The organism is Cryobacterium sp. CAN_C2, assembly GCF_015751745.1.
Taxonomy (GTDB): Bacteria; Actinomycetota; Actinomycetes; order Actinomycetales; family Microbacteriaceae; genus Cryobacterium.
The window spans coordinates 170652-285994 of record NZ_JADOUX010000002.1 but is presented as its reverse complement, the minus strand read 5'-3'; the positions used below and the strand labels follow the sequence as shown (position 1 = coordinate 285994).

Here is a 115343-nt window from a genome sequence, read left to right as displayed (position 1 = left end):
TGAAGCCGCGGCGGGGACGCTCACGGCGGCATCCATTCGTTCGCTGATCCTGCGGAAGCCGGATGCCGTGCTCGGCCTCGCGACCGGCTCGACGCCGCTCTCGGTCTACGCGGCCCTGGCCGCGACTTTCACTGCCGACCCGATTGACGTGTCCCGGGTGCGCGGCTTCGCCCTCGACGAGTACGTGGGCCTGCCCGCGGGCCACCCCGAAAGCTACCGCTCGGTCATCACCCGCGACGCCGTCGTGCCGCTCGGGCTCAACCCCGCGAACATCCAGGTGCCGAGCGGCGACCCGGCCACCATCCGCACGGCGGGCCCTGACTACGAGGCCGCCATCCTTGCCGCCGGCGGCGTCGACGTGCAGATCCTCGGCATCGGCCGCACCGGGCACGTCGGCTTCAACGAACCCGGTTCGTCGTTCGCCTCGGTGACGCGCATCAAGACCCTGACCGAGAAGACCCGCATCGACAACGCCCGCTTCTTTCCGTCGATCGACGACGTGCCGATCCACTGCATGACGCAGGGCCTGGGTACCATTCTCCGAGCGCGGCACCTCATCCTGTTGGCCTTCGGGTCCGAGAAGGCGGATGCCATCGCTGCCGCCGTGGAGGGACCGGTCAGCTCGAGTAAGCCAGGTTCCGTGATCCAGCTGCACCCGCACGTGACCGTAATCGTGGACGAGGCCGCCGCCTCGAAGCTTGAGAACCTCGACTACTACCGGTACGCCTGGGCCCACAAGCCGTGGCCGGGCATTTAGGCCGCGCCGCTGCACACTCACCCCCGCACCCTTTAGTCTGAATCCCGCGTCTGAACCCTTGGAGCAATCATCATGACCCCGCTCACCTCCCGTCCGGCCGGATTGGTCCCTGTCGAGCGTTCCGACGCACCGGTCGCGGATGACCGGGGCTCGGCCGTGTCGTCGCCCGCAGCCCCGTTGCTGGCGGCGCCGATGCTCATCTCCGGCGGAACCGTGATCGCGCCGGACGCCGTGCACTCTCCGGGCTGGGTGGACATCCGGGCCGGCCGGATCGTCGGCTGCGGCGCGGGGAAGCCACCCCGGGATCCGGACTTCAGCTTCCCGGAGAGCACCCTGGCCGCCGGTTACGTCGACGTCCACACCCACGGCGGGGGTGGCAGCAGCTTCCACGACCAGGGCTCCGCCGTCGCCGCCGCGCAGATCGCCGAGACCCACCGCGCCCACGGCACCACGACCCTGATGGCCAGTCTTGTCACGGCCCCGCTCGACGAGTTCGAGCGCACCGTGGCGGCCTTGGCCGGGCTGGTCGAGCAGGGACTGCTGGCCGGCATCCACCTGGAGGGTCCCTGGCTGAGTCCGGCCCAGCGCGGCGCCCACGACGAGGCCCTGCTGCGCACGCCGGACGCCGAGAGCATCGACCGGATCATGCGGGCCGGCCGCGGCACCGTGCGAATGGTCACCATTGCGCCCGAGCTGGAGGGTGGACTCGCCGCCGTCCGCCAGATCGTGGGCTTCGGGGCCGTGGCCGCGATCGGGCACACCGACGCGACCTACGACCTGACCCGGCAGGCGATCGCCGCGGGGGCCACGGCCGGCACCCACGTGTTCAACGCGATGCGGCAGATCCACCACCGCGAGCCCGGCCCGGCGCTCGCCCTGCTCGAGGACCCCACGGTATTCGCCGAGCTCATCGCAGACGGGGTGCACCTGCACCCGGCCATAGTGCGTTTCATCATCGAGAGCCCCTCGCGGCCCGTCTTCGTGACGGATGCCATGGCCGCCGCCGGCGCGGACGAGGGCGACTACCAGCTCGGCGCCCTCGACGTGAGCGTCTCCGACGGCCAGGCGCGCTTGGCCGACGGCACCATCGCCGGCAGTGTGCTCACCTTGAGCGCGGCCGTGCGCTACGCCGTGCACACCGCCGGCGTGCCCGTGGAGATCGCGGTGCGCGCCGCCACCCAGAACCCGGCCGACATGATCGGTCTCCCGGATCGGGGCCGCCTCGCGGCAGGCAACCGCGCCGACCTGATCGTGCTGGGCGCAGGGCTCCAGGTCACGGCGACCCTGCAGGCCGGTCTCTGGGTGCCGTGCGCGAGTGATTGAGGCCGGTATTCAAGTCTCGTGATGGAGCTCGTCGAGATCACGTTCGGCGGGTCGCAAGAAGCTCCACCACCGCGGCGATCACCGGGGCTGCCGATGGATTTCCAGAATGACATTGTTGAGGCCGGACCGGTTGGCACTCGTGGCACGGATGATTACTGTAGGTCGGCGGCGCCCCTCGCCCGCAGTGCGGCACCGAGCAGCCCGGCATTCTCACCGAGCAAAGCGGGCAGGAGCACCGGTCGGCGGTGAAAGCTAAGCAGGCCGTCGACTCGTTCCTGCAGCGGCAAGAAGAGGGCGTCGCCGGCCTGGGCGAGACCCCCGCCGATCACGACCGCGTCAGGGGCGAGCACGGCTGCGAGCTGGCTGATCGACAGGGCGAGTGCATCGAGGGCCGCGTCCCAGATCCGCGACGCCACGGGGTCGCCCTGCCTCACGCGCTGGAGGACTTCCTTGGCACCTGGCAGGTGGGTGCTCGTTTCGGCCCGGTAGCGGCGGGCAATGGCACCCGCAGACGCCACCGTTTCCAGGCAGCCGCGGGCGCCGCAAGCGCAGAGCTCGCCCCGTGGGTCGATCACTGAGTGACCGATCTCACCCGCGTAGCCGGAGCCGGAGTGGGCGCGGCCGTTCACGAAGAGGGCCGCCGCGACCCCTGTTCCGATAACGAGCACAACCACGTCACGATAGGGGCGGGCTGCGCCGAGCCGGAACTCCGCGTCGCCGGCGGCGCGCACATCGTGTGAAAAGGAGGCCGGGAGACCGAGCCGCTCGGTGAGGAGATCTCTGAATGGCACCCGATCCCAGGCGAGGTTGGCTGCGCGCACGGCGATACCGCGCTCGTCGTCCACGATGCCCGGCGCGATCAATGCGACCGCGGCCGGATGCACGTCGGGGAAGTCGTGCCGGAACCGTGCGGCGACGTCCTCCACGTGGGCGAGCACGACATCCGCCGTGCCCGCGCCGGAAACCGGGGTGGCCGTGCGGTCGAGGCCGATCATGGCGCCGGTGGTGTCGAACAGGGCCGACTTCATGTCGGTTCCTCCGACGTCGAAGGCCAACACTGCGGCGCCGGCTCCCAGGGGGGAGGCCGACACCACCGTGGCGGGATCGGACATCAGCCGCGCTTCACGATCTGCTCGCTCCAGCGGCTGTAGGTGGCGAGGTCGCGCAGCAGACGTCCGGCGAAGGCGGACTGCAGCTCAGGGGTGGCCCGCACAAGTTCGGCAGCGTTCGCGTATTCGGTCACTGCCCGCTCCGGTTTTCCCGTGCGTAGCCAGCGATCGGCAGCACCCAGCCTCTTGCCCAGGTCTTTGGCTACCTTCTGCGGCACGCAGTCCCCGGTTGCCGCGGCGATGGTGCGACCGGTCCAGTCGCCGGCGTCCCGGGCCGCGGCGACGAGGTCGCTGTGGGGGGTTCGGGCATCCGTTCGGAAGACGCCTTCTTGCAGTGCCCTGGCCTGGGGCGCAGACATCTGGTTGTAGGCGAACAGTGCGGCCCCGTCACTGCCGGCGTCACGCACGGCCTGCACCTGGGCCAGCAGCACATCGGGGGTTGAGCCGCGGAACGGGCCGTAGGTGGCGGTGTAGAGCAAGTTGTCGGTGCCGACGATGCCTCGCATCAACGCTGTTTCCTGGGCCACCGAATCCGCGGTGGTTCCGAACGACATCCCGGTCAGCACGTCGACGTAGCCCTTCTGCACCCAGTCAGCCCAGTTTTGGAACTTCTTCGCCAGGCCGTCGGCCGGATTGGGGAACACGGCCGCAGAGATCTCCGCCTCCGGCGCCACGCGCACCTGCAGGTCGCGCACCTCGGACACGAATGAGGTCACCTGGGCCTCTCGCCAGTCGCCCCAGGTCTTCCACAGGGCGTCGGCCGGGGTCAGGGAGAAGGGGTCGACGCCGTGGCTGGCCGCGAATGCCGTCCTGGCATGATCGCTGTAGGAGAAGGATGCCGTTTCCCACGGTTCGGAGACGGGGTAGCGAATGTAGTCCAGATGCAGGCCGTCGACGTCGTAGTCGGTGAGGATTTCCTCGAACAGGCTCTTCACGTACTGGCGCGGTTCGGGCATTGACGGATCGATGAAGTAGTAGCCGGCCTCCTGGGATGACGGCTGCGGGCCTGCTTTGCCCACGTCCTCGCGCTCCACCGCGGCCCATTCCGGGTGGGCGGTCAGCACCGGGCCGGGGCCGTCGCTCGCCGAGTCGACGCCGACGAAGAACGTGTGCACCCAGGGGTGCAGCTCGATCCCGCGATTGTGCGCTTCCTCCACCCAGACGCTGAGCGGGTCGAAGCCCACCATTTCCGGTCGCTGCGTCGCAATACCGTATTCGGCGGCGACGGCACTCGGGTAGATCGTGTAGCCCTGCCAAACGGTTTCAAGGAAGACCATGTTGAAGCCGGAAGCGGCGATGGCGTCCAGGCTGGCCCTGATCTGTTCGGGGGTGGTCTCGGTGGGCCGCACCCACAGGCCGCGACCTTCCACCGGCAAGGACTCGGCCGTGCGGTAGAGCGCGAGGCTTGCGCTCTCCTTCGCCGCGACGGCCCAGGCTACCGCGCCGTCCTGATCTCCGGCGGCGATGGCGGCGGAGGCCTTGGCGAGCAGGGCTTCGGCTTCGGTGACCGCGGTGTCTGCGCCGGGTAGATCGGCGGGGAGACAGCTTTCATTGGCGCCGGTGACCGCGTGCCGGGCCTCGGTCAGCGCCTGCTCCGCGCCGTAGAGGTAGGTGTCGGCGTCGACGGTGACGGTGACGGTTCCGCCGGCGGTGTCCACGCGGGCGCCGAGAACTGCGTTGCTGGAGAGCCATGCCCCCCGGCCGCCATGCCCGGAGAGCACGATTCCGTCGGCCGGGATCGCCCGGTTGCCGCCGCCCCTGGCGACGACGCGGTCACCTGAGACCGTCACCTCGAAACCGAAGTCATTGGTGCCGGTCGTGGCCAGGCCGAAGGCCGGGGTGTAGACGATCAGCTGCTCGGCGCCTCGGCAACCGGGGAAACACTTCCCCGTGCCGGGGTCAACGGCCGCCGGGTTCGTCGCCGCGGTGGGATCGGTCGCGTCGATGGGGCTCGTGACCGTGCGCAGCGTCAGATCTGCGATCGTGACGAGTTCGCCGACGCGTACGTGGTCGCGCAGGAACAGCCGCACATCCGGGGTTCCGCCTGGGGAGGCTGACAGCACCACACCGTCTGCCGGGATCGGGTTGTTCCCCGGGTTCGGGCAGGGCGTGAACGCCGTGCAGACGTCCAGGACCCGATAGGAGCCTGCGGTCTCCGTCTTCTGGAGCACCGCCTCCCCACCGAAGGAATTGGTCTTGGTCTGGGCGCCGAAGCCCGGCGTGTAGAGCGCGAACAGGCCGGTGGTGCGGCTCGATGGGTCAATGGCATCGATCGATTGCACACTGCCGTCGGCGGCGGTCACCCGGGGCCCGGCGGGCGGAGCAGCCGGGGCAGCGGATGCGCCCATCTGCGCAGTGACCAACGGCACCAGCAGCGCCGCGGCCAGGGCCATGGCCAGGGCTGCGGCTCGGGCTCCGGTACCTGCGCCGTGCCGGGCGGATCGAGGGCCGCCGATCGATTGCTCGGTGATGTGGGCTGACCGTATGCGCATTCTGGACTCCAATATCGTGCAGTAACGGGTTTTGTGTTGGCGAATTGTGTCTGGCTTGGGTGGAGGACGGGCAGCCCGGGGTTAGCTCGGGGTCAGTGCCCAGATCTGTGCACGGGTCACGGCCGGGGCCTCTCATCGCTGGACCGAAGGATCAACGTCTCGACGGCGAACGGGCCGAGTTCGACCGTGAGCGTTCCGTCGGCCGCGACCGGTAAATCCCCGAGAACTGTCTCGTCGATTCGCGCGCGGTCGACGGTGAGCACCCCGGTCGGAAGGGTGACGGTTGCCGTGCGGGTCAGCGGCGTCGGGTTGCCGATCCGCAGCACGCTTCCCTGTCCCGCCGTGGTTTCGTCGACGGGCTTCCACGCCGAGACCAGGGCGCCCGCCACTCGGGGAGCACGACCGGTGGTCGACCTGGCTGCGGGCGACGTGGCGCCCGGCCGCAGGGCGTAGGCCACCAGCGGCACCCGGTGCCGGGCGGCGGCCAGGGAGAGGTCGAGCGATCCGGCCTCGGCCCCGAGTCCGAAAATGACAGCAAGGTGGGCGGTGAGGAGGCCCTGGCACTGAGCCTCCGGCACCGCAAGCATCGGGCCGGCGCCGGTGGTTCGCGTGCGAAGATCGAACCGGGACATCCAGCCCACGGCGCGCAGCAGCGTGACGGCGAGCACGTTCGAACCGTCGGCATCGCTGGCCTGCAGCTCCGGCAGGCCGCGTGTGAGCACAGCCACCGAACCGGCTCCGGTGCCGACGCTGGCCCAGGAGTGCACGGGCGCGACACCCTGTTCGGCCTCAAGTCCGCGCTCGGTGGGCAGTTTCCCGAGCGCCGGCCCGATCGGCCGGGTGATCGCGCACCAGTGCTGGTCGGCCGTCCATTCGGTGGCTGATGGGTCAAGCGGAACCTCGAACCTGAGCCGGTGGTCGTCGGCCCTGTTGTCGACCGTCACGGTCCAGTCGAGCCGGTCGCTCGCGGCCCAGTGCTCGATTTCGACCCTGAGTGGCACCGGAACGCAGTCAGTGCGCCGAGACTCCCGGTCGTCGGTTAGGGCCGTCGGCAGGAGCATCGACGCGTCGATCAGGATGCGGGTGCGCACGTCCGTCTGGGTGACGTGCACCGCCGAGACGGTCGGGTGCACGGCCAGGTCGACTGCCGGGGGGTCGTAGTTGTAGCTGTCGCCCCGGTCGCCGACAGACACCAGCAAGCCGACCTGGTCTCGCCGCACACTGGTTTCCCGGTCCTCGACGCGCAGCGATGCGTCGGCGTTGACCGATAGTCGGAATCGGCCGGTGTCAATCGTTTCAGGCTCGGTCCCTTCGGGGTGAGACGTCGTGTATCCGGTAGTTTCGGGCTGAGGCACGGCCGCCGCGTCGCCGAGTTCGGCCGTGTAAGCGTGCCAGCCGAAGGCAGGCACGTCGAGGGCCCTAAACGCCACCTTGTGGATGGCGCACTCCTGGGAGTCTGGCATCAGGTCGAGGTCGGCCTCGAAGACCGTTTCGATCCGGGTGGATTCGACCTCAAACGACATCGGTGTGCCGTCGATGCTGCGAAGGTCCGTGATGCCGCGGCCGACATCCGTGGCCACCTCGACCACCACGGCGCCGCTGGTGTCGTCGCCCTGCCCGGACACCACGACGAGGTCGACCCGGTCAACCGGCGGCGTACCGTAGCGACGGGTGTCGAGCCCGTCGGCGAGGAGCAGGCGACGCACGAGCAACTCACCGGTTTCCTCGGCCTGTTCGGCGCGCACCGTGGTGGCGCGGTGCACCTCGTCGATGCTGCAGCCGCAGATGGAGTCGTGCGGCGCGTTCTTGATCACGAGATCCCAGGCGTGGTCGAGCAGACCGGCCAAGGAGCGCGGATTCGCCCCGGCCGCATCCTCCGAGCCCGACACGGCGGCGTGCTGGAATCGGGCGAGCTGTGGCTCGGCGAAGCGTTCGAGCAGGGTCTGCGCCCGCTCGTTGGCCAGCTTCACGTAGGTGCGGGCCGACAGTGTTCCCGGCAGGAGAAAAGTGAGGCGGTTTCCGAGGGTGCGAAGTTCGCCGTCGACGATGGGTAGCGGAGCGGCCTCCCGATCGAGCGCGGCGCCCTTGGCTAGGTCAAAGAAGGCCTCCAGAGTCGTCTCGACCAGGGTCACCTCGGAACCCGCGGTGTGCTTCGTGCGGGTGGATGGCGGTTGTGGCACCAGGTGGTCGCCGCCGTTCAGCAGCAGACACGGGCCTAGCGGCAGGCGCGCCCGTTCGGCGTCGACGTAGGCGCGGAGCCTGCTGCCGCTGGTGTCGGCGTCCCAGAGCACCTCGGTCTGGTGGTAGGACTGGTTGACCGTGAACACCTCACTGCCGTCGAGGGAACGCCAGAGGAAGCGGCCGAGCTCCGGCGGGGCGCCTCGCCAGACCAGAGCGGTGTCCATACCGAACCCGGACAGCAGCCGGGGCAGGTCGGCGGGGTGCCCGAACGCGTCGGGCGAGTAGCCCACGGTGGAGAGACAGCCGATCCGGTTGCCCCAGCGGCGGGCGCGGAACAGGTTGCGCACGAGGTTCTCGGCCGAGACCAGCTGATTGTCAGCGAGCACATGCCACGGGCCCACGGTGAGCCGGCCGGCCCCGATTAGGGCCGACAGGCGCGGCTCGAGGTCAGGCCGGATTTCGAGCACATCGGCCAGCACGACGGTTTGGCCGTCGAGGTGAAAAGACGCATAGGTGTCATCGTCGAGCGAGTCGCAGACACGTTCGACCAGCTCGACCAGGCGGCCGCGGTAGCCGTCGAAGCCGCGATACCATTCGCGGTCCCAGTGCACGTGGGAGATGACGTGACAGCGGTCCAGTGCCTCAGTCAAGGCGGTGGCCCTGCTTCGTACGCACGTCTGCGGTCTGGCGCACGAAGCTCGCCGTGATCACCTGCGGGCGGGTGATCGCCGAGCCGATCACCACGGCTGAGGCGCCACGCTCGAACGCGGCGCGCGCCTCAGTGGGGGTGGAGATGCGCCCCTCCGCCAGCACCGGGATGCTGAGCACGGCCGTCAGCTCGGCCACGAGCTCAAGGTCCGGTGCGGGCCCCTGACGGCTGTACGCGGTGTAGCCGGAGAGTGTGGTCGAGACCAGGTCCGCTCCGGCTGCCGCTGCGGACCGGCCCTCGTCAACCGTGGACACATCGGCCAGCACGATCACCGGCCCGTCGGCCTTCAACCGCCGGATGGTCTCGGCCAGGCTCAGGCCGTCCGGCCGGAGCCTGTCCGTGCCATCGAGCGCCACGATGTCGGCGCCGCACTCGAGTATTTCCTGGGCGGCGGCGAGGGTAGGGGTGATGTAGACGTCCGTCTCGCCGATCTTCCACAGCCCGATGATGGGTAGGGTCGTGGCCGCACGCACGGCACGGATGTCATCTGGCCCCTCGATCCGGAGGCCGCGGGCTCCGCCTGCGATCGCGCTCAACGCCATCGCCACCATGTGGTCCGGGCCATAGAGCGCCTCGCCCGGCTTGGCCTGGCAGGAGACGATGAGCTGTCCACGCAGGCGATCGATCAACTCCGTCGTGGTGGCAGGGGCGGGGTCGGGGGGGTGTTCAGACATGCTGGATCTCCGTCTGGGTTGGGGCTGGTTCGGAAGGTAAAGTTTCGGTGCTGCGCCAGCTGAGCGGCGCGCCAGCGGCGAGGAGGTCACCCTGAACGCCCGCGAGCAATGCCGGGTCGTGGACGATGCGGCGCGGGCTCGTGGACAGCCGGACGCTCGCGGCGGCCAGCGCCCCGGCGGCCTCGCCGATCGCCCACTCCGCCGGGTGAACCCGCCAGGCGGCTGCTGCCACCTGGGTTGCGGCCAGATTCTTGGCGCCCATCACGAGGTTCTCCGGGCCAATGCCCGGGGCGGGTACGAGGGCACCGGCCGGGAGCTGGAACGGCGCCGCGCTGCGGTAAACGCTTCTCGGATGCCCCACTCGCGGATGCAGATCGGCGTGATACCAGGCGATGCCCACCGAGTCGGCAATCTCGGGGGCCGGGTGGACCGCCGTGCCGTCATCCGTTCCGGCAACAGAACCGCTCACTGGATCGGCCGATGGGTTTCCGATGGGAGTGCAGAACGTCGCCGGCAGGAGGTCTGCGGCGGTGATCGGCCGAGGGTTACCCAGACGCCGGGACTCCCGCACGTAGGGTGACGCCGCGAGCCCGTCGGCCGTTCCGCTGAGTTCGGGGGCGAGCCTGAGCTCGGGGTAGCCCTGGCCGGTGCCGAACGGTCCGGGGCCGTCGCCGGGGTCGCGGGGGGCCTCGGTGCGGAGCCAGTGCACGAAGGCAAGCGTGAGGGCACGGGCCGCAGGGCCGGCCTTGGCCGGGTCGCCAACGAGACCGGAGCTTCGGTAGTCGTTACCGGCCCAGTTGATGACGGCGGCCTCGGTCGCTCCCGATTTGGCAGTACGGATGCGCCGGTAGGCCCAGAAAGGAGGCAGTCCGGTCGGGCCGGTGGTGAAGAAGCGATAGCAAGCGAAGGCGCCGGTGCCGGTCTCGATCTCACTTTGGGGGCTGGCCAGGTTGAGCGAAAATGGTTGCGCGTCTCGCAGGGCGGCGTACCCGAGTGGGGCCTCGCCGACCGGTTGCGGTTCTGCCTCCCGCACGAGCAGCGCGGCCCAGGTGCAGGACTGTTCCGCAAAAAGATCTGCCGCGCCGGGCACGGCATCCGTTTCGCCGAAGGCGTCGCTGCCCTCCGAACCGATCACCCACCGGGTGCCGGTGAGTGGCAGCAGGTCGCCGAGCTCGGTCGCGTCGACGAAGACACGGGCGCGAACGAGAGCGTCCGTGCCGGTCGGATACCGAAGGCGCACCGCGTCGATCGAGGCTCCGGAATGTGCGGCGCGGCCGGCTACGTCGGTGGCGGCGACAGGCCAGGCGTTCCGAAGGACGCGGATGCGGCCGGCGTCGATGTGCGTGCAAAGCATCCCCTCCAGCACACGGAGGCCGACCAGCGGTTCAAAGCAGAGTCGGCTGACCCAGCCGTCTCCCGGGTTTCGGGCCCCGCCGCTCGCGGTTCGCACCAATTCGCGGAACTGACGGTAGCGCGCCGTCACCCCGGCCGACTCGACCAGCGGATGTTCGTCAAGCGGGGAAGTCAGCTGGGCAGTGACTTGGCCGCCGATCATCGGCTCGGCCACAGTCAGGATCACGGATGCCCCGGCGTTGGCCGCGGAGAGGGCCGCGGCGATGCCGCCGAGCCCCCCACCGATCACCGCGACGTCACCCGTAAGCTCCATCGCGCACTCAGTAGCCTGCTCGCGTTCGGTCGAAAGGTCGGCCTCGGAATCGGGTCGCACGCACTTCTCGCCGCTCGACATCAGCCTGCCTCGATGAGGTTCAGGTCGATCTCGAAAGTGCGCTGCCAGGGCAGAGTGAGGCTGCCTGGTTCGATCCGCACCCGCTCGAGGCCAGGTCGGGCGGCGAGAACGGCGGAAAGACGGGTCTCGGCGTCCCGCAGAACGGGGTTTCCGGTGTCCGGCTCGGCGATGTTGTCGTGCCTGGTGCGGGGCGACCCGAGAATGGTGCGCACGCGTTCTCGCTCGAGTGACATCCAGCCGTAGTCCTCGACGACTCGGCGGGCAACGGAGAGCCGCACGGCACCAGCGTCGAGGGTGCCGGACTCGCGGGCCGCCCACCCGGCCACAAGCTGGGCCGCCACCGTTCCCACGGTGTTGCCGGCCGTGTTCCAGGCCGCAAAACCGCCGAGCGCCCGCCAGACGTCGGCCGCGTCGAGCGCGGCGACGAGGGCCGGGTCTGCTCCGTTGGGCCGGGCCACGTCGGCGAGGCCGACGAGTGTGGTGGTGGTGAGGGCGCGGGTGACGAGGTCGGCAGTCAAAGCGGCCTGGTGTGGGTCGAGGTGATGGTCGGGAGCGACGGCCCAGTCGGCGGCAGGGACGCGAGGCTCCTCCGGCGGGTGCACGACCAGGATGACGTCGCATCCCGCTGCCCGCGAATCAATCCCTGAGACGGAGCCACTGCTGCTGTCGCCGATTCCGGAGCCGAGGAACACCGCATGGGCGCCCGCCGCCTCGATCTGTCGGCGGATCGTCTCCCGCACCCGCGACGATTCGTAGGGAGCGACCCGGTTCAAGGCCTCCGGGTCGGAGCACATGATGCCGATGATCGGCGCGCGCACCCCGCGCACCGCGAGGCAGGCCCGGGCCACGAGCACAGCGCCGATCTCATCCGCGCCGGGTTGAACGAAGACGCGGTCGCCGAGTTCGCACCGGTCGACCCAGTCGCCGAGGGCACGCTGATCTGCCGCCGAGAGGGATTCCTCCGCGGCGTCGTCGATCCCGATGACCAGCCGCCCGACGGTGTTATCGGCTGCGAGTTCGACAGCCTGAAGGGCGAGAGCGTGCTGGCGCAGCCGCCGGCCGATCCAGTCGAGCCTGACTTCTCTGGGCACCGCGGCCTGAGCCTGGGCCACCCCGGCGCGCTTGGCGAGCGCCGCCGACAGGCTGTGCAGCGCCGGGCCGTGCGGATCCCAGTAATCCGGCTCCTCCATGGGGTCCGAGGAATCAGGGGTGCGCGGCACCAGCGTCGACGCGAAGACCGGACAACCGGTTTGCCTCAACACGCTCCAGCGCACGGCGACCTCCGCCTGGGACTCATGTCCGATCCGTGACGGGATCAGCCCACCGAAACCGAGGCCTTCGAGTGAGACGATCGCGAACGAGGCAGTCTGCCGGGCGGCACTGAGCCAGTCCGTGAGACCGGCCGTGTCACCGGGCCGGCGGATGCGCGGCAGCAGCCCGGACGGCGGCAATGCGCAGTCGAGTCCGGCGATCCGGGCGATTCCTGCGGGCAGGCTGGTACAGACCGGACGCTCGTCCAGCGGCACGAGTACGATCCCGCTCATGGGGTGTCGCTTCCGTTGGAGGGCCCGGCGTGTGCGGGGAAGAGTGCAGTGGAATCCAGCCGCCCGGGAATGGGCCGAGCGAGCCGCGCGGCCCCGATCGCGACCGCGGCTCTACCGAGCAGGCCGGTTTCAATCCGGAGCGCGCCGATCAAGGGGATGGTCGTGCGGGCGGCCGCACTGCGCACGCGGTCCAGCCAATCGGCGCCCAGGCCGGTCACGCCTCCGCCGATCACGATCAGCTCGGGGTCGAGCAGGTTAGCTACGGAGCCGAGTGCGGAGCCGATGGCGTCCGCCCCTGCCTCGAGGATGCCGCGGGCCGCACCGTCACCGCCCGTCGCGGCCGCGGCGACCGCGCGGAGGTCGTCGGCCGAGCCACCGGCGAGGCGGTAAGCACGGGTCATGGCTGGACCGGACGCGATCGACTCGAGGTGACCGTCACGCCCGCAGGGACAGGGCAGGCCTGCGGCACCGGCGACGATGACGTGGCCGAGGTGGCCGGCCGCGGAGTGCGAGCCGGAGTGGGGTCGTCCGTCGACGACAAGTCCGCCGCCGATTCCGGTGCCGACCATCACGCCGACCACCTGGGCGTTCCCCGCCGCGGCCCCGTGCACAGATTCGGCCCAGGTGAACGCCTGCACATCGTTGGCCACGCTGACAGCCAGGCCGGGTAAGGCGTTTCGGACTGCCCGGCGAATGTCGGTGCCCGCCCATCCCACCAGGGACGAGGTGGAAGAGAGTACGGTTCCCGTGGCCGAATCGATCACCCCGGCTGAGCCGATCCCGATGGCGTCGACCGGCCGGGCGCCCGAGGGCAGGGCGTCGAGTGCGCGCCCGGCAAGCCGGATCGCTGATTCCAGAATCGCTGCGGGGCCGTTGGCTGCGGGGGTCGGCGCCTCGAACAACCCGGTGGTGCGGCCCGAGTCGTCCACCAGCACCGCGAGGGTCTTCGTACCCCCGATGTCCACGCCGAGGGCGTAGGCCGGGGCCCATACGCCGGTCATCGGCGTCGTTCCCGTTTCACCGTGATCCGGTAGTCGTAGCGGTCGGCCCGGTAGAGGCTGATGGCGAATTCCACCTCGCGGCCCTCACTGTCCACGGCCACCCGGGTCACCGACATCGCCGGCGACTGTGGCGGAACGTCGAGCAACGCGGCCTGCACTGAGTCGAGCACGGTGGCCTGAATGGTCTGCGTGGCGCTCTCCGGCGCCCGGCCGACGCTGTCGAGGTACTCGTAGACGGATGGTGCGGTATCGAGCGAGAAATTCTCCGGCAGCACGTCGCCGGGAATCCAGACGCTTTCCAGGCACATCGGCACACCGTCGGCGGTGCGCACACGTTCCAGGTGAACCACGGCCCCGCCGGGGGAGATCCCAAGGATGCTGGCGATGTTCGCGTCGGCCTCGACCCGCTTCAGGCTGGCCGAGATCGACCCCGGCTCCATCCGCCGCGACCGGATGTCCTCGCTGAACGAGGTGAGGGTGAGCGACTTGGTGATCTTCGCCTGGTCGGCCACGAAGGTTCCCGCGCCGTGCACCCGGTAGATCAGGCCGTCGTCGACCAGTCGGGTGAGGGCCTCGCGAACGGTCATCCGGGACACACGGTAGGTGGTCATCAGATCGCGTTCGCTGGGCAGTGCGGTGTGCGCGGACATTCCGGCGAGGATCAGCTGCTCGAGCTCCGAACGGAGCTGCGCATATTTGGGAACGTTCATCCCTTGAGTCCTCCTTCGCCGACGCCGCGGAAGAACCATCGCTGCAGTGAGAAGAAGAGCACGAGCAGGGGGATGACGGCGATCATGGTGCCGGCCGCGACGACCCGCTGGTTACTGGTGAAGGTACCTGAGAGGTATTGGATGCCGACGGTCAGAGTGTAATTGGCGGGGTCCTTGAGGATCACCAGCGGCCAGAGGAAGTCGTCCCAGGCGAAGACGAAGGCGAAAATCGCAACGACCACGAGGGAACCCTGTACCGAGGGGAGGGCCACCCGGGTGAACCGCTGCCAGTCGGAGGCGCCGTCGATCATGGCGGCCTCCTCGATCTCCCGCGGCAGTGCCAGAAACGCGGTGCGCATGATCAGAATCGACAGGCCGGTTGCTGCCGTGGGCAGGATCACGCCGAGCAGGCTGTCGACCAGACCGAACGAGCGCGCGGTGAGGAACACCGACACCATGATCACCTCGAACGGGATGATGATCGTGGCCAAGAAGATCAGGTCGGCGACAGTGCGGCCGCGGAAACGCATCCGTGCCAGCACGTAGCCGGCCAAGGAGGCGAGCACACAGTTGAGGAGGGCGGAGGAGGTCGCCACGACGAGTGAGTTGCCCATGTAGCGGAACACGGGGATCGTGTCAGCGACCATGCCGTAGTTCTCGAAGGTCGGCGACGCTGGGAAGGGATTGGCGGTGTAAATCGATTCGCCGGAGCCTTTGAGCGAGGTGCCAAACTGCCAGATGAATGGCCCCACCAGCAGGATGAACACGAATGCCAGCAGCGTGTAGCGGATCGTGTAGTCGATCGCCTTGCGGCGGGTGCCGCCGCGGCGACGCCCGGCGGTGGAGGTCCGTGCCGCTTCCCGGCGCGAGCGGGTGGTGCTCATCGCAGTTGGTCCGTTCGTTGGGAGCGCAGATAGAGAATAGAAAAGCCGATGGTGAGCACGAACAGTGCCAGGCTCATCGCGGAGGCGTAACCGATCTCCCCGCTGAGCCCGAGGCCGACCTCCCTGATCGTGTAGACCAGGCTTCTGGCCTGGCCTCCGGGTCCGGCCGTGCCGTTGCTGATCACGAAAATCTCGGCGAACACCTTCATGGCGGCAATGGAACCGAGCAGGCCCACCAGCAGCATGGTCGGACGCACGCCCGGCATCGTGATCGACCAGAACCGGCGGCCTCCTCCGGCGCCGTCGACCTGGGCAGCCTCGTGCAGCTCTTTGGACACATTGCCGAGGGCTGCGAGGTAGATCACCATGTAGTAGCCAAGCCCCTTCCACACGGTGACCATCATGCAGCTGAGCAGCAGTAAAGTCGTGTCGGTGAGGAAGGGCAGCGGCTTCTGGATAAGGTGCAGTCCCCGGAGCAGGCCGTTCACGGCGCCATCAGAGGAAAGCAGCGTGGTCCAGATCAGCCCGACAACGACCATGGATGCCACGACGGGCGAATAGAAGACCGAGCGAAAGAATCCGATTCCCGGGATGTTGCGCTCGACGAGCACGGCTAGCAGCAAGGGGAGCACCATCAGGAGCGGAACGACCACGGCCACATAGAGCAGGGTATTGCGGGCGGAAATCCAGAACTGCGGGCTGTTGGCCAGGGCAATGTAGTTGTCGACCCCGTTGAAGGATCCACCGCCGAGGGTGGTCGCGTTGGTGAACGACAGCACGACGGTGTTCAGGAAGGGGCCGATGGTGAAGATGCCGGCCACGACGAGCGCCGGCGCCAAGAACAGCCACGGCAGCCATTTGTACTGTGCTTTCATGTGCTTTGGGCTTTCATTTGCTATGACTTCTGATGATGCGGGAGAGATGTCAGGCCGGGGCGCGGCCTGGGGGATGGGCCGCCCCGGCCTGACAGGCTCCGGGTTACTTGCCGGTGATGGCGTTCGCCTCGGCGACCGCCTGGTCCAGGGCCTCGGCCGGGGTCAGGTCGCCCTTCATAGCGAGCTGTACCTTGCCGATGACGATGGCCTTGATCCGGTCGTCGAACTGCACGGGCACGATGTTCCGCGCGTCCTTCAGCTGTTCCGCCGCGATCCGGCGGGCCTTGGACTCGACGGTGCCGTCCGAGTCGTCCATGAAGTACGGGTCGGCCAGGGCTTCGGTCACGGACGGGAAGATCGTGACGATCTTCGAGAAGGCGAGCTGATTTTTCGCATTGGTCATGAACTCAGCGAACTTGAGTGCGGTGGCTTTGTTCTTGCTGCTTTCCGGAACGAGGAGTCCCATGACCGACACGTTCGTCGGTCCGCCCTCGCTGGTGATCTGAGGTCCGACATCCGTTACCTTGGCGATGTCGGGCGCATTCTCCTCGATGATCGTGAGGAAGTTCGCGCCGGACGGGAACAGGGCGATCTGGCCGGCCTGGTAGGCCTCGGTCTCCTTGGCGTGGTCCTGGGTGAGTGAATCGGGAGGGAAGACCCCGGTCTGGTAGAGCTCGGCAAGTTCGGCGACATAGGCTTCGGCGTCGGGAGTGTTGAAGGTCCACTCGGTGCCGGCCTCGTTCAGGAGCGGGACGCCCATTCGGCCGAGGTCGGTGATGAAGCGGTTCTCCAGCGCGGGATGCATTCCGGTGAAGCCGGCGCCGGCCTTGGCCAGGGTGCGGGCGTCGTCGAACAGTTCAGCGTAGGTGGTCGGCGGCGCGGCTGGGTCGAGTCCTGCCTGTTCGAACATCGAGCCGTTGTACATCGTCACCTCAGAGGAGAGATACCAGGGGAATCCGAACGAGCCGTCTTCGCCGGGAACCTGGAAGGCATCCCAGGCTCCAGCCACGTAGCTCTCGCGTAGCTTGGGCACGGCCTTGTCCAGGTTGACGAAGGCGCCCTGCACCTCAAGGGGCTGGGCAAAGTTCGGGTTGAGGTTGATGACGTCAGGGAGGGTCCCCGCCTGCGCATCGGTGGAGATCTTTTCCTGCGCACCCTGGAAGGGCACGTCGATCCATTTCACGGTGGTGTTCGGGTTGGCCTTCTCGAAGTCGGCAATAACGCCCTCAATGTAGTCCGTGAAAGTGGGCTTGAGCTGGAGGGTGGAGAAGGTGATCTCGCCCTTGATCTCACCGCCGGTAGACCCGGAATCTCCGTTGCCGGTCGATCCCGAACCGAGTCCGCAGCCGGTCAGGCCGACGGTCACTACTCCGGCGAGGGCCAGGGCAATCATGGGTAGCTTCTTCATTGACAGTACTCCCGTAATCTCTATAGTTTCAGGTGCGCTCCGCCACTGGTTCGTACCTCTTTGGCAATCATGGCCCCGCTTTGAGAGATGTGTCAAGAAATTTTGCAAACTGGTCTGAACCACTTTGTACCGCATCGGTGTTTGCCGTCACCACGATTGCGGCCGGGCCGAGGCTGCACCATCGAACACCACGGGAGTCACCGGTGAGCCGTAATGTGCCACCGCAGGAATCCCTGATGTACGCCGACTTGCGTCAGGCCCGCTGAACTCTCAGTCGGAAAGCGCATCGGCGCGCGTCACCGAGTGACGACCAAAGCGTCCGTGGACGTCTACACCGGCGAGGTCTGCTTCCAGGTCGGTCCGGATGCAATCCAGATTCTGAGTCGCGATACCGATCGGCATTGATTAAGCCCCAGCCATCGGCTACCCAATCGCCGTCGAGATCCAGGCGGACGCGGGCCGTCATCGCGTCGTTTCGCCGGTGTGCCTTCCTCCGCGCTCGGCTGATCGCTGAAACCCGTAACGGTGACAGCGACCTCGAACCGCGACAACCCGGGCGTGCCGAACGCGCTGAGGCAAAGGACGAACCCCGTCAACGTATTCGACTGCCGGCCCGTCTTTCAGACCGGGCGGGCGAACCGTTATCGCTGCGCCGACCGCGGCCGTCGAAGAGGTGTGCCATGGACAATCCGTCCCGACCAGCGCACTCGATACCGATTCGGAGGGCATGGTGAAGCATGCCCTCGCCACCCGGTTCAGCGCCCGCACCACCCTGATCGCCGCACACCGGCTCTCGACCATCCGGGAGGCCGACAAGATCGCCTACATCGAGAAGCGCCTAATCGTCGAGCTCGGCAACCACAACGAGCTGATGGCCCTCGGCATCCGCTGACCCCACATCGTCCCCGCCAGACCACTTGACGCTCCCCCGAACCAAAGAAAGGCCCCGCAATGCCCCGTTTCGACCTCAGCCTCCTCGAACTCCGGGACTATCACCCCCAGGTTGCCGAACCGGCCGACTTCGACGAGTTCTGGCGTTACACGCTCGCCGAGGCTCGCCGCGCCACGGGGTGCGCCAGGCGGCTTGGCTGGAGCGTCGGATGGGCTGAACCACCGGACGAACCCGCCAGTACTCTCTGCTTGATGCGCCCTTAGCCCTTGACTGGACCGGTGGATCGAGGCAAGGACCTGCGTACCAGGTCGCCGGTCTACATACCGAGCGGGACCAACCGAGGGGAGTTCAGGCCTGGTTTTAAGGAATGAACCCCCCGCTCAAAGACATCGCGCCGGCACGACTTATTCGCGAAGGCAATCCGGATGAAGTTGGCCCACGAGTGCTGGCCGCTACTCGCGCATTCGCCGCCGTCGGGTAGCCGTGCCGGTTATCAACTCGTCATCACCCGCCTCGACAGGACGGGGCGGGCCGCCGTCGCCGCGACTGCGCGTATGAACTTCTGGCCGGTGGTCCATTCAGAGCTAGAGTTGCTGAATGGAATTGCGTCAACTCGAACACTTCGTCACCGTCGCCGACGAGAGGCACTTCACCCGAGCCGCTGAGTTGCTGCAGATCTCGCAATCGGGGCTCTCCGCCTCCATCCGAGCGCTCGAAACGGAGCTCGGCATCTCGCTCTTCGTGCGCAGCACTCGACGCGTCGAACTCACCGCGGCCGGCCAGGCGATGCTCGCCGACTCCATTCGTACCCTTGCCAGCGCCGCCGCGGCGCAGAATGCGGTCGCCGCGGTACGCGGCGTCGTGCGCGGTCGTCTCACTGTGGGAGCCGAACCGTGCATCGGTGCGATCGACCTTCCGGCCGAACTCGGACGATTTAGAATCGCGAATCCCGGGGTGGAGGTGCGTCTTCGCTATGAGGGCTCGATCGAACAGCTCGAAAGCGTCGCGAGCGGGCTGCGGGATGTGGCCCTGGTCGTGGCGACCGGTCCCGCCCCGCAGGGCGTGCGGCTGCGGAGAGTGAGTTCACAGAAACTCGTGGTGCTGTGCCACCCGGATCATCCGTTCGCCGCACGAGGCGAAGTCGACATCGAGTCGCTCCATCACCAGCCGATGATCGGCTTCCAACCCGGGTGGGGCGCGCACGTGCTCGCGTGCCGGGCGTTTGCGGCGGCCGGATTCGACTACCGCGCCTCGATGGAGGTCAACGACGTGCATCCGCTGCTCGACCTCGTCGGCTATAACCTCGGGGTGGCGATCGTGCCGGCGAGCTTCGCCGGGAAGCGGCCGGACACGCTATGCGCCGTTGCGCTCCCCGAGAATGTGCCGCAATGGACGGTCGCCGTCGCGGTGGCGGATGAACCGAGTCCGGCCGCCACCGCGTTCCTCGATCAGCTGTTCAAGGAGTCCTCTCAGGCGACGTCGAGTATCGAGAGCTCGGCGCCGGTCAGGGTGACCTCGGCGGCCTGAACCGAATTGGTGATGCTCTCCGGCCGGGATGCGCCGGGGATGGGGATCACGCGCGGCGACTTCGCCATCTCCCACGCGAGGCACACGATTTGCGGGGTGATCCCGCGGTTGGCCGCCACCCTCCCGAACACCGTGAACCGGTCGCCGAGCGCACTCGCCGAGGAGATGCCGCCGAGGGGGCTCCACGGCAGGAACGCGATACCGAGTTCGTCGCACAGTTCGAGTTCGGTCTCGCTGCTGCGGAAGGCGGGTGAGAATTGGTTCTGCACCGACGCGAGTCGACCGCCGAGGATCTTCTGGGCGAGTCGGATCTGTTCCGGATTCGCGTTTGAGATGCCGGCCTGCCGGATCGTGCCGGCATCGAGCAGATCGCGGATCGCGCCGACGGAGTCCGCGTAGGGCACTTCCGGGTCCGGACGGTGCAACTGGTAGAGGCCGATCGCGTCGCCGCCCAAGCGCCTGAGCGACGCCTCCACCGCCTGCTTCAGATACGGGGGTCGGCCGTTCACGGTCCATGAGCCGTCTCCGGGGCGGAGGTGGCCGCCCTTGGTGGCAACGAGCACACTCGACGTGTCCCCTCCCCAGGAGGCGATCGCCCGCGCCAAGAGCGACTCGTTGTGCCCGACGTCCGTGGCCGTCAGATGGTAGGCATCCGCCGTGTCGAAGAGGGTCACCCCGAGGTCGAGAGCGGCGTGGATGGTGGCGATGGAGCGGGCCTCGTCCGGGCGACCTTCGATCGACATGGGCATCCCGCCGAGGCCGATCGCGCTGACCTGGACGTCGCCAATGGTTCGTGACTTCATATGTTTCGGTTCTCTTTCTGGAGGGGTGAACGGATTACCAGGCGTAGTCTTCCGGCGCGGTGTTGCGACCGGGGAAGATCTCGTCCAGTCGGGCGAGGGCGTCGGCGTCGAGGGTGACATCGAGTGCGCGGACTGCTGCATCCAACTGTTCCATCGTGCGCGGCCCGATGATCGGTGCCGTGACCGCCGGCTGGTGCAACAGCCAGGCAAGGCCGACGTCACCCGGCTCATGGCCGAGTTCGTCGGCGAGGTCCTCATACTGCTCGATCGCGCCGCGGTGGGTGGCGAGCATCTCGGCGGCGCGCCCCTCGAGCCGGCGCTTGCCGTCCCGCTCCTTGCGGACCACTCCGCCGAGGAGGCCGCCCTGGAGCGGCGACCACGGGATGATCCCGAGGCCGTTGCCCACCGCCGAGGGGATCACCTCTAGCTCGATGTCACGCGTGAGCAGGTTGTAGATGGATTGCTCGCTCACGAGCCCGGTGGAGTTGCGTCGGCGCGCTTCGGCCTGGGCTGTGGCGATGTGCCATCCGGCGAAGTTACTGCTGCCGGCGTACAGGATCTTGCCCTGTGCCACGGCAGTCTCCATGGCCTGCCAGATCTCGTCCCACGGGGTGTCGCGGTCGATGTGGTGAAACTGGTAAAGGTCGATGTAGTCGGTCTGGAGTCGCGAAAGGCTCGCGTCGAGCGCGCGGCGGATGTTGAGCGCGGACAGCTTGCCCGCGTTCGGCCAGTCGGTCATGTCGCCGTACAGCTTCGTCGCGAGTACGGTGTGCTCGCGGCGACCCTCGCCCTGCGCGAGCCAGTTGCCGAGGATCGTCTCGGTCGTACCCCTGCCGAGATCGCCTCCGTACACATTGGCGGTGTCGAAAAAGTTGATGCCGCGGTCCCGGGCAGCGTCCATGATCGCGAACGAATCGGACTCCGTGGTCTGCGGACCGAAGTTCATGGTGCCGAGGCACAGGCGGGAGACCGTGAGGCCCGAGCGGCCCAGATGTGTGTATTCCATTCTTCTACGCTCCTCGCCCTACGCCCACCTGTCCAATAGAAGATACGGATGCCACTGACCACTCGCCCTTCTCAATCAGGGGCACCGCGGTCCCGCAACGCGATAGGTCCCCTCATCCGCAAACGGCGAAAAGCGCCCATCCAATTCGGATTATTGCCTTTGTTGCCCTCGTCGGCGGGGCGGGCGGGACGCCCGTTCGTTGACGACCGTCGCGTGGTCGAAGGCATCACCTACCGGTATCGGTGCGGGATCGCGTGGCGGGATATGTCAACGGAGCTTGGACCATGGCAGACCCTGTGGAAACGACACCGCCGGCATGTCGGTGATGGCACCTGGGATCGTGTCCTCGCGCGGTTACTGACAACCGCGGAGGATCGCGGTGTTGTCGATTGGGCGGTATCGGTGGCCTTGCTGGTCTCTCGTGCGCCTCAACCTGATTCCACTGAGTCCTGAATCCACTGAGTCGTCCGGGGTGAGCGCCTGATTTCGGTCTACTTGGTCTTTGTGTCTGAGGTCGGGTTTGAGCGGCGGGCCTCGCTGCCCGCGGGGTCCACTGGTGTCTGGTTGGTGCCGATTCGGCTGGGTGATCGCGTGGTGGCCGCCGGTGGTGGGCCGCAGGCGAGATCGGCCAAGGCTGTGCAGGCGACTTCCCACGGCCAGCTCTCAGGTAAGTGAAGGGTGAGGCGCCTTGCCGAGGACGCGATCCGTGCCGGGACGGTGACGAGTTTCCGGCGGATGGTGGCCGTGGTGGCCTTCGCCAGACTGGTGTCGGCAGTCCTTGCGGCGGCGTGGGCGAGGGTGAGGGTGAATGCCATCACGGCCAGGACGAGCCAAGCGACGTTGGCGCTGAACACGCCGGAGGCAGGTGAGTGAGAACGCTGTTTTTCAAGTCGTGTTGACCTGCTCAATCTTATGCAGACGTCTGCATAACATCGAGCCAGAAAACTGCGGCGTGTGCGAACACTGGATCCTCGTCCCGGGAGTGAACGACCTCGCAACCACTCACCCCCAGGAAGCGAGACAGTTCCACCCCACCCGAAACGGTGACGTCACCGCGTCGGACATCTTCGCGAAAACCAGCAAGAAGTACTGGTGGAGATGCGACGAGGGCGGCGAGTGGGAAGCGACAGGCTCCAACCGCATCGCCGCGGGCTCCGGCTGCCCCTTTTGCCTGAACCGCATCATCATCGGAATCAACGACATTGCCACGCGATGCCCAATTGCCGCCACGCTTTGGGACTACGAACTGAACTCTCAGGACATTTTCAAGTTGTCCGTCGGCTCGAACACTGTCGTCTGGTGGCGCTGCCCGTCCAAACACAGCTACCGGGAATCCATTGGCGATATGACGCGCTGCGGAGCGTGCCGAGACTGCAAACGCGCTGAACGCACACCTGAACGGCTCCTCGGCAACGCCCGCCCGGACCTCACCAACGAATGGCACAAAACCGCGAACCTTCCCTCCACTCCGAACGACTTCACCATCGGGTCACAAAACCTGATGGTGTGGACCTGCCCCCAGAACCACGACTACCCGCAACGCATCGAGCGCCGGGTCGCCGGAGCCGGCTGCCCACTCTGTTCCAACCGACGCCTTGAGCGAAACGTCAACGACGCCGCCACACGCTACCCGCTGATCTGTTCAGAGTGGCACCCCCATTTGAACGGCTTCACCGGACCCGACCGGATCCTCCGCGGAATCACGCTCTACTGGTGGCGCTGCCTCGCTACCAAACACAACGTCCGACAGAGCATCCCTCATCGAGTCAATTCCGGCGGTTGCCCGGACTGCCCCACCAAGGATCGAATCGGTCAGGCCCCCCAGAATTAACCTCCCACGGAAAGGGCGGACAGCAGACGCTGTCCGCCCTTTTGCGTGCCCTCAGAAGACCTGGATGACAGGTGTTCAGGAGTATCGAATCACTTGGAAATCTCGGTCTCGCCGCAACCGGGCGCCTCCAGCAATTCATTGGTGTCGAATTGCCGAGAAATCCTAGGTAGCGAGACATCTCTCACACAGGACATGCGATCGCCGTGGCCTCGTAGTCCCAGTTCTCCAGCAGCGGGTCGTCTTCGTCGATCATGACGTGCAGGCGCTCGTTTCGGAGGCGACAGACATCGCGTACACGGGCCGCGTATTCGAGGCTCCACGAGGCTCCGGGCCAAGTGTCATGTTGCGACCGGTAGCGTGGAAGCGAAGAAGGAGAGCGATGACTGTACTCATTGCAGGATGCGGCGACCTCGGCACCGAGGTGGGCCTACGGTTCGCGCGGCTGGGGCACACGGTGGTCGGCCTGCGTCGCAACGCGAGCCTGCTCCCCGCCGAAATCTCGGGCCAATCGATCGACCTGAGCGTTGAGAAGCCCGTCATTCCGGCCGACACCGAGTTCGTCGTCGTCGCCATCTCCGCCGGCAGCCCCACCATCACGGCCTACCGCGCCGCCTACGTCGACGGCCTGCGCAACCTACTCGACGCCGTCGATGACGCCCGCGTCACGCCGCGCCGCGTGCTGCTGGTGTCATCGACGGCCGTCTACGACGTCTCTGACGGCAGTCGGGTCGACGAGCGAACCCCGGCGAACCCCAAACCGGGCACCGATTCCATCGTGCTCGATGCCGAACGGATGCTCCACGGGCGCCTTCCCACCGCCACCGTGCTGCGACTGGCCGGCGTCTACGGCCCCGGTCGTGAACGACTGATCAAACAGGTGCAAGCCGGTGCAACACTGTCCGCCCAGTCGCGCCACACCAACCGCATACACCGTGACGACGCAGCCGCCGCGATCGTTCACCTGCTGCTGCGCCCGGAACAGCCAGCGCCGCTCTATCTCGGCGTCGACAATGCCCCGGTGCAAAGCAACGAAGTGCTGACCTTTCTCGCCGCCGAGCTGGGCCTGCCCGAACCGACCCTGACGTCGAGCCCGAAGCCGGCGGGAAACCCCGAACCCACCCGCGAAAGCCAGCGCGGCGGAGACAAGCTCCTCAGCAATCGGCTTCTGCGGCAGACCGGCTTCACCTTCAGCTACCCCACCTACCGGGAGGGCTACCGAGCGCTCCTGGCCGGAGCCGGAACCCGCCACCCCTGAAGACCTACTGCGGCGGCCCAACCGGACTCAGGTCGGCATCCGTTCGAGCGTGAGCGCCATCGAGGCGAGGAGGGCCCCAAGCCGTGCCTGCTCCTTCGGGCTCACGTCGCGCGCTACCTGGGCAAGGAGCGCCGGAAAGTCGTCGTAGATCGTCTGGGTCATCTGCTCGGCGGCCGGTGTGAGAACGAGCAGCAGGCTGCGTCGATCATGCGGGTGGGCCACCCGGGTGAGAAGCGCGAACGCCACCAGACGATTCGAAATCGCGGTCACGGCGCTCGTCGTCACATCCATCGTCTCCGCGAGCAGCTTCGGTGTGATGCTGCCGGCCTCAGCGACCCGGGCCAGGGCGCGCAGTTCGCTCCCGGACAGGTTGACCTTCGTGCCCACCCGGTTGCGATTGTGTTCCATAGCGCGCTGGAATGACAGAGCGGATGCCGACAGGCTATCCAGGCTGCGTCCCGCGCTATCGAGTCCCTCGAGGCGTTCTCCCGACCTCTGGTCTGTCTGGTTCGCCCACCTGCAGGCGCGTAGCAGCGCCCCCCTCGGGCTGTTCTGTACTGCCGGCGTAGCGGGTAGGACAATGCAAAAGTTTCTTGCAGAACGGATAGTTTGTACTTTGAATTATTTCCCGTATATTGAGCCTCACACTGGTGCGCCAGCTCGGCAGTCGCGGGTTTCATTATGCTGCCGAACCACACGCTCAGCGTCGCATCGCATGCGCCGTAACACCTGCCTCAACGAAATGGACCATGCAATGCAGAGATACAGGTTGACGATCAACGAGGATTGGTTCTACCTCTCCGGCGAGCACAACATTCTGGCCCTCAAGGCCGCGCTGGCGGCGGCCGTGCACAACGGCGGCGGCTTCGTCGACATCCTCAGTTCTGTGCGCTCGCAGATCTCCCTGCTCATCACGAGCCATTCCGTCGTCAAGTTTGAAGCAATCTTCACCGAAGACCTTCCCGACCTGATCGAGTCCACACCGACCTTGGGGCTGTCGTATCTCGACGATGATTACGGGCTGGATTAAAGCGTTCCAGTCGAGCTGCCGCAGCAGGGGCGCCACCGACATCCGCTGTTCGAGAATGCATTCGAACCCAACACCAGATGCCATTGACGGCGAGCACGCACGCGAGTACGTTCACGCGAACGGAATACGTAACGTAGTGCCGACTCACTGACTTCACGACTAACTGAAAGGCAGTCTCATGAGTTTCCTTGGATTCCTCCTGCTCGGTCTCATCGCCGGCGCGATCGCGAAGGCAATCTTGCCGGGCCGTCAGGGCGGGGGCTGGTTAATCACCCTGCTGCTCGGTGTCGTCGGCGCCTTCCTCGGCGGCTTCCTCGGCGGACTCCTGTTCAATGTGAACCTGGGCGAATTCTTCTCCCTCGCAACATGGATTCTCGCCATCGTGGGATCGCTCATCGTGCTGCTTATTTACGGCGCGATCACGAACCGCCGCACGGCCTGACCACTCGCCCGACCCACTCGCCCGACCCACTCGCGGCACCCCGATTCGGGGTGCCGCGCTTTTTGTGGCCACTTTGGGGTACGCGTCGCCACCCACTTAAGCAGGTCAGGGCCATAATCTGTACCAATCCGAAGTTGATGGAGCTCCGAACACATAGCAACCACGGGTAAGCCGTGAATCACATAGGAGGCACCTGAAATGCGCACATCACCCAATCGCCTGATCGCCACCGTCTTCGGCGCAGTCTACGTTCTTGTTGGGCTACTCGGCTTTGCCGTCACCGGCAGCGTCGGTTTCATCGCCAGCCAGGGCGAGTTACTTCTGGGCATCTTCGAAGTCAACCCGTTGCACAACGTTGCACACCTTTTAATCGGTGCCGCTCTGCTCATCGCCGGCCTCTCCAACGCGATGGCGGCCAAGGCCACCAACAGCACCATCGGCGCCGTGTACCTACTGCTCGGTATTGTCGGGTTCTTTATCGCGAGCACCTCGCTGAACATCCTGGCGCTGAACACCGCTGACCACTTCTTGCACCTCGCCAGCGCGATCGTGCTGCTCGGGGTTGGCCTCACCGCTGATAAGACGGTTCGCAGCCACGCCACGGTCTAACGACCGGCTACCAGCACCCCACTCCATCCCTTCGCAGCAGCAGATTCACCCAAGGAGCATCATGCCCCCGGTCATTCGCATCTGGCTCGGCTTCGCCGCTCTCGGCACCGCGCTGATTCACCTGGCTGTGGGTGTGACCGCTCCGTTTCCCCTGTCGGTTCTCTTGGTCGGGTTCGGCATTGCTGAACTCGGCTGGGGAATCGCCACCCTCGCCACTGGCCGCGTACTTGCAGCCCGAATCGTTGTAGGTGCGGCCCTCATCCCGGTCTTGACCTGGGGAGCAACCGCCGCCCTCGGCAGCGGCCTCGGCGTCACAAGCGCCGAGACCGGTTTCCCCCCGTACCCGATGGCCGTGGCATCAGTATTCAACATATTCTTGACCGTCACCGTGGCCATCGTGCTGCGGCGCGCACCGAAAGCGCTCCCTACAACCGGCGGTGCCGCCGCGTCCGGTGCCGCCGGGTCCGGTGCTGCCAGACCCGGTGCCGCCACTCCCGGTGGCTGGCGCTTTCTCGTCGGCCTCGTCGTCGGAGGCTTTCTGCTCTCGGCGCTCACCACCCCGGCCCTCGCCGCCACCGAGGTCGGCTCTCACGCGGTACCCCACGGCTCGCACGGAGTGCCCGAGTTGATCGTACCGGACCCGGGCGGCCACGGGTCACACTAGGTCCCTCGCAGAGCGTGAAACGGGTCCCGTCGACAACGCTGTCAGGCGGGTAGTCCGGTTTCCGGATCAGTCTGATCGGCAGGCGCCAGCCCCGCCTCGTCCAGCTCCGCCTCGTCCAGCCCGGCCAGACCGGCCACGGGTGGCACGACCTCAATGTTCATGAACCGCCTGACGTTCTCGTCGACGATGATGTCGCTCGGCCGCAGCGGGCGGGTCAGGTACAGCCCGTCCAGGCTGGTCAGTCGGCTCAACGCCACATAGGTCTGGCCGGGGCTGAACACCCGTGCACCAAGGTCGACAACGGCCCGCTCGTAGGTGGCACCCTGCGATTTGTGAATGGTGACTGCCCACGCCAACCGCAGCGGGAACTGCGTGAATTCCGCCACGACATCCCGACTCAGCTTCTTAGTCGCAGCGTTGTAGGTGTACTTGTACTTTTCCCACACGGTCGGCTCGACCTCGTGCACCTCACCGTCGATATCGACGAACACGGTCGAGGTTACCTTGGTCACGGTGCCGATGCTGCCATTCACCCAGCGCGGGCCACCATCCAGCGGTGAATCGTTGCGCAGGAACATCACCTGCGCGCCCACCTTGAGTTCGAGTACCTCGTCAGCCGGAAACTGCTTGCCTCCGAAATCCCCGGTGATATCGGCCTTAGCGGTGAGCGATTTGCCCGACAGCTTCTTCAAAGCGGATGCGTTGATACGGTTCACCGCGTCATTACGCGTCGCGAGGGTGATCACGCCCTCACTCGGTGGAGTACGTGCCCCGGCGCCGTTGAGCGCACCGCCGATCTCAGCGGTGACCTGACCGTGGCGCACAGCGTTGAGCATGAGTTTGAAGGCGTTGTCGTGCTGGCGATGAATCTCGGTCAGCTCGAAGATGCGCAGCTCGGCGTCACGCCAGACCTTCGCATCGAAGAACCACATCGACCGGTAGTGGTCGGCGAAATAGGCACGCTCATCGGAACCGCCGGGCACCGGGGCCAGCTGGTACGGGTCGCCGAACAGCACGATCTGCACCCCGCCGAATACCTCGAACGGTCGCTGCCGGGCCTGCCGCAGGCTGCGGTCTATCGCGTCCATCAGGTCAGCGTTGACCATCGAGACCTCGTCGATGACGAGGGTGTCGATGGTGTTGAGGAGCTTGCGCACCTGGTCGTTCTGGTCGATCGGGCTGTCGGCGATGACGCCGATCGGCAGGCGAAAGAGCGAGTGAATAGTCTGGCCGCCCACGTTCAACGCCGCGACCCCGGTGGGCGCGGCAATCACGATCTGCTTGCCTGTGTTCCAGGAGAGGTGGTTCAGCAGGGTGGATTTACCGGTTCCGGCCCGGCCGGTGACAAAGACGTTCTGTTTCGTGCCCTCGATTGCCGAAAAGACCAGCGCCTGTTCACGGCTGAGCGGAATCTCGGACACGGCACACTTTCTCCGGCAGTCTGGATACTGCGCGGGGGACCTCCCACACTAGCCGCGCTGGGTCCCGGGCGGGCACTCGCACCGGGCACTGGCCGCCCGGCCGATGGGCCCCCCATACAATATTAGGGTGACCATTGCGGCCGAACAACATCGGGCGGGCGGGCGCCGCGGCAGTATGCTCCGGGCCGTACTCGCCATTGTGGTGGTCGCTGCGCTCTTCGCCGCCGGACTCATCGGCACCATTGGCGCCCTCAATCGCACGGTGTACAGCGCCGGCGGCTTTGTGCAGCAGTACCTCGACGCCCTCGCCCGCGGCGACATCGTCGGAGCCCTCGCGCTCGGCGGAGTCATGCCCGACAAGGCCGAACTGGCCGCCTGGGGGCTCAGCGACGAGGTCGCGGCAGATCTGCCGGAGACGCTGCTGCGGGCATCCGTTCTCGGCGGCCTGCGCAATATCGAACTTGCGAGCGCGAGCGCCACGCCGGCCACGGACGACGGAACAGCACAGACCGTCGTGTTCGACTTCGATTTGAACGGCACCGCGTCGAGCATGGTGTTCACCGTCGAGCGAGCCGGCACCTTCGCCGGCGTATTTAATGCCTGGAAATTCACCGTCAGCCCGCTTGCGGTGCTGCAGGTCTCGGTGTTGCACGAGCGATCGTTCACGGTCAACGGCCTCACCCTGGACACGCGCGCCCATATCGCAGCGGATGCCCCGGCCACGTTTTCGAGCACTGCCGCGTATCTTGCCTTCGCACCGAATCGGTACACGTTTGAGCACGAGTCGGCCATGTTGACGGCCAAAAAATTCGCCTCCCGCGTCACGGCGTCGGGGCCCGCCGAGATCGAGGTCGACGCCCTGCCGAACGAGGCCATGGTGGCCCAGGTGCAGTCGGAGCTCAACAAGTTTCTCGACGAGTGCGCCACCCAAACGGTACTGCAACCGACCAACTGCCCCTGGGGCATCACGATCGACGATCGCATTGAAAGCATTCCGGCCTGGTCGATCACCGCGTACCCGCCCGTCGCGCTGACCGCCGGCGAGCTGTCGTTCGAGATGGTCGCCACACCCGGGCAGGCCCATATCGTGGTCGACGTGCAGTCACTGTTCGACGGCGACATCAGCACTCGCGACGAAGACGTGCCATTCACGATGGGGCTCAGCGTCATCGTGCAGCCCAGCGGCGCCCTGGCCATCCAGCTACACTGACCCCCGGCTTAGTTCGAGCTCTCCACATCGTGTTTGGCGAGGCGGGTAAGCCGGGCATTGTAGGCAACCAACTCGGCGTCCTCGTTGCGGTCGGCCTTGCGATCCAGCCTTCTCGTGACCTTGGTGTCGTCGCGGCTCCACTGAATCGCCACGACAACGGCCAGCACAAAGGTTGGCAGTTCGCCGATTCCCCAGGCGACGCCGCCACCCATCTGCTGGTCGGCGATGGCCGAGAGGCCCCAGGTGCGGCCCATCGCGCCATACCAGTCAGCCAAGAGCAGTCCGGTGCCGCTCATCAGGGCGAGGCCGAAGAACGCGTGGAACGCCATGGTCACGAGCAGCAGCAGCAGGCGGAAGGCGTACGGCAGCCGGAACGGCACCGGGTCGATGCCGATCAGGGACTGCACGAACAGGTAGCCGGTGATCAGAAAATGCACGATCATCCACAGGTGGCCGATGTGGTCTGTCGTCGCCCAGCTGAAGATCGAGGTGTAGTAGAACACCCAGAGCGAGACGCCGAACAGTAGGGCGGCGACGATCGGGTTGGCGACGACGCCGGCAAAGCGCGAATGCACCGCGGTGAGTATCCACTCGCGCGCCCCGCGGCTGCCGTCCTGCCGCTTGGCGATGGCGCGTGCGGCCAGCGTCACCGGAGCGCCCGGCACGAGCATCAACGGCACGAGCATGGTCAGCATCATGTGCATGAGCATGTGGGTGGAGAACAGGTACTTCTCGTACACGTTCACACCACCGTTGGTGATGTAGAACAGGGTGAGCATGCCGAGAATCCAGAGCACGCTGCGGTAGATCGGCCAGGCGTCGCCGCGGCGGTGCAGCCGCCAGACACCGGCGAGGTAAAAGAAGGTGCCGAACGCGCAGAACAGAATCCAGGCGAGGTCGAAGTTCCACTCGGTGAAATAGCGCGAGAAAGTCAGCGCGGGCGGGAGCAGCTCACCGGTGAGGATCTGCGCGGGCGTGGACTGCGGAATCTCGGTCGCGACCACCTGGGCGACGGGTGTCGCCGTGCGGGCGAGCGCGGCAGCCACACCGGAGGCGAGGCCCATGAAGCCGAGCTCGGTCACGACGAGCCACCAGAACCAGCGCCCGCGCGCGGGCTCGCTTTGCTGCATCCGCTTGATGAAGAATTGGCGATGCAGAATGCCGAAGCCGCCGAGGGCCACGAGGGCGGTGAGCTTGACCAGCACGAGAATGCCATAGGGGCTGAACAGGTTGTCCCAGCTGCCGATACGCAGTTCAGCGCTGGCATAGCCGGAGGCGGCCACCACGATGAAGGAGATCAACGCGAGCGAGGAATACCGGCCGATCACCTGGCGGATGCGTTCGCCGTCCAGCTGGGTGCGCAGCACGATGATGGTGAGCAGTCCGCCCAGCCAGATCGCCGCGAAGACGAGGTGCAGGCCGAGGGCGGTGATCGCGGCGTCGTGCCCGGCAGCGCCCGCCGCGTGGCCTTGCTGGGCCATGGGCAGCAGGGCGGTCAGGGCCAGCACGGTCACGAAGACCAGTGCGGTCTGGTTGCGCACGGCGAAGCACAGCACGGTGACGCCGGCGGCGATCAACGTCGTCGCGAGCCAGGCCTGCCCCAGTTCGATCTGACTGAAGAACTGCCCGACCGTGGCACTGAATTGATCGCTGATGCCCAATGGCACGTTCGTGACCTGCAGAAAGGTCAGAAAACCCGTGACAGCGGACGCGACGGCGAACAGTGCCGCCGACGCTGCGGCGAAGTCCAGGGCGGTACTGAACTCGCGTTCCTTGGGGCTGAGCGCGAACAACGTGAGCACGAGAGCGCCGATCGTTCCCGCCGCCGCGAGGTTGACCACGAGCTTGGCGATGGGCAGTCCCCAGCGCACCACTGGTCCCGGGTCGGCGAGCAGCTGGGCCGAGGCGCCACCGCCATAGGCCAGGGCGACAAGGGTGGACAACACAGCGACCAGCAGCAGGGCTGCCGGTCCGAGAACGCGGACGAAACGGGGCACCCACCCAGCTTATTCGCCCATCCCTGGGCATCCGTCGCGCGCGCGCGAGAACTCCCGCCGACCCGTGAGTTTTCGCCCAATTGAACCGTTTCAAGGCCCTGAAACTCACGGTTCGATGGCAGACGGATGCCCCGGGGGACGAAACAGGGGCGCCGACCGCAGTCGACGCCCCTACTTACTGCGGAAGCTACTTGGCGGCAGCCTTGAGCTTGCTTCCCGCGGTCAGCTTGACGCGGTGGCCGGCAGCGATGGCGATTTCCTCGCCGGTCTGCGGGTTGCGGCCGGTGCGGGCGGCCGTAGCGGTGCGCTCGACTCCCAGCCATCCCGGGATGGTGACCTTACCGTCGTTGGCAACGGTGTCGGCCAGGGTTGCGAAGAAAGCGTTCAGAACGCCATCGACGGCGGCCTGGCTCTGTCCGGAGTCAGCGGCAACCTTGGCAACGAGCTCGGTCTTGTTCAGCGACTTGTCAGCCATTGAGTGTCCTCCTCGGACCTTCGTCTGTGTTAACAGCGATATTCGTGATGCGGGCGCGGCACGTTCTGCCGCTCCGTTGGTCGGTTCGACCGAGATGAAATCTAGCAGACATCCGCTAGATTCCGCGGATTTCGGGTCGGTTTTTACACTTTTACCCGGCGAGTCGCCAACTTTTCGCTGTGCGCGCACAACCTGCGTACCCGCCGGGCCCAACGCAAACGGGATGCCGACTGGAAGTCGACATCCCGTTCGGGTGACTCAGAGACCGTCGAAGCTGAGCTTCATCGGCTGCCAGGAGGAGTTACCAGCTGGACTTGGTGATGCCGGGTAGTTCGCCGCGGTGCGCCATGTCGCGAAAACGAACACGCGAGATACCGAACTTGGAGAGGTGGCCACGGGGACGACCGTCAACGGCGTCACGGTTGCGCAGGCGCACCGGGCTCGCGTTGCGCGGCAGCTTCTGCAGGCCCTTGCGAGCGGCTTCACGCGACTCGTCGGTGCCGGCAGGGTCAACCAGGGCCTTCTTGAGCTCAAGGCGCTTGACGGCGTAACGCTCGACGATGACCTTGCGCTGGTTGTTCTTGGCAATCATGCTCTTCTTCGCCATGTTTAGCGCTCCTCACGGAAGTCAACGTGCTTGCGGATAACCGGGTCGTACTTCTTGAGTACAAGACGGTCGGGGTCGTTACGGCGGTTCTTCTTGGTTACGTAGGTATAACCGGTTCCAGCCGTGGAACGAAGCTTGATGATCGGACGTACATCATGAGCCTTAGCCATTAGATCTTCACCCCACGAGCGAGAACGTCCTTGACGACGCTCTCGATACCACGAGCATCAATGACCTTGATGCCCTTTGCGGACAGGGTCAATGTGACCTTGCGACGAAGCGACGGCACGTAGTACGTCTTCTTCTGAACGTTCGGGTCGAAACGACGCTTGGTGCGTCGGTGCGAGTGCGAAATGTTGTGTCCGAAGCCGGGAACAGCTCCGGTCACCTGGCACACAGATGCCATGGTTTCCTCCAATACCGAAGGGCGAATGCCCTTCCCAAGATCCCTTGTCGACGGGCACAACCCCGCATCAACCGAATGGTTGGGGAGGAAAAGCCCGCAATGTACGCACACAGGCGTAGCAGATCTACACGCTACTCGATCGCCGGGGGTCCTGCAAATCCCCACTCCCCCGAGAGCGGGTGCCACCAGAGCGGGTGCAGGGGTGCTTCGGCCAGCGCGAAGCACCCGTGCACCCGCTTGAGCGAACCAGCTAGGCAGCGGGTGCGGCGGTGCAGGTTGCGCACAGGCCGAAAACGTCCACGACGTGGGCTGCCTGGGTGAACCCGTTCTGGGCGGCCACGTCTTTGGCCCACCGCTCGACGGCATCCGCTTCGATCTCCACGGTGAGTCCGCAATTGCGACAGATCAAGTGGTGGTGGTGCTCGTTGGTGCTGCAGGCGCGGTACAGGCTCTCGCCGTCGGGGGATTGCAGCGAGTCGGCGTCACCCTTGACCGCGAGGTCGGCAAGAGCACGGTAGACCGTGGCGAGACCAATGGGAGATCCGGTCGCGTGCAGCGCGGAGTGCAGCGCCTGGGCGCTGACGAAGCCGTCGTTCGCGTCGAGGGCGCCCCGCACGGCCTCACGCTGCCAGGTGTTTCGCTTCATGACTTCAACCGTAGCGATGTTCGCGTCGGTCGGCGCGCATCCGCCTCGCGGGGCACCCGTGCTGCACCCACCAGCCGCCGAAGAACCAGGGAAAGCACGAACAGTGCGGCCGCTGTCAGTGCGATCGCCGGCCCGGCTGCAACGTCGAGTGAACGCGACAGCAGCACGCCGACCAGGCCCGAGACTGCGCCGAGCACGGGGGCGATGACAAACATTTGAGTGGTCGTGCGCGAGACGAGGCGGGCCGCGGCGGCGGGGGCGGCAATCAGAGCTATGGCCAGGATGGCGCCGACGGCGGGCATCGCGGTCACGACCGTGGCCGTGATGAGCACCAGGGTCAGCACTTCGATCGGCCATTCGCGAAAGCCGGCGGCGCGAAAGCCGTTCACATCGAAGGTCGAGAACATGATCTGTTTGCCGAACACGACAGTGGCCAGCACTGCGAGCCCGAGTACGACGGCCACGAGAGTCACATCGCGGTCGGTCACCGTGAGGATGGAACCGACCAAGTAGGAGTCGACCTTCACCGGAAGAGCCGGGTTGAGCCCCTGCAGCAGAACCCCGAGTGCGAATCCGGCGGTGAGTAGAATGCCCGATGCGACCTGATTTCCCTGCCGCTTGACCCGACCGATCATTGTCATGACCCCCACGATGACCACGCTCGCCACGGCGGCCCCGAGCGGGATGCTCACTCCCAGTATTGCCGCACCCACCGCTCCAGGAAAAGTTGCGTGGGTGAGGGCTTGGGCGAAGAAGGTACGCTGCCGAAGCACCACGAGGGTGCCCACGAATCCGCTGAGCGCTCCGATCAGCAGCGCCGCCAGCAGGGCCTGCTCAAAGTAGCCCATCAGCGGGCCACCGGCTCAGTCGAGACCCGTGCTCGTCGCGGACCGCCGATCCGGTCCACTCCGAGGCGCGCCACCAGGGCCACCACGTAGCCGGCGACGAGCACGAGCACCACGGTTGCGCCGCTCGGCAGGTCGACCCCGCCGTTCACCGATGCTTCGTAGCCGAGCGTGAGCCCGACCCAGGCGGCCAGGATAGCAAAGCCGGCGGCCACGGGAAAGAGCAGCCACAGGCGATTGGTCACCAGGCGGGCGACGGCGCCCGGCACAATCAGCACGGCGAGCACGAGCAGGTTGCCCACGGCACTGCTCGCGGCCACCACAACGAGGGCGATGGCGATGTTGAGCACACTGTCGATTACGAGCGGCCGGTATCCGGCCGCCGCCGTGCCCTCGACGTCGAAGGCCCGAAAAACCTGCTCCTTGAGTGTGAACCCCACAATGATCAGTGCCAGGAGACAGACCACGACGGCCTGATTGACCTCGGCTGGACTGACGGTCAACAGGCGTCCGAACAGCAGCGCGTCCAGCTGGCCAACGTAATTTGTTTCCCGTGAAACCACGATGATTCCCACGCTGAACATGGCCGTGAACACGATGGCGATCGCGGCATCCGATGTGACCGCGCGTTTGACGATCACTGTGAGCACGACGGCGGCGATGAGGGCCGCCGCCATGGCTCCCACGAACAGGCCGTCGCGGCCACCCCAGACGAATCCGATGGCCACCCCGGGAAAGACCGCGTGGGTGAGTCCATCACTGATGAACTCAAGCCCGCGCAGATTGACGAGAACGCCCACGAGCCCGGCGACGAGACTGAGCACGACGAGCACGAGCAGCGCTCGGGCCATGAACGGCAGGTCGAACGCGGTGATCAGCGGGGTGAAGACATCCACTCAGTGACCTCCGTGGCCGGGAACCACGATCGTGTGCTCGTCCATCTCCACACCGACCGAGCCGAATGCCCGCTGCACGTTGGCCAGGGTCAATACGTCGTCGCGCGGGCCGAAAGCCACCTGGGCCCCGTTCAGCAGCAGCACACTCTCACACACGGCCCGAGCGAGGTCGAGGTCGTGGGTCGACACGAGCACCGCCACGCCCTGCTGCTTGAGGCGTTTCACGGTGTCAATGAGGGCGTCCCGATTGACCTGATCGAGACCGTTGAAGGGCTCATCAAGCAACAACAGACGCGGGGCGGATGCCACGGCGCGCGCGAGCAGACCGCGTTGCTGCTGTCCGCCCGACAATTTACCGAAGCGTGACTTGGCGCGGGAGCCCAGGCCGACAGTGTCCAAAGCCTCGGCGACCGCCCGACGATCGGCCGTGGCGGGCCTGCGCCACCAACCGAGCGACCGGTAGCGGCCCATCATGACGACCTGCTCGAGCGAGACCGGAAAGTGCGGGTCGAGCTGGTCGGTCTGCGGCACATAACCGATGTAGCCGGCCGGGGCCGGCCACTGTCCGAGCACGTCGACCGCGCCGGATGTGCGGGTGATAAGCCCGAGAATGCCCTTGAGAAGGGTGGACTTGCCCGAGCCGTTGGGGCCGATCAGGGCGACAGCCTGGCCGGGCAACACCGCGAAGTCGATCCCAGTGAGCGCGGGCTGCGCGCCGTACGCAAACGACGCCGCTGTCACACGAAGAGCGACGGCAGCGTTCGCTGGTGGTGTCTCTTGAGAAGTGTTCTCGATCACGTGTCAACTATTGCAGGTCGGCGGGCAGCGCAGAGGGTGTGACGCCCCACGATTGGAGCATGAGCGTTGCATTGTGCAGCTGCGCCTTGATGTACGTGTCGCCGGCGCTTCCGTCAGGGCCCAGCGAGTCGACGTAGAGAGCATCGTCGCCGGAGTAGACGGTGACACCGGCTTCGGTCGCGATCGTCTCGGCGGTTTTGGGGCTGAGCGACGCCTCGGAGAAGATGGCCGTGACACCGGTGGCCTTGACGGCCGCGACGAGGGTATCGATTTCGGCGGCGCTCGGTTCGGCGTTGTCGTCGAAGCTCGGAATTACCGAGCCGACATAGTCGATGTGGTACGCCGCGGTGAAGTATCCGAGTGCGTCATGGTTACTCACGAGCAAACGGTCGCTCTCCGGCACGGTGGCAACATTGGTGCGGATCCACTCGTCGAGGGCGCTGAGCCGAGCGGTGTACGCGACTGCATTGCTGGTGAAGGTGGGCGCGTTGTCACTGTCGGCAGCGGTGAGGCCGCCGGTGATCGTTCGCACGATGGTCTCGGCATTGTGCACGTCGGTCCAGATGTGCGGGTCGCCGCCGTCATGGGCGTGCGTGTCGGCCTGCTCGTCGGCGGAGTGGTCCTCACCGGCGCCGACCTTTGAGATAGTGATTCCCTTGTCGGCATCAATCGTGACGCCGTCGAAGCCGGACGCGGCAATGGCGTCGTCGAGCCACTCCTCGAGTCCGACGCCGTTGATGACGAGCACATCGGCTGCACCGAGCGCCGTCAGGTCGGCCGCGGAGGGGTCGTAGCTGTGGGCGCTCTGGTTCGGCTGAATGAGCTGGGTGAGATCGACGCCGCGGGCGCCGCGAATGACGTTGCGGGTGAAGTCGGCGACCTGGGTGGTCGTGGCGACGACCTTGAGGTCTGCGGCCGCGCTGTCAGCGTTCGTTCCAGCCGAGCATCCCGACAGGGCGAGGGCGGTTGACGCGAGGAGCGCGGGAACAACGAAATATCTTCTGCGCATTCCCCGAGAATAGCTCTGTTGATAATGATTGTCAAAACCATTAACAGGGTGTGTGGCCGGGCCTACTCCAGCAGCAGGGCCGGCTCCTCGATGATGCTGGCGACGTCGGCGAGAAAACGGCTCGCGACATCGCCATCGACGACCCGATGGTCGAAGCTCGCACCGATGGTGGTCACGAACCGGGCCCGAACCTCGCCGTCGACGACCCACGGCTTCTGTTTGATCGTGCCGAGGGCCACGATTCCGGCCTCGCCCGAGTTGAGTATGGGTGTGCCGGTGTCCATGCCGAACACGCCAATATTGGTGATCGTGATCGTGCCGTTGCTCATCTCAGCCGGACCGGTCTTGCCGTCACGCGCGGTCATCGTCAGCTTCTCGAGGGCCGCAGCGAGCTCGAGCAGGCTCATGTCCTGCGCTTCCTTGATGTTTGGCACGATCAGCCCGCGCGGGGTGGCCGCGGCGATGCCGAGGTTCACGTAGTGCCGCACGATGATCTCCTCATCGGTGAACGTCGAGTTCACCGTGGGGTTGCGCCGCACCGCCCAGATCATGGCCTTGGCCATGATCAGCAGGGGCGACACGCGGATTCCGGCGAAGTCGGTGGAGGCCTTGAGCCGTTTGACGAACTCCATGGTGCGGGTGGCATCGACGTCGACGAATAGGCTCACGTGCGGCGCCGTGAAAGCGCTCTTGACCATGGCCTGCGCGATGGCCTTGCGCACGCCCTTCACCGGAATGTGTTCGTCGCGATCGACCGGCCACGCCGGGGTCTGAATATTGCGGAACACGCTGGCCTGGGTCGCACCGCGCAGCACGTCTTCACGGGTCACATCTCCGACCGGCCCGGTTGCCTCAACGAGGGACAGGTCGACGCCGAGGTCTTTGGCGAGCTTGCGAATCGGCGGCTTCGCCATAACCGGTCCAACGGATGCCGCCCGCCGGGTTGGTTCCAGCGGCTCCGCTCGCGTTCGCGCCTGGGGTTCGGGGGCCAGCGTCTCGTGGGCGACACTCACGCCGGTGTGTCGACGCCGACGGGTGGGCATGGTGGCGGCGGCGGCGCGGCCGACCAGCACCGGTTCGGGGGCTTCGTCGCTGATGCTGCTGCTGGTATCCACGGCCAGGGTGTCGGCCTGCGCAACGGCGGCGGCATCCGTTGTCGGGGCTGCCGCCGGCCGATCTGCACTCGCGCTGGCATCGGAGTTGATCGTGATGATCAGCGTGCCGACGTCGACGGTCGTGCCCGCCGCGACCAGGATTTCACTGACCACGCCGACGAACGGCGACGGCAGCTCGACCAGGGATTTGGCTGTTTCAATCTCAACCAGCACTTGGTTGATCGTGACGGTGTCGCCGGGCGCGACCTTCCACTCGACGATTTCGGCCTCGGTCAGGCCTTCGCCGACGTCGGGGAGAGTGAACTTCGACACGCTCATTCTGTGCCTTTCCTGCTGCTGGTGGAGGTGAAAATGATCAGTAGGCGAGAACGCGGTCGACGGCTTCCAGCACCCGGTCAGGGCTGGGCAGAAAGTGCGTCTCGACGGCGGCCGGCGGAAACGGCGTGTCAAAGCCGGAGACCCGCAGCACGGGCGCTTCGAGCGTGTAGAACGCCCGCTCGGCAACCGTGGCGGCGATCTCGCTGCCGACGCTGACGAAGCCGGAGGCTTCCTGGGTGACGACGAGGCGGCCGGTTTTCTGAACCGAACCGAGGATCGGTCCGTAGTCGATGGGGGAGATCGAGCGCAGGTCGACGACCTCGAGGCTGATCCCCTCGGCAGCGGCGAGGTCGGCGGCCTGCAGAAGTACACTCACCATGGCACCGTGCCCGACGACGGTGACGTCGGTACCGACCCGCACCACGCGGCTGGCGTGCAGCGGCGTTCCGCTTTCGCCGAAGCGCACCTCGCCCTTGGGCCAATAGCGGCTCTTCGGCTCGAAGAAGATCACCGGGTCGTCGCTGGCTATGGCTTCCTGCATCATCCAGTAGGCGTCGTGCGGGTTGGAGGGACTGACCACACGCAGGCCGGGGGTGTGCGCGAAATAAGCCTCCGGGCTCTCCTGGTGGTGCTCGATCGAGCCGATGTGTCCGCCGTAGGGAATGCGAATGACGACGGGCATGATGAGGCCGCCCTCGTGGCGGTTACGCATGCGGGCCAGCTGGCTGGTGATCTGGTCAAATCCGGGAAAGACGAATCCGTCGAACTGAATCTCGCAGACCGGTCGAAACCCGCGCATGGCGAGGCCGATGGCCGTGCCGATGATGCCGGACTCGGCGAGCGGCGTGTCAAGCACCCGCTTGTCACCGAACTCGGCGATGAGGCCCTCGGTGACCCGAAAAACTCCGCCGAGCGGGCCGATGTCCTCACCCATCAGCAGCACCTTGGGGTCATCGAGCATCGCTCGACGCAGCCCCGCGTTCAGGGCTTTCGTCATCGGCAGCGACGCGGATGCGACGCTCGTGTCCGTGGCAGCGGTCATTGGTTCTCACCCTCGTCAAAAGACGCTTCGTAGCGTTCCAGCCAGTCCTTTTGCTCGGTCACGAGCGGATGCGGTTCCGCATAGACATGGTCAAATATCACCGATTGTTCCGGGCCGGTGATCTCCAGAGCACGACGGCGGGTGTCGGCGGCGAAATCAGCGGCTTCTTCATCGACGGCGTCGAGGAATTCCTGCTCGATTCCGCGCCCCTGCAGGTAGCTGCGAAAGCGCACGATCGGGTCGCGGGCCACCCAGTAGGCGAGTTCGTCGGGATTACGGTACTTGGTGGGGTCGTCGGCGGTGGTGTGTGCGCCGACACGGTAGGTGAGCGCCTCAATCAACGACGGGCCGTGACCGGCGCGGGCGTCATCCATCGACTTCGCCGTGACGGCAAAGCTCGCGAGCACATCGTTGCCGTCGATCTGGGTGCCGGGCATACCGAAGCCGCCGGCGCGCAGGTACAGCGGCGTTCGGGACTGCCGGGCGACCGGCACCGAGATGGCCCAGTGGTTGTTCTGCAGAAAGAACACCTGCGGCGTCTGGTAGCTCGCCGCGAACACGAGCGCCTCATTGGCGTCGCCCTGCGAGGAGGCGCCGTCGCCGTAGTACACGATGACGGCCTGGTCGGTCTGTGGGTTGCCGGTCGCGGTCGACCCATCGAGCTGCATGCCCATGGCGTAGCCGGTGGAGTGCAGGGTCTGCGAGGCGAGCACAAGGGTATAAAGGTGAAAGTTTCCGTGCTCGCCAGGTACCCAGCCGCCAAGAGTGACGCCGCGCAGCATGCGCAGAATGTCCACGACGTCCAGGCCGCGGATCATGCCGACGACGTGCTCCCGGTAGGAGGGAAACACGTGGTCCTGCGGCCGGGTGGCGTAGGCCGACCCGACCTGGGCGGCTTCTTGGCCATGGCTCGGCACCCAGAGGGCAAGCTGGCCCTGGCGCTGCAGGTTGGCCGCCTCGGTGTCGAATTTGCGCACCACGACCATGTCGCGGTAGAAACGTCGGTGGTCCGCCTCGGTGAGCCGGTCGAGGTAGGGCAAAAACTCTTCGGCGGCGGCGTTCGGTGCGAACACCCCGGCCGGGGAAATCATGCGCACGCAGGTCTCGGCTCCGACCAGGCCAAAAGTTGTGGGTGCTTTTGTTGTGGGTGCTTCGGTTGTGGGCGCTGCAGTCACGGGTGCAGTCGCGTCGTTTCGGGTGGCTGACACCGTACTAACCTATCTGCCGAGCCGGGTGGTCGGCCGGAAGGCCGTCGACAATATTCGCGCTTATTAGTAGGAGTGTCGCCACAGCCTGCTCCTCACCGATAGAGACCCGAATACCTTCGGTCGCGAAGGGACGCACGATGAGGCCGGCCTCGCCGAGTACCTGGGCCACGCTGGTCGTTTCGGCCCCCGTGGGCAGCCAGAGAAAGTTGCCCTGAGGCGCAGGAATGTTCCAGCCCTGGCGGGTCAACGCTAGCCAGGTCGCATCGCGACGGGCGGCAATGATCCGAACCCGAGCGAGCAACTCCTTCTCGGCATCGAGTGACGCGATCGCGGCGGCGGCGGCCTGCGCGGTCACCGAGAGCGGGATCGCGGTCGATCGGGCGGCATTGAGAATATCCACCGGACCGAGCGCGTAGCCCACACGCAGTCCGGCGAGGCCGTAGGCCTTGGAGAAGGTGCGCAGGACCACCAGATTGGGGTAGCGGGCCAGCAGGGGCGGGCCGCTCACGGTATCCGCTTCGGTGACGAACTCGATATATGCCTCATCGAGAATGACCAGCAGATCGGTCGGGACGACGGCCATGAAGGCCTCGAATTCGTCCTTGGTCACGATCGTGCCGGTGGGGTTGTTCGGCGAGCAGATGATGACGACCCGGGTCTTGTCGCCAATGAGGGCGGCCATTTCCGGCAGGTCATGGCCGTGATCGGTGCGATTGGGCACGCGCACGCTCGTGGCCCCGGCAACGGTCACGAGTGAGGGGTAGGCCTCGAATGAGCGCCAGGAGTAGAGCACTTCATCGTCCGGGCCAGCCGCAGCGAGAATGAGCTGGGCCAGCAGGGCTACCGAGCCGGAGCCGATGTGCACTTGGTCGACGTCGAGGCTGTACTTGGCGGCGAGGCGTTCCCGCAGAACCAGCGCCGAGGCATCCGGGTAGCGGTTGTAGGCCGTTTCGGCCGTGACCGCCTCGATGACCCCGGGCAGTGGGTCGAACGGGTTCTCATTGCTCGAGAGTTTGAAGGCACTGGCGTCAGCCGGTTTGCCCTGCTTATAGGCCGGGAGGGCAATGATCTCCGGGCGCAGGCGGACGGAGGGTCGGTCTGAGAGGCTCACTCGGTGAGTCTACGCCCGGATATATTCGCAATGGCGAATGAATGTTCGCTTGACTTTCGCCCGCCACGACCTGGTGAGATAGTAGGGCATGGCCAGATTCCTGATCAAGCTCATCGTCAACGCGGTAGCCCTGTGGTTCACCGCCCTGCTCGTGACCGGGGTGCACGTCACCGCCTACGCGCCGGACGCGGGTGCCAGCGTCATCACATACCTCCTCATCGCGCTCATCTTCGGGTTCGTGAACACCGTCGTCGGCGGCGTGCTGCGCGTCGTCGCTTTTCCGCTCTACGTTTTGACGCTCGGCCTGTTCGCGCTGATCGTCAATGGCCTGTTGCTCTTGCTCGTGGGTTGGCTCTCCGGATTTTTGGGCTTTGGCCTCGTCATCGACAGCTTCTGGTGGGGCGTGCTCGGCGCACTGGTGCTGGGCATCATCTCCTGGCTGCTCGGCCTGATCTTGCGCCCGGTCACCGCGCGCGACTGAGCCGGCCGGTACCTACTGCGGCGAGGGTCCTTCCGGCAAGCGGATGCCCCGCCACAAGACGGCCTCGCCCGGCTCGATTCCGACAATGCCGGTCACGGTGTCCCGAAAGTCCTGCAGGTTTCCTTCCGGTGACGCATCGATGAGGAGCGCCGTCTCGCGGTAGCGGTCCAGATGGTGTGCCGGCAGGGCGTCCCCAGCCGGCAGCGGCTCCGAGGCGAAGGCCTCGCGGCGCACGGTCACGCGATCGTCGGAGTCGATCAAGCTCGCCCCGCCGAGCGCAGTCACCACATCGTCGGTGTGTTCAACGGTCAGGGTGGCGACGCCGGGCGGCACGGGCACCTTCGATTCGGGCGCCCCGAAGGTGGCCACCGCCTGCACGTTGAACCAACTGTAGGCGGCGACTTGGGTGGCAACCAGACCACCCTGAGAGTGTCCGGCAACGACAACCGGGTCGGACGGTGCAATTCCAGCCGCTTTCATGGCGTCGATGACGGCCGAGAAAGAGCCAGAGTTTTGCATGGCGATCGCCGTCACGTTGGCGGTGAGGTCCCAGGGTTCGGTCGTGGCGGCGGCGCTCCAGTCAACCGTGCCACCGATATACACCGCCCATGATGGATGCTCGGTGTCACCGTAATTCTCGATGCGCACCTGCGGCTGCCCCGCGACACCTTTCGGGATTCTGGCCGCCACATCGCCGACACCTGTGGGTGGTGTGGCTCGCGTTGGTGTTCCCACCGCCGCCACGTTCACCGGGCCTTCCTTGAACAGCCCTCGGCTGCGCGCCGCGGCCAACACACCGAGGGCTGCGCTCGAGACGCCGATCAGCCCCAGGCCCTCGTCGCCGAGCGCCACGCCGACAGGCCGCGGCGTCCCAGCCAGACCGGCAGCTACGTCGTCGAACGACGAGGCCGCAACCCGCACGAGGGCGACCACAGACGGGTTTGTGAGCAGGCGGGGGTCAATCTCAAACCCGCCGACTGAACCACCGGTCGATTTCCAGAGCAGTCCCGTGAGGAACAGGCCGGGCAATCCCACGCCCAGTGGAGTGCCGACCGCGATGAAAAACGCAGATCTGAGGAACTGGCCGAAAGAATGGGCGACCTCCGCGCCGTTGAACACTGCACTCTGCTGTGCGACACGCTCGACGTAACCGTAGCCCCTGGCAACCGCCACGAGATTGTCAGCCAGCTCACCACACTGCTGCTCAAGCTGACGCAGCCGAACTGCTGCATGGAGCAGATCGGGCCAGGGGTCCTGGCCAAGCCAGTTCGCTGGCCGCAGCAAATCCACAGTACGGATCTGATTCGCGCGACCAGTCCAGTTGGCCAGCTCGAGACGCAGGGAATTCAAGAACTGTGACTGCGCCAACACAGCATCCGTTGCCACGATTGTGGTGCCGCCCAGAGAGACGACCAAATCGCCGTCGGCCAGCCCGTCGCTCACGCTTGACACAGGTGTTCCTCCAGCTGAATCTGACCGCGTACGCTCGCCAGGGCCTCCTGCAGGTCGTGCAGCACGACGCCGAGATCTTGCACCATCTCGGCGACGCAGCGGGAATAGGCGCGCTGAGACTTCGAGCTCCAGAACTCACTCGGGTCGAGGGCGATCAGGTGTCGACGCATCGCGGTGATCTCGGCGCACAGGGTGAACAACAGGTTGCGCTGGCTCCGCAGCATTGCCAGGCGGTCAGCGCGATCCCGACCGTACTGCAGCACCTCCACACCGTCCATGACACCTCCTGGTCAGCGCCGATCGTCGCAGAACCAACGGCTCGCCCGGCCGCTTTGCGCGCAATCTGTGCACAGACGCCGAATACTGGGCGTGTGGAGAAGACGAAACTGCTCCAGAATGGGAGGCATGCCCTTCGCGTCACTCACCCCCGACGAGTTGACGCCGTTTCGTATTATTTTCGTCTGCACCGGAAACATCTGTCGATCGCCCATGGCCGAGGTGGTGCTGCGTGACCTCGTCACGAAGCTCGGACTCGGGCGTCTCATCGCGACCAGCTCGGCCGGCACCGGAGACTGGCATGTGGGTGAGCAGGCCGATGGGCGCACGATCACGGCCCTGGCCAAGCGCGGCTACGACGGCAGCCACCATCGGGCCCGCCAGTTTGACCCGCTCTGGTTCGCCGAGCACGACCTCGTGGTCGTGCTCGACCGCAGCCAGGAACGAATTTTGCGCAACTGGGCGCTCAAGGATCGCGATCGCGCCAAGGTGCGCCTACTGCTGAGCTTTGACGCCGAACAGGCCGCCCTGTTCGACGTGCCCGACCCCTACTATTCCGACGATGCGTTGTTTGACGCCGTATTAGGCATGATTGAAAGGGCAAGCCATGCACTTGTGAAACAACTTGCACCCGCAATTCGACAGGGAGTCCGATGAGTCACCTACCCGTACAGGTTCTGAGCCCGCTAGATGGCCGCTACCGAGCCGCCGTTTCCGATCTGGGTGAATTCCTGTCCGAGGCCGGTCTCAACCGTGCCCGTGTGCGCGTGGAGGTGGAGTGGCTGATTACCCTCACGGACCGCAGTCTATTTGGTTCCGCGCCCCTCGCTGCCGAGCAGAAGCTCGCCCTGCGCGCCCTGGTGACCGACTTCGGCCAGGCCGAGATCGACGAACTGGCCGAGCTTGAGGCCACGACCCGCCACGACGTGAAGGCCGTCGAATACCTCGTGCGTCGACGCCTCGGCACGCTCGGCCTCGACCACATCAGCGAACTCACCCACTTCGCCGCGACCAGCGAAGACATCAACAACCTCTCGTACGCCCTGACCGTGCGTGACGCCGTACAGACCGTCTGGCTGCCCAAGCTGCGCCTGGTCATCGAGGCTCTGCGCAGCAATGCGCTGGAATTTCGAGCGGATTCGATGCTGGCCCGCACCCACGGGCAGCCCGCGACGCCGACCACCATGGGTAAAGAACTCGCCGTGTTCGTCTACCGCCTGGAGCGTATCGTGGCTCAGATCGACACCGGCGAATACCTGGGCAAGTTCAGCGGCGCCACCGGCACTTTCGCCGCCCACGTGGCCGCCGAACCGTCCGTCGATTGGCCAGCCGTCTCACGCGAGTTCGTCGAGGGTCTCGGTCTCGGCTGGAACCCACTGACGACCCAGATCGAATCGCACGACTGGCAGGCTGAGCTGTATTCGCGTGCCTCGCACGCGAATCGTATTCTGCACAACCTGGCCACCGATATCTGGACCTACATTTCCATCGGCTACTTCCGCCAGATTCCGCAGGTTGGCGCCACCGGCTCCTCGACCATGCCGCACAAGATCAACCCGATTCGATTCGAGAACGCCGAGGCGAACCTCGAGCTGTCCTGCGCCATCCTGGACTCGCTCGCTGCCACTCTCGTGACCAGTCGGCTGCAGCGCGACCTCACCGACTCCACCACGCAGCGCAACATCGGGGTTGGCTTTGGGCATTCCCTGCTCGCGCTCGACAATATTCTCCGCGGCCTCGGCGAGATCGACATTGATCGTGCACTTCTCGCGAGCGACCTCGACTCCAACTGGGAGATTCTGGGTGAGGCGATTCAGACCGTGATTCGCGCTGAGGTCTCGGCTGGACGCTCGTCGATCGAAGATCCCTACGCGCTCCTGAAGGAGCTGACCCGCGGTAAGCGCATCACGAGCGCCGACCTGGCAGCTTTCGTCTCTGCCCTTGACATCGGCGCCGCCGCCAAGACCCGGCTCCTGGCACTGACCCCGGCAGGCTATGTCGGCCTCGCCGACCCCTTGGTCGACTACCTGCCCTAGTGCCGGTCCACTCTGTGAGGGGGTTCAGTGCCCGTGACCAGTGCATCGAGGTCGACGGCACCACTCTCTACAAGCTGGATTCCGAGCGGCCACGTGTTTGCGTAGCGGAGCACTCCGCTGTGCGAGATCTCACGGTTCTGAATCCACGAGACGGGAAGCTCGACCGTGTCCTTGCTCATCCCAACGAGAATTGCCCGGCCACCCGGCCGCACCGCGAGTATTCCGGCCTGTACTGCCACGCCACCGCCGATGCATCGATGAACGCATCGATGAACGCATCCACGTCCAGGCCATCGACCGCGTCGACGAGCGGGTCGACGAGCGGGTCGAGTGCGATCGTCGACCCGTGTTCGAGGGCGAAGGCCCGACGGTCAGCGTCCACATCGGCGATGTAGATCTTGGTCGCACCGAAAGCGCGCGCAGTCTGCGCCATGATGACCCCGATCGGGCCTGCGCCGGCAATGAGCACTAAGCTCCCCGGGCGAAGGTACGCGCGCTTGCAGGCCCCAATACTGACCGAGAGAGGTCCGACGAGCGCCGCCGCTTCATCGGAGATGCTATCGGGAATCGAGTGGGCGGAGTCCGATATCGACGGCTGGACACTGCCGAACGGCCAATGGAACAAACCCCAAGCCTGGACCTCAAGATTGGGCGCCCTCCAGCAGGGCTTGCGTCGCCGGCAGTTATCACGGCGTGAGACACCGTGGCGGTGCGGGTTGAGGACGTGTTAGTGACCGTTCTGCTCGTCCAGGTCGGTCTGCTCCGACGCGTTGGGTTTCATGCCGAGCACGAGCATCGCGATCACCACGAGCGCCACGATGAACGTCACGCCGAGCCCGATGACCGACAGCATCGGTTCGCGCGTGGTGAGCAGAATGGTCACCCCAACGAACAGGGCCATCCCTCCGGAGATTGCGAGTAATTCCGCTGGCTTCAAACGATCGGATCGGCTGGGCTGGTGCGCCGGGTCGGGGGTATCAGGAGTCTTTTTGGTCACAGGGAGTCCGAATCATTGGGTGCGACGTTCGCGGGTGTGCTGCGGCGCTGTCGGGGTGCGTCCCACTTGAGGGAGAGCCCGGCGATGGGCAGAAAAACGACGAGAAAGACCAGATAGGCGCCGAACAACCCGACCGAGACAACCGGGTTGGGCGGAAGCAGCAGAAAGAGCAGGGAGAGTACCGCACCGCCAATGCCGGTGAATAGCCAGTCTTTGGCCGGCAGGGGGCGTTTGCGCACCCGGATGCCGGCATAGATTTCAAGAACACCGGTAACGGCACCCCAGACGCTCACCACGAACAGGAAGAAACCATGGCCACCGGCGTGAAAACCGAGGGCTATTGCACCGATGATCACGCTCACGATGCCCTGGATGAGGAACAGGCTGCGGTCGGTGGTCACGGTCAGTGTACGCGGGCCGGCCAGCACGAGCAGCAGGCCGCTCGCGAGGGAGAATGCGCCGAACACGAGCAAACCCAGCTGGGCGGAGTGATCCCGATTGAACGTGATGATGACCGCGGGAACCACGGCGATCAGGGCGCGCCCGACGGGTACGGACCAATAGCGGGGCCCGACGCTTGATGGTGCCCGGGCGTTCGCCACGCACGACCTCTTTCGTTGCAAAATTTGTCAGCCCCAGTCTACGCGGCGACTCGACGGCGCATCTGCGAGCCGGCTGCACGCGCTCGCTCCCTCGCTGAGCGAACTACCCGACGGCCACCATGTCGGCAAAGCGGGAATAGTGGCCGTGGAAGGCGACCGTGACGGTGCGGGTCGGGCCGTTACGGTGCTTGGCCACGATGAGGTCGGCCTCGCCGGCGCGCGGGTTGTCCTTCTCGTAGGCGCTCTCACGGTGCAGCAGAATGACCATGTCGGCGTCCTGCTCGAGCGAGCCCGACTCGCGAAGGTCAGAGATGGCCGGCATCTTGTCGGCGCGCTGCTCGGGACCACGGTTGAGCTGGGAGAGCGCGATGACCGGAACCTGCAGCTCCTTGGCCAGCAGTTTGAGCGCCCGCGAAAACTCACTGACCTCCTGCTGGCGCGACTCGACCTTCTTGCCGCTGGTCATGAGCTGTAGATAGTCGATGATGACCATTTTGAGCCCGACGCGCTGCTTGAGCCGACGACACTTGGCGCGAATCTCCACCAGGGTCATATTCGGACTGTCGTCGATGTACAGCGGTGCATCGTTGATGCGCCCGCGCGTGGCGGCAATCGTGGTCCAGTCGCGGGCCTCAACGGTGCCCTTGCGCATGCTCTGCAAAGGAACGGATGCCTCCGCCGCGAGCAGGCGCATCGCAATTTCACTCCGCCCCATTTCGAGCGAGAAGAAGATGCTCGGCAGGTTGTGATGGATGGATGCCGAGCGCGCGAAGTCGAGGGCGAGCGTGGATTTACCCAGCGCCGGGCGAGCCGCAACGATGATGAGCTGGCCGCCGTGAAACCCGTTGGTGAGTTCGTCGAGGTCAGCAAAGCCCGTCGGGACACCGCTCATCTGGCCGTCTTTGAGCTTGGCGGCCTCAATTTCTTCGATGGCCGCCGTTACGGCATCGGTGAGCGGAACGTAATCCTCGGTTTCGGTGCCACCAGTGACGGAGTAGATCTCGGCCTGGGCCGTGTTCACGAGATCGAGCACCTCGCCCTCGCCGGCGTAGCCCAACTGGGCGATGCGCGTGCCGGCCTCGACCAGACGGCGTAGCAGCGCGCGTTCGGCCACAATGGTCGAGTAGAAGCCCGCGTTGGCGGCGGTGGGCACCAGGCTCGTCAGGGTGTGCAGATAATCGGCACCGCCGGCTCGGGAGAGCTCGCCGACCTTGGTGAGCTCATCGGTGACAGTGATGACGTCGGTCGGCTCGCCCTGGGCGTAGAGCGAGAGAATCGCGTCAAAGATGATCTCGTGCTTGGGGATGTAGAAGTCGCCGCCGCGCACGGTTTCGACGACGTCGGCGACAGCGTCTTTGCTGAGCATCATTCCACCGAGGGCGCTCTGTTCGGCCAGGAGGTCGTGGGGCAGGGCTCGCTCCGACTTCCAGGCTTCAGCGGGCCGTTCGCCGCGTTTCTGGTCGAGCGCGCCGCCGCGCGCGGGCGAACCGTACTCATTTGACGCTGGCTGGTTGGCTAGGCCCAGGTGAGCGATCGACACTCCGCACCTCTTTCTCTGTTGTGAATATAGGTGTATCAGGACCCACCGACACGGGACGTGACGCACCAGCCTGAACGAGATGCCGGCACTGGATCACCCTAAGGAGCCACTAGCACCCTCCACAAACACCCCTGTGGATAACTCTGTGGATAATCTGCGCGAAACGCCGTAGAGATTGTGCAGAACCTGTGGACTCGCCTGTGGACAAACTTTAAAACTGTGCAAATAAAATGTGTTTGATCAGCTATTTAAGTTCTTCACACGGGTGTGTATAAAGTAACTTCAATCAACCCTTGAACCTTGTCGATACGAATGCTCACCTGTGCACAAAACCAGGGGGTCAAGGCCCAAAAAACGGCTCTTAACCTCCAATAGCGGAGGGTTCCTTTCGGAACCCCCCGCTATGGGAGTAGCAAGCCGGCGAGCCCTGTGGCGCCGGACCTACTGAGGTGCGATGCTACTTGGCAGCGACGACCACGAGGGTGATCGTGGCACTGAGCTCGTCGCGAAGACGAACCGTGGCCGTGTGCTCACCGGTCAGCTTGATCGCAGTGAGCTCAATCTTGCGCTTGTCGACCGTGCCGAGACCGGCGGCTGCCACGGCGTTGGCCACATCCGTGGTCTTGACCGAACCGAACAGGCGACCGCCAGCACCGGCCTTGACGACCAGGGTGACCTTGGTGTTCTCAAGCTTGACCTTGAGCGCCTCGGCCTCTTCAAAGGTGGCATGCTCGCGCGCTGCGCGGGCTGCCTTGATCTGCTCGATCTGCTTCTCGCCACCGCGGGTCCACGCAACAGCGAAGCCCTTGGGAACGAGATAATTACGAGCAAACCCGTTCTTGACGTCTACGACGTCGCCGGGTGCACCGAGGCCGGAGACCTCGTGCGTCAGAATCAATTTCGACATTTGGTTTCCTTACCGGCCTGAGCCTGCGTAGGGCAGCAAAGCCATTTCGCGGGCGTTCTTGACGGCACGGGCGATGAGGCGCTGTTCCTGCACGGAAACGCCTGTGATGCGACGGGCGCGGATCTTTCCGCGCTCGGAGATGAACTTGCGCAGGGTGGGGACATCTTTGTAATCGATGACACCAACCCGAATCGACTTCGCAGGAGCGGCGTTCTTGCCACCCTTAGCGCCGCGAAGCGGCTTGCGGCGGTCGCCGCTCGACTTTCCAGCCATGATTTCCTTACTTTCTTAAAAGGTGTGAGCTACGCACGCGGCGTGGCTTAGAAGGGGGTCTCGTCGCTGAAGTTACCGGGACTGTTCCAGACGTCTCCGCCGGATGCTGCGGGTGCAGCAGACTTGGCGGGGGCGCTGGGTGCCCACGGCTCATCATTGCCCGGGCCACCGGCAGCGGGAGCGCCGCTGCGAGGGCCGGACGACTGCGCGCGAGTGAGGGACGCGGTGGCATAGCGCAGTGAAGGACCAATTTCGTCGATCTCGAGCTCCATGCTCGTGCGCTTTTCACCCTCCTTCGTCTCATACGAACGCTGCTTGAGACGCCCGGAAGCGATGACCCGCGACCCCTTGGTCAATGAACCTGCCACGTGTTCGGCGAATTCACGCCAAACGCTCGCACGCAAGAACAGCGCGTCGCCATCTTTCCACTCGTTGGCCGCACGATCGAACGTGCGCGGAGTGGAAGCGATGGTGAAGTTGGCAACCGCCAGCCCGTTCTGCGTGTAACGCAGTTCCGGATCGCTGGTGAGGTTGCCCACCACGGTGATTACGGTCTCGCCAGCCATGGGCTACTTGTCGCTTGCCTTGTCGGCGACAGCGGCCGGAGCCGGAGTGGCCTTGGCAGCAGCAGGCTTGGCGGCAGCAACCTTCGCGGCCGGAACCGCGGTGGAGGCGGCGGTAACCAGCGGGGAAGCATCGACCTTGGCAGCAACCGGAGCAGCAGCGGCCGGAGCCTCGACCGCCTCGGTCACGGCAACGACGGGCTTCGCGGCAGCGGCAACCTTGGCAGCCGGAGCGGCAGCCGCTGCAGCAGCAGCGTCGGCCTTGGCAGCGATGACCTTCGGGTTGGCAGCCTTGCGGGCGGCCTTCTCTGCGGCCAACTTGGTTGCCACGACGACCTGGGCGATGCCCTCTTCGGCGCGGAGTACCTTGGTGCGCATGACGGCCTCGGAGAGCTTCAGCTGGCGGTCGAGCTCGACCGTGGCTGAGGCGCTTGCGGTGAAGTCAACGACGGCATAAATGCCTTCGGTCTTCTTGTTGATCTCGTATGCGAGACGACGACGACCCCAAACATCAACCTTGTCAATGGTGCCACCATCGTTGCGAACAACGTTGAGGAACTTGTCAAGGCTGGGAGCTACGGTGCGCTCATCGATCTCGGGATCGAGGATAACCATAAGTTCGTACTGATGCATGACTAACCCACCTCCTTCGGACTAAAACGGCTGCAGACTTTCTGCAACAGGAGGGTTGTGCATGTGCTGAACGCGGAGGCCGGGAATCCGGCACGCGGGCAACCTGACCAGACTACCGGATGCCGAGGCTGTGCGCCAGTCGATGCGCCCGGCACCCTCAGGACCGAGCAACTCACGCGGATCAAGCCGAACAGCACCAGTGTGTCGTGAAATTCCGGCGTCGAGGGCGGGGTCGGCGTCATCCGTGCACGAGTCCGGCGATCCTGACCTGTGGAGGAGTGGGACTACTGGGTCAGAGTCGCATTGGCGGCATTCTGCGCGTCCCGCACACCATGATCCACAACGGTGCGACCGAGGAAGACCTCGTCGAGAAGTGGCCGCATGGCGTTCTCGGCGGCCGGCCACCCGGCTCCCCGCGGCGCCGGAGCTGTTCCGGCGGCCAACACGTCGTAGAACGGGCTGATATCCACCGTCTTGGCGGCCCAGTACTGCGCGTAGGCGGGCTGCGCGGCCAGCACGGCCGGGGCTGCCGCACCGGAGGCTCCGATGAACTCGGATCCGGCGGCGCTTCCCAACCAGTCCAGCACCCGCTGAGTCTGGGCCGGATGCTCCGACGCGGCATTGCCGGCGGCGGCGATGCCATCGACACCGCTGATCGCACCGGCGGGACCGCTGGGCAGTCGCACCACGCCCCAATCGAAGTTCGCTCCGGCGCTCACATTGACGAGGTTGTACACACCGCTCTGAAACAAAGCCATTTTGCCCTGCAGAAACTGCTCCCGGCTGAAGTCGCCATTGGTGTTCGTGTCGGCGGCCGACGGGGAGACGTGCCACTTGTTCATGAGGTCGACGAGATACTGGAAGGAGGCGACGCCCGCATCGGATGCGAAAGCGTACTGGTTGGACTCATCCTGAAACTGGGCACCGCCGGAGGCGAGATAATTCAGGACCATCGCTTGCAGGTCATAGCCAGCGTTGTAGCCGTATTGGCTCAGATTGGAACCGTCAAACTCGGCGCTGTCGGCCGTATTGCCGTTGTAATCCTTGGTCAGCTTCTGCAGCACCGCAATGAGGGTGTCATTCTCCCCGGTGGGATCCCAGGTGAGTGCAGACACGTCCTCGGGGGTCAGACCGGCGTCACGGAGCAGGTCGGCGTTGTAGTAGACCGCGATGCCGGGGTCGGCCAGCTGCGGCACGCCCCAGAGCGTGTCATCTCGGGTGTATTGCGCGACCACGGCCGGATCCCAGCCAGCTTGGGCATCCGCTGAAGTGGCGGTTGTGATGTCGAGCAGCGCGCCCGCGTCGGCGTAAGCCGGGTAGCTGCCACCATCAACCCAAAAAACGTCAGGGGCGCCCTCACCGGCCACATCGGTGCGGAGCTTTTCGAAGTGGTCGCCCCACGGCACGATCTCAACGTCGACGTGAATGTCGGGGTTACCCTGTTCGAAGTCAGCAAAAGACTTCTCATAGGCGGCGGCAACCTGTTCATCCCAGAGCCGCACGGTCACGGTGGTGGCATCACGGGAGGATTCCGATTCGGAAAAGTTCAGGGCGGCAACGGCCCCGGTGATAACGAGCAGTGCGGCGGCGGCGCCGGCGGCAATGATGGTGGAACGCTTGGCCATGATGTCCTTTATTGACGGATCGAACCTTCCCCAGTGAACCAGCCTACGCAGATCCCGCGATGGTGATCCACCGCACGAAGCTGCGCTGGAAGATGAGAAACAACACAAGGAGCGGAACCAGGGCGAGCGTGGTGGCCGCCATCACGAGGGTTCAATTGCCGTTGAACTGGCTGTGCAGGCTCGCAATGGCCAAGGTCACAACCCGCCATTCGGTGCCCGTCGTAACCACGAATGGCCACCTGACACTGTTCCAGTGACTCACGATCGTGATGAGGGTCAGGGTGACAATAATCGGCCGTGACAGCGGCACAACACTTACGACCGGCGGAATCATCAGGGTCGAGAGATACCTCAAAACAGCGCTCGAAGGCCGGGAAAATCTGTCCGGGCGAAGACGCCGGCCGACTCTACTGAACTCGCTTCGCCCGCCACTCCACCAACCGGCGGGTGGCTTCTTCCTCGCCGAGCGGACCGTCATCGAGCCGCTGCTCAAGCAGATAACGGTAGGCCTCGCCAACCTCGCGCCCCGGTTTCATCCCGAGCACGGCCATGATCTGGTCACCGTCAAGGTCGGGGCGCACAGCGCCGAGCTCTTCCTGCTCAGCCAGGATGGCAATGCGCTGTTCGAGGTCGTCGTATGCGAAACCAAGCCGGTCCGCCTTGCGCCGGTTGCGGGTCGTGACGTCGGCACGGGTCAGAATATGCAGCCGTTCCAGCTGTTCCCCGGCGTCGCGCACGTACCGGCGCACGGCGGAGTCGGTCCAGGCACCCTCGGTGTAGCCGAAGAATCGCAGGTGCAGCTCGATCAGGCGAGCAACGGCGTTGATGGTGTCATTGTCGAAACGCAGGGCGCGCAGTCGTTTCTTCGCCAGCTTCGCCCCGACCACGTCGTGGTGGTAGAAGCTCACGATTCCGCCCGGTTCGAGTTTGCGGGTGGCCGGCTTGCCAATGTCGTGCAGCAGGGCCGCGAGGCGCACGATCAGGTCGGGAGCCTGAAGGTTGCCGCGTGATGTCTCGTAGCCCATGGCCTGCTCGAGCACCGTGAGGGTGTGCTGGTAGACGTCCTTGTGGTGGTGATGTTCGTCGATCTCCAGCCGTAGGCCGGGAATCTCGGGCAGCACGATCTCGGCCAGACCCGATTCCATCAGCACCTCGATGCCGGCGCGCGGGTCCATCGAGACCAACAGTTTCGACAGTTCGTCACCGATGCGTTCGGCCGACACGATACGGATGCTCTCCCGCATCTTTTCCATGGCCAGTGCGGTGTCCAGATCCAGGGTGAAACCGAGCTGGCCGGTAAACCGGGCCGCGCGCAGCATCCGCAGCGGGTCGTCTCCGAAAGAAACCTCCGGAGTGCTCGGCGTGCGCAGGCGCTGCGCCAGCAGGTCATCAATACCGCCGGCCGGATCGACCAACGTCAGCTGGGGCAGTCGCAGGGCCATTGCGTTGACGGTGAAGTCCCGGCGCAGCAGATCCGGTTCCAGGCTGGTGCCGAACACCACATCGGGCTTGCGGGTGGTGCCGTCGTAGCTGTCGGCGCGATAGGTGGTGATCTCCACGGTCTCGCCGGCAAGGCTGGCGCCGATCGTGCCGTAGGCCCGGCCGATATCCCACTGCGCTTTTGAAAGTGGCTTGACGAGCGCGAGAATCTGATCCGGTGTCGCATCCGTGGTGAAATCCAGGTCGTGCAGCGGCCGGTCCAGGAACGCATCGCGCACCGGACCACCGACCAGGGCCAGCTCGTGGCCGGCCGCCGCAAATGCGTTCGCCAGATGGGACACCGTGGGAGTGGCAGCCAGGTCGCCCAGTCGTGCGAGGGCTGCCGCGACGCTCTGCATATGCCCCATATTAGTTGCCAATGCGGGGCGCGCAGTCCCGGTGCAGGCGGCTCTGGGCTGGCACGCCGTAGAATCCCCCTATGGTGGCCGAGTCAGATTCCGCGCATCGGCCCGCGCTCACGGCCGCCGCGTGCACTGCCGTGCCCCCAACCCTGCGCACGCAGAGCCGTCGACGGTTGCGGCCGATCACGGCGTTTCTGGTCGGATTCCTGACCCTGGCGTCGCTGGTTTTCGCGCCAACACTCGCCCTCACCTCGGCCCAGGCTGACACCAAGAACAGCACCGTTGACGGTGTCGCCACCGCTACTGACGCCGTCGAGGTCACCGTTTCACCGACCAATGCGCCGGAGCTGTCCCCCGGTCAGGACCTTCTCCTGACGGTGACCGTTCACAACAACACCGACGCGGCCATTCCGCTCGGTCGAGTCGATGTGTACCTCGCGGATCTCGCGCTCACCACCCGAGCGGCGCTCGATTCCTGGCTCCGGCCCGATGAGGACGCAAATTCCGGCGAGCAGCTGGTCAGCGTGCGGACGGCAGGAATCATTCCGACCGGTACCAGCACGAGCCTCTCCATCACGGTTCCGGCTGATTCCGTCGGATTGACCGACCAGAACGCATGGGGAGCGCGTGGAATCGCCGCGATTCTCATCGCGGATGACGTGGTTCACGCCGAGGGCCGGGGCACGTTCGTCTGGTCGCAGAGCAGCGCGATCACCCCGGTCGGGCTCGCGTCCATCCTGCCGATCACGACCCCGGAAAGCACGACCGGCCTGATCACATCCAAGGCACTCGAGTCGTACACAAGCTCGGTTGGCCTGCTCTCCCGCCAACTGGATGCCGCAATCGATGCGCCGACGACAACGATCGCGATCGATCCGCAGATCATCGCCTCCATTCGCGTGCTCGGCACCGCCGCTCCCGCGTCGGCCGTGGCCTGGCTCGACCGCCTGGCCGGTGCGAGCAATGATATTTTCCCGCTCAGCTACGCGGATGCCGACATCGCGCTGCAAGCTCAGGCCGGTGCAGCGACGCTACTCGCGCCCACCTCATTCGACCCGGCGATCGATCCGAGCCGGTTCGTGATACCCACCGCCACGCCGAGCCCTGAAGTTACCACCGAGCCAACCGATGTGCCCACAGTCAGCTCGCGCACCCAGACTGAAACCACACCGTCGCCGTCGCCGTCGCCGTCGCCGTCGCCGTCGCCGTCGCCAACACCGACACCGACACCGACACCATCGCCAACGGTGGAGCCGGGCGCAACGGTCATTCCCACGACCAGTGACCTCTTGGCCTGGAACTATACGAGCACCGCGATCGGCTGGCCGGCCGCCGGGCAGGTCGCCCGCACCGATCTCAACGTCTTTGCCGCGAGCGGCCTGACCACCACCATCCTCTCCAGCGGCAATGTGGAGCAGTCCGACTTCTTCACCCCGAACACCGCCGTCACCCTCCCGACCGGACTGGGCCTGGTGAGCGACACCGTGCTCTCGGCGGCGATCCGGGCCGCCGCCGAAGCCACGACCGAGGACGACTGGCGGGTGAACGTCTCCGAGGCGGCCGCGCTGCTGGCCATCGTGTCCGCGGAGAACCCCAATTCGGTGCGCACGCTGCTGGTCACGTTCGACCGCAGCAGTGCGACGAGCGCGACCCGGGTCGGTCAAACGCTCGCGGCCCTCGACACGACCGCGTGGTCGAACGCGGCCCCGCTGCAGTCGGCTCTGGATTCCACACCGGCAACCACGGTGAGCTTTCAGGACGAAGCGATCGATAGCAAGCGGGTCACGCTCGCACGTTCAGTGTTGGACCGCGAGGGTGCGATCGCCGAATTTTCCACCATCCTGGCCGACCCCGTGGTGGTCACCGCTCCGGCGCGACTCGACCTACTGGCCCTTCTGGACACCTCCTGGACCTCACCGGAGTCAGGCTGGGAAGACCAGGTCCGGGCGAGCCTCGCCGCCTCCTTCGACCTCATGCACGCCGTAACCGTGACCACTCGTGGGCCGATCATCGTCGTGGGCAGCAAGGTCGACCTGCGCATCACGCTCAACAACGCTCTGGACCAAGCCGTCACCGTGCGCGCCGAGATCGTGCCGTCCAACGGACGACTCGTTGTCGGTGAGACCCTGGAGACCACCATTCAGCCCAACTCCGCGCAGGCGGTCTCGGTGCCGCTCAGCGCGGCCGTCGGTAACGGCGACGTCGTCTTGCGGGTCACCCTGTTCACCCTGAACGGCACCCCGCTCGGCCAACCAGCGCCCATTGACGTCAGCGTGCGCGCCGACTGGGAAGGAGTGGGCGCAAGTATCTTTGCGATCCTCGTGGTCGGCTTCTTCGGTTTCGGCATCTGGCGCAATATCGCGCGTCGGCGCCGGGAACGCGCCAGTGAGGCATCCGCTTCTGCCGCACAACAGAAGCTGGCCGCGGTGGAACCCGATGTCTGATACCAGCACCACTAACGGCGGTATCGGGCGGGCCAGCGCTTTTCTGGCTTCCGGCACGATTGTGTCGCGCATTCTCGGCTTCATAAAGCTCATCGTGCTGGCCGGCATGATCGGCCAGCTCGGCGACAGTGCCGACGCGTTCGCTCTGGCAAACCAGCTGCCGAACACCGTCTACGTCATTGTCGCCGGTGGCATTCTCACGGCCGTGCTGGTGCCGCAGATCGTGCGGGCCAGTGCGCACCTCGACGGCGGCACCGCCTATATCAACAAGCTACTGACCCTGGCGCTGTCGATTCTCGCCGTGACAACGGTTGTCGGCACCCTGCTCGCGCCGGCCATCACTGGGTTTATCGGCATCAACCTGCCAGCCGACCAGAAGAGTCTCGCGGTCGCGTTCGCCTACTGGTGCCTGCCACAGATGTTCTTCTACGGGCTGTACACGCTGCTCGGTGAGGTGCTCAATGCCCGCCGCATGTTCGGCCCATTCACCTGGGTACCGGTGCTCAACAACGTCGTGGCCATCGTTGGCCTGCTCATTTTCGGCGCACTGTTTGGGGCCGATGCCACCGGCGAGCGGGCGGCTGGCGAATTCACCCCGGCCATGATCGCGCTGCTGGCTGGCAGCGCCAGCCTCGGTGTGATCGTGCAGGCCGTGGTGTTGTTCTACTTCTGGAAGCGCATCGGCCTGCGCTTTCGTCCCGACTTTCACTTTCGTGGTGTAGGCCTCGGCGCCGCCGGCAAGATGGCCACCTGGACCTTCGGCATGCTGATTCTGACCACCATTGCCGGGGTCGTCGAGACGCAGGTCGTATCGCTCGCGACCGGTGAGGCGTCCATTGCGGTGCTCGCCACCGCCTGGCTGATCTTCATGCTGCCGCACTCGGTCATCACCGTCTCGGTGGCTACCGCCTACTTCACTCGCATGAGTGAGCATGCGGCACTCGCGAAGTTCGATTTGGTGCGATCGGATGCCTCCTCCGCGATACGAGGCACCACGCTCATCATCGTGATCGCCACCGCCGTGATCGCCGTCTGCGCGTATCCGTTCGCCGCCGTGTTCGTGGCGCCGTTCGATCAGATCCAGGGCATCGGCAACGTGATAATCGCCTTCATGCTCGGACTTGTCGCATTCTGTATCCTGTTTGTGCTGCAACGCACCTTCTACGCCCTCGGGGACACCCGAACACCATTTTTCTTCACCCTGTTCCAGGTCGTGCTCATCGTGCTCGGGGTGCTCGGCTGCGCCCTACTGTCGGTGCAGTGGATTGCCGTCGGTATCGCCCTGGTCATCACTGTCTCCGGCGTGCTGCAGTGCGTGCTGGCGGCGCTGCTGCTGCGCCGCCGACTCGGTGGCATCGACGGCCGCCGCATCGTGCGCAGCCTCGGGAAATACCTCGCCGCAGCGATCATTCCGATCGGCTTGGGCGTGACCCTGCTGTTGATTCTGGGGGGAACCGTTGAGGGCGGTTTTGCCGTCGACTCGCGCCTGACCGCCATCGCCTCGATGCTCATGATCGGTCTCGTGATGTCTGCGGCCTACTTCGGACTACTCCTGGTCCTGCGCAGCGCCGAGCTCACGGCCTTTTTGGCGCCTCTGCACCGACGCTTCGGCCGCTAAGGTGCCCCCGGCCTGCCGCGCGGCTGCAGGAACCCGTGAGCGCCGCAGGTTGGTTCTGCCTAGCTGGGTGCGGGCTGCGTAAGCTGGGAGGGACCGGAATAGCATCCGATTAGGATGTGTTGTATCGAAAAGTGAGTCGGGATTCTGCCCGTCTTGCCCACCACTGCAAGGAGTGTGCGCGTGCGTCAGATCATCATCATCGGTTCCGGACCGGCTGGCTACACCGCGGCGATCTATGCCGCCCGAGCCAACCTCAAGCCGTTGGTTATCGCCAGTTCGGTAGAGGCCGGCGGTGAATTGATGAATACGACCGACGTCGAAAACTTTCCCGGTTTTCCGGAGGGCGTTCAGGGACCCGATTTGATGACCAAGATGCAGGAGCAGGCCGAGCGCTTCGGCACCGAGGTGGTCTACGACGATGTCGAGTCGGTGGACCTGTCGGGCCCCATCAAGACGGTGACCCTCGGCAACGGTGACGTGGAGCAGGCCCTCACTGTGATCTTCGCCGCCGGTTCGGCGTACCGCAAACTCGGTCTCAGCGACGAAGAACGCTTGTCCGGTCGTGGTGTCTCCTGGTGTGCCACCTGCGACGGTTTCTTCTTCAAGGGCAAGGAAATCGCCGTCATCGGCGGCGGCGACTCCGCGATGGAAGAAGCCACGTTCCTCACCCGGTTTGCGTCCAAGGTGCACGTCATCCACCGCAAGGGCGAGCTGCGCGCCTCCAAGATCATGCAGGAACGTGCCTTCGCGAACGACAAGATCGACTTCATCTGGAACTCCGAGGTCGTCGGCATTACCGGCGCCGACGCTGTCGATGGTCTCACCCTGCGCGACACCGTCTCGGGTACCGAGAGCAGCCTTGCTGTCGGCGGCGTGTTTGTGGCGATCGGCAACGACCCGCGCACCCACCTCGTGCACCACCAGCTCGACCTCACCCCCGAGGGCACAATCGCCGTGGCGGGAAGGTCAAGCCTCACCAGCCAGGCGGGTGTCTTCGCCGCCGGCGACGTGATCGACTCGAGCTACCGTCAGGCCATCACCGCGGCCGGCTCCGGCTGCGCGGCCGCACTCGACGCCGAGCATTTCCTCAGTATCCTTCCCTCCGCCTTGCTGGCCCAGGCCGGCGACACCGAACTCGTACCAGTCAACTAAGGAGCACCACATGACCGCACGATCCGTTACGGAAGCCAACTTCGATCAGGAAGTCATCAACAACGAGAAGACCGTACTGGTGGACTTCTGGGCCGAGTGGTGCGGCCCCTGCCGCGCCGTCAGCCCGATTCTCGACCAGATCGCGGCCGAGAACGCCGACAAGCTCGACATCGTCAAGCTCAACGTCGATGAGCACCCCGCTCTGGCCGCCAAGTACCAGATCACCTCCATCCCCGCGATGAAGGTCTTCCAGAAGGGCGAGGTCGTCAAGACCGTCATCGGCGCCAAGCCAAAGCCGCAGCTCGAAAAAGACCTGGCCGACTACCTGGTCTGACCAGCTCTCACCCGAGAAAACCCGCCCGTCACCGACCGGGCGGGTTTTCTCGTACCCGGTTCCACACCCCATACGATGAAGACGACAGTAGAACGGACGCGACGTGACAATTCAGGGTTCCACTCAGGCTGGTTCCACTCAGGCTGGTAACAACCTCGACCCGTGGTACCACCACTACGCCGAACGAGCCGCGGGACTCAAGGCCTCTGAGGTGCGCGCGCTCTTCGCCGTGGCCTCACGCCCCGAAGTGGTCTCCCTCGCCGGCGGCATGCCGTACGTCGCCGCCCTGCCGCAGGACCTCGTCATCAACGCCATGGATCGCGTCATGCGCGAAAAAGGCACAACTGCCCTACAATATGGCTCTGGTCAGGGGTTTCCCGTGCTGCGTGAGCAGATTCTCGACGTTATGGCGTTGGAGGGAATCAAAGCCAATGCCGACGACATCGTCGTCACAACCGGCTCCCAGCACGCCCTCGACCTGGTGAGCAAACTTTTCCTGAACCCTGGCGACGTCGTGATATCCGAAGGCCCGAGCTACGTCACCGCCATGGTGATCTTCAAGTCGTACCAGGCCGAGGTCGACCATGTGCCGATGGACGAGAACGGCCTGATCCCAACCGCACTGATCGAGCACATCGCTGCCCTCAAAGCCGCCGGTCGCACCATTAAATTTCTCTACACGATCCCAAGTTTTCATAACCCCGCTGGCGTCACTCTCAGCTGGGAACGCCGCCTGGAGATTCTCGAAATCTGCCGCTCGAACAATATTCTCGTTCTCGAGGACAATCCCTACGGCCTGCTCTACTTCGACACGCCGGCACCGGATGCCATCCGCTCGCTCGAGGCGGGCGGCGTCGTCTACCTCGGCACGTTTTCCAAAACCCTCGCCCCTGGTTTTCGGGTCGGCTGGGCGCTTGCCCCCCATGCCATCCGTGAGAAACTCGTGCTGGCCAACGAGGCTGCTGTGCTCTCCCCCAGCTCCTTCACCCAGATGGTCATTTCGGAATACCTCTCTACCGCCGACTGGAAGGGACAGATCAACACCTTCCGCGGCGTCTATCACGAGCGTAAGAACGCCATGCTCGCCGCACTGGATGAATACCTGCCGGGCCTCACCAAGACCAATCCCACCGGCGGATTCTACCTCTGGGTAACACTGCCCGAACGGCTCGATTCCAAGGCCATGCTTCCCCGTGCGGTGAAGGAGCTCGTCGCGTATACGCCGGGAACGGCGTTCTACGCCGATGGTGGCGGGCGCCAGAACATGCGCCTCGCCTTCTGCTACCCCAACCCCGACAACATTCGAGTCGGTATCCGTCGTCTTGCCACGGTGATTCAGGGTGAACTCGATTTGCTCGACACCTTCGCCGGTACGGGCTCACTCGGCGCCGCACCGGACCGCCTTGGCGCCAAGAACCAGCGTTACGCTGGCCCACCGGCCAATATCTCCTAGACTCGCCTCCTAATCCACCACCACTTAGGAAAAAACCTGATCATGAGCAAATTCACCCCCCTCAACATTGTTATTCTTGCCGGCGGAATCTCCCATGAACGCGATGTTTCGCTGCGCTCAGGGCGTCGGGTGGCGGATGCCCTCACCAACGAGGGCCACACCGTCACCGTGCTCGATCCCGGCGCAAACCTCCTCACGACCCTGACCGAGCGGGCCCCCGACCTGATCTGGCCTACACTGCACGGTGCCACCGGAGAAGATGGCGCACTGCTGTCCCTGCTCGAGACGACCGGCATCCCATTTCTTGGCTCACGCGGTCCCGCCGCCGCGCTGGCCTGGAACAAAGCCACCGCCAAAGAGCTCGCATTCCGGGCGGGCTACGCCACTCCCCCCGCCATTGCCCTCTCCACCGAGACATTTCGGGACCTCGGCGCCACGAGCGTGCTCGAACACCTGATCAACGCGATTGGGCTGCCCCTCGTCGTTAAACCGGCCCAGGGCGGCTCCTCGCAGGGCGTCACGATCGTGCGCACCCCCGCCGACCTGCCACGCGCCATGGTTGACGCTTACACCTACGCCACTACCGCCCTCGTGGAGGCCCACATCGATGGCACCGAGGTCACGGTCGCCGTCATTGACATCGGCGCTGGTGCGACCGCCCTGCCCATTGTTGAAATCGTGCCCGTCGATGGCGTCTACAGCTTCGAGGCGCGTTACAACGCCGGAGAAACCGACTTTTACACGCCCGCGCGCCTCGACCAGGACGTCTCAGAGGCCGTCTCCAGCACCGCGGTCGCCATTCACACCCTCCTCGACCTGCGCCACCTGAGCCGTATTGACCTCATCGTTGACACCGCCGGCACCCCCTGGTTCCTTGAAGCCAATGTACTTCCCGGGCTCACCGAGACATCCCTCGTACCCCAGGCCATCGAGGCCGCCGACCAGACCCTCGGTGCTACCTATTCCGCCCTGGCTGCCCACGCCCGCACCACCCAGTAGTCTCACCGGTACCGTTTCACGTGAAACATCCGGTCTCACGCCGCTGGTTGAGCGTATCAAGATCACACTCGCACGACGATCTCGACGATTACCTCCAACCAGGCAATGTTTCACGTGAAACACGTGCACGCACACCGCTGATCACGGCGAACGAGACGACCGCTGCAGCTACAGTTACAGCTACGAAATAGACAGTGCGGTCGCGAGATTCGGGACCAACCAAGTGACGTTTCACGTGAAACATGCGGCAACGCGACATTGTCGGGGTTCAGTGAGACCGCAGACGCACGAAAGCTTCGTCGAGATCAACAACCGAAGTAATGTTTCACGTGAAACACTGGCGCAACACGCGCCGGTCAGGACGCGCTGAAGCCCGGTTCACCAAGAACACCGAGGATACGATTCAAGTCGCCGATTGTTGCAAAATCCACTGTGATCTGGCCTTTTCGAGCGCCAAGACTAATTTTCACACGAGTATCGAGACGGTCACCGAGGTGTTCCGCGATCTCATCGAGATGCCCCTGGCGTCGTCCGGGAAGCGGCTTTGCCATAACGGGTTTGGGAACCGCCGTTGCCACGGCCTCAGCCGCTCGCACGGACAGATCCTCGTCCACGATCTTATCTGCCAGGCGCAACATGCCAGCCAAATCACCCACCGACAGGATCGCGCGCGCGTGTCCGGCCGAAAGAACGCCCGCCGCAACGCGCAGCTGCACCGGTTCCGGCAGTTTGAGCAGACGTAGCGTGTTGGTGATCTGGGGACGCGACCGACCGATCCGGGTCGCGAGTTCCTCTTGGGTGATGCCGAAGTCAGCGAGCAGCTGCTGATAAGCGGATGCTTCTTCGAGCGGGTTCAACTGGGCGCGATGCAGGTTCTCCAGCAGAGCGTCGCGCAGCATATCGACGTCGGCGGTTTCGCGCACTACCGCCGGAATGGTGTCGAGCCCGACCTCCCTGGTCGCTCGCAGGCGACGCTCGCCCATGACGAGTTCGAATTTGCCGGGCTCATCGAGTAATGGCCGTACAACAATGGGTTGCAGCACCCCAACTTCACGAATGCTGTGCACGAGTTCGGCGAGATCATCCTCGTCGAAAATAGTGCGGGGCTGTGCGCGGTTGGGAACGATGTCCTGCGGATTCAGGTGAGCCAGGCGGGCGCCGGGTACGGGCACAAGGTCGGGGGAGGCATCCGCTTCGATTGGCGCACCGCGCGGAAAGAAGACGTCGACCGGGCGGGGAGCCGAGGAGTCCTCCTGCACCGGAATGAGTGCGCCGATACCGCGGCCGAGACCGGTTCTTTTCGCCATTACTGCTGTTCTCCTGTTCGGGGTGCCCCACGATGGGCCATTTCTGCGGCTGCTTCGAGGTATGAGAGCGATCCTGCGGAGTTGAGGTCGTAACTAACGACGCTCTGACCGTAGCTGGGGGCCTCAGAAACGCGCACAGAACGCGGAATCGCCGTGTTTAAGACCTCTTGAGGAAAGTGATCGCGAACCTCCCTGGCAACCTGGGTCGCCAAATTGGTACGGCTGTCAAACATGGTCAACAGAATCGTCGACACCACGAGGTCAGGATTGAGGTGTTTCTCGATTAGAGCGATGTTCTTGAGCAGCTGACTCAGCCCCTCCAGCGCGTAGTACTCACACTGAATGGGAATGAGAACCTCGCGCGCAGCGACAAAGGCGTTGATGGTCAGCAGTCCGAGCGACGGCGGACAATCAATGAAGACGTAATCGTAGGGCTCGGCCATTTCGGCCAAATAGAGATCGAGGGCGCGGCGCAGGCGCTGTTCGCGCGCCACCAGCGACACGAGCTCAATCTCGGCACCGGCCAGGTGAATCGTCGCCGGTACGCAGAACAAGGCACCGAATTCGGGGCTCTTCTGCACGACTTCATCCATGGGCATGTCATTGATGATGACGTCGTAGACGCTCGGCGTCTCAGCCCGGTGCTCAACACCGAGGGCGGTTGAGGCGTTACCCTGCGGGTCGAGGTCAATGACCAGAACGCGCGCTCCTTGACGGGCGAGGGCAGCGGCAAGGTTGACGGCGGTGGTGGTTTTACCGACCCCGCCCTTTTGGTTGGAGATCGTCAAGACCCGGGTCTTCTCGGGCTTGGGTAAATCGCCGGCCGCTATAACCTGGCGGCGACGAGTCAGCTCAGCGATTTCGCGGGCGAGCGGCGTTGTACCGTCAAACCCTGCCGCCTTGCCTACGCGCTGATTTTCAGCAGGATGTTTCACGTGAAACCTTTACGATCGACGGTTGATGAGCCACCCGAAAGGGACCCCCGAACACCATACCCGGTGACATTCGGGACTACTCCACTGTAGCCCGGATGACTCGGGTTACCTCGTTCAGCACGCCCGCGCCGAGGGTTATGACCTCAACATCGCGCAAGCGATAGTTGCGAATGGGCTTGGCCGCGGCCTCGATCTCACGCTGCGCACCCTCACCCTTCATTAGAATGAGCTCACCGCCGGAGCGCAGCAGGGGCGCCGTCAAAGGAATGAGCTTACGGAACGCACTCACCGCGCGGGCGGTGACCTGATCCAACGGATGCGCGAGGTGCGCCTCTTCAGCACGCGCCCGCACCACGCTCACGTTGGTGAGGTTCAGCGCAACAACCTGGTCGTTCAACCAGGCCACCCGGCGTTCCATGGGTTCGATCAGCACGAAGTTCACATCGGGCCGAGCAATGGCTAGCACCAGGCCGGGCAGGCCGGCTCCAGAACCAACGTCGCCAACGAGGCCGGGACGTAGAAGTGGTGCCACGATGGCGCAGTTGAGAATATGACGGGACCAGAGCCGGGGGAGTTCCAGTGGGCCAATCAGGCCCAGTATTTCGCCCTGATCAGCTAAATTGTTGGTAAAAGTACGAATGGCAGCGATCTGGGGACCGAAAAGGACGGCCGCGGTGGCCGGCTCAATTTCTAGCTCGACCGGCTCGGTCGCGACCTTGACTTCCGTGACAATCTCGACCGACGTGGGCTCAGGCACGTTCGAGGCGGGTACGCCGGATTGCGACATAACCGACGAGACTACGCTGCGGTGATGACGGTGTGACGGTCGCGACCCTCGCCGGAGGACTCGGACTGGTAACCGTCGCTGGCAGCGACGATGTCGTGTACGAGCTTGCGCTCGTAGGAAGACATGGCGGGCAGGTCGGCTTCGGCGGCGCCGGCTGCTATCCGCTCAATCGCGCGCGCCACGAGGGCGGCCAGTTCCGCTTCGCGCGCCTCGCGCGATCCGCCGATATCGAGGATCAGGCGCGAGAATGAACCCGTCTTGTTCTGCACGGCGAGGCGCGTCAGCTCCTGCAGGGCATTCACCGTTTCCGGCTTGGAGAGTGCACGCAGGTTGTCGGCGTCCGATGCCTTGACCGAGAGGTACGCGCGACCGTTGCGCGAATCGATGTCGATATCGCCGTCGAGGTCGCAGATATCGAGAAATTCTTCGATGTAGTCCGCGGCGATGTCGCCTTCACGCTCGAGCTGGTCGGTCGTGAGGGGAGCCTCGGCGACGCGACCCGTCCCGGGGGCGGCGGGGGAGGCATCCGTTCTCGGAACAGCAGTGGTGCTCGCGGTATCGGCGTCGACGGGGCGTGGCACGGTCGGCACTGCAGTGGGTACCTCGGTGCTTACCTGGGTGCTTACCTCGGTGCTTACCTCGGTGAGGCCGGTCTTATCCGTCACGGTGATCTCCACTACTTTTTCGGGCCGGTCTGCTTCTTGGCGCGAGCCTTACCGACCGGCTGCTGACGCTGTGCAGGCTTGGCCGGCTCGTCCACCACAATGATGTCACCATCAGTGGCGATGAGTTTGCCCTTACGGGCCATGCGCTCCTCGCGAGCCTTGGCGGCCTCACTGCCGGGCGTTGGCATGTTTCGAATCACCAGGAACTGCTGAATCATGGTCCAGAAGTTTGACGTGAGCCAGTAGAACATGACGCCGAGCGGAAACGCGACCCCGGAGAAGGCGAAGACGAGGGGGAGCAGGTAGAGCATGATGCGCTGCTGCTTGAACATAGGGCTCGCCTTGGTCTCCGGCGACATGTTTTTGGAGACGATCTGCAGCTGCGTGATGAACTGCGACGCGGTCATCAGCACGACCATGGTGGCGGCGATGATCATGACGGTCACGTTGAATGGCTGACCAGCGGTCCAGAGCGACCACTGTGAGGCGAAGGTGTCGTGCAGCGGCGCCTCACCAAACAGGGTGGCGTTACCGAAGCTGATCGCGAGGTCGCTGTTCAGTGGTCCCACGCCGGCCTTGGAGCGCTGGGCGTCGTTGAGCACCGAGAACAGGGCGAAGAAGATGGGCATCTGCAGCAACAGTGGCAGGCATGAACTCAGCGGGTTGGTACCCGTCTTCTTGTACATCGCCATGGTCTCGCGGGACATCGCCTCACGCGAGAACTGATCTTTCTTACCCTTGTACTTGTCCTGGATCTTTTTGAGTTGCGGGGCAACCTCCAGCATCCTGCGTTGGCTCTTGATCTGCCGCACGAAGATGGGAATCAGGGCGGCGCGCACCACAATGACCAGACCAACGATCGACAGAACCCAGGTGAGTCCATCGTTGTAACCCATTCCCAAGTTGGAAAAGAGCCAGTGGAAGGCCACGAGCAGCAGCTCGACCACCCATTTCAGAGGCCAGAGGATCGTACCTATGAGGTCCATACTGTGGGTTAGCCCTTTCCGTGGCTAGGTGCGACGACAAAACCGAACGACGTCACGAGGTAGCGACGCCTGCTTGCAAGAGGTACATCATCAATGCCGCCTTCAGACCACGGATGACAATGACTCAGTCTGCGGGCAGCAAGGACGCAGCCCCACGTTAGTCCGTGTTCCTGAACGGCCCCCAGTGCATAGGCCGAACAAGACGGGTAGAACCGGCACACGTCTCCGTACAGCGGAGAAATCACGGCGCGGTACACACGAAGAATCACCACACCCACGTTGCGGGGTACCAGGATAATCGTCGCGAGTATCGGGTTCATCGGCCGGCACTGCCCTTCCGTACCAAATGCGGGCGAGAGAGAGAACGTTGAACTTCATCGCGCAGTGTCTGCCACGCGGCATCGCGCGCCGCCGGCAAAGCGCGGACGATGACATCCGTTCCTGGTGGCACCAGGGAAAGCAGTTCGAACGTAACCGCCTTCAGGCGGCGGCGAACGAGATTGCGCCGCACGGCGTCACCCACATTCTTTGCGACAATGAAGCCGAAACGAACCGGAGCACCAACGGTGTCCACAGTCAGATCAGCATTCGTTCGGGCCTCGCTCTTTCGAACATAAAGAACGGTATGCGGACCAACGATCCGCACACCGCGCCGAACAACGCCTTGATAATCACTGCCGCTCGTGATGCGATTTACGTGAGCGAGCACGAGAACCTGGCGACCACGAGAACCTACGCGGAGAGTTCGGTGCGACCCTTGCGACGACGAGCACCGAGGATGGCTCGGCCCGCACGGGTGCGCATGCGCAGACGGAAGCCGTGCACCTTGGCGCGACGACGGTTGTTCGGCTGGAAGGTTCTCTTGCTCATAGTTCAATCTCCACGTATTTGAATCACCGCTGGCCAAGTTCCCCTCGGCCAGAACAGCAGCGCGCATAGAAGATGGAAGCCCGCGGGATGGGGTCAACTGATTAAAACTACGGCCTTGGCCACGTCTGGTCAAACTCAGGCCCCGAATCGGGTGATTCTCCACAATAATGACTCCAACGCAGGTACCAAACGGAGAAGGCGACGCCAGGACTGAATTCGCCCCGCTGAGTGGGATTGACTACCGTGAAGACAAGTTATCCACAGGTTGGTGTCATCAACCTGAGAATTCGGTCGATTTTATACACAAGCGGTGGATAACTTTAACGATGACCCTCGATACTCGCCCCCCCCGGGGCGGGCCCACGCATGAAAGTGAGTCGGTGTTCGACACCGGTACCGCGCGACCGGCCACTGCGGTTGAACAGTGAGAATCTGAAATACAGAGAGTGTAGGAACCATGGCAGACGTTGAAGCGCCGATAGCCCAGACCTGGCGGTCCGTTCTGACCACGTTGGAATCCGACGCCACGATCACGCCCATGCTCTACGGGTTTCTCAGTCTGGTCGAACCGAAAGGTATCGCCGCCGGCACCTTCTACCTCGAGGTTCCCAACGAGTTCACGGCCAGCATGCTCAATCAGCGGATGCGGGTTCCCCTGCTCACCGCGATGGGCCAGCTCGATGAGGCCACCGCGGTGTCGACCTTCTATGTGGTTGTAAATCCCGAGCTTGAGCAGGAGTCGTTGCGTCCGGTGCAACAAACGCTGACCCCACCCGACGTGATCACACCGGCCCCACCGCAATCGGTGTTCGAGGGGGTAGTTCCGGCTCAGCCCCACGAAACCCGGCTCAATCCCAAATACAGTTTTGATAACTTCGTGATCGGGCAGTCCAACCGATTCGCTCATGCGGCCGCCGTGGCCGTGGCCGAAGCGCCAGCCAAGGCTTACAACCCGCTGTTCATCTATGGATCCTCGGGGCTGGGGAAAACCCACCTCCTGCACGCGATCGGTCACTACGCCATGAGCCTGTACCCGGGCATTCGGGTACGTTATGTCAGCTCCGAAGAGTTCACCAATGACTTCATCAACTCCATCGCGAACAACCGCGGCTCGGCCTTTCAGGCGCGCTATCGAAATATCGACATTCTGATGATCGACGACATCCAGTTTCTGCAGAACAAAGCGGAAACGCAGGAGGCCTTCTTTCACACCTTCAATACACTGCACGACCACAACAAGCAGGTAGTCATCACGAGTGACCTGCCACCCAAACACCTCACCGGCTTCGAAGACCGCATGCGCAGCCGCTTCGAGTGGGGCCTGATCACGGATGTCCAGGCCCCCGACCTCGAGACTCGCATCGCGATTCTGCGCAAGAAGGCCCAGAGCGAAAAGCTGCAGGTGCCGCACGACATTCTTGAGTTCATGGCGTCGAAGGTCTCATCCAACATTCGCGAGCTGGAGGGAACCTTGATTCGGGTCACCGCGTTCGCGAGCCTGAATCGGACGCCCGTCGACATGGACCTGGTACAGACGGTACTCAAAGATCTCATCACCCTCGATGAGGACAATGTCATCGCGCCCGTCGATATCATCACCAACACGGCCAATTACTTCAAGCTGTCCGTCGATGATCTTTACGGCTCCAGTCGCTCACAAGCAATCGCCACGGCCAGGCAGATCGCCATGTATCTGTGCCGCGAACTCACCAACCTGTCTCTGCCCAAGATTGGCCAATTGTTCGGTAACCGCGATCATACGACCGTTATGTATGCCAATAAGAAGATCAGTGAGCTCATGAAGGAGCGACGCTCCATCTACAACCAGGTCACCGAATTGACCAACCGCATCAAGCAGGACCACCGCTACAAGTAAGACCCAGCACGCACGGCAGCAGCAGAATTCGTGATTCCTGCGGAATTTTCGGGCCAATTTGCCGTGGTTCAATCCGGAGGGTTCAAAATTTTTTCAGTTTTCACACCTGTGGATAACCCTGTGGAATTAACTCACACAACGTCACCGTCTCTGTAGAAACTCGGCGCCCGCCTGTAGAAACGTGCCATTGCACCGGGTTCGCCCCGCTCCGACGATTGACAAATTTGCACAACTCACCCACAACTTACAAACGTGTAGTTCCCAATGCAGGGGCGGTTTTCACAGAGTTATCCACAGATTCCACAACGGTTAAGAAGATTAACAAGAATTCTCTAACTGGATCCAACCGACAACCTCGAGTGCCAGGGCCCTCACCTCGGCCCGGTACCGAACCGACCGGTGAAGACAGCTAGCATTGAGGCCCACCCATCCGCTGCAAACGCTAAGGAATGACATCGTGAGATTTCAGGCACATCGGGATGTCTTCAGCGAAGCCGTTTCCTTCGCGGTCAAGCTTCTGCCCCAACGCACGACCCTCCCGATCCTCAGTGGTGTGCTCATAGAAGCCACCGCCACGGGCTTGATCCTGTCGTCATTCGACTATGAGGTCTCCGCTCAAACCGAGATTGTGGCGGAAGTCGAAGAGGTCGGCAGAGTTCTGGTCTCCGGCCGTTTGCTCGCTGAAATTGCCAGCCGCCTGCCGAACGCTCCGGTACGTTTTTCCACCGAAAATTCACGAATCAAGGTCAGCTGTGGATCCGCGAGCTTCACCCTGCTGTCTATGCCGGTTGAGGAATATCCAAGCATTCCCCAGGTCAGCACCCAATCCGGGCTCGTGCCGGCCGAGGAATTCGCCGCCGCTGTCGCTCAGGTCGCCGTCGCCGCGTCGCGGGATGACGTCACGCCCGTCATTACCGGCGTACAGCTTGCGGTCACGGAAAACAGCCTGAGCCTGGTCGCCACTGACCGCTACCGCGTCGCGGTTCGGGAAATCGATTGGGATCCGGGGAGCACCACCGCCGAGGGCACGATTACAGCGCTCGTGCCGGCTCGTACCCTGCAGGAAGTCGGCAAGACATTCGGTCACAGCGGAACGATCTCCGTGTCGATCACCAACAGCGAGGACCGTGAACTCATCGCGTTCACCGCCAACAAAAAGACCGTCACCTCGCTGCTGATTAAGGGTAATTTTCCCCCGGTTCGCCGTTTGTTCCCCGCCACCGTCGACAACTACGCGGTGATGAATACAGCCGATCTGATCGAAGCCACCCGGCGCGTGCAGCTCGTGCTGGAACGAGAAGCTGCCCTCCGTTTCACCTTTACCACCGACGGGGTCACCCTTGAAGCGGTTGGTTCCGAGCAGGCACAGGCTTCGGAAACCATCGATGCCATTCTCTCCGGCACCGAGACCGTCGTCTCACTGAAGCCGCAATTTCTGCTCGACGGGCTGAGCGCTGTGCACTCCGAATTCGTGCGCATCTCGTTCACGAAAACGGAAAACCCGAACAAGCCAGGGCCGGTTTTGATCACGAGCCAGACGTCGCGCGAGCAGGCCGGAGTGGACAGCTACAAGTACCTGCTTCAGCCCAACCTGCTGCTGCGCTAACGCTGGTGCGGGTTACCCACCTCTCACTGACCGACTTTCGTAACTATGCGAACGCCGAAGTCGGGTTCGTTCCGGGTCCGAACCTCATCGTCGGACGTAATGGTCAGGGCAAGACCAACCTGGTCGAGGCGCTCGGTTTTCTCAGTACGCTCGGTTCGCATCGAGTTTCCAACGACAAGGCCATGATTCGGGCCGGCCAGGGGGCCGGAATCATTCGAGCCCGGCTCGAGTACAACGGCCGGGACATCCTCACCGAGGTACAGCTGAACCGCACCGGGCAGAACCGGGCACAGGTCAATAGATCCGTTATCAAAACCCGCGATCTTCCCCGTTATTTCTCCAGCGTGGTATTCGCGCCGGAGGACCTTTCTCTGGTGCGCGGCGATCCCTCGGGCCGCCGCAAGTTTCTCGATCAACTGCTGGTCCTACGCAGCCCGCGGCTCGCCGCCGTTCTGAGCGATTATGACCGGGTGCTCAAACAGCGCAATACCCTGCTGAAGTCAGCTCGTGCCTCCGGAGCGCGTGGCAACCAGCTCTCAACACTCGATATCTGGGACGAACGACTGGTGGAGTTCGGCTCGGAGATCATCGACGAACGCGCCAAGCTCGTTTCGTTGCTCGGTGAACCGCTCCGCGCGGCCTATCGGGCCGTGGTGAATGAGGATCACGGACCGGTGCTGGTGGCGAGCCTGAGCATTCTCGGTGCCGACGAGGACACCGATCTCGGCGTGGACGGTGCCATCGCGGCCACCGTCGCGACCGACTCGGTGGAGTCAGCTACCACTGAGATTTTTCGCACGGCCCTCGCCGGGCTGCGCAAACGTGAGTTGGAACGGGGTATCACCCTGGCCGGCCCGCACCGGGATGACCTGGTCTTCATGCTCAATGCCTTACCGGCCAAGGGCTATGCCAGCCACGGGGAATCCTGGTCATTCGCGCTGGCGCTGAAACTCGCATCCGCTCAGCTTTTACGGCAGGATTCGGCCAGTGGTGACCCGGTGTTGATTCTTGACGATGTGTTTGCCGAACTGGATCTGGACCGTCGAACCCGGTTGGCCGCTGCGATTGGGTCGTTCGAGCAGGTCTTAATTACGGCCGCCGTACTCGAAGATGTTCCGCGGGCGCTCGTCGCGCACACGATTCACATTCACGCTGGAGCGGTCGTTGATGGCTGACGAAAATGTTCCACGTGAAACAACCGAGGCGTATGATCCGCTGGAATCCAATACCAGCGAAGCGGCCCGGGTCTACCTGCGGTTTAAGAGCATTTTTGGCGATCCAAACGCACGACGTTCGCGCGGCCGCAAGCGGATTGCGCCGGTCGCCGGCTCCAGTGTTCCGTTCGGCAGCGGGCGCGACCCGCGACGTCTCGGCGACACCATCAACTCGCTCACCACGCAGCTCGGCTGGAATTCGCCACTGGCCCAGTCAGAACTTCTCTCGTCCTGGGCGGAGTTAGCCGGAGACGAAACCGCCAACCATTCAACACCGGCCGGCATCGATGACGGTGTGCTCACCGTGCACTGTGAGTCCACCGCCTGGGCCACCCAGTTGCGTCTAATGCGCAACGTCATCATGGAACACATCGCGAATCGCTACCCAGACGCGGGCATCCAATCGATTCGTTTCCAAGGGCCCAACGCTCCATCCTGGAAAAAGGGTCCTAGATCAATCCCAGGGCGGGGTCCACGCGATACCTACGGGTAACCCAACAATTTAGGTCAACCCCGTGAACAAAACGCGTCAAACGGCGATTATGGCCGGTTCGTCTCCCCCCGTTTGGTAGACTAAAGGGTCGCCCGTGCGATGGTCAGGAGCCTAATTTCAGATGACAGTTGAACCGACGCCCGAGCGCACGTCACCAGATATATCCTCAAACGAGGCGGAGCGGGAGACGGAGCACGAGTACGGTGCCGACGATATCCAGGTGCTTGAAGGCCTGGAAGCCGTTCGCAAACGACCCGGTATGTACATCGGGTCCACTGGACCTCGCGGACTGCATCACCTCGTCTACGAGATCGTCGACAACTCCGTCGACGAGGCTCTCGCGGGGCACTGCGACACCATCGACATTCGTATTCTTGCCGACGGCGCGATACGCGTCGAAGACAACGGCCGGGGAATTCCGGTCGACATTCACAAGGCTGAGGGACGGTCGACCGTTGAGGTAGTCCTGACCGTGCTGCACGCCGGCGGTAAATTCGGCGGTGGCGGCTATTCCGTCTCCGGTGGGCTCCACGGCGTGGGAAGTTCCGTCGTCAACGCCCTGTCCAGTCGCCTCGAGGTCGAGGTTCGCCGGCAGGGTTCTATTTGGCGGCAGAGTTTCGCCAACGGTGTTCCAAACGCCCCCCTGGAACAGGGCGAAGCGAACGATGAAACCGGCACGACCATCACCTTCTGGCCGAGTGCGGAAACGTTCGAGACGATCGAATTCGACTACGAAACGCTGCGCGCGCGCTTTCAGCAGATGGGTTTTCTCAATAAAGGACTGCGCCTCACCCTCACCGACGAGCGTGAAGCCAAACGCACCGACGAGGGCAAAGCCGTCAGCAACACCTTCAAATACGACCAGGGGCTCGTCGACTACGTCGAATACCTGAACCGCGCCAAGAAGACCGACCTGGTCAACGATGAGATTATCTCGTTCGAGTGGGAAGACAACGAACGCAAAATGGCGCTCGAAGTCGCCATGCAGTGGACCACAGCATACACCGAGAGTGTGCACACCTACGCGAATACGATCAATACGCACGAGGGTGGCACTCATGAAGAGGGTTTTCGGGCCGCGCTGACCACGCTCGTGAACAAGTATGCCCGCGAGAAAGGCATCCTGAAAGAGAAGGATGACAACCTCACTGGCGACGACGTGCGCGAGGGACTGACCGCGGTCGTATCGATCAAACTCGCTGAACCGCAGTTCGAAGGCCAGACCAAGACCAAGCTCGGCAACACCGAAGCGAAGTCATTCGTGCAGAAGGTCGCCAACGACCAGCTCACCGACTGGTTCAACCGCAACCCGAACCCGGCCCGCGAAATCATCCGCAAGTCCCTGCAGGCCTCGAACGCCCGCATGGCAGCCCGTAAAGCCCGCGAAACCGCGCGCCGCAAGGGACTTCTCGAGGGTGGCGGCATGCCCGGCAAACTCAAGGATTGCCAGAGCAAAGACCCCTCGATCTCCGAAATCTTCATCGTAGAGGGCGACTCGGCCGGCGGCTCTGCCGTGCAGGGCCGTAACCCCGAAACCCAGGCGATTCTGCCCCTACGCGGCAAGATCCTCAATGTCGAGAAAGCACGGCTCGACCGTGCCCTCGGTAACAACGAGGTGCAGGCCATGATCACGGCTTTCGGCGCTGGCATTGGCGAAGAGTTCAACCCCGACAAGGTTCGGTACCACAAGATCGTTTTGATGGCCGACGCCGATGTCGACGGCCAGCACATCACGACACTGTTGCTGACCCTCCTGTTCCGATACATGCGCCCGCTGATCGATCTCGGCTATGTGTACCTGGCCCAGCCGCCGCTGTACCGGCTTAAATGGACCAACTCGCCGCACCAGTACGTGTACTCCGACGCCGAGCGGGACGCGCTCCTCGCCGATGGTGCCACCGCTGGCAAACGAATTCCGAAAGACAACGGGATCCAGCGCTACAAGGGCCTCGGCGAGATGGACTACAAGGAGCTGTGGGAAACCACCATGGCCCCCGAATCCCGTACCCTGCTGCAGGTCACCCTGGACGACGCGGCATCCGCCGACGAAATCTTCTCCACCCTGATGGGTGAAGACGTCGAATCACGACGCAACTTCATCCAGAAAAACGCGAAGGACGTGCGTTTCCTTGACATCTGACGACACCACGGGCAAGTCCGACGGGGTCAACCCCGAAGTGGCGGCCGAGAATGCGGCTGCTGCGGCAGCCCACCTCGTACAGCACGGCAAAATCGACCAGGTCGATCTGCAGCTGGAGATGCAACGCTCCTACCTCGACTACGCGATGAGCGTGATTGTCGGTCGCGCGCTGCCCGACGTGCGTGACGGCATGAAGCCGGTGCACCGTCGCGTGATCTACGCCATGTTCGACGGAGGCTACCGGCCAGACAAGGCATTCTCCAAGTGTGCCCGCGTCGTCGGTGACGTGATGGGTCAGTTCCACCCGCACGGTGACTCCTCGATCTATGACGCGCTCGTGCGTCTCGTGCAGCCGTGGAGCCTGCGGTATCCGCTCGCCCTCGGCCAGGGTAACTTCGGTTCTCCCGGCAACGACGGTGCTGCCGCCCCGCGATACACCGAAACGAAGATGGCCCCGCTCGCCCTCGAAATGGTGCGCGACATCGACGAGGATACCGTCGATTTTCAGGACAACTATGACGGTCGCACCCTCGAGCCGACGGTGCTGCCGGCCCGTTTTCCGAACTTACTGGTCAACGGCTCGGTTGGTATCGCTGTCGGCATGGCCACCAATATTCCGCCGCACAATCTGCGTGAGGTAGCTGCGGGCGCCCAGTGGTACCTCGAAAACCCCGACGCGACCCGTGACGAACTGCTCGATGCGCTCATTGTTCGCATCAAGGGACCCGACTTTCCCACCGGAGCGCAAATTCTGGGCATCAAGGGCATTCAGGATGCCTACCGTACCGGCCGAGGCTCCATCACGATGCGGGCCGTCGTCAGCATCGAAGAGATTCAGGGCCGCACCTGTCTCGTCATCACCGAGCTCCCCTACCAGGTGAACCCCGACAACCTCGCCATCAAGATCGCCGACCTGGTCAAGGACGCCAAGATTGCCGGCATCGCGGACATCCGCGATGAGACCAGTGGTCGCACCGGCCAGCGCCTCGTGATCGTGCTCAAGCGCGATGCCGTCGCCAAGGTCGTGCTGAACAACCTCTACAAGCACACCCAGCTGCAAGAGAACTTTGGCGCGAACATGCTCGCCATCGTCGACGGCGTGCCCCGCACGCTCGCCCTCGACGGCTTCATCTCTGCCTGGGTCGCGCACCAGATCGAGGTCATCGTTCGGCGCACCCAGTTTCGACTGAACAAGGCCGAAGCGGATGCCCACATTCTGCGCGGCTATCTCAAGGCGCTCGACGCCCTCGATGAAGTGATCGCGCTCATCCGTCGGTCCAACACCGTCGACGACGCCCGCGAAGGCCTCATGGCCCTGCTCGACGTGGACAAACTGCAGGCCGACGCCATTCTCACCATGCAACTGCGTCGCCTCGCCGCACTCGAGCGTCAGAAGATCATCGACCAGGCCGCCGAACTGGAACTGCAGATCGCGGAATTCAAGTCGATTCTGGCCAGCCCCGAACGTCAGCGCACGATCATCAGCGACGAACTCGCCGAGATCACTGCGAAGTTCGGCGACGACCGCCGCACCGAGATCATGTTCGGTTTCGACGGCGATATGTCAATCGAAGACCTTATTCCCGAAGAGGAGATGGTGGTCACTGTCACTCGCGGCGGCTACATCAAGCGCACCCGCAGCGACAACTACCGCAACCAGCACCGCGGCGGCAAGGGCGTCAAGGGGGCCCAGCTGCGAGCAGACGACGTGGTCGAACACTTCTTCGTGACCACGACGCACCACTGGCTGCTGTTCTTTACCAACACCGGCCGGGTCTACCGGGCCAAGGCGTACGAGGCGCAGGAATCCGGCCGTGACGCGAAGGGCCAGCACGTCGCTAACCTGCTCGCCCTGCAGCCGGGTGAAGAAATCGCGCAGATTCTCGATATTCGCGACTACGAGGTGGCCCAGTATCTGACCCTCGCCACCCGCGACGGCCTGATCAAGAAGACCGCGCTCCGCGAATACGACACCAACCGTACCGGTGGCATCATCGCCATCAAGCTGCGCGAGGGCGACGAACTCGTCTCCGCACTGCTGGTCGAAGATGATTCCGATCTGCTGCTGGTCTCCCGCAAGGGCATGTCCATTCGCTTCACCGCCACCGACGAAGCCTTACGCCCGATGGGTCGCAGCACCTCCGGCGTGATCGGAATGCACTTCCGCGGCGACGACACCCTGCTCGACGCATCCGTTATCAATGACGACGGATTTGTGTTCGTGGTCACCGAGGGCGGTTACGCCAAGCGCACCGCCGCTGACCAGTACCGGCTGCAGAATCGGGGCGGTCTGGGCATCAAAGTAGCCAAACTCAACGACGACCGCGGCGATTTGGTCGGCTCGTTGATTGTGAACCCCGAGGACGAGGTCCTTGTGGTTCTTGCCAGCGGCAAGGTGGTACGCTCTGACGTCTCTGAGGTTCCGGCCAAGGGTCGGGACACGATGGGCGTTGTGTTCGCTAAGTTTGCGGATGAAGACAGAATCATTTCCATCGCGAAAAATATCGAACGTAATCTGGTCGCCACCGACGAAGAGGGTGTAACGGATATCGATGCACCGGTTGGTGCCGCCGACACCAGTGCTGCAGAGGGCGCTGTTCCGAACGCTGATTCAGGAAAGTAGAGTCACCGAATGACTAGCGTTGCCGAAAAGCTCGCCAAGAAGTCCACTCGCAAAACTGCGAGCAAGCAGGTTCGTCTCAAACTGGTCTACGTCGACTTCTGGTCGAGCGTGAAATTGTCTTTTCTGGTGGCGGTGTGCCTCGCCATCGTCACGATCGTGGCGACCTTTCTCACCTACACGGTGCTCGTGCAGACCGAGGTGCTGACCAAGGTCGAGGATCTGTATGCCACGGTGGCGGGTGAATCGGCCAACCTGGCCACCATTCTCTCCATCGGCAACGTCATGGGATTCGCGGTCGTTGTGGCCGTGCTGAACATGGTTGTGATCACCGCCCTCGGCGCCATTTACGCCGTGCTGTACAACTTGAGCGTCAAAATCACCGGCGGCCTGCTTGTCGGGTTCACCAACGACTAACCGAAGAACCGGTGTTCTCTGTGCTCGATCGAGGGCTGTTTCTCCCGGGAAACAGCTCTCCCAGCCTGAATGCGAGTATCTTCACCACCGGAGGGCGACTCGATTTCAGGTTCCGGCCAGATTCCGGTAGTCTTCAATCTGCCCACGAGGGGGATATAGCTCAGTTGGTTAGAGCGCTTCACTGATAATGAAGAGGTCCCAGGTTCAAATCCCGGTATCCCCACGCAGCACCAGCTTCATTCCGATCTCAGCGTTCGCGCTGAGAAGTCGGCCTCAGGGATCGGCCTGAGAAATCGGGGCCATAGCTCAATTGGTAGAGCGCCTGCTTTGCAAGCAGGAGGTCCGGGGTTCGATTCCCCGTGGCTCCACACTTCATGTACCAGGCCCGTTGTTGGACGGGCCTTTTTTGTATACCCGCGCGCAGGTGACGCGTGGCGGGAGCGGCATCCGCTGATATGGCGTTGTGTGCAGCGCCAATCGGCCGGTGTCGAACCGAGCCTCCGTTAACGTGGCAGGGCCCGCATCCATCGGATGCGGGCCCTGCCACGCGCTGGTGGGCGTTGGTGCCCTAGTCTTCCTGCGGCGTGGCCGATTCGACCTCGTCGTCGGCGACCCAGAGTTCGTCGTCGGCGCGAAACGTCTGCCAGACGGCGTAGGCGACGCCTGCAGCGGCGACCACGGCGAGGCCGAGGGCGAAGTAGGTTCCCGCTCCCGCGCCCTTGGGCTCGACCACAACGGGCTTCTGCAAGCGGATGCGACCCAGTGCGGCTCGCACACGGGCGTCGCGGGCAACGTCGCCGACGGACATGACCGTGCCGATGGCGGCACCGATGCCGGGGAGTACGTCGTTGACGACGCGGCGGCGCACACCGTCGGCGGCTTCCTGTGTGGCATTCACGCTCGCGCGAACGTAGTGGTCATAGCCCTCGCGCACGCGCGGAGCCACTTCCTCGCGGGCGAGTATGCCGGCCTGGTGACTTGCTTGGCGAGCGAGAATGTTCGCTCGCTCCAATACTTCTTGTTGGTGGCTCCATAGTTCGTCTGCGCTTTTGCGCAGCCGAGTGAGTTCCTTGCGGCGCTTGCGTGACAGGCTCATCTGGACCCTCCATCGATGTCGTGTGGCGAATGTGTATCTATCTTGCCACTGAGTCCCCATCTTGCCACTACATCGCCGTGTTGCCAGCGAATGCACTGGGAGCGTGGCTCCGCAATCAGATTCGGTGGAGATTGCTGTGCAAGAATCGGATTATGTCTAAGCACACCGCTGTCGCCACCCTGAACACCACCCTCGGACCGATCAAGGTCAATCTTTTCGGCAATCACGCGCCGAAGACGGTCAAGAACTTCGTCGGCCTCGCTACCGGCGAACTCGAGTGGAAGCACCCCGCCACGGGCGTTGCCTCCACCACGCCGCTCTACGACGGCACCGTCTTTCACCGCATCATCAAAGACTTCATGATTCAGGCCGGCGACCCGCTCGGCCAGGGCACCGGTGGCCCCGGCTATCAGTTCGATGACGAAATCAGCCCTGACCTCGACTTCACCCAGCCCTACGTGCTCGCCATGGCGAACGCGGGAATCCAGGGCGGCCACGGCACGAACGGTTCGCAGTTCTTCATCACCGTTGTGCCGACCACCTGGCTCCAGGGCAAGCACACCATCTTCGGTGCCGTTGAAGACGACGACAGCCGCGCGATCGTTGCCAAGCTCGCCACGGTCGCCACCGATGGCCGCGACCGTCCCCTCGAGGACGTCATCATTCACAGCGTTTCCGTCGAGCCCGTCTAACCCGTACCCCTCCACAGAGAATGAGTGATCTGCCGACCTCGGCGGCGAATTATTGTTACCGCCATCCGGGGCGGCAGAGTTTCATTCTGTGTCAGCGTTGTGCACGCACTATCTGCACCGAGTGCCAGACCCAGGCCGCGGTCGGGGTCATCTGCCCCGAATGTATGCGTGAGCAGCGCAAGAACGCGCCTCGCACCAAACCGGCGATTCTCACCCGGCTGACCGGCAGTGGGCAGCCCACGGTGACGTATTCCATTATTGGAATAACCCTGGTCGTGTACCTGCTGCAATTTGTTTTCTCCAACCAGATCACGAAGCTGCTGTTGTACGCCGGTGTCTACTCCCAGCCGGGCAGTTTTGAGCCGTGGCGCATGCTATCGACCGCGCTCGTGCACGGTTCCATCTTTCATGTTCTCCTGAATATGTACACGCTGTGGATCTTCGGCCAACTCCTCGAACAGCTGCTGGGGCGCGGGCGTTACCTGGCGCTGTATGTATTGAGCGGACTGGCGGGTTCACTGGGGGTGCTATTTCTTGCGGATCCCTTCACCCCGGTGGTGGGGGCATCCGGTGCCATCTTCGGCCTGATGGGCGCGTTCCTCGTGATTCAGCGTCGTCTCGGCGGGAATGCCACGCAACTGCTTGTGCTGGTGGGCATCAACCTCGTGATCGGTTTCATCCCGGGGCTCAATATTGCCTGGCAGGCGCACGTCGGCGGAATCATCGGCGGCGCCGTGCTCGGTCTGATCTATGTGCAAACGCGACGCATTCGGCAGAAGTCATTACAGCTCGGCCTGATCGGCGCCTTCGCGGCGGTGCTGGTGCTCCTGAGCTTCACCCGTTTCTTCGTCAGCTAACGCACGCCACGCTCCCAACCTGTGTGGGAACACCATCTAGACTTCCCAACAGAGAGTCATACGAAGTTCCAATCAGCTCATCGCCTCGGTTCCGGTGAGGAAGCTACGGGAGACAGGGGAGGGACGCTCGTGCTGGATGTCAGTGTGCTGCGCTGGACGCTGACCATTGGACTGATTCTTGGTCTGCTCGCCCTGGACCTCGGGCTCGCCGCCGCTCGGCCCCACGCCGTGAAATTTCGCGAAGCCGCGGTGTCCTCTGTTCTATATATTGCCGTGGCCGTGGCCTTTGGTCTGGTGTTCATGGCCCAGGTCGGCACCGAACTCGGTGCTCAGTATTTCGCGGGCTACCTCGTCGAGAAAAGCCTGTCCATCGACAACCTCTTCGTCTTCGTCATCATCATGTCGACCTTCGCCGTTCCCGCGATCTACCAGCAGAAGGTTCTCATCTTCGGTATCGCACTCGCCCTGGTCTTTCGGGCGGTCTTCATCGCTGTGGGAGCAGCCCTGCTCCAGCTGTTCTCGTTCATGTTCCTGATCTTCGGACTGATCCTCGTCGTGACGGCCGTGCAACTCTTTCGGCACCGCAACGTCGACCCGAACGTTCAGGACAACCGGCTGGTTCGGGTGGCGCGCCGCGCTCTCACGGTGACTCCGGACTACGTCGGCGGGCGACTGTTCACGCGCATCGGCGGGCGCCGCGCTGTGACACCACTGTTCATCGTGCTGCTGGCCATTGGCAGCACCGACCTTTTGTTCGCACTGGACTCGATCCCGGCAATCTTTGGAATCACCGACGAACCGTACATTGTCTTCACCGCCAACGCCTTCGCTCTCCTGGGGCTGCGGGCGCTCTACTTCCTCGTCAAGGGGCTCCTGGACAGACTGGTGTACCTGTCCACGGGTCTGGCGCTCATCCTCGCCTTCATCGGCGCGAAACTGGTTCTGCATTGGGGTCACGGCCTTGATGACCGCGTGCCGGAGATCAGTACCAACCTCAGCCTCATCGTGATCGCAATCGTGCTGACCGTGACCACGATCGCCAGCCTGATCAAGACCCGGCTGGACCCCACCGCACGCGCGCACGCCGGCTCGCTGACGGCAAAGACTCCGCCCGAGTCCCCACCAACCCGTTCCAGCTCATCGGACCCCAGCCGGAACGAATGAGCTTCCCATACGACCGGGAAGAAGCGCGACTGTGGCTGTGGAACGTCCAACCTCACCAGCCGGCGCCGTGGCGACGCCCAGCCGCCCGGACGATGGCCTTCCGAATCTCCTCGACCCAGAGCACCGACGACCCGACCAGCACGGCCAGGCCCCATTGGGTCGCCGACAGTGACGTGGTGTCGAAGAGTCCTTGTAACACGTCGATCTGCACCACGAGAATCTGCAGGATGATCACGGCAACGAGGGCCACCCAGATGCTGCGGTTTGTGAAGGTCTGGGGCGAGAAGACGGAATGCGTATCCGAACGCACATTGAGCAGATTGAACACCTGGTAGAAGACGAAGGTGGTGAACGCGAGGGTGGTGGCGAAGTCCGGGTGGCTGGCGCTGTCCGGGAAGAGCGACGGTGCCTGGACCAGCACGGTCAGCGTTCCCGCGGCCATAATGAGGCCGAGCCCCAGAATCCGGAGCAGTCGTTCCCGGGTGAGCAGCCGCTCGTCCGGCGGGCGCGGCGGGCGGCTCATCGTTCCGGGTTCGGCCGGGTCCACACCGAGTGCCAGCGCGGGCGGTCCGTCCATGATGATGTTGACCCAGAGAATCTGCAGAGCCGTGAACGGTGCACCGGCGGCCCACCCGGTGATGCCCGCGACCAGGAAGATGATCACGAACCCCCACGCCGTGGTCAGCTGAAACCTGACAAACTTCAGGATGTTGGCATAGATGCCGCGTCCCTCCCTCACCGCGGCGACAATCGTTGCGAAGTTGTCGTCGGTGAGGATCATGTTGGCGGCGCCTTTTGAGACGTCCGTGCCCGTGATGCCCATGGCGATGCCGATGTCGGCCTGCTTCAGGGCCGGTGCGTCGTTCACGCCGTCGCCGGTCATGGCCACGACATTGCCGCCCGACTGCAAGGCCCTGACCACCCGGATCTTGTGGGCCGGGGTGACCCGGGCGAGAACCCCGTAGTCGGCGGCGCGGGCAGCGAGATCGTGGTCGTCGAGGTCGTCCAGTGTGGGACCGGCAGCGGACTCTCCGGGCAGGCCCAGATTGCGGGCGATGGCCGAGGCGGTCACGAGATGGTCTCCTGTGATCATGTGCACGCGGATGCCGGCGCCGAGCGCCACCGCGATGGCCGCGGCCGCCTCGACCCTGGGTGGGTCGACAATTCCGACGATGGCGTAGAGGGTCAGGCCAGTGACCAGCGACCGACCGGAGCCCTCGTCGGGAACGCTGCCGGGGTCAAGGGAACGTCCGGCGATCATGATCGTGCGAAGGCCGTCGCCGGCGAGCTCCTGAACCGCATCGTGGATCCGTTGCCGCAGCGTGTCGTCCAGCAGGCGGATGCCGTCGATGCCCAGCACCGAGTCGGTCAGGGGCATCAGAGCGCCCGGTGCGCCCTTGGCGAAGCAGCGCAGTTCGGGCGGGCGCGCGCCGGACGTTGGCGCCGCCATCCGGTGGAACGTGGCCATGAATTTGTACTCGGAATCGAAGGGGACCTCGGCCACTCGTGGGTGGGCCCGCCTCGCGCCGGCGACGTCGATGCCGCCCTTCTCGGCTAGCACTGCCAGTGCCCCTTCGGTGGGATCACCCACCAGCACGCCGTCGTTCAGTACGGCGTCGTTGCACAGGGCCATGGTCAGGAACGCCTCGGTGAGGTCGGGCATCCCACGGTCGTCGCCGGTGAGGATCCTGCCATCGGTGGAGTAGCCCTCGCCGGTGATGCGAAAATCTCGGCCATGGGTGTGCAACCGGCGGGCCGTCATCTCGTTCATGGTCAGCGTGCCGGTCTTGTCGGTGGCGATGTGGCTGACGCTGCCGAGCGTTTCCACCGCCGAGAGCTGCTTGATGATGGCGCCCTGGGCGGCCAGCCTCGAGGCGCCCATCGCCAGGGTGAACGCGACGACCGCGGTGAGGCCCTCCGGGATGGTCGCAACGGCCAGCGAGACGGCTGTGATCAGGAGCTCGGTCCAGGACTCCCCGCGGACGAGGCCCAGTACGAAAACGATCGCGACCACGACCAGCGCCGCGATGGTGAGCACCTGGGCCAGCTGGTCGATCCTCCGCTGCAACGGCGTTTTGTTGTTCTTCACCTCGCTCAGCAGGGCCGCGATGCCGCCGACCGCCGTGCCCATGCCGGTGGCGGTGACCACCATGGTCGCCCGGCCACGGGTGACCATGGTGTTCATGAAGAGCATGTTGTTGCGGTCGGCGAGCGGCAATCCGGAATCATCCAGCGCCGGTGTCGTCTTGCCCACCGGCTCGGATTCCCCGGTCAGGGTCGCCTCGGCCACCTGCAGGCCGGCAGTGTCGATGAGGCGGCCGTCGGCCGGAACGGAGTCCCCGGCGTCGAGGAGCACGATGTCACCCGGCACCAGGTCGGAACGCTGCACCTCAAGCTCGGTGCCGTCGCGGCGCACGACGGCCTTGCCTTCCGACAGCGTCTGCAGCGCCTGCAGGCTGCTTTCAGCCCGCCGCTCCTGCACATAGTTCAGGACGGTGTTCAGGATGATCACGGCCAGGATCACGATCGGTGTCTCCAGCTCCCGGGAGACGACGGCGCTCACGATCGCGGCCACCAGCAGCACGATCGTCATCTTCTCGGTGAGAAGGTGCGCGATCTTGCGCCAGGTCGGCACTCGGTTTGGCTCGACCAGCAGATTCGGTCCGTGGAGCCTCCTGCGGTCAGCGACGGCGGATGCCGCGAGCCCGGTCCGGGAGTCTACGCCCTGCGCCGCCGTGGTTTCAGCGACCGACAGAGTGTGCCAGGCGGCGTGCTCGGTGGCTGGCGTTGGCTGTGGGTGGGTGGGCATCCGTTCAGGTCAGCGCCCCGGTCGCCGGCGCGTCACGAGCACCGGGCAGACCGCGAGCCGGGCGCACTGGTCGCTGACCGAGCCGAGCAGCAGGCCGGCCAGGCTGCCGCGACCGCGGGAACCCACCACGAGCATGCGCGCCTCCCGCGAGACCTCGATCAGGCTCCGGGCGGGCCCGGAATGCACGGCGCGGTAGTCGACGCTCACCGTCGGGAAGGCACGCCCCGACAGAGCGGTGTCCTCGATCAGCGCGGCCCGAACCGCATCCGAGTATTCTGCGAAGGACGAGACGTAGCCGAACTCCCAGTTCGCCGGCCTGGGGGCGGTGTCGATCGACCAGGCTCGCACGACAACCACCGGTATATGCAGCTGATCGGCTAGCCCGAGCGCTGTGGTGAGCGCGTAGTCCGCATCGGACGAGCCGTCGTGGCCGACCACGATGCTGCCTGCAGGCGCTGGGGCCTCCACGGTACCCGTTGGTGTGGTGCCTTCGGTGCTCACGACTGACTCTCCGAGTTGGATGACGAGTGTGGCGGTACGAGCAGAACACTCCCCAGATTAGTGAACTCCAGTTCATGTGTGCAATGTCTGGGGCGAGATCGGCGGTGCGGGTTTACCTCCAGCCGCCAGCCATGACGCACTGGGCCAGCTTAACCGGCCCGAAAGCGAGGGTCAGAGGCGTTGGAATGAGCACCGCGAGACGTGAACCTCCGTGGCATCAGATTGTGTGTAGTAACCCAATCGAGACCGGAGACAACCAGTTTATAACGCACGCCACGCACACAACCTGTGGAGGAACAACATGCAGCGCGCTCGCACCCACCAGCGTGAGTGACCAGCGGGAAGAGTTATCCACAGGTCTATCCACATGGGGATAATTACACCCGTGTCATTACCCGTGTTAGTGCCTGCTGGTTACCGGGCGGTAACGGCTCGATGATCTCTGGATGGCCCGTTCGTGCCAGTTTGGGGTCGCGGTTTCAGCGCCAGCGCGTGGTCATCAGAAAGCCGATGAAGGCGATTCCGAACCCGACCAGAATGTTCATGGCGCCAAGACCGGCGATCGGCAACTGGCTGCCACTGACGTAGAACACGATGATCCAGGCCAGGCCGAGCAGCATGAAACCGAACATGACCGGCTTGAACCAGACGGCGTTGGGCGTGTCCTCGTTCGAGCGGGCAACTTCGGTGCGGGCGGGCCGGGTGCGGGGATTCTTACGTGCCATGCTGCGATCTTAGCGTCTCCGCTTGTTTTAGTGGATTTTACGCGGGGGCTGGCGGCCACTCAGGTCAGTAGACTCGGACTATGTGTCCACAGGCAGACGACCCCACAGTGCCGGTGCCCTATGGGTCCGTGCACGATAGTGCGGAGGCGGCGTTGAATGACGCGGCTGCCAACGAGGCTGTGCTCGCAGACCCTGTGGCAACCGGAGTGGGTTCCAAGCGCCCACGCCGGGCGAAATCGGGCAAGGTCACCATCGTCGGCGTGCTGGGCGAACTGCTGATTACCGCGGGTGCTCTCGTGTTGCTCTTTCTGGGCTGGCAGGTCTGGTGGAATGACATGATCATGGCCAACTCGCAATCCAGTGCGGCGAGCCAGATCAGCCAAGACTGGATCAGCCAAGACCGGATCACCCAGGACACGTCGTCGCCCGAACCCTTGCCGACCGTTGATCAGACCGAACCGAGCGCCGCACCGGCACCCGTCGACTACGGTGTGCCCGTTGTCGGTGTCGTTCCCGCCAATGCCACGGCCTTCGCCGTGTTGTATGTTCCCCGTTTCGGTGCCGACTACCATCGCAGTATCGCCGAGGGCACCGGCCATGACGTGCTGAACAGTAATCGTCTCGGCATCGGGCACTATTCTGGAACCCAGATGCCCGGCGAGATCGGAAACTTCGCCGTCGCCGCCCACCGCAGCGCGTTCGGCGGGGGTATGCACCTGATCAACGAACTTCAGCTCGGCGACGCCATCTACGTGCAAACCGCCGACGGCTACTACACCTACCGGTACCGCGACACCGAGTATGTGGCGCCGTCGCAGGTGCAGGTGGTGGCATCCGTTCCGAACAATCCAGACGGAACCGCGGTCGACCGCATCATCACCCTGACCAGTTGCAACCCGCTCTATTCCACCGCGGAACGCATCATCGCCTACGGTGTACTCGAATCGTGGCAGCCACTCGCGGCCGGCGCTCCCGCCGAGCTCGCACCGATCATCGCAGCCCAGGGCTAGGAGGCTCCCATGTACGCAGCACTCTGGCGTGTTCTCCCCGGACCCATCTGGGTGCGCATCATTCTCGTGCTGATCCTGATGGCGGCCGTACTCGCCGTACTGGCCAGCTGGGTCTACCCGTGGATCGATGGCATTCTCAACAGCCAGGAAGCGACGGTCAGCGGCCCGTGACCCGTATTCTCGTTATCGACAACTACGACAGCTTTGTCTACACCCTCAACGGGTACCTGATGGAACTCGGCGCGGACACCGACGTCGTGCGCAATGACTCGTTCGAAAAAACGGATGCGCCCGCCCGCATCGCGGACTACGACGGCGTCCTGGTCTCCCCGGGTCCGGGCAAGCCGTCAGATGCCGGTGTCTCCATTGCCGTTGTCGAGGCGGCACTCGCCGGCCACCTACCCCTGTTCGGCGTGTGCCTGGGGCACCAGGCCATCGCTGAGGCCTTTGGGGCCACGGTGACCAATGCCGAAGAACTCATGCACGGCAAGACGTCGCTCATCACCCACGATGGCAGCGACTTCTACGACGGTGTACCGCAACCGTTCACGGCCACCCGATATCACTCACTCGCCGTCGTCGCGTCGACCGTTCCAACTGACCTCATCGTGACGTCGCGCACGCAGGGCGGCGTCATCATGGGGCTGCGGCACGCATCCGCTCCCATTCTCGGTGTGCAGTTTCACCCGGAGTCGGTGCTGACCGAGGGCGGCTACCGCATGCTCGGCAACTGGCTGGCCCTGACTGGCCTGACGGGTGCACAGGAGACCGCGAAGACCTTGCACCCTCTGCTGCGGCTCACCTAACACCTCCGGGCGCAGGTCCGACGTTCCACGCATCGGGCCCGGAAAGTGGAACGGAAGGCTAGGAGCCGGCGCAGTAGGTGAGGGTGATCTCGGAGCGCTGCGGCACGTCGCCGGGCGCGAGCGACTGGGCCCTGATCGGGGAACCGGACTTCTGGGCGCAGGTGTAGTCCGCCTTGGAAACGGGCGCGAGGCTCTCACTGCTGACCAGGTCGATCGCGGCGATAAGGGATTGGCCGGTGAGGTCCCCCAGGGTGACGAGACCGCTCGACACCACGTAGTTGACGGTGACTCCGGTGAACTCGGAGGCTGCTGCCGCCGGATCGGTGCGCATGACGACATCGACCGCCACGGTCGGAGAGTTCTCGGCAGTGACCGACCCGGAAACGAAACCGAGCGTTTCGATCGCGGCCTGGGCATCCGCTATGGGCTGATTGGTGACATCGGGAACCACGACGGGCACCGGACCGGTCGACACGAAGACCTTGATCACGTCGGAGGGATTGACGATGGTCTCGGCCGGAGGGTCGGTGCGAATGACCTGGTCAGCCGGCACGGTTGTGCTCGACTCTTCGGCACGCGTGGCCGCGAGATCCAGGTCGAGGAGCGTGTTTTGGGCCTCGTCATAGGTCTGGCCGGTGAGCGCGGGCACCTGGCGGGAGCTGTCGGGCAGTTCCACCGAGGGTTGCAGGTTCGCGACCCAGATCATGACCGCCACCACGATGACGACGACGCAGACGATGCCGGCCCAGACCCAGATCACCGGGGGGCGCCGCTGCGTGCGCACCATCGTCTGATCCTCGGAGAGCTGTTTGAGCGCGAGGGCCGACCCGGTTATGGCCGTGGGCGCAGCTCCGAATAGGCCGGCTCCGACTTCTTCGCCGGCTCGGTGGATGGGCATCTGGCCGGATCCGGCGGTCTCGACATCATTTCGAAACTCGACGGCGCTCTGGTACCGGGCAAACCGATCCTTGGCCAGGGCGTGCAGCACGACGGAGTCGAGGGCCGGCGACACTTTGGGGTTGAGCGCGGATGGCTTGACCGGCGTTTCGCTGACATGCTGGTAGGCAACGGCGACGGGCGTGTCGCCGCGAAACGGCGGGCGCCCGGTGAGCATTTCGAACAGGACGACACCGGTCGAGTACAGGTCGGTGCGCGCATCGACGGATTCGCCCTTGGCCTGCTCGGGGGAGAAATAGGCGGCTGTGCCCAGAATTGCCGTGGTCTGGGCGACGGTCGTGGCCGAGTCGGAGATGGCACGGGCGATGCCGAAGTCCATCACCTTCACTTGGCCGGACTTCGTGATCATGATATTGCCGGGCTTGATGTCGCGGTGTACGACGCCGGCCCGGTGTGAATATTCAAGGGCGGTCAGAACCCCGTCGATGATGCGCACGGCCTCGGCGGCCTCGATCGGGCCTTCGCGAATAATGTCCTTGAGTAGCCGGCCGTCGACGTGTTCCATGACGATGAACGGAATCTGCGAGTCGTGGCCGGCCTCGTCGGTGGCGGTCTCTTCGCCGGCATCGAACACCCGCACGATCGTCGGGTGGGCCATGCGCGCGGCGGCCTGCGCCTCCTGGCGGAAGCGGGTACGAAACGCCGGGTCGGCCGCGAGGGTCGACTTCAGCAGTTTGATCGCTACCGTCCGGCCGAGCCGGGAATCGGTGCCGATGTGCACGTCGGACATGCCGCCACGGCCGAGCAGGGCACCGACGCGATAGCGACCCGCGATCAAACGGCCAGAGTCAGGCACGAACGCACTCCCCCACAATCAGACACCGTGTTCGGGTTGGACACAGTGAGAGCTACATTACCGCACGGCATTGTTGAGCTACCCGACAACGGCGGCAGGCGTAACCACGACGGTGTCCGACGACGGTGAGAAATCCGAGGTGACCTGGCCGCAGAAGTAGCTGAACTTCACCGTGAAGTCAGCGTTCCCGGCCGTGACGGTCGTCTTCAGGACGGCCGCCGAGGTGAGGCCATCGGCGGCCACGGTTGCGCCGCCACCCTCCGCAACGACCTTGTAGCCGGACAGCGTCTGGCCTGTGGGACACGTTTGCGCGCTCCAGGAAACGGTGACCGTGCCGTCTTCAGCCACCGTGGCCGGCGTCGCGGTCGGCGCCGACGTTGGCGTACTCGGCGTCGCAACCGGTCCATAAACGGTGAGGGTCACCGTCGCACCGGCCGGAACCGGGCCGGTGGGGTTGACCCGGTAGACCTTGTCGACGTTGTCGCTGGTCTCGGCCGCATTGCCCGTGACAATGTCAGAGACAAAGCCCATCTCGACGAGCTTTGCGGCCGCCTCGGCACTGGGCCGTCCGGTGAAGTCGGCGGGGTTGACTGACGCGTTGGTGGGGGTCGGTGACGGTGTCGGGCTTGGCGTTGGCGTTGAAGTTGGTGATGGAGTCGGCGTGGCCGACGGGGTCGCCGAGGTCTGTACCGGTGCCGGGGTGTCGTTATTCCGGGCGAATAGGGCGATGAGCGTGCCGGTCAGTCCGATCACGAGCAGGGCGACGAGCACGATGAGCGGCCAGGTCCACTTGCTGCGTTTCTCCCTCTCCCGCTCAGCAGCGGATGCCCGTGTGATCGGGGCGCCGGTGGCCGGGAGGATGGTCGTGGCCTGGTCAGAGCCCGCACCGGGCATGAGCATGGTGGCGCTGGTGGCCGTGAGACCCCCCAGAACCGACGGCACGGCCACGGCAGCGGCGGCCACGTCACCGCGACGCAGGGCGGATGCCGCGCGCGCCAGGTGGGCTGCCGACGCCGGCCGGTCGGCCGGGTTCTTGGCCAGGCAGGCGAAGACCAGGTTGCGCACCGGCTCAGACACGGTCACCGGCAGGTCGGGCGCGATCTCGTTGATCTGCGCCATCGCGATGGCGACCTGCGACTCGCCCGTGAACGGACGGCGGCCGGCGAGGGACTCGTACGCGACGATGCCGATGGAATAGATGTCGGTGGTCGGTGACGCCGGATGGCCGCTGGCCTGTTCGGGCGAGAGGTATTGCACGGTGCCCATGACCTGGCCGGTCGCGGTGAGCGGCACCTGGTCGGCGATGCGGGCGATACCGAAGTCCGTGATCTTGACCCGGCCCTCGGGCGTGATCAGCAGGTTGCCGGGCTTGATGTCGCGGTGCACGAGACCGGCGGCGTGGGCGGCGTGCAGCGCGGCTGAGGTCTGCGCGACAATGTCGAGCACCTTGTCGGTCGGCAGCACGTGCTCGCGCTCGAGAATGGTCGACAGGGCTTCGCCGGGAACGAGTTCCATGACCAGGAAGGCGCTGCCGTCTTCTTCGCCGTAGTCGAAAACATTCGCGATGCCCTCGTGGTTGACGAGTGCGGCATGACGGGCTTCGGCGCGGAAACGCTCGAGAAAGCCGGGGTCGCCGAGGTACTCGTCCTTCAAAATTTTGATGGCGACGCTTCGTCCGATGACGAGGTCGGTGGACTTCCACACCTCGCCCATGCCGCCAATCGCAATGCGCGACTGCAGCTCGTATCGTCCCCCGAAGGTGAGCCCTGCTGTGGGTCTCATTTGTTCAGCACCGCCTCTAGTACTTTCTGTGCGACAGGTGCGGCAAGAAGGTTGCCGAACCCGGTTTGTCCCATTCCCCCGCCGTTCTCCACGAGAACGGTAATGGCATACTGCGGATCGTTCGCCGGTGCGAAACCGGTGAACCACAAAGTGAATGGATCGGTTGACCCGTTCTGCGCCGTGCCGGTTTTTCCCGCCACGTCAACCCCGTCTATTCTTGCATTGCTTGCCGCGCCATCCTGAACGCCGTTGATCATCATCCCGGTGAGTGTCGCGGCTGTTTCCGCGCTCATCACTCGCCCGAGTTCGACCGGTTTGAAGGTTTCGATGGCGCTGAGGTTGGGTGCGAGAATCTCCTGCACCAGGTTGGGCGCCATGACGACGCCGCCGTTGGCGATGGCACCGCTGACCATGGCCATCTGCAGGGGAGTCACCCGAACGTCGAACTGGCCGAACGCCGACTGTGCGGTCTGCGGATCGTCGAGCCCGCGCGGGTACGTGCTCTTGGTGACGTTTATCGGAATGCCGTAGTTACTGTTGAAGCCGAATTTCTCGGCGGTTTCCCGAATGGCCGTGTCGCCGAGTTCGACGCCGAGTTCAGCGAACGGGATGTTGCAGGACAGTCGCAGTGCGGTGGCGAGGGTGACCGTTTCGCCGGCGCCGCAGGTTCCTCGGCTGGAGTTTTCGATTTGGCTGGTCGTGCCGGGTGCCGTGTAGACGGCCACGTTGGGAAAAGAGCTCTCCGGGGTGTACTTGCCCGACTCGAGTGCCGCCGTGGTGACGACGAGCTTGAACACCGATCCGGGAGGGTTGAGCGCATTAAGCGCCCGGTTGATCAACGGGTCGTTCTGGTCGGCCAGGAGGCCGTCGTAGCTCGCGGTGACCTCGGCGTTGTTGTGTACCGTGAGCAGATTCGGGTTGAAGCTCGGCTTGGACACCATGGCCAGGATGCGCCCGGTCGCCGGCTCGGTGACAACCACCGATCCGGTGAAGTCGCCGAGGGCATCCCAGGCGGCCTGCTGGGCGACCGGGTCGATGGTCACCTCGACGGCGGCACCCTTCGGGTCCTGACCGGTGACGAGGGCGCTGATCTTGTCGAAGAACTGCGAGTTGGAGTTGCCCGTGAGCTCGGCATTGAGGGCGAATTCAAGGCCGGTCGGTTCACCATTGTTCGGGAAGTACCCGGTGATCGGCGCATAGAGATCGGGGTTGGTGTAGGTGCGCAGAAACTTGAAGTCGTCGTCGGCCGGCATCGACTGCGCGATCGGCTCGCCGGCGACGAGGATGGCTCCACGCTCGACCTGGTAGCTGTCGAACAGCGTGCGGGTGTTGCGCGGGTCGGCCGACAGGTTGTCGGCCTGGAATGCCTGCACGATCGAGGTGGAGCTGAGCAGGGCGACGAACATCAGCATCACGACGATGCTGACGCGCTTGAGTTCGCGGTTCACTAGACCACCAGCCTGGGTTGATTGCGCACGGTGTCGGAGAGCCGCAGCAGCAGGGCCGCGATGATCCAGTTGGCCACGAGCGAGGAACCGCCGGCGGCCAGGAACGGGGTGGTCAGGCCGGTGAGGGGGATGACCCGGGTGACGCCGCCGATGACGATGAAACACTGCAGGGCTACGACGAAGGCGAGGCCGACGGCGAGGAGCTTGCCGAAGTCATCCTGGCCGGCGAAGCCGATGCGGAAGCCGCGGGCCACGAACAACAAGTACAGGGCCAGGATGGCGAAGATGCCGGCGAGCCCGAGCTCCTCGCCAAGGCTCGCGATGATGTAGTCGCTCTGCGGAACCGGGGTGAGTTCCGGGCGTCCCTGGCCCCAGCCGGTGCCGAGCAGACCGCCCTTGGCCAGCCCGAACAGGCCCTGCACCAACTGGAAGCTGCCTCCGCGCGCTTCGTAGACATCCGGATTCAATGCGTCGAGCCAGTTGGTGAAACGGCCGTTGACGTAGTCGAGGGTCTGGCTGGCCAGCAGGGCGCCGCCGAGGAACAGGCCCATGCCCATGATGACCCAGCTGAGGCGGCCGGTGGCGAGGTAGAGCATGACCAGGAACAGGCCGAAGTAGAGCAGGGCGGTGCCGAGGTCGCGCTGAAAGATGATGACCGACATTGACAGGGCCCAGACCACGAGGATCGGGCCCAGGTCGCGAAAGCGGGGGAAGCGCGCGCCGAGGAACTTCTTACCGACCATGGAGAGACTGTCGCGGTTGCGCACGAGGTAGCCGGCGAAGAACACGGCGAGGGCGATTTTGGCGATCTCACCGGGCTGGAAGGTACCGAAACTACCCACCCCGATCCAGACCCGGGCGCCGCTGATCTCCCGGCCCAGGCCGGGAACGAGCGGTAGAAAGAGCAAAATCACACCGACGAGGCCGGCGATGTAGGTGTAGCGAAACAGCACGCGGTGGTTACGGATGACCACGAGCACGACGATGGCGCTGAAAATGGCCAGGGCGCTCCACACTGTTTGGCGCACGGCGGCGCTGTCCCACCCGCCCTGCTGGTCTGCGATATCGATGCGGTAGATCATGGCGATGCCGACGCCGTTGAGTACGGTGGCGATGGGCAAAATGAACGGGTCGGCGTCTCGGGCGACGAACCGCAGCACGACGTGCAGGCTGATCACCAGAACCGACAGCCCAGTGCCGAGCAGCACGAGGGTCGGGTCGAGTTCGCCGAGGGCGCCCAGTTGCACGAGTACGACCGCGCTCGCGTTGATGAAGCAGGCGATCAGCAGCAGGAACAGTTCGAGGTTACGCAGTTTCTGCGGCAGGTGCAGGCGACGCACCGGCTCGGTGGCCGGCGACTGGCGTGCCTTCTGAGCGGATGCCCTACTCAACGATCGCACCCTTCAGTCGCTCGAGAATAGCCATGGCGTCTGCGAGGGAGCCGGCGCTGATCGTCTGTTCCACCTGCTGGCGGTCGTAGACGCGCAGATCAGAGAGGTTGAGATCGGTGTCTTCGTAGACGCTGGAGAGTTTGATCGGGCCGATGTCCTGCTGAACGCCCTGGTAGATGGCGACGGTGGAACCGTCGACACCCACGAAGTAGCGGGTCTGGGTCCACTGGTAGCCCAGGATCGTGGTCGAGACGATGCTCAGCACCAGCAGAATGACACCGACCAGCCAGGTGGCCTTGCGGCGGCGCGCGCGGCGGGCATCCTCCTCGATCAGTTCGGAGAGGTAATCCTGGGAATCGGGCTCGAAGTGGGTTTCACGCACCGGGTGCAGGCGCAGGGCCGGGATGCGCAGGGCGCGGTTGCGGCCGGGTTCCTCACCGAAGGCGAGCGGATTCGCGGCGGAACCAACGATGACCGGGCTGTCGGTGCGGGCGATATTTTCGCCGATGTCAACGATGACCACGGTGACGTTGTCGGGGGCGCCGCCGTCGAGGCTTTCCTTGACCAGCAGATCGGCGACGTCCTGCGCACTCGCACCGCTCGCGAGGGCGGAGGCCATGGCGGTGTGCGAGACGACGCCGGTGAGACCGTCGGAGCAGAGCAACCAGCGGTCGCCGGCGATCGTGGCCAGAATGGAGGTGTCGATTTCGGGGCTCGCCTCGACGTCGCCGAGCACGCGCATGAGCACCGAGCGGCGCGGGTGCACCATGGCTTCGGCCTCGGTGATGCGCCCGCTGTCGACCAGACGCTGCACGAAGGTGTGGTCGATGGTGATCTGGGAGAGTTCGCTGTCGCGGAGCAGGTAGATGCGCGAGTCGCCGATATGGGCGATCGCGACCTCGTTCTCGAGTACGACGAGGGCGCTGACGGTCGTGCCCATGCCGGTCAGTTCGGCGTGTTCGAACACCGTCTCGGCCAACTGGGCGTTGGCGCCGATGAGAGCGGCCTGCAGGGCGAATTCGGCGTCCTGGGCGCTCGCATAGGGCTTGTCGGCCTCGATGATGCGTTTCGTCGCGATCGACGACGCGACGTCGCCGCCGGCGTGGCCGCCCATGCCGTCGGCGACGACAAACAGGGTGCGCCCGGCGTAACCGGAGTCCTGATTGTTGGAGCGAATCTTGCCGACGTGAGACGCGGCTGCGCTGTGACTGACCGTCGCCATCACCTACCGCCGAAGCTCGAAGCTGGTGGCGCCGATCTTCACGGTGGCGTTCAGGGGGATTTTCGTCGGCACGGTGACGCGGGAGCCGGCCAAAAAGGTGCCGTTGGTGGAATCCAGGTCCTGCAGCATCCACTCGTCGTTCCAGAGCATGAGGCGAGCGTGGTGCGTGGAGGTGTAATCATCGCGGATGACCAGGCTGGAATCGCTCGAGCGTCCGATCGTGATGGTTTCAGTGCTGAGCGGAAACTCGGTGCCGGCCTTCGGGCCGCTCGTGATGACCAGGCGGGTGGTGTTCTGGCTCGTAGCCATTCCAGCGTGGGCGGCCGGGCTGGCGCGCGCGACCGGCGCCGTGAAGGCCTCGGCGGCCGCCGCCGGGATGGGAGCCGGGGCGGCCGCGAACGCGGCGGCGGGGAGGGGCGCGGCGGCGGCATCCGCTTTCATCTTGCGCACGCGTTGGCCGAACAGGTCGCTGCGCAGGGCGTAGACGATACCGAAGATGAACATCCAGAGCAGGAGGAGAAAGCCAATGCGCAGCACCAGCAGGGTCAATTCGCTGACGTTCATGCGTTGGGCCCCCAGAATCCGCCCATGTCGTGGCGTTCGGTGGCCGGGTCGACCGGCGCCGCGGCACGCGGGGCCGCGCGGGAGTCCTGTGAGGCCTGGGCGAGCACGTGGAACACGATGCGGGTGCGGCCGATGGTGACAACCGAGTCTGGCTCGAGGATGGCCTGGGTGACCGGGGCGCCGTTGAGCTGCGAGCCGTTGGTCGAGCCGAGGTCGCGCACCTGGGCGCGGGCGCCGTCCCAGAGAATTTCAACGTGGCGGCGCGAGGTGCCGGTGTCGTCAACGGTGATGTCGGCGTCGGAGCCGCGACCAATCACGGTGCGGGCCTTGACGAGCTTGTGCCGGGTGCCGTTGATGTCGAGCACCGGAGTCCAGGCGACGGCGCCTGTGACCGAGCTGGAGTCGATCTGCACCATGCCCTCACTGAGGCTGCGGTCGTCTTTCAGTGTGATCGTGATGCCGCCGGTGAACTGGTAACGCTGCTCGGTGCCGTGTTTTTGCACCAGGGCGGTGAGCTCGTCGATGAGGGTGATGCCGAGCGCGCTCATGCGAACGTAGTCGGTGTGGGACATGCGCACGGTGAAGCGATTGGGCGCGAGTATGCGATCCCGCGCTACTACAGCGGCCTTAGTGTCAAGCTCACGACGCAGCGCGGAGGTGATTTCCACCGGCTGCAAGCCTGATCGAAAGGTCTTGGCGAACGCTCCGTTGACGGCGCGCTCCAATCCCTTTTCAAAGTTATCCAGTATGCCCACAGGTCTCCCGATCCGGTCCGTTTGGCTATGAGCATGTTACTTGTCTCGGGTGACAACCCACATTGAGGGCGCAAACGGCACGAACAGTCATACTACCCGCGGAGGGTCAAAGACCGAATTCGGCGCCCATTATGGGCATTCCACGGGACTTTTTTGGGATGAGTACTGCCCGCGCGCCGGCCGAGGGCGGCATCCGCTGTCGGCGCGCCAACTACCGGTGAACGCGCCAGTTATAGGTGGCGCGGCCACCGGTAGCGGGCGCGCTCACGCCGGATACGGCCCGCCCGGCCGCCCGACGCCTCGTCGAATGGCGCTGACCCCCCTCACAGTGTTAGCATTCCTAAGTTCGCGCGAGTGGCGGAATTGGCAGACGCGCTGGCTTCAGGTGCCAGTGTTCGAAAGGACGTAGGGGTTCAAGTCCCCTCTCGCGCACTGCGGATTGCAAGCGGTTAGCCGCACAATCCATGCGAACAATTGGGGCCTTCGAGAAATCGGAGGCCCTGTGTCACTCATGGGCCGAGCCCGGAGCACTGACTCGCACGACCGACTTGCCGGTGGCGCGGCCTTCGCTCTGCCGGAGGTGGCCCTCGATCGCCTGGTTCCAGTGGAGAATGTTCGGTCGAGGTATGACCAGACCGTGCGCGGTCAGGTCGAGCGCCTTGGTGATGAGCATCAGCGTTGCGGCCGCGTTGGAGCGGCTCAGGCTAAGGATGCTGAAGCCGATGATGGCGTTGTTCCGTGATCGGAGTGCGCTCAGTGGTGGGGAGGCCGGGTCGGCGTCACCTGCTGCGGCCCCGTAGGTGACGAGCCGCCCGCCCGGCGCCAGGTGCAGCAGTGCCTCCGCAGCGACGTCGCCGCCGACTGACTCAAAGATGACATCGAAGGGGCCGCCGGCCACGGCCGCCGCCTCGTCAAAGAACCGGATGCTGCGCTCCACGGCAACCACACCGGCACCGACGCTCTTGGCGGTCGAACCCAGGCCGCCCACGATGATGCGCGGGTCGTGGCCGGACAGCACAACCGTGAGGGCTCCTCCCACGCCACCGGCAACGCTTGTGATCAGAATCGATTCGGCCGGTGCCGCACAGGATCGCTGAACGAGACCGACCGCGGTGGCCCAGGTCAGTGGAATCGTCGTTGCGGCGGCCAGGTCAATGCCGTCGGGCACGAGCGCGGTGAGCGCCGCGTCGGCGACGGCCCGTTCGGCGAGTCCGCCGCCAGTGGGAGTGAAACTGAGAACCGAGTCACCCACCGCGAATGCAGTGACGTCATCTCCGAGTCTGACGACGCGACCGGCGACTTCCATGCCGGGCACGAAGGGCCACCCGGTCGAATACCCGGCCACGCCGCGACGCGCGAGCACATCGGTGAAGTTGAGTCCGGCGTACTCCACCTCGATCAGGAGTTGGCCGGGACCGGGGGTGGGTTCAGCGCGCTCGGCGAACCGAACGACATCGGCGCCTCCCGGTTGGGTTATCTCCAGTACCTTCATGACCGAATCCTATATTGATGAGAACAGGCGCGGTCCGGGCGGGAAATGTGACCCACCGCGTCCTTGATCGACACCCGGGCGGGGCGGGCCAGTAGCCTTTTGTGGACGCTGCGGGACTTCGCCCGGGCGAGAACGGATCACGATGACGACGGGTGCCTCTCGGCGCAGGGCCTTCTGGCTGCGTACGCTGCGGCCGGTGTGGATTGTGCCGATCCTGCTCATTGCGCTGGCCCTCGTTGTTCTCGCGGCGAACGGGATTCGCGCCCTTCCCTGGGTCGAGTCCTTCAGTCGTAGTTACCCCGGCGTCTCGACCCATCCGACCGCCACCCCGATCGGAATACCGGCCTGGCTGGCCTGGCAACACGGGCTCAACGCCTTCTTTATTCTGTTTGTCATTCGCACCGGATGGCAGGTGCGCACCTCCAAACGCCCGACCATTTTCTGGACGCGCAGGAACGCCGGGCTGTACCGCACCAGGAATCCCCCGATTCGCATCACCCTCGACCTGTGGCAACACATCGTTTTCGACACCCTCTGGGTCGTCAACGGCGTCGTGTTTTACGTTTTGCTGTTCGCGACCGGTCAATGGCTACGACTCGTACCCACCAGCTGGGATGTTTTTCCCAATGCGGCGTCGGCCGGCCTGCAGTATGCCTCGCTCAACTGGCCGACCGACACCGGCTGGGTGTACTACAACGCGCTGCAGTTGCTCAGCTACTTCGTGGTCGTCTTCATAGCGGCACCGATCGCGCTCGTGACCGGCCTGCGCCTGTCACCGGGTCTGTCCGCACGGTTTCGGCGGCTCGACCACGTCTTTCCGCTGCCCGTGGCGCGCACGCTGCACTGTGCGCTGCTGATCTTTTTCGTGGCGTTCATCGTCGTGCACGTGACTCTCGTGCTCACGACCGGCGCCCGAGCCAACCTCAACCACATGTATGCGGCACGCAATGACGACGGCTGGACCGGGGTGTGGATTTTCGTCGGCTCGATCCTGTTCACGGCCGCTATCTGGGTGGGGGCACGTCCGCTCGTCGTTCGCGCCATTGCGGCTCGCAGCGGACGCATCATTCACACCAAGCGCTAAACGCCCGGTGGGGCCGCACTCGTCGCCGCGAGAACGTCTCGGCTGAGCAGGGCCGCCCCGGCGACCGCTGCGGGCATGACGATGACGGCCGCGCCCGGAATGAGGAAGAGCACGTAGGTGAGCACACCGAAACCGAGGCTGCGGGATCGACGTGCGCGCAGCATCCGTCGTCGCTGGGTGAGGGTGAAACCGCGCGCATCGAAGGCGAAGCCGGTGAGTTCGAGGGTGAGGATCCAGCCGCCCAACAGCGCCCCGAGAACGAGCGCGATCAGCTGTCCGAGCCCGGGAACCAGGCCGCAGAGCAGCACTACGATCGCGACCAGCACGGCGAGGCTGACCAGCCGCAGGGCGTCGGCCACGGAATGCAGAATGCCGCGCAGCAGGCCGCGCTGTGCTTCGACGGGCGCGTCGCCGAGGTTGGTCTCGACCGCGCGCCAGATGCGCTCGTAGAAAGGATCGCCGACCAGCAGCGTCACCGCCACAAAGGTGTACGCCAATAAGAGGAGGCCGGCGGCCGCGACCGCCGCGCCGGCCACGACCCGCACACTCGTGCGCCACGGCTCGCCCCAGCCGCTCGCGAACGGACTGATCGTGACGACGATCGACTCGAGGTTGACGAGGAGCACCACGATGCCGGCGACATAGACACTGCCGACGATGAGGGCCGGTAGGGCACCGAGCAGCATGAGGCGCGGCGAGGTGATCCACATTCTGAGGCCGTGAACAAGAATGCCGGCCCCGGCGAAGAACTCGCGGGTGGCGGTGGGGTTGGCAGTCGAGTCGGGCGGCACCCCCAAACCCTAACCCGCTCGCGTGAACGCGGCCACGGCTCCCCGAGAAGTCGGTGACCCGTGTCGTTCAGGCCATCTGCGGAAAACCGAGGTCGATCTGTGAGCTGGCCGGGTCGGGCCAGCGGGTGGTGACGACCTTGGCGCGGGTGTAAAAACGGATGCTGTCGGGCCCGTACATATGCGCGTCGCCGAAGAGCGAGTTCTTCCAGCCGCCGAACGAGAATGACCCGACCGGCACCGGAATCGGCACGTTGATGCCGACCATGCCGGCCTCGATCTCGAACTCGAACTGCCGGGCGGCCCCGCCGTCGCGGGTGAACAGGGCGACACCGTTGCCGAATTCGTGCTCGTTGACGAGCTTCACGGCCTCGTCGAAGGTGTCCACGCGCACGACCGAGAGCACCGGGCCGAAGATTTCGTCGTCGTAGACCTTCATACCGGGGATGACGTGGTCGATCAGGCTGACGCCGAGAAAGAAGCCGTCGCTGTCGAAGTTCTGCGCCCGGCCGTCGACGACCATCGTGGCGCCGGCTGCCTGGGCTCCGGCCAGGTAGGACGCGACCCGATCGCGGTGTTCGCCGGTGATGAGTGGGCCCATCTGCGAGGTCGGATCGGTGCCGGGACCGACGATGAGCGTTTTCATGCGCTTCTCGATCGCAGCGACGAGGTCGTCGGCGATGCCGCCGACGGCCACGAGCACGCTCACAGCCATGCAGCGCTCCCCGGCGGATCCGTAGGCGGCGTTGATCGCGGCATCCGCTGCCATATCAAGGTCAGCATCGGGCAGTACCACCATGTGGTTTTTGGCGCCGCCGAGCGCCTGCACCCGCTTGCCGTTCGCGGCCGCCCGGTTGTAGATGGACTTCGCGATCGGGGTGGACCCGACGAAGCTGATCGCCTTCACCTCGGGGTTGTCGAGCAGCTCGTCGACGGCCTCCTTGTCGCCCTGAACCACGTTGAGCACGCCGGCGGGCAGTCCGGCCTCGGTGAAGATTTCGGCGATGAAGATGGCCGACGACGGGTCCTTCTCGCTCGGCTTGAGCAGCACGGTGTTGCCGCAGGCGAGGGCGCTGCCAATCATCCACAGCGGCACCATGGCCGGAAAGTTGAAGGGGGTGACGCAGGCGACGACGCCGACGCTCTGGCGCACCGAGTGCACGTCGATGCCGTGGGAGACCTGCTGCGAGAAATCGCCCTTGAGCATGTGGGCGAGGCCGGTGGCGAATTCGATGTTCTCAAGCCCGCGGGTGATCTCGCCGGCCGCGTCGGAGAGTACCTTGCCGTGCTCGCTGGTGAGGATCGCGGCGAGCTCATTCGTGCGCTCCGCGAGCAGTTCGCGCACCTTGAAGAAGATGGCCGTGCGCTTGGCCAGGCTGCTGGCCCGCCACTCGGGAAGGGCGGCCGCGGCTGATTCGATGGCGTCGATCACGACCGCGCGGGATGCCAGTACGACCTGTTTCTCCTGCACGCCGGTAGCCGGATCGAACACGGGGCCGAATCGTTCGGCCGACTCGACGCGCTGGCCGTTGATGTAGTGGGGAATTGTTTGCATGGAAGTGCTCTTTCTGATGGTTGAGCGGGTTCAGGCGTGCGACTGCAGGGTGCCGTCGACGAGTTTGACGATCATGGAGCAGTCCTTGCCGCCCTCGCCCTCGTCGATCAGCCGCTGGAACAGCCCGGCGACGTGCTCGCCGATTTCCAGCGGGGTGTTGGTCGCCCGGGCCGCGGCGATGGCCAGGCCGATATCTTTGCTCGCGAGCGCGGTGGTGAAGGTCGGGGCGAAATCCCGGTTGGCCGCGGCCGTCTCGACGACATCCTTGACCGGATACCAGGTGCGCAGCGCCCAGCTGTCGCCCGATGAAACGGATGCGATATTCCAGAACACCCGCTTGTCCAGTCCCAGCCGCTCGGCCAGAACGGCGCCCTCGGCGGTCGCGGCGAGGTTGATGAACAGCATCAGGTTGTTGCAGATCTTTGCCGCCTGGCCGGTCGTGGCGCCACCGGTCGGAATGATGTTCGCGGCCATCGGCTGGATATACGCGGTGGCGGTGGTGACGGCATCCGCTTCACCGCCGATCATGAAGGTGAGGGTGCCGGCCGTGGCGCCGCTCATGCCTCCCGAGACAGGCGCGTCGACGAAGCGAAAGCCGGCTGCCGCTGCGGCATCGTGCAGGGCCTGGGCCGTGTCGATGTCGATCGTCGAGGAATCCACCAGCAGGGTGGTCGTGTCGGCGTGGGCCAGCACGCCCTCGTTACCAAAGTACACCGCACGGGCATGCTCGCCCCTGGGCAGCATCGTAAAGACCACGTCGGCACCAGCGACAGCGTCGGCAATGCTGAGGGCGGCAGTGACTCCGGCCGTGACGGCCGTGGCGACGGCATCCGGATTCAGATCGAACCCGCGCACCTCATGGCCGGCGGCCACCATATTTGCTGACATGGGTCCACCCATGTTGCCCAACCCGATCCATGCGACTACTGCCATGACGAAGCTCCTTTGCCTGTGTGCTGCTCCCAGCCTCGCAGCCGGATAGAGTGCAATCAAGGCAATATTTCACAGGGGGTATGTGCGCAGATGCACATTCTCGAAAGGACGGATCAGTGAGTTCACACCAGCTTCCGAGCCCGAATGACCTGCTCGTGCTGCTCACCGTGGCCAGGCTGGGCCGGTTCAATGCGGTCGCCGAGGCGCTCGGCACCACCCATACGACCATTTCGCGGCGCATCCTCTCGCTCGACCAGGAGCTGGGTGGCCGCACGCTCGAGCGCAGCCCGCACGGCTGGGAACTCACCGAGCTGGGTCGGCACGCCGTCGACGCGGCCGAAGCGATCGAAGACAGGCTCGGGGCCCTCACCACGGCGATCAGCCAGACCGACCCGCTGTCGGGGCTGTTGCGCATCAGCACGATCGACGGGTTCGGGGCCGAGATCGTGACGCCGGCGCTCGTGAAGCTGCAGCAGGGCCATCCGCTCATTAATATCGAAATGTTCAGCGCCACCCGCAAGGTGAGCCAGAATCGATCGGGCGTTGACCTCGAGATCGTGGCCGGGCGCAATGACGTCAACAATGCCCAGGCGATGTTTCTCACCAACTATTTCTTGCGGCTGTATGCCAGCCGCGAGTACCTGCGCAGCCGGGGTATACCCGAGTCCCTCGATGACATCCAGTCGCACAGTTTTGTCTCCTATGTCGAGAGCGCACTGCTCGTGACCGACCTCGGCTACCGGTCGTCGCAGTTACCGGAGCCCGCCACGACATTTCAGTCGACCAGCCTGTTCGCCCAACTGGAGGCGGTGCAGGCGGGCGCTGGAATCGGACTCCTGCCGAACTTTCTCGTGCACGATCGGCCGGAATTCGTTCCGGTGCTGCCCGACGACTTTCAGCGCCAGTTGCCGATCTGGGCGGTCGTGCGGGCCGAATCGTTGCGCTCTCCCGTGGTACGCGCCGCGATCGAGGCGATCACCCTCGAGATCGCGCATCGCCCGAATGCGTTCTCCGACTGATGCACCGCGTGAGTCTCGCAACCTGATCGGGCCGAAAGCGTGGCACGGCACGACAACGGCGGCCCGATAAGGAGATCGGGCCGCCGTTGCACGGGCTATCGGCGGGACGCCCCGCCGAGGTCGGAGACCTGGGCGGCATGATCCGCCGTAGCTGCGGCATCCGCTGCGGCATCCGCTGCGTCAATGTCGTGCAGTGACAGGCCGCGCGTTTCTTTGAGGGTCAGCACGACGAGGGCCGTCACAAGGCAGGCTGCCGCGAGGTAGATGGCCACCGGCACCGAGGAATCGAAGGTGGAGAGCAGGCTGACGGCGATGATCGGGGCGATCGAACCGGCGATGACCGAGGTGACCTGGTAGCCGAGCGAGACGCCGGAGTAGCGCATGCGGGTGGGGAACATTTCGGCCATGATGGCCGGCTGGCCGGCATACATCAGAGCGTGGAACAGCAGGCCCATCATGATCGCGATGATGATGATGAAATCGTTCGCGGTGTCCATCATGGGGAAGGCGAAGAAGCCCCAGGTGCCGGCCAGCACGGCGCCCGCGAAGTACACCGGGCGGCGCCCGACTCGATCGGAGAGACGGCCGACGAACGGAATGACAGTGAAGTGGAGGGCGTGGGCGACGAGCAGGAGCAGCAGAACGCGGGAGGTGTCCATCTCCACGATGATCTTCAGGTAGGTGATCGAGAAGACCACGACGAGGTAGTACAGAATGTTTTCGGCGAAACGCAATCCCATCGCGGTGAATACTCCGCGCGGGTAGCGACGGAAGACCTCGACGATGCCGTAACGCTTGTCGCCGGCGATGACCTCTTTTTGCGCCTTGAGAAAGATGGGGGCATCGCTGACCTTGGTGCGGATGTAGTAGCCGACGAGCACGATGACGGCGGAGAGCCAGAACGCGACGCGCCAGCCCCAGCTCAGGAAAGCCTCATCGGAGAGGGTGCTGGAGAGCACGAAGAGTACGGCGGTAGCGAGCAGGTTTCCACCGGGCACGGCGGCCTGGGGCCAGCTGGCCCAGAATCCGCGCGACTTCTCTGGGCTGTGCTCGGCGACGAGCAGCACGGCACCGCCCCATTCGCCGCCGACCGCGAAGCCCTGAATGAAGCGCAGGAGTACGAGGAGAACCGGTGCTAGGTAGCCGATCTGCTGGAATGTCGGCAGGCAGCCCATCAGGAATGTGGCGACGCCGACAAGTACGAGGCTGAACTGGAGCAGGCGTTTGCGACCGAATTTGTCACCGAAGTGTCCAAAAACGATGCCGCCGATGGGGCGAGCCAGGAACCCGACCGCATAGGTTGCGAACGCCGCGATGATGCCCTCGAGTTCGCTGCCCGCGTTCGGAAAGAACAGGGTGCCGAACACCAGGGTGGCCGCCGATGCGTAGAGAAAGAATTCGTACCATTCGACGACCGTGCCGGCCATGGAGGCCGCGACGACCTTCTTCAGGCCGGATGATTGCACGTCATTTCCCGTGTCGGATCTCTTCGTGCTCATGGGATTCCCCCTCGTGTCCTCATTGACACAACGTGCCTGGCAGTCGCGGCTCACATCGCAACTGCGCGCGGCGGCACATCGTCTGGCTGGTCTCAGCCTGTGGGCTGAGACCAAGACTGTCAAAGACCTTTCCCGCAGGGGGGCCGTGCAGAAATGCACATGCGGTCCTGGGACGTGACCGCGGCACGGGTATTCTCGAAGGACAACAGTGAGGTGGATCAACAGTGACGCATGCGCATCCGCTGCACGTCGACCTGGAAGTGGCCTGCCTGTGCTGCCTCGCGCCGCAGCCCTTTCACTTCACGTCGCTGAGCGACCAGGTGGTCTGCACGCTCTGCGTGCACCACCTCTCAGCCGAAAAGAGCGAGCGCCGCGACCTCGAGCATGTGCGGTTGTGGGCCGCGAGGTGGGCGGCCGCCGAAACCGCTCACCAGGGGTACATCACAGAGACGGATGCCTTACTCGTCGCCCGAGATACAGACCTGACCGCACTGCGCGACCAGGTCGTTGAGCTCAGTGCGCTCGTTGCCGGCCAGTTCTCGGCGGGGATCGACGGGGTGCGTGGCCTGCTGCAGAACAACCTGGTCAAGCGCGCCGAACGCAACACGGAGCTTGCCCACCGCCAGATCGATTGGGCGATGGCTGGCCTGTGGCGCATGGACGCGCTGCACCATGACGACCCGGCCCGGCCCACGAAGTGCTCCTGCGGCCGTACGGCCGGCACCTGCGCAGAGAGCGCCGCGATCGACTCGCTCCGGCAGGCGCTCCGCGACTGGGAGAAGAAGAACGTCGTGCTGCTGCAGGGCGGCCGACGGCACGGACTGCCCAGCGATCACCCTGCGGTGCTGGCCCAACGCATGCGCTGAAGGCCAGATGAGTGAGTCCTCATCGCCCAACACCCGCTCGGCATCGCTTCGGTGGCGCAAATGGATCCGCTACGCCAGCAAGCATCTGACGGGAATGTTCCCCACCCCTCCGCGGCAATGCGGTTGGGACTATGGGGTCAGCCAGGCTGCCGGGCCCCTCGCCGCCGGATCTGGCACAACCGGCTCCTCGGAATACCCCACAGACGATCCCTCATCGCCTCCGACCATCAGGACTCACTCAGCGAGGCGAGGCGACGCGCCAGGTACGGTGCGCTGCGGCTGGTGGGGTGGGCGGCCACGGTGGTGGGGGTGCCGGCCGCGACAATGCGACCGCCGTCGTCACCACCGGAGGGGCCGAGGTCGATCACCCAGTCGGCGGCGGCCACCACGTCCATTTCGTGTTCGACCACAACCACGGTATTGCCGGCGTCGACCAGGCGCCCGAGCTGCAGCATGAGCAGCTCGACATCGGCCGGGTGCAGCCCCGTTGTCGGCTCGTCGAGCAGGTACAGTGTGTGACCGCGGCGGGCGCGTTGCAGTTCGGTCGCGAGTTTAATGCGCTGCGCCTCCCCGCCGGAGAGTTCGGTGGCCGGCTGCCCCAGGCGCAGATACCCCAGGCCCACCTCGCGCAGGGTCTCGAGGCTGCGTGCCGCCACGGCCACGTCGGTGAGAAAGACCAGAGCGGCATCTACGGTGAGACCGAGCACGTCGGCGATGCTCTTGCCGCGGTAGGTCACCTCGAGAGTTTCGGGGTTGTAGCGCGATCCCCCGCAGTCGGGGCAGGGCGCGTAGCTGCCCGGCAGAAAGAGCAGTCCGACGGCCACGAATCCCTCACCGAGGCAGGTCTCGCAGCGGCCGCCGGCAACGTTGAACGAGAACCGTGAGGCGGTGAAGCCGCGGGCACGAGCCTCGTCGGTGGCGGCAAACGTGGCTCGCACGGCGTCGAACAGGCCGGTGTAGGTGGCGAGGTTGGAGCGCGGCGTGCGCCCGATCGGCTTTTGATCCACCTGCACCAGCCGATCGACGGCCTCGAGCCCGGTCACCGCGGCCACCGGCATCCGCTCGGCAAATTCGACGTCGGTGTCGGGGTCGCCGAGATCACGGAGGGGCGCGTCGTCGGGGTCGGGGTGCAGGTGCTGCCCGACCGCTTCAGCGAGTACCTGGCTGACCAGGGTTGACTTGCCCGAGCCGCTCACGCCGGTGACCGCCGTGAGCACGCCGAGTGGAATCTGCGCGTCGAGACCCTGTAGGTTGTGCCGACTGATATCGGTCAGGCCCAGCCAGCCGAGCGGATGTCGCAGCTCTGCCCGCGCCACCGGCTCGCGGTCATCCGCAAACAGATACTGCCGCGTCACGGAATCGCTCACTTCGGCCAGGCCGGCGGTCGGCCCGCTGTAGAGCACCTCACCGCCGCCCTCGCCGGCCCGGGGTCCGACGTCGACGACCCAGTCGGCGCGCCCGACGACGTCCATATTGTGTTCGACCACGAAGACCGAATTGCCCGACAACTTGAGCTGTTCGAGCACGAGCAGCAGGGGCTCGGCGTCGGCCGGGTGCAGGCCGGCCGAGGGCTCGTCGAGCACGTAGATGACGCCGAACAGCCCCGAGCGCAGTTGCGTGGCGATGCGCAGCCGTTGCATCTCTCCCGGGGAGAGCGTGGGGGTCGACCGGCCGAGGGCCAGGTAGCCGAGGCCCAGCTCGAGCAGCACGTCGATGCGGCGCAGCAGGTCGCCGGCCAGGGTGACGGACACCTCCGACGAAGCCGGAGTGCCGCCGACTGCTGCGATCGGGCGCAGGATATCGGCCAGGGCCGTCATGGGCAGCGCATTAAGCGCGGCGATCGAGTGCCCGGCCACCGTGACGGCGAGGGCTTCGGGCTTCAGCCCGCTTCCGGCGCAGTCCGGGCAGGGGCCGGTGTCGACGTAGCGCAGTACCCGCTGCCGCACGTTCGGGCTCTTGCTGTCGGCGAGCGTGTGCAGCACGAAACTCTTGGCGCTCCAGAATCGGCCCTGGTAGGGCTTGGCGATGCGGTCGCGTTGCGGCACGACCTCCACCACCGGCTGCTCCTCGGTGAACAGAATCCAGTCGCGGTCGGCGCGGGACAGATCCTGCCAGGGCCGGTCGATGTCGTAACCGAGTACGGCGACGATGTCGCGCAGGTTCTTGCCCTGCCAGGCACCGGGCCAGGCGGCGATGGCGCCGTCGCGAATGCTCAGCGTGGCATCGAGCACCATCGACGCCTCGCTGACGGTGTGCGCCATGCCCAGGCCGTGGCAGCGCGGGCAGGCCCCCATCGCGGTGTTCGGCGAGAAGGAGTCGGATTCGAGGCGGCCGGCCGCATCCGCTGGATATATGCCGGCACGGGAATACATCATGCGTAGCGAGTTGGAGAGGGTCGTGACCGTGCCAACGCTCGAACGGGAACTGGGCGTTCCCCGGCGTTGCTGCAGGGCAACGGCCGGGGGCAGCCCGGTGATCTCGTCGACGTGCGGGGTGTGCCCCTGCGCAATCAGCCGGCGGGCGTAGGGCGCAACCGACTCGAAGAAGCGTCGCTGCGCCTCGGCGAAGATGGTGCCAAAGGCGAGGGATGACTTTCCGGAGCCCGAGACCCCGGTGAACGCGACGATGGCATCCCGGGGCACGTCGACGTTCACATCGCGCAGGTTGTTCTCGCGGGCGCCGCGCACCCGCACGAACGCGTCGGGGGCGAAAGTGGGCACAGCAGGGTCCGAAGGTTGCACAGTCATCCAAATAATCCTAGTTCGCTCCCCTGATTTTCGTTGGTCGAGTGTGTCGAGAGCACATTATGGTCTCGTCGAGCCAGACCAACGCGTGGCCGCGGGGGTCGAACTCAGTGGAAGGCGCTGACCCCGGTCAGATCGCGACCGATGAGCAGCGACTGGATGCTTTCGGTGCCCTCGTAGGTGTGGATCGATTCGATATCGGCGAGGTGTCGAATGACATGGTTCTCGAGCAGGATGCCGTTGCCGCCGAGCATGTCGCGCGCGATGGACGCGAGATTGCGTGCTGCACGGGTGTTGTGGAACTTGGCCAGGCTGGCCTGGATGGGGCGGAGCGTACCGGCCGCGTCGAGCCCGGCCAGGTGAATGCAGTGCAGCTGCATCGAGGTGAGCTCGGAGAGCATGAGCGTGAGGCGCTCCTGCACGATCTGGAATCCGGCGATCGGCTTGCCGAACTGCACCCGCTGCTGCGAGTAGTTAAGGGCGGCTTCAAACACTGCCGTCGCGTGGCCGAGCGCTGACCAGGCGACGCCGAGCCGGGTGGCGAACAAGACCTGGGCGGTGTCCTTGAAGGTGCGGGCGCCGGGCAGCACGGCATCGAGCGGCACGCGTACGTTGTCGAGGGTGATGCGAGCCTGGTGCACGGCGCGCAACGAGCCCTTGCCGAGCATCGTCTCGCCGTGGTAGCCGGGCAGGGACTGGTCGACCAGAAAGCCGCGTACGTTGCCGTCGTCGTCGCGGGCCCAGACCACGGTGACGTCGCCGACCGAGCCGTTGCCGATCCACTTCTTCTCGCCGTTGATGACCCATTCGTCGCCGTCGCGGTGCGCGGTGGTTTCCAGGCCCACCGAGTCCGATCCGTGGTCGGGTTCGGTCAGGGCGAAGGCACCGAGCTTCTCGGCGCGAGCCAGCGGAACCAGCCAGGTGGCTTTCTGCTCGTCGCTTCCGAACATGGCAATGCTGCGCAGGGCGAGTCCGCCCTGCACGGCCACCACGGTGCCCATTGAGCCGTCACCTCGGGAGATTTCCATGTTCACCAGGCCGGCGGCGAGCGGAGACATCGGGGTGAGCCCCGGACCCTCGACACCATCGGTGAGCAGGTCGAGCTCACCCAAGCGGCGTGCCAGGTGCAGAGGGTATTCGGCCTTGTCCCAGGCCTCGCTCAGTTCGTCGAGCGTCTCCACCGCAAAGGTGCGCGCTCGTGCCCAGAACGCCCGGTCGGCGGCTGGAACATTGGCGAACACTCCGTAGTAGTCGGTGTCCAGCGGCGCTGACACGTCGTAGTCGGGCGCGGCGGCCGGCCGGGCCGGTGCGGAAACGTCGTCAGTGGGCATCATGGCCTTTCTCGAACTGTGTGGGTGAATTCCCCTGCCACAGTTCTACCTGACACTCAGTCTCAGGTCAACTGAGACTGAGTGTCAATGTCGGAAGGTTGTTGGTCGAGTTCGTCGAGACACCCTCGTAGGTCGAGCTTGCGCCGGGGCATCCGCTTCGCGCGGGACTTCCGCCGATGCGCGGGTGGCGCGCCTCCCGCGAATTGGCGCAAGTCCAGCGAAGGTCGAGGAGGGGATCTGGGCACCCTGGCGCAGCTCCCGCGAAGCAGCGCAACCCCCGCGCGAACTCAGCTGAGACGACCAACCCGGCCACCCCAACCCGCTACAGCTGCGCGTCGCGCAACCGCTCCTGCACGGCTCGGGCGATCTCCTCCACCGAAGCGGACGCCGGAAACACCGCCACGATCAGGTCGGAGGCCCGGTCGTCCGCCACGGCCGCCGGTGATAACAGCCGGCGCACCTCGGCGAGCTCGGCCGCGAGCTCGGCTGGCCCGACTCCCGCGGCCCCGCGAATCAACCGACGCAACTCAAAGTTGTGGGTGGCCGTCACCGCCGCAGCAAAGCGGATGGCGGTGAGCGGGTTGATCTCGGGCAGCGCCCCCCGCAGGTACGCGGCAAAGACCTTCTCATACCGTGACACCATCACGGTTTCACGATCGCGCAGCACGACCGTCTGCCGCACGAGCAGGTCGCGCATGCGCACAACCTCGAGCCTCTCCCGAAAGCGTTCAAAAACGAGCGCAGCCGCCTCGCACACCGCGAGCCACGGGTCAGCATGCTCCTGCGCAAAATACCCCGAGATCTGCTCGAGCAGTTCGTCGTGGTCGGCGAAGATCACATCGTCTTTTGAACCGAACTGCCGAAAGAAGGTGCTGCGGGACACCCCGGCAGCTGCGGCGATGTCGGTCGCCGTTGTCGCCTCGTACCCGCCGCTCTGAAACAGCCGCACCGCGATATCGGCTACCTCAACGCGGGAGTGGGCATCCGCTGGGCGAAGGCCGGTGTCGTTCGGGGCGTGCGGCGTGGGCTCAGGCATAGTCTGCCGAAATTATCACGAAATCCCACGCGTTGCCCCGCGCACTCCGCGAGGCGGGCCGGTGCGCCGCGATGACAGCACGGCGCCTGAGGGCACAAGGTTTCCATAAGGCCCTCCTTGCACGCTTGCAGCATTCACTCGCTCTGTAGAGATAGGTGTGTCATGAGTCCGATTAAGGGAAATCCGGTCAAGGGCGCAACGGCCCGAGGAGCAGGAACGCCGGGAATGCACGGTAGCCCGCCTGCCAAGCACGCCAGGAGATCCCCCTTTAGCCGGATGACCCGCATGGTCGCCGCCGGCATGGCCGTGGTTCTTTACGCCGGCCTGGGTCTTTCGGCCACCGCGATCAGCGCCAGTGCCATCGTTGCCCCGGTCGGCCAGGGCTTCGCGGTTACCGCCTCGGACCTCGCCTACATTTTGAAGCAGATTAAGATCGCGGAGGCGCACGTCGCCAACACGACCTCAGCCACCGGACCCTGTGGCGCCCTGGTGGGAACCGGAGCCAACCAAATTGCCAGCCCGCTCCTCTCCCTGGGTCTGCGCACCGTTGACGGTTCCTGTAACAACCTGCAGCCCGGCCAAGAGACCTTCGGTGCGGCAGACCAGGTGTTCCCGCGGCTGACCACGAAGTCGTTCCGCGACGCCGACCCGGTTCTTCCGGGCTTCGGGCCAACCGGACCCTCGTCGTACCAGCAGAAGAGGGGCAACGTCTTCGACGCGGAACCCCGCATCGTCAGCAACTTGATCGTTGACCAGACCTCCACGAACCCGTCGGCCATCGCGGCAGCCGGATATCCCGTGCGAGCTCAGGGCGGAAACCCCATCGTGCCCTGCACGACTGACCCGACGCCGGCCGTGCCGGCAGGCATACCGGCCGGCTGCGTGCCGGCTGGCGAGACCTTGTCAATTCCGAACGTCACCACGGATGTCGGCCTCTCGCCGCCGTATAACTCCCTGTTCACCCTGTTCGGTCAGTTCTTCGACCACGGCATTGACCAGACCGTGAAGGGCGGTGGAACGGTTTTTGTGCCGCTCCAGGCTGATGACCCGCTCCGGGTCGCCGGTCCAGACGGCATCGTCGGCAACGGCGACGAAGTTCCGGCCAATCAGGCATTCATGGTGCTCACCCGTGGGCAGAACCAGCCAGGCGCTGACGGCATCCTCGGTACATCGGATGACGTCCAGGACGCGCTCAACACCGACTCACCGTGGGTCGACCAGAGCCAGACATACGCCTCGCACGCCTCGCACCAGCTTTTCCTGCGCGAGTATGTCAATAACCCGGCTGGCTTTCCGGTCTCGACCGGCAAGATGCTCGGCGGCCCCGCTGGCCCGACGGCTGGGGGCATGGCTACCTGGGCCACCACCAAGGCACAGGCTTCGAGCCTTCTCGGGCTCCTTCTCGAGGACAAGGACGTGCTCAACATTCCGCAGATGGCCGTTGACCCCTACGGGAAGTTCATCCCGGGTCCCGCTCGCAACCTGCCGATGTACGTCACAGCGACCGGCATGGTCGAAGGCAACATCGACGCGCCGGTGCCCGTGCCGAGCAACGTGCTCTATTTCAATACTCCGTTCCTGACGGACATCGCGCACAATGCCGAGCCGAAGCCGGGCCGCACGCCCGACCTCGACAACACCGCCAGTGCCGACTTCGCCAGCCAGCCGGTCGGCACCTACGACGATGAGATGCTCAACGCGCACTTCATCGCCGGGGATGGCCGGGTCAACGAGAACATCGGTCTTACCGCGGTTCACCAGATCTTCCACTCCGAGCACGACCGTCTCGTCGGTGACATCGAGAACACTCTCACCAACGACACAACAGCCAAGGGCGTCGCAGCCCTGGCCGAGTGGAAGCTGGCTGGCGGAGCGGACGGTTGGAACGGTGAGCGCATCTTCCAGGCGGCTCGGTTCATCACCGAAATGGAATACCAGCACCTCGTCTTTGAAGAGTTTGCGCGCAAGGTTCAGCCGGGGATCAACCCCTTCCAGCCGTTTGCCTTCACCCAGACCGAGATCAACCCGGCCATCAAGGCCGAGTTCGCTCACGCAGTGTACCGCTTCGGCCACTCCATGTTGACCGAGACGATCTCGCGCACGAACGAGGACCGGGTCGGCGCCGATGGCGTCTACGGAACGTCCGACGACATCCGCGGGAGCAAGAACGACATCTCGTTGCTCAAGGGCTTCCTGAACCCTCCGGCGTACACCGATGGCGGTGCGGCCGGTGAGTTGACCTCGGAACAGGCGGCCAGCAGCGTGATCATGGGCATGTCCGATCAGATCGGTGAAGAACTCGATGAGTTCGTGACCGACACCCTGCGCAACAACCTGTTGGGTCTTCCGCTCGACCTGGCGGCAATCAACATGACGCGCGCGCGCTCTGAGGGCATCTCGACGCTCAATGTTCTTCGCCGGGAGCTGTTCAACTCGACGAACGATGGCGCGCTCAAGCCGTACATCAGCTGGGTCGACTTTGGTGAGAACCTCAAACACCCGACCTCGCTGGTCAACTTCGTCGCTGCGTATGGACAACACCCGTCGATCACCAGCGCAACCACCCTGGCGGGAAAGCGTGAGGCCGCTCGGCTGATCGTTGCCCCCGACGTACTGGCTGGCGATGTGGCACCCGTCGATGCTGCAGCGTTCATGAACAGCACCGATGCGTATGCCAACAGCGGAACACGCTCGGTTACCGG

At 64.7% G+C, this 115343-nt stretch carries 106 protein-coding genes, 3 tRNA genes and 2 pseudogenes (2 of these 111 cut by a window edge); 42 read left to right on the top strand and 69 right to left on the bottom strand.

Annotated features, from left to right (window positions below; genetic code table 11):
• Both IWX77_RS02910 and nagA read left to right on the top strand, forming a co-directional pair.
• On the top strand, positions 1-757 hold the 3' portion of the coding sequence (locus IWX77_RS02910) for a glucosamine-6-phosphate deaminase (RefSeq protein WP_196842988.1). 26 nt of this gene lie to the left of the window's left edge; the window shows 757 of its 783 coding nt (coding positions 27-783); its start codon lies beyond the left edge, outside the window; it ends in the stop codon at positions 755-757.
• A 72-nt stretch (positions 758-829) separates the two neighbouring features.
• Positions 830-2080 carry an N-acetylglucosamine-6-phosphate deacetylase gene (nagA, locus tag IWX77_RS02905; protein WP_327012097.1) on the top strand — a complete coding sequence of 417 codons (1251 nt, stop codon included), beginning with the start codon at positions 830-832 and terminating at the stop codon, positions 2078-2080.
• Between the two features lie 152 nt (positions 2081-2232).
• On the opposite strand, the gene IWX77_RS02900 is transcribed toward nagA, so the two are convergent.
• The 11 genes from IWX77_RS02900 to IWX77_RS02850 all read right to left on the bottom strand — a co-directional run bounded on the left by IWX77_RS02900 (position 2233) and on the right by IWX77_RS02850 (position 17414).
• The gene (locus IWX77_RS02900; RefSeq protein ID WP_196842987.1) at positions 2233-3192 is read right to left on the bottom strand and encodes an ROK family protein; all 960 of its coding nucleotides are present in this window, start codon (positions 3190-3192) and stop codon (positions 2233-2235) included.
• Positions 3192-5681 carry a glycoside hydrolase family 10 protein gene (locus IWX77_RS02895; RefSeq protein WP_196842986.1) on the bottom strand — a complete coding sequence of 830 codons (2490 nt, stop codon included), beginning with the start codon at positions 5679-5681 and terminating at the stop codon, positions 3192-3194. The genes IWX77_RS02900 and IWX77_RS02895 overlap by 1 nt, the downstream gene beginning before the upstream one ends.
• 116 nt (positions 5682-5797) lie before the next feature.
• On the bottom strand, positions 5798-8512 hold the full coding sequence (locus tag IWX77_RS02890) for a glycoside hydrolase family 38 C-terminal domain-containing protein (protein WP_196842985.1): 2715 nt from the start codon (positions 8510-8512) through the stop codon (positions 5798-5800).
• A complete protein-coding gene (locus IWX77_RS02885) occupies positions 8505-9245 on the bottom strand; it encodes an N-acetylmannosamine-6-phosphate 2-epimerase (RefSeq protein WP_196842984.1) in 741 nt (246 codons plus the stop codon). Before IWX77_RS02885 ends, IWX77_RS02890 begins: the two co-directional genes overlap by 8 nt.
• Positions 9238-10971, bottom strand: coding sequence for an FAD-dependent oxidoreductase (locus IWX77_RS02880; RefSeq protein ID WP_196842983.1), 1734 nt, complete (start codon positions 10969-10971; stop codon positions 9238-9240). The genes IWX77_RS02885 and IWX77_RS02880 overlap by 8 nt, the downstream gene beginning before the upstream one ends.
• A 20-nt stretch (positions 10972-10991) precedes the next feature.
• Positions 10992-12536: a DUF4127 family protein gene (locus IWX77_RS02875; RefSeq protein WP_196842982.1), complete on the bottom strand. Its 1545-nt coding sequence runs from the start codon at positions 12534-12536 to the stop codon at positions 10992-10994.
• Entirely contained in the window at positions 12533-13537 is a 1005-nt protein-coding gene (locus IWX77_RS02870; protein ID WP_196842981.1) for an ROK family protein, read from the bottom strand. The genes IWX77_RS02875 and IWX77_RS02870 overlap by 4 nt, the downstream gene beginning before the upstream one ends.
• Entirely contained in the window at positions 13534-14247 is a 714-nt protein-coding gene (locus IWX77_RS02865; RefSeq protein ID WP_196842980.1) for a GntR family transcriptional regulator, read from the bottom strand. The genes IWX77_RS02870 and IWX77_RS02865 overlap by 4 nt, the downstream gene beginning before the upstream one ends.
• The gene (locus tag IWX77_RS02860; protein WP_196842979.1) at positions 14244-15131 is read right to left on the bottom strand and encodes a carbohydrate ABC transporter permease; all 888 of its coding nucleotides are present in this window, start codon (positions 15129-15131) and stop codon (positions 14244-14246) included. Before IWX77_RS02860 ends, IWX77_RS02865 begins: the two co-directional genes overlap by 4 nt.
• Positions 15128-16006 (bottom strand): carbohydrate ABC transporter permease, encoded by an 879-nt coding sequence (locus tag IWX77_RS02855; RefSeq protein WP_196842978.1) that lies wholly within the window; start codon positions 16004-16006, stop codon positions 15128-15130. The genes IWX77_RS02860 and IWX77_RS02855 overlap by 4 nt, the downstream gene beginning before the upstream one ends.
• 103 nt (positions 16007-16109) lie before the next feature.
• Positions 16110-17414, bottom strand: a complete 1305-nt coding sequence (locus IWX77_RS02850; RefSeq protein ID WP_196842977.1) for an ABC transporter substrate-binding protein — start codon at positions 17412-17414, stop codon at positions 16110-16112.
• A 727-nt stretch (positions 17415-18141) separates the two neighbouring features.
• Here IWX77_RS02850 and IWX77_RS02845 point away from each other — a divergent pair.
• From IWX77_RS02845 to IWX77_RS02835, 3 genes are all read left to right on the top strand, one after another.
• Positions 18142-18306: a hypothetical protein gene (locus tag IWX77_RS02845; RefSeq protein WP_196842976.1), complete on the top strand. Its 165-nt coding sequence runs from the start codon at positions 18142-18144 to the stop codon at positions 18304-18306.
• A gap of 59 nt (positions 18307-18365) precedes the next feature.
• On the top strand, positions 18366-18569 hold the full coding sequence (locus IWX77_RS02840; RefSeq protein WP_196842975.1) for an acetylxylan esterase: 204 nt from the start codon (positions 18366-18368) through the stop codon (positions 18567-18569).
• 334 nt (positions 18570-18903) lie between these two features.
• Positions 18904-19833: a LysR family transcriptional regulator gene (locus tag IWX77_RS02835; protein ID WP_196842974.1), complete on the top strand. Its 930-nt coding sequence runs from the start codon at positions 18904-18906 to the stop codon at positions 19831-19833.
• Here the strand turns inward: IWX77_RS02835 and IWX77_RS02830 are convergent.
• Both IWX77_RS02830 and IWX77_RS02825 read right to left on the bottom strand, forming a co-directional pair.
• Positions 19776-20636 carry an aldo/keto reductase gene (locus IWX77_RS02830; RefSeq protein WP_196842973.1) on the bottom strand — a complete coding sequence of 287 codons (861 nt, stop codon included), beginning with the start codon at positions 20634-20636 and terminating at the stop codon, positions 19776-19778. The genes IWX77_RS02835 and IWX77_RS02830 overlap by 58 nt on opposite strands.
• A 34-nt stretch (positions 20637-20670) precedes the next feature.
• A complete protein-coding gene (locus tag IWX77_RS02825; RefSeq protein WP_196842972.1) occupies positions 20671-21642 on the bottom strand; it encodes an aldo/keto reductase in 972 nt (323 codons plus the stop codon).
• A 48-nt stretch (positions 21643-21690) separates the two neighbouring features.
• Between IWX77_RS02825 and IWX77_RS17395 the strand changes: the two genes are divergently transcribed.
• Complete coding sequence (locus tag IWX77_RS17395) at positions 21691-22095, top strand: transposase (RefSeq protein ID WP_196842971.1); 405 nt, start codon at positions 21691-21693, stop codon at positions 22093-22095.
• A gap of 158 nt (positions 22096-22253) precedes the next feature.
• On the opposite strand, the pseudogene IWX77_RS16935 reads toward IWX77_RS17395, so the two are convergent.
• Positions 22254-22534: pseudogene (locus IWX77_RS16935) on the bottom strand (transposase); the annotation flags it as partial.
• On the opposite strand from IWX77_RS16935, the gene IWX77_RS02810 reads away from it, so the two are divergent.
• Both IWX77_RS02810 and IWX77_RS02805 read left to right on the top strand, forming a co-directional pair.
• Positions 22508-23473: a zinc-ribbon domain-containing protein gene (locus IWX77_RS02810; RefSeq protein ID WP_327012096.1), complete on the top strand. Its 966-nt coding sequence runs from the start codon at positions 22508-22510 to the stop codon at positions 23471-23473. The pseudogene IWX77_RS16935 and the gene IWX77_RS02810 overlap by 27 nt on opposite strands.
• Positions 23474-23852: 379 nt before the next feature.
• Positions 23853-24728, top strand: coding sequence for an NAD-dependent epimerase/dehydratase family protein (locus tag IWX77_RS02805; protein WP_196842968.1), 876 nt, complete (start codon positions 23853-23855; stop codon positions 24726-24728).
• 27 nt (positions 24729-24755) lie between these two features.
• On the opposite strand, the gene IWX77_RS02800 is transcribed toward IWX77_RS02805, so the two are convergent.
• Positions 24756-25136, bottom strand: coding sequence for a MarR family winged helix-turn-helix transcriptional regulator (locus IWX77_RS02800; RefSeq protein WP_196842967.1), 381 nt, complete (start codon positions 25134-25136; stop codon positions 24756-24758).
• 346 nt (positions 25137-25482) lie between these two features.
• Here IWX77_RS02800 and IWX77_RS02795 point away from each other — a divergent pair, with 346 nt between their 5' ends.
• The 4 genes from IWX77_RS02795 (at position 25483) to IWX77_RS02780 (ending at position 27473) form a co-directional block, all read left to right on the top strand.
• Positions 25483-25758: a hypothetical protein gene (locus tag IWX77_RS02795; RefSeq protein ID WP_196842966.1), complete on the top strand. Its 276-nt coding sequence runs from the start codon at positions 25483-25485 to the stop codon at positions 25756-25758.
• Between the two features lie 178 nt (positions 25759-25936).
• Complete coding sequence (locus tag IWX77_RS02790) at positions 25937-26200, top strand: GlsB/YeaQ/YmgE family stress response membrane protein (RefSeq protein ID WP_196842965.1); 264 nt, start codon at positions 25937-25939, stop codon at positions 26198-26200.
• Between the two features lie 198 nt (positions 26201-26398).
• Positions 26399-26809 (top strand): DUF4383 domain-containing protein, encoded by a 411-nt coding sequence (locus tag IWX77_RS02785; protein WP_196842964.1) that lies wholly within the window; start codon positions 26399-26401, stop codon positions 26807-26809.
• 61 nt (positions 26810-26870) lie between these two features.
• Complete coding sequence (locus IWX77_RS02780; RefSeq protein ID WP_196842963.1) at positions 26871-27473, top strand: hypothetical protein; 603 nt, start codon at positions 26871-26873, stop codon at positions 27471-27473.
• Between the two features lie 41 nt (positions 27474-27514).
• On the opposite strand, the gene IWX77_RS02775 is transcribed toward IWX77_RS02780, so the two are convergent.
• Positions 27515-28894, bottom strand: a complete 1380-nt coding sequence (locus IWX77_RS02775) for an ATP-dependent DNA helicase (protein ID WP_196842962.1) — start codon at positions 28892-28894, stop codon at positions 27515-27517.
• A 127-nt stretch (positions 28895-29021) separates the two neighbouring features.
• Here IWX77_RS02775 and IWX77_RS02770 point away from each other — a divergent pair, with 127 nt between their 5' ends.
• Positions 29022-30104 carry a hypothetical protein gene (locus IWX77_RS02770; RefSeq protein WP_196842961.1) on the top strand — a complete coding sequence of 361 codons (1083 nt, stop codon included), beginning with the start codon at positions 29022-29024 and terminating at the stop codon, positions 30102-30104.
• 8 nt (positions 30105-30112) lie between these two features.
• Here the strand turns inward: IWX77_RS02770 and IWX77_RS02765 are convergent, their stop codons facing one another.
• The 14 genes from IWX77_RS02765 to IWX77_RS02700 all read right to left on the bottom strand — a co-directional run bounded on the left by IWX77_RS02765 (position 30113) and on the right by IWX77_RS02700 (position 42577).
• The gene (locus IWX77_RS02765; RefSeq protein ID WP_196842960.1) at positions 30113-32101 is read right to left on the bottom strand and encodes a cytochrome c oxidase assembly protein; all 1989 of its coding nucleotides are present in this window, start codon (positions 32099-32101) and stop codon (positions 30113-30115) included.
• A gap of 187 nt (positions 32102-32288) precedes the next feature.
• Positions 32289-32576 carry an HU family DNA-binding protein gene (locus IWX77_RS02760; RefSeq protein WP_066598601.1) on the bottom strand — a complete coding sequence of 96 codons (288 nt, stop codon included), beginning with the start codon at positions 32574-32576 and terminating at the stop codon, positions 32289-32291.
• Between the two features lie 301 nt (positions 32577-32877).
• On the bottom strand, positions 32878-33183 hold the full coding sequence (gene rpsN, locus IWX77_RS02755) for a 30S ribosomal protein S14 (RefSeq protein ID WP_092110538.1): 306 nt from the start codon (positions 33181-33183) through the stop codon (positions 32878-32880).
• A gap of 2 nt (positions 33184-33185) precedes the next feature.
• Entirely contained in the window at positions 33186-33353 is a 168-nt protein-coding gene (rpmG, locus tag IWX77_RS02750) for a 50S ribosomal protein L33 (protein ID WP_035880539.1), read from the bottom strand.
• Positions 33353-33589 carry a 50S ribosomal protein L28 gene (gene rpmB, locus IWX77_RS02745; protein WP_035835252.1) on the bottom strand — a complete coding sequence of 79 codons (237 nt, stop codon included), beginning with the start codon at positions 33587-33589 and terminating at the stop codon, positions 33353-33355. The genes rpmG and rpmB overlap by 1 nt, the downstream gene beginning before the upstream one ends.
• A gap of 250 nt (positions 33590-33839) precedes the next feature.
• A complete protein-coding gene (locus tag IWX77_RS02740) occupies positions 33840-34235 on the bottom strand; it encodes a Fur family transcriptional regulator (protein ID WP_196842959.1) in 396 nt (131 codons plus the stop codon).
• Entirely contained in the window at positions 34232-35083 is an 852-nt protein-coding gene (locus IWX77_RS02735; RefSeq protein WP_196842958.1) for a metal ABC transporter permease, read from the bottom strand. The genes IWX77_RS02740 and IWX77_RS02735 overlap by 4 nt, the downstream gene beginning before the upstream one ends.
• The gene (locus IWX77_RS02730) at positions 35083-35976 is read right to left on the bottom strand and encodes a metal ABC transporter permease (protein ID WP_196842957.1); all 894 of its coding nucleotides are present in this window, start codon (positions 35974-35976) and stop codon (positions 35083-35085) included. Before IWX77_RS02730 ends, IWX77_RS02735 begins: the two co-directional genes overlap by 1 nt.
• A complete protein-coding gene (locus tag IWX77_RS02725) occupies positions 35977-36774 on the bottom strand; it encodes a metal ABC transporter ATP-binding protein (RefSeq protein WP_297413124.1) in 798 nt (265 codons plus the stop codon).
• 7 nt (positions 36775-36781) lie between these two features.
• Positions 36782-37783, bottom strand: a complete 1002-nt coding sequence (locus IWX77_RS02720; protein WP_196842956.1) for a metal ABC transporter substrate-binding protein — start codon at positions 37781-37783, stop codon at positions 36782-36784.
• Positions 37784-37845: 62 nt separating this feature from the next.
• Positions 37846-39216 (bottom strand): dihydrolipoamide acetyltransferase family protein, encoded by a 1371-nt coding sequence (locus IWX77_RS02715; RefSeq protein WP_196842955.1) that lies wholly within the window; start codon positions 39214-39216, stop codon positions 37846-37848.
• Positions 39217-39253: 37 nt separating this feature from the next.
• A complete protein-coding gene (locus tag IWX77_RS02710; RefSeq protein WP_196842954.1) occupies positions 39254-40258 on the bottom strand; it encodes an alpha-ketoacid dehydrogenase subunit beta in 1005 nt (334 codons plus the stop codon).
• A complete protein-coding gene (locus IWX77_RS02705) occupies positions 40255-41349 on the bottom strand; it encodes a thiamine pyrophosphate-dependent dehydrogenase E1 component subunit alpha (RefSeq protein WP_196843067.1) in 1095 nt (364 codons plus the stop codon). Before IWX77_RS02705 ends, IWX77_RS02710 begins: the two co-directional genes overlap by 4 nt.
• A 121-nt stretch (positions 41350-41470) precedes the next feature.
• Positions 41471-42577 (bottom strand): histidinol-phosphate transaminase, encoded by a 1107-nt coding sequence (locus IWX77_RS02700; protein ID WP_196842953.1) that lies wholly within the window; start codon positions 42575-42577, stop codon positions 41471-41473.
• A gap of 88 nt (positions 42578-42665) precedes the next feature.
• On the opposite strand from IWX77_RS02700, the gene IWX77_RS02695 reads away from it, so the two are divergent.
• Positions 42666-43058 (top strand): phage holin family protein, encoded by a 393-nt coding sequence (locus IWX77_RS02695; RefSeq protein WP_196842952.1) that lies wholly within the window; start codon positions 42666-42668, stop codon positions 43056-43058.
• Positions 43059-43070: 12 nt separating this feature from the next.
• Here the strand turns inward: IWX77_RS02695 and IWX77_RS02690 are convergent, their stop codons facing one another.
• Both IWX77_RS02690 and IWX77_RS02685 read right to left on the bottom strand, forming a co-directional pair.
• Positions 43071-44510 (bottom strand): hypothetical protein, encoded by a 1440-nt coding sequence (locus tag IWX77_RS02690; RefSeq protein WP_196842951.1) that lies wholly within the window; start codon positions 44508-44510, stop codon positions 43071-43073.
• A complete protein-coding gene (locus IWX77_RS02685) occupies positions 44498-44788 on the bottom strand; it encodes a hypothetical protein (RefSeq protein WP_196842950.1) in 291 nt (96 codons plus the stop codon). Before IWX77_RS02685 ends, IWX77_RS02690 begins: the two co-directional genes overlap by 13 nt.
• A 127-nt stretch (positions 44789-44915) precedes the next feature.
• On the opposite strand from IWX77_RS02685, the gene IWX77_RS02680 reads away from it, so the two are divergent.
• Both IWX77_RS02680 and purB read left to right on the top strand, forming a co-directional pair.
• Entirely contained in the window at positions 44916-45443 is a 528-nt protein-coding gene (locus IWX77_RS02680) for a low molecular weight protein-tyrosine-phosphatase (protein ID WP_196842949.1), read from the top strand.
• Entirely contained in the window at positions 45440-46822 is a 1383-nt protein-coding gene (purB, locus tag IWX77_RS02675) for an adenylosuccinate lyase (protein WP_196842948.1), read from the top strand. Before IWX77_RS02680 ends, purB begins: the two co-directional genes overlap by 4 nt.
• A gap of 175 nt (positions 46823-46997) precedes the next feature.
• Here the strand turns inward: purB and IWX77_RS02670 are convergent, their stop codons facing one another.
• The 10 genes and pseudogenes from IWX77_RS02670 to IWX77_RS02625 form a co-directional block, all read right to left on the bottom strand.
• Entirely contained in the window at positions 46998-47291 is a 294-nt protein-coding gene (locus tag IWX77_RS02670) for a zinc-binding dehydrogenase (RefSeq protein WP_196842947.1), read from the bottom strand.
• A 258-nt stretch (positions 47292-47549) separates the two neighbouring features.
• A complete protein-coding gene (locus tag IWX77_RS02665) occupies positions 47550-47819 on the bottom strand; it encodes a hypothetical protein (protein ID WP_196842946.1) in 270 nt (89 codons plus the stop codon).
• Positions 47816-48421: a hypothetical protein gene (locus IWX77_RS02660; protein WP_196842945.1), complete on the bottom strand. Its 606-nt coding sequence runs from the start codon at positions 48419-48421 to the stop codon at positions 47816-47818. Before IWX77_RS02660 ends, IWX77_RS02665 begins: the two co-directional genes overlap by 4 nt.
• A 103-nt stretch (positions 48422-48524) precedes the next feature.
• A complete protein-coding gene (dnaB, locus tag IWX77_RS02655) occupies positions 48525-49961 on the bottom strand; it encodes a replicative DNA helicase (RefSeq protein WP_442784429.1) in 1437 nt (478 codons plus the stop codon).
• A 457-nt stretch (positions 49962-50418) separates the two neighbouring features.
• Positions 50419-50868, bottom strand: a complete 450-nt coding sequence (gene rplI / locus IWX77_RS02650; RefSeq protein WP_092110565.1) for a 50S ribosomal protein L9 — start codon at positions 50866-50868, stop codon at positions 50419-50421.
• A gap of 9 nt (positions 50869-50877) precedes the next feature.
• Positions 50878-51141: a 30S ribosomal protein S18 gene (gene rpsR / locus IWX77_RS02645; RefSeq protein ID WP_035835236.1), complete on the bottom strand. Its 264-nt coding sequence runs from the start codon at positions 51139-51141 to the stop codon at positions 50878-50880.
• A 47-nt stretch (positions 51142-51188) separates the two neighbouring features.
• On the bottom strand, positions 51189-51707 hold the full coding sequence (locus tag IWX77_RS02640) for a single-stranded DNA-binding protein (protein WP_196842944.1): 519 nt from the start codon (positions 51705-51707) through the stop codon (positions 51189-51191).
• A gap of 261 nt (positions 51708-51968) precedes the next feature.
• Positions 51969-52337: pseudogene (gene rpsF, locus IWX77_RS02635) on the bottom strand (30S ribosomal protein S6); the annotation flags it as partial.
• A gap of 284 nt (positions 52338-52621) precedes the next feature.
• Entirely contained in the window at positions 52622-53962 is a 1341-nt protein-coding gene (locus IWX77_RS02630) for an ABC transporter substrate-binding protein (protein ID WP_196842943.1), read from the bottom strand.
• A 407-nt stretch (positions 53963-54369) separates the two neighbouring features.
• Positions 54370-55800: a CCA tRNA nucleotidyltransferase gene (locus IWX77_RS02625; RefSeq protein WP_196842942.1), complete on the bottom strand. Its 1431-nt coding sequence runs from the start codon at positions 55798-55800 to the stop codon at positions 54370-54372.
• 80 nt (positions 55801-55880) lie between these two features.
• Between IWX77_RS02625 and IWX77_RS02620 the strand changes: the two genes are divergently transcribed.
• The 6 genes from IWX77_RS02620 (at position 55881) to IWX77_RS02595 (ending at position 63803) form a co-directional block, all read left to right on the top strand.
• Positions 55881-58247, top strand: coding sequence for a DUF6049 family protein (locus IWX77_RS02620; RefSeq protein ID WP_196842941.1), 2367 nt, complete (start codon positions 55881-55883; stop codon positions 58245-58247).
• Positions 58240-59865 carry a murein biosynthesis integral membrane protein MurJ gene (murJ, locus tag IWX77_RS02615; RefSeq protein WP_196842940.1) on the top strand — a complete coding sequence of 542 codons (1626 nt, stop codon included), beginning with the start codon at positions 58240-58242 and terminating at the stop codon, positions 59863-59865. Before IWX77_RS02620 ends, murJ begins: the two co-directional genes overlap by 8 nt.
• 180 nt (positions 59866-60045) lie before the next feature.
• Positions 60046-61017 carry a thioredoxin-disulfide reductase gene (gene trxB / locus IWX77_RS02610; RefSeq protein WP_196842939.1) on the top strand — a complete coding sequence of 324 codons (972 nt, stop codon included), beginning with the start codon at positions 60046-60048 and terminating at the stop codon, positions 61015-61017.
• A gap of 10 nt (positions 61018-61027) precedes the next feature.
• Positions 61028-61351, top strand: coding sequence for a thioredoxin (trxA, locus tag IWX77_RS02605; RefSeq protein WP_092110604.1), 324 nt, complete (start codon positions 61028-61030; stop codon positions 61349-61351).
• Positions 61352-61460: 109 nt separating this feature from the next.
• Positions 61461-62804 carry an aminotransferase-like domain-containing protein gene (locus IWX77_RS02600; RefSeq protein WP_442784430.1) on the top strand — a complete coding sequence of 448 codons (1344 nt, stop codon included), beginning with the start codon at positions 61461-61463 and terminating at the stop codon, positions 62802-62804.
• Between the two features lie 42 nt (positions 62805-62846).
• Positions 62847-63803, top strand: a complete 957-nt coding sequence (locus IWX77_RS02595; protein WP_196842937.1) for a D-alanine--D-alanine ligase family protein — start codon at positions 62847-62849, stop codon at positions 63801-63803.
• Positions 63804-64159: 356 nt separating this feature from the next.
• Here IWX77_RS02595 and IWX77_RS02590 read toward each other — a convergent pair whose 3' ends face one another.
• The 8 genes from IWX77_RS02590 to rpmH all read right to left on the bottom strand — a co-directional run bounded on the left by IWX77_RS02590 (position 64160) and on the right by rpmH (position 69353).
• Positions 64160-65110, bottom strand: a complete 951-nt coding sequence (locus tag IWX77_RS02590) for a ParB/RepB/Spo0J family partition protein (RefSeq protein WP_196842936.1) — start codon at positions 65108-65110, stop codon at positions 64160-64162.
• Entirely contained in the window at positions 65110-66045 is a 936-nt protein-coding gene (locus IWX77_RS02585) for a ParA family protein (protein ID WP_196842935.1), read from the bottom strand. The genes IWX77_RS02590 and IWX77_RS02585 overlap by 1 nt, the downstream gene beginning before the upstream one ends.
• A 76-nt stretch (positions 66046-66121) precedes the next feature.
• Complete coding sequence (rsmG, locus tag IWX77_RS02580; protein ID WP_196842934.1) at positions 66122-66832, bottom strand: 16S rRNA (guanine(527)-N(7))-methyltransferase RsmG; 711 nt, start codon at positions 66830-66832, stop codon at positions 66122-66124.
• 11 nt (positions 66833-66843) lie between these two features.
• Positions 66844-67413, bottom strand: a complete 570-nt coding sequence (locus IWX77_RS02575) for a R3H domain-containing nucleic acid-binding protein (protein WP_196843064.1) — start codon at positions 67411-67413, stop codon at positions 66844-66846.
• Positions 67414-67508: 95 nt separating this feature from the next.
• Positions 67509-68483 (bottom strand): membrane protein insertase YidC, encoded by a 975-nt coding sequence (gene yidC / locus IWX77_RS02570; RefSeq protein ID WP_196842933.1) that lies wholly within the window; start codon positions 68481-68483, stop codon positions 67509-67511.
• Between the two features lie 8 nt (positions 68484-68491).
• Complete coding sequence (gene yidD / locus IWX77_RS02565; protein WP_196842932.1) at positions 68492-68803, bottom strand: membrane protein insertion efficiency factor YidD; 312 nt, start codon at positions 68801-68803, stop codon at positions 68492-68494.
• Positions 68800-69192 carry a ribonuclease P protein component gene (rnpA, locus tag IWX77_RS02560; RefSeq protein ID WP_196842931.1) on the bottom strand — a complete coding sequence of 131 codons (393 nt, stop codon included), beginning with the start codon at positions 69190-69192 and terminating at the stop codon, positions 68800-68802. Before rnpA ends, yidD begins: the two co-directional genes overlap by 4 nt.
• A 23-nt stretch (positions 69193-69215) precedes the next feature.
• On the bottom strand, positions 69216-69353 hold the full coding sequence (gene rpmH, locus IWX77_RS02555; protein ID WP_010204566.1) for a 50S ribosomal protein L34: 138 nt from the start codon (positions 69351-69353) through the stop codon (positions 69216-69218).
• Between the two features lie 457 nt (positions 69354-69810).
• On the opposite strand from rpmH, the gene dnaA reads away from it, so the two are divergent.
• The 9 genes from dnaA to IWX77_RS02510 all read left to right on the top strand — a co-directional run bounded on the left by dnaA (position 69811) and on the right by IWX77_RS02510 (position 80087).
• Positions 69811-71229, top strand: a complete 1419-nt coding sequence (gene dnaA, locus IWX77_RS02550) for a chromosomal replication initiator protein DnaA (protein WP_196842930.1) — start codon at positions 69811-69813, stop codon at positions 71227-71229.
• A 457-nt stretch (positions 71230-71686) separates the two neighbouring features.
• Positions 71687-72835: a DNA polymerase III subunit beta gene (gene dnaN, locus IWX77_RS02545; RefSeq protein ID WP_196842929.1), complete on the top strand. Its 1149-nt coding sequence runs from the start codon at positions 71687-71689 to the stop codon at positions 72833-72835.
• 5 nt (positions 72836-72840) lie between these two features.
• Entirely contained in the window at positions 72841-74010 is a 1170-nt protein-coding gene (gene recF / locus IWX77_RS02540; RefSeq protein ID WP_196842928.1) for a DNA replication/repair protein RecF, read from the top strand.
• Entirely contained in the window at positions 74003-74542 is a 540-nt protein-coding gene (locus tag IWX77_RS02535; RefSeq protein ID WP_196842927.1) for a DUF721 domain-containing protein, read from the top strand. Before recF ends, IWX77_RS02535 begins: the two co-directional genes overlap by 8 nt.
• Positions 74543-74663: 121 nt before the next feature.
• Positions 74664-76682, top strand: a complete 2019-nt coding sequence (gene gyrB / locus IWX77_RS02530; protein WP_196842926.1) for a DNA topoisomerase (ATP-hydrolyzing) subunit B — start codon at positions 74664-74666, stop codon at positions 76680-76682.
• A gap of 37 nt (positions 76683-76719) precedes the next feature.
• Positions 76720-79305: a DNA gyrase subunit A gene (gyrA, locus tag IWX77_RS02525; RefSeq protein WP_297413058.1), complete on the top strand. Its 2586-nt coding sequence runs from the start codon at positions 76720-76722 to the stop codon at positions 79303-79305.
• A 9-nt stretch (positions 79306-79314) separates the two neighbouring features.
• A complete protein-coding gene (locus tag IWX77_RS02520; RefSeq protein WP_196842924.1) occupies positions 79315-79719 on the top strand; it encodes a DUF3566 domain-containing protein in 405 nt (134 codons plus the stop codon).
• A 149-nt stretch (positions 79720-79868) separates the two neighbouring features.
• Positions 79869-79942 (top strand) — tRNA-Ile (locus IWX77_RS02515).
• A 72-nt stretch (positions 79943-80014) separates the two neighbouring features.
• A tRNA-Ala gene (locus IWX77_RS02510) sits at positions 80015-80087 on the top strand.
• 200 nt (positions 80088-80287) lie between these two features.
• Here IWX77_RS02510 and IWX77_RS02505 read toward each other — a convergent pair.
• Positions 80288-80815 (bottom strand): hypothetical protein, encoded by a 528-nt coding sequence (locus tag IWX77_RS02505; RefSeq protein WP_196842923.1) that lies wholly within the window; start codon positions 80813-80815, stop codon positions 80288-80290.
• A gap of 152 nt (positions 80816-80967) precedes the next feature.
• On the opposite strand from IWX77_RS02505, the gene IWX77_RS02500 reads away from it, so the two are divergent.
• The 3 genes from IWX77_RS02500 to IWX77_RS02490 all read left to right on the top strand — a co-directional run bounded on the left by IWX77_RS02500 (position 80968) and on the right by IWX77_RS02490 (position 83528).
• The gene (locus IWX77_RS02500; RefSeq protein WP_196842922.1) at positions 80968-81507 is read left to right on the top strand and encodes a peptidylprolyl isomerase; all 540 of its coding nucleotides are present in this window, start codon (positions 80968-80970) and stop codon (positions 81505-81507) included.
• A gap of 164 nt (positions 81508-81671) precedes the next feature.
• A complete protein-coding gene (locus IWX77_RS02495; RefSeq protein ID WP_297412961.1) occupies positions 81672-82364 on the top strand; it encodes a rhomboid family intramembrane serine protease in 693 nt (230 codons plus the stop codon).
• 129 nt (positions 82365-82493) lie between these two features.
• Positions 82494-83528, top strand: coding sequence for a TerC family protein (locus IWX77_RS02490; RefSeq protein WP_327012095.1), 1035 nt, complete (start codon positions 82494-82496; stop codon positions 83526-83528).
• A gap of 52 nt (positions 83529-83580) precedes the next feature.
• Here IWX77_RS02490 and IWX77_RS02485 read toward each other — a convergent pair whose 3' ends face one another.
• From IWX77_RS02485 to IWX77_RS02475, 3 genes are all read right to left on the bottom strand, one after another.
• Positions 83581-86337 carry a cation-translocating P-type ATPase gene (locus IWX77_RS02485; protein WP_196842920.1) on the bottom strand — a complete coding sequence of 919 codons (2757 nt, stop codon included), beginning with the start codon at positions 86335-86337 and terminating at the stop codon, positions 83581-83583.
• A gap of 9 nt (positions 86338-86346) precedes the next feature.
• A complete protein-coding gene (locus IWX77_RS02480) occupies positions 86347-86838 on the bottom strand; it encodes a universal stress protein (RefSeq protein WP_297412983.1) in 492 nt (163 codons plus the stop codon).
• Between the two features lie 479 nt (positions 86839-87317).
• On the bottom strand, positions 87318-87563 hold the full coding sequence (locus IWX77_RS02475; RefSeq protein WP_092110640.1) for a cell division protein CrgA: 246 nt from the start codon (positions 87561-87563) through the stop codon (positions 87318-87320).
• Between the two features lie 80 nt (positions 87564-87643).
• Between IWX77_RS02475 and IWX77_RS02470 the strand changes: the two genes are divergently transcribed.
• From IWX77_RS02470 to IWX77_RS02460, 3 genes are read left to right on the top strand one after another with little or no spacing between them, the layout of a single operon-like run.
• Complete coding sequence (locus tag IWX77_RS02470; RefSeq protein WP_297412984.1) at positions 87644-88573, top strand: class E sortase; 930 nt, start codon at positions 87644-87646, stop codon at positions 88571-88573.
• Positions 88574-88582: 9 nt separating this feature from the next.
• Positions 88583-88744 (top strand): hypothetical protein, encoded by a 162-nt coding sequence (locus IWX77_RS02465; protein ID WP_196842919.1) that lies wholly within the window; start codon positions 88583-88585, stop codon positions 88742-88744.
• Complete coding sequence (locus IWX77_RS02460; protein ID WP_196842918.1) at positions 88741-89379, top strand: anthranilate synthase component II; 639 nt, start codon at positions 88741-88743, stop codon at positions 89377-89379. Before IWX77_RS02465 ends, IWX77_RS02460 begins: the two co-directional genes overlap by 4 nt.
• Before the next feature lie 58 nt (positions 89380-89437).
• Here the strand turns inward: IWX77_RS02460 and pknB are convergent, their stop codons facing one another.
• The 7 genes from pknB to IWX77_RS02425 all read right to left on the bottom strand — a co-directional run bounded on the left by pknB (position 89438) and on the right by IWX77_RS02425 (position 98294).
• A complete protein-coding gene (pknB, locus tag IWX77_RS02455) occupies positions 89438-91132 on the bottom strand; it encodes a Stk1 family PASTA domain-containing Ser/Thr kinase (protein WP_196842917.1) in 1695 nt (564 codons plus the stop codon).
• Positions 91133-91210: 78 nt separating this feature from the next.
• A complete protein-coding gene (locus tag IWX77_RS02450; RefSeq protein ID WP_196842916.1) occupies positions 91211-92914 on the bottom strand; it encodes a protein kinase domain-containing protein in 1704 nt (567 codons plus the stop codon).
• Positions 92911-94362 carry a peptidoglycan D,D-transpeptidase FtsI family protein gene (locus IWX77_RS02445; RefSeq protein WP_196842915.1) on the bottom strand — a complete coding sequence of 484 codons (1452 nt, stop codon included), beginning with the start codon at positions 94360-94362 and terminating at the stop codon, positions 92911-92913. The genes IWX77_RS02450 and IWX77_RS02445 overlap by 4 nt, the downstream gene beginning before the upstream one ends.
• A complete protein-coding gene (locus tag IWX77_RS02440) occupies positions 94362-95753 on the bottom strand; it encodes an FtsW/RodA/SpoVE family cell cycle protein (RefSeq protein WP_442784428.1) in 1392 nt (463 codons plus the stop codon). The genes IWX77_RS02445 and IWX77_RS02440 overlap by 1 nt, the downstream gene beginning before the upstream one ends.
• On the bottom strand, positions 95746-96975 hold the full coding sequence (locus IWX77_RS02435; protein WP_196842913.1) for a PP2C family protein-serine/threonine phosphatase: 1230 nt from the start codon (positions 96973-96975) through the stop codon (positions 95746-95748). The genes IWX77_RS02440 and IWX77_RS02435 overlap by 8 nt, the downstream gene beginning before the upstream one ends.
• A 3-nt stretch (positions 96976-96978) precedes the next feature.
• Complete coding sequence (locus tag IWX77_RS02430; RefSeq protein ID WP_196842912.1) at positions 96979-97539, bottom strand: FHA domain-containing protein FhaB/FipA; 561 nt, start codon at positions 97537-97539, stop codon at positions 96979-96981.
• The gene (locus tag IWX77_RS02425) at positions 97536-98294 is read right to left on the bottom strand and encodes an FhaA domain-containing protein (RefSeq protein WP_196842911.1); all 759 of its coding nucleotides are present in this window, start codon (positions 98292-98294) and stop codon (positions 97536-97538) included. Before IWX77_RS02425 ends, IWX77_RS02430 begins: the two co-directional genes overlap by 4 nt.
• A 348-nt stretch (positions 98295-98642) precedes the next feature.
• Here IWX77_RS02425 and IWX77_RS02420 point away from each other — a divergent pair.
• Positions 98643-98726 (top strand) — tRNA-Leu (locus IWX77_RS02420).
• A 73-nt stretch (positions 98727-98799) separates the two neighbouring features.
• Here IWX77_RS02420 and IWX77_RS02415 read toward each other — a convergent pair.
• Complete coding sequence (locus IWX77_RS02415; protein ID WP_196842910.1) at positions 98800-99786, bottom strand: quinone oxidoreductase family protein; 987 nt, start codon at positions 99784-99786, stop codon at positions 98800-98802.
• Positions 99787-99928: 142 nt separating this feature from the next.
• Between IWX77_RS02415 and IWX77_RS02410 the strand changes: the two genes are divergently transcribed.
• Positions 99929-100870 (top strand): cytochrome b/b6 domain-containing protein, encoded by a 942-nt coding sequence (locus tag IWX77_RS02410; protein WP_196842909.1) that lies wholly within the window; start codon positions 99929-99931, stop codon positions 100868-100870.
• Here IWX77_RS02410 and IWX77_RS02405 read toward each other — a convergent pair.
• The 3 genes from IWX77_RS02405 to mmsB form a co-directional block, all read right to left on the bottom strand.
• Positions 100867-101661: an EI24 domain-containing protein gene (locus IWX77_RS02405; protein WP_196842908.1), complete on the bottom strand. Its 795-nt coding sequence runs from the start codon at positions 101659-101661 to the stop codon at positions 100867-100869. The genes IWX77_RS02410 and IWX77_RS02405 overlap by 4 nt on opposite strands.
• 67 nt (positions 101662-101728) lie before the next feature.
• Positions 101729-103213 (bottom strand): CoA-acylating methylmalonate-semialdehyde dehydrogenase, encoded by a 1485-nt coding sequence (locus IWX77_RS02400; protein ID WP_196842907.1) that lies wholly within the window; start codon positions 103211-103213, stop codon positions 101729-101731.
• Between the two features lie 30 nt (positions 103214-103243).
• On the bottom strand, positions 103244-104146 hold the full coding sequence (gene mmsB / locus IWX77_RS02395) for a 3-hydroxyisobutyrate dehydrogenase (RefSeq protein ID WP_196842906.1): 903 nt from the start codon (positions 104144-104146) through the stop codon (positions 103244-103246).
• Positions 104147-104262: 116 nt separating this feature from the next.
• Between mmsB and IWX77_RS02390 the strand changes: the two genes are divergently transcribed.
• Positions 104263-105165: a LysR family transcriptional regulator gene (locus tag IWX77_RS02390; RefSeq protein WP_327012094.1), complete on the top strand. Its 903-nt coding sequence runs from the start codon at positions 104263-104265 to the stop codon at positions 105163-105165.
• Positions 105166-105260: 95 nt separating this feature from the next.
• Here the strand turns inward: IWX77_RS02390 and IWX77_RS02385 are convergent, their stop codons facing one another.
• Positions 105261-106664: an MFS transporter gene (locus IWX77_RS02385; protein ID WP_196842904.1), complete on the bottom strand. Its 1404-nt coding sequence runs from the start codon at positions 106662-106664 to the stop codon at positions 105261-105263.
• 224 nt (positions 106665-106888) lie between these two features.
• On the opposite strand from IWX77_RS02385, the gene IWX77_RS02380 reads away from it, so the two are divergent.
• On the top strand, positions 106889-107530 hold the full coding sequence (locus IWX77_RS02380) for a hypothetical protein (RefSeq protein ID WP_196842903.1): 642 nt from the start codon (positions 106889-106891) through the stop codon (positions 107528-107530).
• Positions 107531-107757: 227 nt separating this feature from the next.
• Here the strand turns inward: IWX77_RS02380 and IWX77_RS02375 are convergent, their stop codons facing one another.
• The 3 genes from IWX77_RS02375 to IWX77_RS02365 form a co-directional block, all read right to left on the bottom strand.
• Positions 107758-110277 carry an excinuclease ABC subunit UvrA gene (locus tag IWX77_RS02375; protein ID WP_196842902.1) on the bottom strand — a complete coding sequence of 840 codons (2520 nt, stop codon included), beginning with the start codon at positions 110275-110277 and terminating at the stop codon, positions 107758-107760.
• 104 nt (positions 110278-110381) lie between these two features.
• Positions 110382-111608 carry an acyl-CoA dehydrogenase family protein gene (locus IWX77_RS02370; protein WP_297412988.1) on the bottom strand — a complete coding sequence of 409 codons (1227 nt, stop codon included), beginning with the start codon at positions 111606-111608 and terminating at the stop codon, positions 110382-110384.
• Between the two features lie 319 nt (positions 111609-111927).
• Entirely contained in the window at positions 111928-112641 is a 714-nt protein-coding gene (locus IWX77_RS02365) for a TetR/AcrR family transcriptional regulator (protein WP_196842901.1), read from the bottom strand.
• A 162-nt stretch (positions 112642-112803) separates the two neighbouring features.
• Here IWX77_RS02365 and IWX77_RS02360 point away from each other — a divergent pair, with 162 nt between their 5' ends.
• On the top strand, positions 112804-115343 hold the start of the coding sequence (locus IWX77_RS02360) for a peroxidase family protein (RefSeq protein WP_327012093.1). It continues 3334 nt past the right edge of the window; 2540 of the gene's 5874 nt are visible here — the first part of the coding sequence; it begins with the start codon at positions 112804-112806; its stop codon lies beyond the right edge, outside the window.

What these genes read in the sequence shown, in the direction of transcription:
- nagA (WP_327012097.1), top strand. Translation starts at nt 830, where the DNA reads ATGACCCCGCTCACCTCCCGTCCGGCCGGATTGGTCCCTGTCGAGCGT.
- IWX77_RS02900 (WP_196842987.1), bottom strand. Translation starts at nt 3,192, where the DNA reads ATGTCCGATCCCGCCACGGTGGTGTCGGCCTCCCCCCTGGGAGCCGGC.
- IWX77_RS02895 (WP_196842986.1), bottom strand. Translation starts at nt 5,681, where the DNA reads ATGCGCATACGGTCAGCCCACATCACCGAGCAATCGATCGGCGGCCCT.
- IWX77_RS02885 (WP_196842984.1), bottom strand. Translation starts at nt 9,245, where the DNA reads ATGTCTGAACACCCCCCCGACCCCGCCCCTGCCACCACGACGGAGTTG.
- IWX77_RS02875 (WP_196842982.1), bottom strand. Translation starts at nt 12,536, where the DNA reads ATGAGCGGGATCGTACTCGTGCCGCTGGACGAGCGTCCGGTCTGTACC.
- IWX77_RS02870 (WP_196842981.1), bottom strand. Translation starts at nt 13,537, where the DNA reads ATGACCGGCGTATGGGCCCCGGCCTACGCCCTCGGCGTGGACATCGGG.
- IWX77_RS02865 (WP_196842980.1), bottom strand. Translation starts at nt 14,247, where the DNA reads ATGAACGTTCCCAAATATGCGCAGCTCCGTTCGGAGCTCGAGCAGCTG.
- IWX77_RS02860 (WP_196842979.1), bottom strand. Translation starts at nt 15,131, where the DNA reads ATGAGCACCACCCGCTCGCGCCGGGAAGCGGCACGGACCTCCACCGCC.
- IWX77_RS02855 (WP_196842978.1), bottom strand. Translation starts at nt 16,006, where the DNA reads ATGAAAGCACAGTACAAATGGCTGCCGTGGCTGTTCTTGGCGCCGGCG.
- IWX77_RS02850 (WP_196842977.1), bottom strand. Translation starts at nt 17,414, where the DNA reads ATGAAGAAGCTACCCATGATTGCCCTGGCCCTCGCCGGAGTAGTGACC.
- IWX77_RS02845 (WP_196842976.1), top strand. Translation starts at nt 18,142, where the DNA reads ATGGTGAAGCATGCCCTCGCCACCCGGTTCAGCGCCCGCACCACCCTG.
- IWX77_RS02840 (WP_196842975.1), top strand. Translation starts at nt 18,366, where the DNA reads ATGCCCCGTTTCGACCTCAGCCTCCTCGAACTCCGGGACTATCACCCC.
- IWX77_RS02835 (WP_196842974.1), top strand. Translation starts at nt 18,904, where the DNA reads ATGGAATTGCGTCAACTCGAACACTTCGTCACCGTCGCCGACGAGAGG.
- IWX77_RS02830 (WP_196842973.1), bottom strand. Translation starts at nt 20,636, where the DNA reads ATGAAGTCACGAACCATTGGCGACGTCCAGGTCAGCGCGATCGGCCTC.
- IWX77_RS02825 (WP_196842972.1), bottom strand. Translation starts at nt 21,642, where the DNA reads ATGGAATACACACATCTGGGCCGCTCGGGCCTCACGGTCTCCCGCCTG.
- IWX77_RS17395 (WP_196842971.1), top strand. Translation starts at nt 21,691, where the DNA reads ATGCCACTGACCACTCGCCCTTCTCAATCAGGGGCACCGCGGTCCCGC.
- IWX77_RS02805 (WP_196842968.1), top strand. Translation starts at nt 23,853, where the DNA reads ATGACTGTACTCATTGCAGGATGCGGCGACCTCGGCACCGAGGTGGGC.
- IWX77_RS02800 (WP_196842967.1), bottom strand. Translation starts at nt 25,136, where the DNA reads ATGGAACACAATCGCAACCGGGTGGGCACGAAGGTCAACCTGTCCGGG.
- IWX77_RS02795 (WP_196842966.1), top strand. Translation starts at nt 25,483, where the DNA reads ATGCAGAGATACAGGTTGACGATCAACGAGGATTGGTTCTACCTCTCC.
- IWX77_RS02790 (WP_196842965.1), top strand. Translation starts at nt 25,937, where the DNA reads ATGAGTTTCCTTGGATTCCTCCTGCTCGGTCTCATCGCCGGCGCGATC.
- IWX77_RS02785 (WP_196842964.1), top strand. Translation starts at nt 26,399, where the DNA reads ATGCGCACATCACCCAATCGCCTGATCGCCACCGTCTTCGGCGCAGTC.
- IWX77_RS02780 (WP_196842963.1), top strand. Translation starts at nt 26,871, where the DNA reads ATGCCCCCGGTCATTCGCATCTGGCTCGGCTTCGCCGCTCTCGGCACC.
- IWX77_RS02760 (WP_066598601.1), bottom strand. Translation starts at nt 32,576, where the DNA reads ATGGCTGACAAGTCGCTGAACAAGACCGAGCTCGTTGCCAAGGTTGCC.
- rpsN (WP_092110538.1), bottom strand. Translation starts at nt 33,183, where the DNA reads ATGGCGAAGAAGAGCATGATTGCCAAGAACAACCAGCGCAAGGTCATC.
- rpmG (WP_035880539.1), bottom strand. Translation starts at nt 33,353, where the DNA reads ATGGCTAAGGCTCATGATGTACGTCCGATCATCAAGCTTCGTTCCACG.
- rpmB (WP_035835252.1), bottom strand. Translation starts at nt 33,589, where the DNA reads ATGGCATCTGTGTGCCAGGTGACCGGAGCTGTTCCCGGCTTCGGACAC.
- IWX77_RS02740 (WP_196842959.1), bottom strand. Translation starts at nt 34,235, where the DNA reads ATGAAGCGAAACACCTGGCAGCGTGAGGCCGTGCGGGGCGCCCTCGAC.
- IWX77_RS02735 (WP_196842958.1), bottom strand. Translation starts at nt 35,083, where the DNA reads ATGGGCTACTTTGAGCAGGCCCTGCTGGCGGCGCTGCTGATCGGAGCG.
- IWX77_RS02720 (WP_196842956.1), bottom strand. Translation starts at nt 37,783, where the DNA reads ATGCGCAGAAGATATTTCGTTGTTCCCGCGCTCCTCGCGTCAACCGCC.
- IWX77_RS02715 (WP_196842955.1), bottom strand. Translation starts at nt 39,216, where the DNA reads ATGAGCGTGTCGAAGTTCACTCTCCCCGACGTCGGCGAAGGCCTGACC.
- IWX77_RS02710 (WP_196842954.1), bottom strand. Translation starts at nt 40,258, where the DNA reads ATGACCGCTGCCACGGACACGAGCGTCGCATCCGCGTCGCTGCCGATG.
- IWX77_RS02705 (WP_196843067.1), bottom strand. Translation starts at nt 41,349, where the DNA reads ATGATTTCCCCGGCCGGGGTGTTCGCACCGAACGCCGCCGCCGAAGAG.
- IWX77_RS02695 (WP_196842952.1), top strand. Translation starts at nt 42,666, where the DNA reads ATGGCCAGATTCCTGATCAAGCTCATCGTCAACGCGGTAGCCCTGTGG.
- IWX77_RS02685 (WP_196842950.1), bottom strand. Translation starts at nt 44,788, where the DNA reads ATGGACGGTGTGGAGGTGCTGCAGTACGGTCGGGATCGCGCTGACCGC.
- IWX77_RS02680 (WP_196842949.1), top strand. Translation starts at nt 44,916, where the DNA reads ATGCCCTTCGCGTCACTCACCCCCGACGAGTTGACGCCGTTTCGTATT.
- purB (WP_196842948.1), top strand. Translation starts at nt 45,440, where the DNA reads ATGAGTCACCTACCCGTACAGGTTCTGAGCCCGCTAGATGGCCGCTAC.
- rplI (WP_092110565.1), bottom strand. Translation starts at nt 50,868, where the DNA reads ATGTCGAAATTGATTCTGACGCACGAGGTCTCCGGCCTCGGTGCACCC.
- rpsR (WP_035835236.1), bottom strand. Translation starts at nt 51,141, where the DNA reads ATGGCTGGAAAGTCGAGCGGCGACCGCCGCAAGCCGCTTCGCGGCGCT.
- IWX77_RS02640 (WP_196842944.1), bottom strand. Translation starts at nt 51,707, where the DNA reads ATGGCTGGCGAGACCGTAATCACCGTGGTGGGCAACCTCACCAGCGAT.
- IWX77_RS02630 (WP_196842943.1), bottom strand. Translation starts at nt 53,962, where the DNA reads ATGGCCAAGCGTTCCACCATCATTGCCGCCGGCGCCGCCGCCGCACTG.
- IWX77_RS02625 (WP_196842942.1), bottom strand. Translation starts at nt 55,800, where the DNA reads ATGCAGAGCGTCGCGGCAGCCCTCGCACGACTGGGCGACCTGGCTGCC.
- IWX77_RS02620 (WP_196842941.1), top strand. Translation starts at nt 55,881, where the DNA reads ATGGTGGCCGAGTCAGATTCCGCGCATCGGCCCGCGCTCACGGCCGCC.
- murJ (WP_196842940.1), top strand. Translation starts at nt 58,240, where the DNA reads ATGTCTGATACCAGCACCACTAACGGCGGTATCGGGCGGGCCAGCGCT.
- trxA (WP_092110604.1), top strand. Translation starts at nt 61,028, where the DNA reads ATGACCGCACGATCCGTTACGGAAGCCAACTTCGATCAGGAAGTCATC.
- IWX77_RS02595 (WP_196842937.1), top strand. Translation starts at nt 62,847, where the DNA reads ATGAGCAAATTCACCCCCCTCAACATTGTTATTCTTGCCGGCGGAATC.
- IWX77_RS02590 (WP_196842936.1), bottom strand. Translation starts at nt 65,110, where the DNA reads ATGGCGAAAAGAACCGGTCTCGGCCGCGGTATCGGCGCACTCATTCCG.
- rsmG (WP_196842934.1), bottom strand. Translation starts at nt 66,832, where the DNA reads ATGTCGCAATCCGGCGTACCCGCCTCGAACGTGCCTGAGCCCACGTCG.
- yidC (WP_196842933.1), bottom strand. Translation starts at nt 68,483, where the DNA reads ATGGACCTCATAGGTACGATCCTCTGGCCTCTGAAATGGGTGGTCGAG.
- yidD (WP_196842932.1), bottom strand. Translation starts at nt 68,803, where the DNA reads ATGAACCCGATACTCGCGACGATTATCCTGGTACCCCGCAACGTGGGT.
- rpmH (WP_010204566.1), bottom strand. Translation starts at nt 69,353, where the DNA reads ATGAGCAAGAGAACCTTCCAGCCGAACAACCGTCGTCGCGCCAAGGTG.
- dnaA (WP_196842930.1), top strand. Translation starts at nt 69,811, where the DNA reads ATGGCAGACGTTGAAGCGCCGATAGCCCAGACCTGGCGGTCCGTTCTG.
- IWX77_RS02535 (WP_196842927.1), top strand. Translation starts at nt 74,003, where the DNA reads ATGGCTGACGAAAATGTTCCACGTGAAACAACCGAGGCGTATGATCCG.
- gyrB (WP_196842926.1), top strand. Translation starts at nt 74,664, where the DNA reads ATGACAGTTGAACCGACGCCCGAGCGCACGTCACCAGATATATCCTCA.
- IWX77_RS02520 (WP_196842924.1), top strand. Translation starts at nt 79,315, where the DNA reads ATGACTAGCGTTGCCGAAAAGCTCGCCAAGAAGTCCACTCGCAAAACT.
- IWX77_RS02505 (WP_196842923.1), bottom strand. Translation starts at nt 80,815, where the DNA reads ATGAGCCTGTCACGCAAGCGCCGCAAGGAACTCACTCGGCTGCGCAAA.
- IWX77_RS02500 (WP_196842922.1), top strand. Translation starts at nt 80,968, where the DNA reads ATGTCTAAGCACACCGCTGTCGCCACCCTGAACACCACCCTCGGACCG.
- IWX77_RS02495 (WP_297412961.1), top strand. Translation starts at nt 81,672, where the DNA reads ATGCGTGAGCAGCGCAAGAACGCGCCTCGCACCAAACCGGCGATTCTC.
- IWX77_RS02485 (WP_196842920.1), bottom strand. Translation starts at nt 86,337, where the DNA reads ATGCCCACCCACCCACAGCCAACGCCAGCCACCGAGCACGCCGCCTGG.
- IWX77_RS02475 (WP_092110640.1), bottom strand. Translation starts at nt 87,563, where the DNA reads ATGGCACGTAAGAATCCCCGCACCCGGCCCGCCCGCACCGAAGTTGCC.
- IWX77_RS02470 (WP_297412984.1), top strand. Translation starts at nt 87,644, where the DNA reads ATGTGTCCACAGGCAGACGACCCCACAGTGCCGGTGCCCTATGGGTCC.
- IWX77_RS02465 (WP_196842919.1), top strand. Translation starts at nt 88,583, where the DNA reads ATGTACGCAGCACTCTGGCGTGTTCTCCCCGGACCCATCTGGGTGCGC.
- IWX77_RS02450 (WP_196842916.1), bottom strand. Translation starts at nt 92,914, where the DNA reads ATGAGACCCACAGCAGGGCTCACCTTCGGGGGACGATACGAGCTGCAG.
- IWX77_RS02435 (WP_196842913.1), bottom strand. Translation starts at nt 96,975, where the DNA reads ATGGCGACGGTCAGTCACAGCGCAGCCGCGTCTCACGTCGGCAAGATT.
- IWX77_RS02430 (WP_196842912.1), bottom strand. Translation starts at nt 97,539, where the DNA reads ATGAACGTCAGCGAATTGACCCTGCTGGTGCTGCGCATTGGCTTTCTC.
- IWX77_RS02415 (WP_196842910.1), bottom strand. Translation starts at nt 99,786, where the DNA reads ATGAAGGTACTGGAGATAACCCAACCGGGAGGCGCCGATGTCGTTCGG.
- IWX77_RS02410 (WP_196842909.1), top strand. Translation starts at nt 99,929, where the DNA reads ATGACGACGGGTGCCTCTCGGCGCAGGGCCTTCTGGCTGCGTACGCTG.
- IWX77_RS02400 (WP_196842907.1), bottom strand. Translation starts at nt 103,213, where the DNA reads ATGCAAACAATTCCCCACTACATCAACGGCCAGCGCGTCGAGTCGGCC.
- mmsB (WP_196842906.1), bottom strand. Translation starts at nt 104,146, where the DNA reads ATGGCAGTAGTCGCATGGATCGGGTTGGGCAACATGGGTGGACCCATG.
- IWX77_RS02385 (WP_196842904.1), bottom strand. Translation starts at nt 106,664, where the DNA reads ATGAGCACGAAGAGATCCGACACGGGAAATGACGTGCAATCATCCGGC.
- IWX77_RS02375 (WP_196842902.1), bottom strand. Translation starts at nt 110,277, where the DNA reads ATGACTGTGCAACCTTCGGACCCTGCTGTGCCCACTTTCGCCCCCGAC.
- IWX77_RS02370 (WP_297412988.1), bottom strand. Translation starts at nt 111,608, where the DNA reads ATGATGCCCACTGACGACGTTTCCGCACCGGCCCGGCCGGCCGCCGCG.
- IWX77_RS02365 (WP_196842901.1), bottom strand. Translation starts at nt 112,641, where the DNA reads ATGCCTGAGCCCACGCCGCACGCCCCGAACGACACCGGCCTTCGCCCA.